This window comes from Pseudoduganella sp. GW821-FHT11H04 (assembly GCF_058807935.1).
The window spans coordinates 1-113900 of the sequence record NZ_JBXARE010000012.1; the positions used below are offsets into that span (position 1 = coordinate 1).

General features: G+C 61.8%; 98 protein-coding genes and 1 pseudogene (1 of these 99 running past the window's edge). 64 read left to right on the plus strand and 35 right to left on the minus strand.

The annotated features are described in order from the left end of the window. The 3 genes from AC1RTP_RS21970 to AC1RTP_RS21980 all read left to right on the plus strand — a co-directional run. On the plus strand, window positions 1-3363 hold a 3363-nt coding region (locus tag AC1RTP_RS21970), incomplete at its 5' end, for a beta strand repeat-containing protein (protein WP_498610456.1). After that, entirely contained in the window at window positions 3363-5075 is a 1713-nt protein-coding gene (locus tag AC1RTP_RS21975) for a type I secretion system permease/ATPase (RefSeq protein WP_498610457.1), read from the plus strand. The genes AC1RTP_RS21970 and AC1RTP_RS21975, both read left to right, overlap by 1 nt. Beyond that, complete coding sequence (locus AC1RTP_RS21980) at window positions 5075-6412, plus strand: HlyD family type I secretion periplasmic adaptor subunit (protein WP_498610459.1); 1338 nt, start codon at window positions 5075-5077, stop codon at window positions 6410-6412. Before AC1RTP_RS21975 ends, AC1RTP_RS21980 begins: the two co-directional genes overlap by 1 nt. Window positions 6413-6420: 8 nt before the next feature. Here the strand turns inward: AC1RTP_RS21980 and AC1RTP_RS21985 are convergent, their stop codons facing one another. The 3 genes from AC1RTP_RS21985 to AC1RTP_RS21995 are packed head-to-tail and all read right to left on the minus strand — an operon-like array spanning window position 6421 to window position 10309. Further along, window positions 6421-8910: a DNA translocase FtsK gene (locus AC1RTP_RS21985; RefSeq protein WP_498610461.1), complete on the minus strand. Its 2490-nt coding sequence runs from the start codon at window positions 8908-8910 to the stop codon at window positions 6421-6423. Window positions 8911-8965: 55 nt separating this feature from the next. Next, entirely contained in the window at window positions 8966-9334 is a 369-nt protein-coding gene (locus AC1RTP_RS21990) for a cupin domain-containing protein (RefSeq protein WP_498610463.1), read from the minus strand. Between the two features lie 3 nt (window positions 9335-9337). Further along, a complete protein-coding gene (locus AC1RTP_RS21995) occupies window positions 9338-10309 on the minus strand; it encodes a ribonuclease Z (protein WP_498610465.1) in 972 nt (323 codons plus the stop codon). 163 nt (window positions 10310-10472) lie between these two features. On the opposite strand from AC1RTP_RS21995, the gene AC1RTP_RS22000 reads away from it, so the two are divergent. The 3 genes from AC1RTP_RS22000 to lnt are packed head-to-tail and all read left to right on the plus strand — an operon-like array spanning window position 10473 to window position 14613. After that, a complete protein-coding gene (locus tag AC1RTP_RS22000; RefSeq protein ID WP_498610467.1) occupies window positions 10473-11552 on the plus strand; it encodes an SGNH/GDSL hydrolase family protein in 1080 nt (359 codons plus the stop codon). Then, window positions 11549-12172: a hypothetical protein gene (locus AC1RTP_RS22005; protein WP_498610469.1), complete on the plus strand. Its 624-nt coding sequence runs from the start codon at window positions 11549-11551 to the stop codon at window positions 12170-12172. The genes AC1RTP_RS22000 and AC1RTP_RS22005 overlap by 4 nt, the downstream gene beginning before the upstream one ends. Beyond that, window positions 12169-14613, plus strand: coding sequence for an apolipoprotein N-acyltransferase (lnt, locus tag AC1RTP_RS22010; RefSeq protein ID WP_498610471.1), 2445 nt, complete (start codon window positions 12169-12171; stop codon window positions 14611-14613). Before AC1RTP_RS22005 ends, lnt begins: the two co-directional genes overlap by 4 nt. A 10-nt stretch (window positions 14614-14623) precedes the next feature. Here lnt and AC1RTP_RS22015 read toward each other — a convergent pair whose 3' ends face one another. Genes AC1RTP_RS22015 through AC1RTP_RS22040 form a run of 6 tightly spaced genes read right to left on the minus strand, consistent with a single transcriptional unit; the run spans window position 14624 to window position 23665 of the window. Next, window positions 14624-14902 carry an acylphosphatase gene (locus tag AC1RTP_RS22015; protein WP_498610472.1) on the minus strand — a complete coding sequence of 93 codons (279 nt, stop codon included), beginning with the start codon at window positions 14900-14902 and terminating at the stop codon, window positions 14624-14626. Then, entirely contained in the window at window positions 14902-15807 is a 906-nt protein-coding gene (locus tag AC1RTP_RS22020) for a GGDEF domain-containing protein (RefSeq protein ID WP_498610474.1), read from the minus strand. Before AC1RTP_RS22020 ends, AC1RTP_RS22015 begins: the two co-directional genes overlap by 1 nt. After that, window positions 15804-19253 (minus strand): response regulator, encoded by a 3450-nt coding sequence (locus AC1RTP_RS22025; RefSeq protein WP_498610476.1) that lies wholly within the window; start codon window positions 19251-19253, stop codon window positions 15804-15806. The genes AC1RTP_RS22020 and AC1RTP_RS22025 overlap by 4 nt, the downstream gene beginning before the upstream one ends. Continuing rightward, complete coding sequence (locus AC1RTP_RS22030) at window positions 19247-20611, minus strand: oxygenase MpaB family protein (protein WP_498610478.1); 1365 nt, start codon at window positions 20609-20611, stop codon at window positions 19247-19249. Before AC1RTP_RS22030 ends, AC1RTP_RS22025 begins: the two co-directional genes overlap by 7 nt. Next, window positions 20608-21408 carry a carotenoid biosynthesis protein gene (locus tag AC1RTP_RS22035; protein ID WP_498610479.1) on the minus strand — a complete coding sequence of 267 codons (801 nt, stop codon included), beginning with the start codon at window positions 21406-21408 and terminating at the stop codon, window positions 20608-20610. Before AC1RTP_RS22035 ends, AC1RTP_RS22030 begins: the two co-directional genes overlap by 4 nt. A gap of 10 nt (window positions 21409-21418) precedes the next feature. Next, window positions 21419-23665 (minus strand): TonB-dependent receptor, encoded by a 2247-nt coding sequence (locus AC1RTP_RS22040; protein WP_498610481.1) that lies wholly within the window; start codon window positions 23663-23665, stop codon window positions 21419-21421. Window positions 23666-23875: 210 nt separating this feature from the next. On the opposite strand from AC1RTP_RS22040, the gene AC1RTP_RS22045 reads away from it, so the two are divergent. Then, entirely contained in the window at window positions 23876-24283 is a 408-nt protein-coding gene (locus AC1RTP_RS22045; protein ID WP_498610482.1) for a hypothetical protein, read from the plus strand. Here AC1RTP_RS22045 and AC1RTP_RS22050 read toward each other — a convergent pair. Continuing rightward, complete coding sequence (locus tag AC1RTP_RS22050) at window positions 24270-25070, minus strand: isocitrate lyase/PEP mutase family protein (protein ID WP_498610483.1); 801 nt, start codon at window positions 25068-25070, stop codon at window positions 24270-24272. The genes AC1RTP_RS22045 and AC1RTP_RS22050 overlap by 14 nt on opposite strands. A 100-nt stretch (window positions 25071-25170) precedes the next feature. On the opposite strand from AC1RTP_RS22050, the gene AC1RTP_RS22055 reads away from it, so the two are divergent. Together AC1RTP_RS22055 and msbA are read left to right on the plus strand one after the other, a co-directional pair. Then, the gene (locus AC1RTP_RS22055; protein WP_498610485.1) at window positions 25171-26886 is read left to right on the plus strand and encodes an AMP-binding protein; all 1716 of its coding nucleotides are present in this window, start codon (window positions 25171-25173) and stop codon (window positions 26884-26886) included. Continuing rightward, on the plus strand, window positions 26886-28712 hold the full coding sequence (gene msbA / locus AC1RTP_RS22060) for a lipid A export permease/ATP-binding protein MsbA (protein WP_498610487.1): 1827 nt from the start codon (window positions 26886-26888) through the stop codon (window positions 28710-28712). Before AC1RTP_RS22055 ends, msbA begins: the two co-directional genes overlap by 1 nt. On the opposite strand, the gene AC1RTP_RS22065 is transcribed toward msbA, so the two are convergent. Both AC1RTP_RS22065 and AC1RTP_RS22070 read right to left on the minus strand, forming a co-directional pair. Further along, window positions 28700-29449 carry a DUF481 domain-containing protein gene (locus AC1RTP_RS22065; RefSeq protein ID WP_498610489.1) on the minus strand — a complete coding sequence of 250 codons (750 nt, stop codon included), beginning with the start codon at window positions 29447-29449 and terminating at the stop codon, window positions 28700-28702. The genes msbA and AC1RTP_RS22065 overlap by 13 nt on opposite strands. Before the next feature lie 12 nt (window positions 29450-29461). Continuing rightward, the gene (locus AC1RTP_RS22070) at window positions 29462-29923 is read right to left on the minus strand and encodes an Lrp/AsnC family transcriptional regulator (RefSeq protein WP_498610491.1); all 462 of its coding nucleotides are present in this window, start codon (window positions 29921-29923) and stop codon (window positions 29462-29464) included. Window positions 29924-30018: 95 nt separating this feature from the next. Between AC1RTP_RS22070 and AC1RTP_RS22075 the strand changes: the two genes are divergently transcribed. Then, complete coding sequence (locus AC1RTP_RS22075; RefSeq protein ID WP_498610493.1) at window positions 30019-30282, plus strand: hypothetical protein; 264 nt, start codon at window positions 30019-30021, stop codon at window positions 30280-30282. On the opposite strand, the gene AC1RTP_RS22080 is transcribed toward AC1RTP_RS22075, so the two are convergent. The 3 genes from AC1RTP_RS22080 to AC1RTP_RS22090 are packed head-to-tail and all read right to left on the minus strand — an operon-like array spanning window position 30267 to window position 35777. Continuing rightward, window positions 30267-31586, minus strand: a complete 1320-nt coding sequence (locus tag AC1RTP_RS22080; RefSeq protein WP_498610494.1) for an NCS2 family permease — start codon at window positions 31584-31586, stop codon at window positions 30267-30269. The two genes, AC1RTP_RS22075 and AC1RTP_RS22080, sit on opposite strands and share 16 nt — an antisense overlap. A 16-nt stretch (window positions 31587-31602) precedes the next feature. Further along, on the minus strand, window positions 31603-33267 hold the full coding sequence (locus AC1RTP_RS22085) for a phytase (protein WP_498610497.1): 1665 nt from the start codon (window positions 33265-33267) through the stop codon (window positions 31603-31605). Next, window positions 33267-35777: a TonB-dependent receptor gene (locus AC1RTP_RS22090; protein ID WP_498610499.1), complete on the minus strand. Its 2511-nt coding sequence runs from the start codon at window positions 35775-35777 to the stop codon at window positions 33267-33269. The genes AC1RTP_RS22085 and AC1RTP_RS22090 overlap by 1 nt, the downstream gene beginning before the upstream one ends. A 136-nt stretch (window positions 35778-35913) precedes the next feature. Between AC1RTP_RS22090 and AC1RTP_RS22095 the strand changes: the two genes are divergently transcribed. Then, entirely contained in the window at window positions 35914-36783 is an 870-nt protein-coding gene (locus tag AC1RTP_RS22095) for a GGDEF domain-containing protein (RefSeq protein ID WP_498610501.1), read from the plus strand. Further along, window positions 36783-37808, plus strand: coding sequence for an AraC family transcriptional regulator (locus AC1RTP_RS22100; protein WP_498610503.1), 1026 nt, complete (start codon window positions 36783-36785; stop codon window positions 37806-37808). Before AC1RTP_RS22095 ends, AC1RTP_RS22100 begins: the two co-directional genes overlap by 1 nt. A 9-nt stretch (window positions 37809-37817) precedes the next feature. On the opposite strand, the gene AC1RTP_RS22105 is transcribed toward AC1RTP_RS22100, so the two are convergent. Next, window positions 37818-38969 carry a hypothetical protein gene (locus tag AC1RTP_RS22105; RefSeq protein ID WP_498610505.1) on the minus strand — a complete coding sequence of 384 codons (1152 nt, stop codon included), beginning with the start codon at window positions 38967-38969 and terminating at the stop codon, window positions 37818-37820. 99 nt (window positions 38970-39068) lie between these two features. Between AC1RTP_RS22105 and AC1RTP_RS22110 the strand changes: the two are divergent. Next, window positions 39069-39606: pseudogene (locus AC1RTP_RS22110) on the plus strand (LysR family transcriptional regulator). Here the strand turns inward: AC1RTP_RS22110 and AC1RTP_RS22115 are convergent. After that, the gene (locus tag AC1RTP_RS22115) at window positions 39593-41926 is read right to left on the minus strand and encodes a sensor domain-containing diguanylate cyclase (protein WP_498610507.1); all 2334 of its coding nucleotides are present in this window, start codon (window positions 41924-41926) and stop codon (window positions 39593-39595) included. The pseudogene AC1RTP_RS22110 and the gene AC1RTP_RS22115 overlap by 14 nt on opposite strands. A gap of 150 nt (window positions 41927-42076) precedes the next feature. Between AC1RTP_RS22115 and AC1RTP_RS22120 the strand changes: the two genes are divergently transcribed. Further along, window positions 42077-43270: a glycosyltransferase gene (locus AC1RTP_RS22120; protein WP_498610509.1), complete on the plus strand. Its 1194-nt coding sequence runs from the start codon at window positions 42077-42079 to the stop codon at window positions 43268-43270. Here AC1RTP_RS22120 and AC1RTP_RS22125 read toward each other — a convergent pair. Beyond that, on the minus strand, window positions 43267-43560 hold the full coding sequence (locus AC1RTP_RS22125) for a hypothetical protein (RefSeq protein WP_498610511.1): 294 nt from the start codon (window positions 43558-43560) through the stop codon (window positions 43267-43269). The genes AC1RTP_RS22120 and AC1RTP_RS22125 overlap by 4 nt on opposite strands. A 106-nt stretch (window positions 43561-43666) precedes the next feature. Between AC1RTP_RS22125 and AC1RTP_RS22130 the strand changes: the two genes are divergently transcribed. From AC1RTP_RS22130 to AC1RTP_RS22145, 4 genes are read left to right on the plus strand one after another with little or no spacing between them, the layout of a single operon-like run. Next, window positions 43667-45055, plus strand: coding sequence for a class I SAM-dependent methyltransferase (locus AC1RTP_RS22130; RefSeq protein WP_498610513.1), 1389 nt, complete (start codon window positions 43667-43669; stop codon window positions 45053-45055). Between the two features lie 29 nt (window positions 45056-45084). Continuing rightward, the gene (locus AC1RTP_RS22135; RefSeq protein ID WP_498610678.1) at window positions 45085-46425 is read left to right on the plus strand and encodes a sensor histidine kinase; all 1341 of its coding nucleotides are present in this window, start codon (window positions 45085-45087) and stop codon (window positions 46423-46425) included. Next, window positions 46422-47543, plus strand: coding sequence for a hybrid sensor histidine kinase/response regulator (locus AC1RTP_RS22140; RefSeq protein WP_498610514.1), 1122 nt, complete (start codon window positions 46422-46424; stop codon window positions 47541-47543). The genes AC1RTP_RS22135 and AC1RTP_RS22140 overlap by 4 nt, the downstream gene beginning before the upstream one ends. Next, complete coding sequence (locus AC1RTP_RS22145) at window positions 47540-48532, plus strand: response regulator (RefSeq protein WP_498610516.1); 993 nt, start codon at window positions 47540-47542, stop codon at window positions 48530-48532. The genes AC1RTP_RS22140 and AC1RTP_RS22145 overlap by 4 nt, the downstream gene beginning before the upstream one ends. 4 nt (window positions 48533-48536) lie before the next feature. On the opposite strand, the gene AC1RTP_RS22150 is transcribed toward AC1RTP_RS22145, so the two are convergent. Then, the gene (locus AC1RTP_RS22150) at window positions 48537-49874 is read right to left on the minus strand and encodes a methyl-accepting chemotaxis protein (protein WP_498610517.1); all 1338 of its coding nucleotides are present in this window, start codon (window positions 49872-49874) and stop codon (window positions 48537-48539) included. 144 nt (window positions 49875-50018) lie between these two features. On the opposite strand from AC1RTP_RS22150, the gene AC1RTP_RS22155 reads away from it, so the two are divergent. The 3 genes from AC1RTP_RS22155 to AC1RTP_RS22165 all read left to right on the plus strand — a co-directional run bounded on the left by AC1RTP_RS22155 (window position 50019) and on the right by AC1RTP_RS22165 (window position 55314). Then, the gene (locus AC1RTP_RS22155) at window positions 50019-50204 is read left to right on the plus strand and encodes a hypothetical protein (protein ID WP_498610518.1); all 186 of its coding nucleotides are present in this window, start codon (window positions 50019-50021) and stop codon (window positions 50202-50204) included. 95 nt (window positions 50205-50299) lie between these two features. Next, window positions 50300-54409: an ATP-binding protein gene (locus tag AC1RTP_RS22160; RefSeq protein ID WP_498610520.1), complete on the plus strand. Its 4110-nt coding sequence runs from the start codon at window positions 50300-50302 to the stop codon at window positions 54407-54409. Beyond that, window positions 54391-55314 (plus strand): diguanylate cyclase domain-containing protein, encoded by a 924-nt coding sequence (locus AC1RTP_RS22165; RefSeq protein ID WP_498610522.1) that lies wholly within the window; start codon window positions 54391-54393, stop codon window positions 55312-55314. Before AC1RTP_RS22160 ends, AC1RTP_RS22165 begins: the two co-directional genes overlap by 19 nt. Here AC1RTP_RS22165 and AC1RTP_RS22170 read toward each other — a convergent pair. Beyond that, complete coding sequence (locus AC1RTP_RS22170) at window positions 55295-56284, minus strand: sensor domain-containing diguanylate cyclase (protein ID WP_498610524.1); 990 nt, start codon at window positions 56282-56284, stop codon at window positions 55295-55297. The genes AC1RTP_RS22165 and AC1RTP_RS22170 overlap by 20 nt on opposite strands. A gap of 141 nt (window positions 56285-56425) precedes the next feature. Here AC1RTP_RS22170 and queE point away from each other — a divergent pair, with 141 nt between their 5' ends. The 10 genes from queE (at window position 56426) to AC1RTP_RS22220 (ending at window position 65988) form a co-directional block, all read left to right on the plus strand. Beyond that, the gene (gene queE, locus AC1RTP_RS22175; RefSeq protein ID WP_498610525.1) at window positions 56426-57058 is read left to right on the plus strand and encodes a 7-carboxy-7-deazaguanine synthase; all 633 of its coding nucleotides are present in this window, start codon (window positions 56426-56428) and stop codon (window positions 57056-57058) included. Window positions 57059-57061: 3 nt separating this feature from the next. After that, entirely contained in the window at window positions 57062-57505 is a 444-nt protein-coding gene (gene queD / locus AC1RTP_RS22180) for a 6-carboxytetrahydropterin synthase QueD (RefSeq protein ID WP_498610527.1), read from the plus strand. Window position 57506: 1 nt separating this feature from the next. Beyond that, window positions 57507-57965, plus strand: a complete 459-nt coding sequence (gene tadA, locus AC1RTP_RS22185; protein WP_498610529.1) for a tRNA adenosine(34) deaminase TadA — start codon at window positions 57507-57509, stop codon at window positions 57963-57965. Window positions 57966-58005: 40 nt separating this feature from the next. After that, window positions 58006-58902 (plus strand): alpha/beta fold hydrolase, encoded by an 897-nt coding sequence (locus AC1RTP_RS22190; RefSeq protein WP_498610531.1) that lies wholly within the window; start codon window positions 58006-58008, stop codon window positions 58900-58902. Then, complete coding sequence (gene ldcA, locus AC1RTP_RS22195; RefSeq protein ID WP_498610533.1) at window positions 58899-59798, plus strand: muramoyltetrapeptide carboxypeptidase; 900 nt, start codon at window positions 58899-58901, stop codon at window positions 59796-59798. The genes AC1RTP_RS22190 and ldcA overlap by 4 nt, the downstream gene beginning before the upstream one ends. Next, complete coding sequence (locus AC1RTP_RS22200) at window positions 59795-61105, plus strand: NAD(P)/FAD-dependent oxidoreductase (protein ID WP_498610534.1); 1311 nt, start codon at window positions 59795-59797, stop codon at window positions 61103-61105. The genes ldcA and AC1RTP_RS22200 overlap by 4 nt, the downstream gene beginning before the upstream one ends. A gap of 525 nt (window positions 61106-61630) precedes the next feature. Further along, window positions 61631-63232: an ABC-F family ATPase gene (locus AC1RTP_RS22205; RefSeq protein WP_498610679.1), complete on the plus strand. Its 1602-nt coding sequence runs from the start codon at window positions 61631-61633 to the stop codon at window positions 63230-63232. Between the two features lie 2 nt (window positions 63233-63234). Next, window positions 63235-64365, plus strand: a complete 1131-nt coding sequence (gene nadA, locus AC1RTP_RS22210; protein WP_498610681.1) for a quinolinate synthase NadA — start codon at window positions 63235-63237, stop codon at window positions 64363-64365. Continuing rightward, window positions 64362-65228 carry a carboxylating nicotinate-nucleotide diphosphorylase gene (gene nadC, locus AC1RTP_RS22215; protein WP_498610536.1) on the plus strand — a complete coding sequence of 289 codons (867 nt, stop codon included), beginning with the start codon at window positions 64362-64364 and terminating at the stop codon, window positions 65226-65228. Before nadA ends, nadC begins: the two co-directional genes overlap by 4 nt. Before the next feature lie 256 nt (window positions 65229-65484). Beyond that, window positions 65485-65988, plus strand: a complete 504-nt coding sequence (locus AC1RTP_RS22220; RefSeq protein WP_498610538.1) for a hypothetical protein — start codon at window positions 65485-65487, stop codon at window positions 65986-65988. 54 nt (window positions 65989-66042) lie between these two features. On the opposite strand, the gene AC1RTP_RS22225 is transcribed toward AC1RTP_RS22220, so the two are convergent. Further along, window positions 66043-67746, minus strand: coding sequence for an MFS transporter (locus AC1RTP_RS22225; protein WP_498610540.1), 1704 nt, complete (start codon window positions 67744-67746; stop codon window positions 66043-66045). 186 nt (window positions 67747-67932) lie between these two features. Between AC1RTP_RS22225 and AC1RTP_RS22230 the strand changes: the two genes are divergently transcribed. From AC1RTP_RS22230 to AC1RTP_RS22260, 7 genes are read left to right on the plus strand one after another with little or no spacing between them, the layout of a single operon-like run. Continuing rightward, complete coding sequence (locus tag AC1RTP_RS22230) at window positions 67933-69111, plus strand: acetyl-CoA C-acyltransferase (RefSeq protein WP_498610541.1); 1179 nt, start codon at window positions 67933-67935, stop codon at window positions 69109-69111. After that, window positions 69111-70919 carry an acyl-CoA dehydrogenase gene (locus tag AC1RTP_RS22235; RefSeq protein ID WP_498610543.1) on the plus strand — a complete coding sequence of 603 codons (1809 nt, stop codon included), beginning with the start codon at window positions 69111-69113 and terminating at the stop codon, window positions 70917-70919. Before AC1RTP_RS22230 ends, AC1RTP_RS22235 begins: the two co-directional genes overlap by 1 nt. Before the next feature lie 16 nt (window positions 70920-70935). Beyond that, complete coding sequence (locus AC1RTP_RS22240) at window positions 70936-71721, plus strand: SDR family oxidoreductase (RefSeq protein ID WP_498610545.1); 786 nt, start codon at window positions 70936-70938, stop codon at window positions 71719-71721. A gap of 9 nt (window positions 71722-71730) precedes the next feature. Next, window positions 71731-72726, plus strand: coding sequence for an NADP-dependent oxidoreductase (locus tag AC1RTP_RS22245; protein ID WP_498610547.1), 996 nt, complete (start codon window positions 71731-71733; stop codon window positions 72724-72726). Window positions 72727-72730: 4 nt separating this feature from the next. Beyond that, a complete protein-coding gene (locus AC1RTP_RS22250) occupies window positions 72731-73627 on the plus strand; it encodes an SDR family oxidoreductase (RefSeq protein WP_498610549.1) in 897 nt (298 codons plus the stop codon). 13 nt (window positions 73628-73640) lie between these two features. Next, window positions 73641-74063 carry a GNAT family N-acetyltransferase gene (locus tag AC1RTP_RS22255; RefSeq protein WP_498610551.1) on the plus strand — a complete coding sequence of 141 codons (423 nt, stop codon included), beginning with the start codon at window positions 73641-73643 and terminating at the stop codon, window positions 74061-74063. Between the two features lie 9 nt (window positions 74064-74072). After that, window positions 74073-74330 (plus strand): hypothetical protein, encoded by a 258-nt coding sequence (locus tag AC1RTP_RS22260; RefSeq protein ID WP_498610552.1) that lies wholly within the window; start codon window positions 74073-74075, stop codon window positions 74328-74330. Here the strand turns inward: AC1RTP_RS22260 and AC1RTP_RS22265 are convergent. From AC1RTP_RS22265 to ygfZ, 3 genes are read right to left on the minus strand one after another with little or no spacing between them, the layout of a single operon-like run. Next, window positions 74327-75163 carry an NRDE family protein gene (locus AC1RTP_RS22265; protein WP_498610554.1) on the minus strand — a complete coding sequence of 279 codons (837 nt, stop codon included), beginning with the start codon at window positions 75161-75163 and terminating at the stop codon, window positions 74327-74329. The genes AC1RTP_RS22260 and AC1RTP_RS22265 overlap by 4 nt on opposite strands. Continuing rightward, window positions 75154-75444 carry a DUF4936 family protein gene (locus tag AC1RTP_RS22270; RefSeq protein WP_498610555.1) on the minus strand — a complete coding sequence of 97 codons (291 nt, stop codon included), beginning with the start codon at window positions 75442-75444 and terminating at the stop codon, window positions 75154-75156. The genes AC1RTP_RS22265 and AC1RTP_RS22270 overlap by 10 nt, the downstream gene beginning before the upstream one ends. Window positions 75445-75446: 2 nt before the next feature. After that, window positions 75447-76454: a CAF17-like 4Fe-4S cluster assembly/insertion protein YgfZ gene (gene ygfZ / locus AC1RTP_RS22275; RefSeq protein WP_498610557.1), complete on the minus strand. Its 1008-nt coding sequence runs from the start codon at window positions 76452-76454 to the stop codon at window positions 75447-75449. 105 nt (window positions 76455-76559) lie between these two features. Here ygfZ and mltG point away from each other — a divergent pair, with 105 nt between their 5' ends. From mltG to AC1RTP_RS22305, 6 genes are read left to right on the plus strand one after another with little or no spacing between them, the layout of a single operon-like run. Beyond that, window positions 76560-77549 (plus strand): endolytic transglycosylase MltG, encoded by a 990-nt coding sequence (gene mltG / locus AC1RTP_RS22280; RefSeq protein ID WP_498610559.1) that lies wholly within the window; start codon window positions 76560-76562, stop codon window positions 77547-77549. Window positions 77550-77552: 3 nt separating this feature from the next. Next, window positions 77553-78167 carry a dTMP kinase gene (gene tmk / locus AC1RTP_RS22285; RefSeq protein ID WP_498610561.1) on the plus strand — a complete coding sequence of 205 codons (615 nt, stop codon included), beginning with the start codon at window positions 77553-77555 and terminating at the stop codon, window positions 78165-78167. Then, window positions 78164-79183, plus strand: a complete 1020-nt coding sequence (locus tag AC1RTP_RS22290; protein WP_498610563.1) for a DNA polymerase III subunit delta' — start codon at window positions 78164-78166, stop codon at window positions 79181-79183. Before tmk ends, AC1RTP_RS22290 begins: the two co-directional genes overlap by 4 nt. Window positions 79184-79195: 12 nt before the next feature. Further along, on the plus strand, window positions 79196-79573 hold the full coding sequence (locus AC1RTP_RS22295; RefSeq protein ID WP_498610565.1) for a PilZ domain-containing protein: 378 nt from the start codon (window positions 79196-79198) through the stop codon (window positions 79571-79573). 3 nt (window positions 79574-79576) lie between these two features. Then, window positions 79577-80083, plus strand: a complete 507-nt coding sequence (locus AC1RTP_RS22300; RefSeq protein ID WP_498610566.1) for a GNAT family N-acetyltransferase — start codon at window positions 79577-79579, stop codon at window positions 80081-80083. Then, entirely contained in the window at window positions 80080-81243 is a 1164-nt protein-coding gene (locus AC1RTP_RS22305) for a tetratricopeptide repeat protein (RefSeq protein WP_498610568.1), read from the plus strand. Before AC1RTP_RS22300 ends, AC1RTP_RS22305 begins: the two co-directional genes overlap by 4 nt. A 1-nt stretch (window position 81244) precedes the next feature. Here AC1RTP_RS22305 and AC1RTP_RS22310 read toward each other — a convergent pair whose 3' ends face one another. Then, window positions 81245-81559 (minus strand): hypothetical protein, encoded by a 315-nt coding sequence (locus tag AC1RTP_RS22310; RefSeq protein ID WP_498610570.1) that lies wholly within the window; start codon window positions 81557-81559, stop codon window positions 81245-81247. A gap of 126 nt (window positions 81560-81685) precedes the next feature. Here AC1RTP_RS22310 and AC1RTP_RS22315 point away from each other — a divergent pair, with 126 nt between their 5' ends. The 6 genes from AC1RTP_RS22315 (at window position 81686) to fusA (ending at window position 87269) form a co-directional block, all read left to right on the plus strand. Next, window positions 81686-82465 carry a TatD family hydrolase gene (locus AC1RTP_RS22315; RefSeq protein WP_498610572.1) on the plus strand — a complete coding sequence of 260 codons (780 nt, stop codon included), beginning with the start codon at window positions 81686-81688 and terminating at the stop codon, window positions 82463-82465. After that, the gene (locus AC1RTP_RS22320; RefSeq protein ID WP_498610573.1) at window positions 82465-83142 is read left to right on the plus strand and encodes an ankyrin repeat domain-containing protein; all 678 of its coding nucleotides are present in this window, start codon (window positions 82465-82467) and stop codon (window positions 83140-83142) included. The genes AC1RTP_RS22315 and AC1RTP_RS22320 overlap by 1 nt, the downstream gene beginning before the upstream one ends. 96 nt (window positions 83143-83238) lie before the next feature. After that, window positions 83239-84159, plus strand: coding sequence for a class I SAM-dependent methyltransferase (locus tag AC1RTP_RS22325; RefSeq protein ID WP_498610575.1), 921 nt, complete (start codon window positions 83239-83241; stop codon window positions 84157-84159). A gap of 120 nt (window positions 84160-84279) precedes the next feature. Continuing rightward, window positions 84280-84471: a hypothetical protein gene (locus tag AC1RTP_RS22330; protein ID WP_498610577.1), complete on the plus strand. Its 192-nt coding sequence runs from the start codon at window positions 84280-84282 to the stop codon at window positions 84469-84471. Window positions 84472-84479: 8 nt separating this feature from the next. Further along, a complete protein-coding gene (locus tag AC1RTP_RS22335) occupies window positions 84480-85070 on the plus strand; it encodes a flavin reductase family protein (protein WP_498610578.1) in 591 nt (196 codons plus the stop codon). A gap of 84 nt (window positions 85071-85154) precedes the next feature. Next, the gene (fusA, locus tag AC1RTP_RS22340) at window positions 85155-87269 is read left to right on the plus strand and encodes an elongation factor G (RefSeq protein WP_498610580.1); all 2115 of its coding nucleotides are present in this window, start codon (window positions 85155-85157) and stop codon (window positions 87267-87269) included. Window positions 87270-87276: 7 nt separating this feature from the next. Here the strand turns inward: fusA and AC1RTP_RS22345 are convergent, their stop codons facing one another. From AC1RTP_RS22345 to AC1RTP_RS22355, 3 genes are all read right to left on the minus strand, one after another. Then, window positions 87277-89526, minus strand: coding sequence for a putative bifunctional diguanylate cyclase/phosphodiesterase (locus AC1RTP_RS22345; RefSeq protein WP_498610582.1), 2250 nt, complete (start codon window positions 89524-89526; stop codon window positions 87277-87279). A gap of 5 nt (window positions 89527-89531) precedes the next feature. Then, window positions 89532-90011 carry a hypothetical protein gene (locus AC1RTP_RS22350; RefSeq protein WP_498610584.1) on the minus strand — a complete coding sequence of 160 codons (480 nt, stop codon included), beginning with the start codon at window positions 90009-90011 and terminating at the stop codon, window positions 89532-89534. A gap of 61 nt (window positions 90012-90072) precedes the next feature. Continuing rightward, entirely contained in the window at window positions 90073-93855 is a 3783-nt protein-coding gene (locus AC1RTP_RS22355) for a CHASE domain-containing protein (RefSeq protein WP_498610586.1), read from the minus strand. 93 nt (window positions 93856-93948) lie between these two features. On the opposite strand from AC1RTP_RS22355, the gene AC1RTP_RS22360 reads away from it, so the two are divergent. Further along, window positions 93949-94482: a hypothetical protein gene (locus tag AC1RTP_RS22360; protein WP_498610588.1), complete on the plus strand. Its 534-nt coding sequence runs from the start codon at window positions 93949-93951 to the stop codon at window positions 94480-94482. A 7-nt stretch (window positions 94483-94489) separates the two neighbouring features. Here AC1RTP_RS22360 and AC1RTP_RS22365 read toward each other — a convergent pair whose 3' ends face one another. Beyond that, complete coding sequence (locus AC1RTP_RS22365; protein WP_498610590.1) at window positions 94490-96457, minus strand: peptidase U32 family protein; 1968 nt, start codon at window positions 96455-96457, stop codon at window positions 94490-94492. A 33-nt stretch (window positions 96458-96490) separates the two neighbouring features. Next, window positions 96491-97399 (minus strand): LysR substrate-binding domain-containing protein, encoded by a 909-nt coding sequence (locus AC1RTP_RS22370; protein ID WP_498610592.1) that lies wholly within the window; start codon window positions 97397-97399, stop codon window positions 96491-96493. Between the two features lie 95 nt (window positions 97400-97494). Between AC1RTP_RS22370 and dkgB the strand changes: the two genes are divergently transcribed. Continuing rightward, window positions 97495-98295 (plus strand): 2,5-didehydrogluconate reductase DkgB, encoded by an 801-nt coding sequence (gene dkgB, locus AC1RTP_RS22375; protein WP_498610594.1) that lies wholly within the window; start codon window positions 97495-97497, stop codon window positions 98293-98295. Here the strand turns inward: dkgB and AC1RTP_RS22380 are convergent. Further along, window positions 98258-99262, minus strand: a complete 1005-nt coding sequence (locus tag AC1RTP_RS22380) for an NAD-dependent epimerase/dehydratase family protein (RefSeq protein WP_498610596.1) — start codon at window positions 99260-99262, stop codon at window positions 98258-98260. The genes dkgB and AC1RTP_RS22380 overlap by 38 nt on opposite strands. Window positions 99263-99358: 96 nt before the next feature. Between AC1RTP_RS22380 and AC1RTP_RS22385 the strand changes: the two genes are divergently transcribed. From AC1RTP_RS22385 to AC1RTP_RS22425, 9 genes are all read left to right on the plus strand, one after another. Beyond that, window positions 99359-100249 carry a LysR family transcriptional regulator gene (locus AC1RTP_RS22385; protein WP_498610598.1) on the plus strand — a complete coding sequence of 297 codons (891 nt, stop codon included), beginning with the start codon at window positions 99359-99361 and terminating at the stop codon, window positions 100247-100249. A 52-nt stretch (window positions 100250-100301) separates the two neighbouring features. Beyond that, a complete protein-coding gene (locus AC1RTP_RS22390; protein ID WP_498610600.1) occupies window positions 100302-102503 on the plus strand; it encodes an OsmC domain/YcaO domain-containing protein in 2202 nt (733 codons plus the stop codon). A 112-nt stretch (window positions 102504-102615) separates the two neighbouring features. After that, on the plus strand, window positions 102616-103533 hold the full coding sequence (locus tag AC1RTP_RS22395) for an ROK family protein (RefSeq protein ID WP_498610602.1): 918 nt from the start codon (window positions 102616-102618) through the stop codon (window positions 103531-103533). After that, a complete protein-coding gene (locus AC1RTP_RS22400) occupies window positions 103526-104257 on the plus strand; it encodes a copper homeostasis protein CutC (RefSeq protein ID WP_498610604.1) in 732 nt (243 codons plus the stop codon). Before AC1RTP_RS22395 ends, AC1RTP_RS22400 begins: the two co-directional genes overlap by 8 nt. 102 nt (window positions 104258-104359) lie before the next feature. Further along, entirely contained in the window at window positions 104360-105007 is a 648-nt protein-coding gene (locus AC1RTP_RS22405) for an amino acid ABC transporter permease (protein WP_498610606.1), read from the plus strand. Further along, complete coding sequence (locus tag AC1RTP_RS22410; RefSeq protein ID WP_498610608.1) at window positions 105007-105678, plus strand: amino acid ABC transporter permease; 672 nt, start codon at window positions 105007-105009, stop codon at window positions 105676-105678. The genes AC1RTP_RS22405 and AC1RTP_RS22410 overlap by 1 nt, the downstream gene beginning before the upstream one ends. Before the next feature lies 1 nt (window position 105679). Beyond that, window positions 105680-106414 carry an amino acid ABC transporter ATP-binding protein gene (locus AC1RTP_RS22415; protein ID WP_498610610.1) on the plus strand — a complete coding sequence of 245 codons (735 nt, stop codon included), beginning with the start codon at window positions 105680-105682 and terminating at the stop codon, window positions 106412-106414. Continuing rightward, window positions 106411-107337, plus strand: coding sequence for an isoaspartyl peptidase/L-asparaginase (locus AC1RTP_RS22420; protein ID WP_498610611.1), 927 nt, complete (start codon window positions 106411-106413; stop codon window positions 107335-107337). Before AC1RTP_RS22415 ends, AC1RTP_RS22420 begins: the two co-directional genes overlap by 4 nt. 12 nt (window positions 107338-107349) lie before the next feature. Further along, window positions 107350-108144 carry a transporter substrate-binding domain-containing protein gene (locus AC1RTP_RS22425; protein WP_498610612.1) on the plus strand — a complete coding sequence of 265 codons (795 nt, stop codon included), beginning with the start codon at window positions 107350-107352 and terminating at the stop codon, window positions 108142-108144. Window positions 108145-108146: 2 nt separating this feature from the next. Here AC1RTP_RS22425 and AC1RTP_RS22430 read toward each other — a convergent pair whose 3' ends face one another. After that, the gene (locus AC1RTP_RS22430) at window positions 108147-109145 is read right to left on the minus strand and encodes a LacI family DNA-binding transcriptional regulator (RefSeq protein ID WP_498610614.1); all 999 of its coding nucleotides are present in this window, start codon (window positions 109143-109145) and stop codon (window positions 108147-108149) included. 136 nt (window positions 109146-109281) lie between these two features. On the opposite strand from AC1RTP_RS22430, the gene AC1RTP_RS22435 reads away from it, so the two are divergent. Then, window positions 109282-109707, plus strand: coding sequence for a DUF4019 domain-containing protein (locus tag AC1RTP_RS22435; protein WP_498610616.1), 426 nt, complete (start codon window positions 109282-109284; stop codon window positions 109705-109707). Window positions 109708-109749: 42 nt separating this feature from the next. Here AC1RTP_RS22435 and AC1RTP_RS22440 read toward each other — a convergent pair whose 3' ends face one another. Both AC1RTP_RS22440 and AC1RTP_RS22445 read right to left on the minus strand, forming a co-directional pair. Continuing rightward, on the minus strand, window positions 109750-110406 hold the full coding sequence (locus AC1RTP_RS22440; RefSeq protein ID WP_498610618.1) for a hypothetical protein: 657 nt from the start codon (window positions 110404-110406) through the stop codon (window positions 109750-109752). 2 nt (window positions 110407-110408) lie between these two features. Beyond that, complete coding sequence (locus AC1RTP_RS22445; RefSeq protein ID WP_498610620.1) at window positions 110409-111404, minus strand: hypothetical protein; 996 nt, start codon at window positions 111402-111404, stop codon at window positions 110409-110411. 312 nt (window positions 111405-111716) lie between these two features. On the opposite strand from AC1RTP_RS22445, the gene AC1RTP_RS22450 reads away from it, so the two are divergent. Next, complete coding sequence (locus AC1RTP_RS22450) at window positions 111717-112787, plus strand: trypsin-like serine protease (protein ID WP_498610622.1); 1071 nt, start codon at window positions 111717-111719, stop codon at window positions 112785-112787. A gap of 42 nt (window positions 112788-112829) precedes the next feature. On the opposite strand, the gene AC1RTP_RS22455 is transcribed toward AC1RTP_RS22450, so the two are convergent. Continuing rightward, the gene (locus AC1RTP_RS22455) at window positions 112830-113474 is read right to left on the minus strand and encodes a dihydrofolate reductase family protein (RefSeq protein WP_498610682.1); all 645 of its coding nucleotides are present in this window, start codon (window positions 113472-113474) and stop codon (window positions 112830-112832) included. A 210-nt stretch (window positions 113475-113684) separates the two neighbouring features. Between AC1RTP_RS22455 and AC1RTP_RS22460 the strand changes: the two genes are divergently transcribed. Continuing rightward, window positions 113685-113900 carry the 5' portion of a universal stress protein gene (locus tag AC1RTP_RS22460; protein WP_498610624.1) on the plus strand. The gene runs 510 nt beyond the window's last position, so 216 of the gene's 726 nt are visible here — the first part of the coding sequence; it begins with the start codon at window positions 113685-113687; its stop codon lies beyond the right edge, outside the window.

A 113900-nucleotide genomic window follows, 5' to 3' on the forward strand; every position in this document is an offset into this window, starting at 1 on the left:
ACTGCTACTCAAAACGTGGTGATCACGATCACGGGTACTAATGACGATGTCCTCATCACCAGTGGCCCGCAAAGCGGTTCCGTGGTTGAAGACACCGTCTCACAGGCTAGCGGTGCGGTCTCCTTCTCGGATGTCGACCTGAAAGACGACCACTCGGCGTCGTTTGTGGCGGTGGACGGCGCCTTGGGAACGTTCGCCTTGACGCCAGTCTCCGAAGCCGCCGGAGCGGCCAACGGCCAGGTCAGCTGGACTTATACGTTGAATGACTCGGATGCCAATTACCTGGCTGTCGGAGAAAGCACCACCGAGACCTATGCAGTGACTGTGGCCGATGGCCATGGTTCGACCGCGACGCAAAACGTGGTGATCACCATCACCGGTACTAATGACAGCGTCATGATCACCAGCGGAGCACAAAGCGGATCAGTTGTCGAAGACACGCTCCCGCAGGCTAGCGGTGCAGTGGCTTTCTCTGATGTTGACCTGAAGGACGATCACACTGCATCGTTCGCTCCTGTCGCCGGTGCACTGGGTACATTCTCGTTGCTCCCGGTGTCGGAAGCCGCCGGCGCCGCGAACGGGCAGGTTGGTTGGACCTATTCGCTGAACAGCGCTAATGCCAACTATCTGGCTGTCGGCGAAAGTACCACAGAGACCTATGCAGTAACCGTGGCTGACGACCATGGTTCCACCGCTACGCAAAACGTGGTGATCACGATCACCGGGACTAACGATAACGTCCTCATTACCAGCGGAGCACAAAGCGGATCAGTTATCGAAGATATGGTCCCACAGACCAGCGGTGCAGTCGCTTTCTCTGATGTTGACCTGAAGGACGATCACACAGCGTCGTTTGCGTCCATCGCCGGCGCGCTTGGCACATTCTCGTTGCTGCCGGTGTCGGAAGCCGCCGGCGCCGCGAACGGGCAGGTCGGGTGGACTTATACGCTGAGCAATTCGAGCGCAAACTACCTGGCGGCCGGCGAAAGCACTACTGAAACTTACGCGGTAACCGTGAACGACGGCCACGGATCGACCTCCTCGCAGAACGTGGCGATCACCATTACCGGCACCAATGATAACGTCCTGATCACGAGCGGGGCGCAGGCTGGCTCCGTTGTCGAGAATAGTGTCGCCCTGGCTAACGGTACGATCACCTTCTCTGACGTCGACCTGAAGGACGATCACACTGCATCGTTCGTTCCTGTCGCCGGTGCACTGGGTACGTTCTCGCTGCTGCCGGTGTCGGAGGCAGCCGGCGCCGCGAACGGCCAGGTTGGCTGGACTTATACGCTGAACGACGCTAACGCAAATTACCTGGCAGCGGGGCAGACCACAACCGAAACTTATGCCGTAACTGTGAACGATGGCCATGGCTCGACCAACACGCAGAACGTATTGATCACCATTACAGGAACGAACGATGCGCCAGTCTTGAACGCAGCGGCCACGCCGGTCCTGGCAAGCGTAGCGGAGGATGCTGGGGCCCCGGTTGGCGCGGTGGGTACGCTGGTTTCGAGCCTGGTGGATTTGAATCCGCCGGCATCTGGCCTGAATAATGTGACAGATGCGGATAATGGTTCAGCAACAGGCATCGCCCTGACCGGTACTAATAGCGCCAACGGGACTTGGTGGTACACCAGCAATGACGGGGCTCTCTGGAAGCAGGTCGGGACGGTGACAAATGGCGCAGCGCTTCTTCTGACTGCGGACGATCACACCCGTCTCTATTTCCAGGGCGCCGCGGACTATAACGGTGTCGTTAGCAATGCCGTCACTTTCCGCGCCTGGGATGGAACGAGCGGCACAGCGGGCGCCCTGGCGAATACTGCGGTTAATGGGGGCACTTCCGCTTTCTCGACCGCGTCGGACACGGCCGACATTACGGTGACGGCGGTGAATGACAATCCAGTCGCCGCACCAGACCGGATTATTGTCTCCAACCTTACGGACGTCTCATTCCAGGCCAGCGCGCTGCTTGCCAATGACATTGACATCGATGGTTCGGCGTTGCAGTTCTTCAGCGTGGGTGCTAGCCCGGTTGGTATCACTGGCCTCTCATATAACGCTACGACCGGGGTCTTAAGCTTTACCAGCGGCGCGGCTGTCGGCGCCACCGCGGGCAGCTTCCAATACACGGTGTGGGATAGTGTGACCGGCTTCTCGACAGCGACGGTGACGATCGATATCAGGGATGTCTCTACCGGCAATACTGCGGACACGATTGACCTGACGAGTGCGGGCACGTATCAGCTTTCCTATCTGGATGGCCGGAACGGCAATGACAACTTCACAGGAGCGGCAGCCGGCGATGCGTTCTACGGCGGCATCGGTGGTAATGACACTCTCAGAGGCTCCGCCGGTAACGATTTACTTGTGGGTGGCGATGGCAACGATTCTCTGTTCGGCGGTGCTGGCAACGACATTCTGCGAGGTGGCACCGGTAATAACGACACCATGGACGGCGGCGCCGGCACCGAAGATATGCTCGATTTCTCGGATGGCACGGCGGGACTCGCCAACTTCATTCTGCTGCAGGGTACAGCCTCCGGTGGTGGGGGGATTGACATCGCCACTAATAATAGCGGGGGGCTGGGAAACAACGACGTTTACCTCAATATGGAAGGTGTGATTGGTACAGCCTTCAGCGACACGATCAACGGCAGCAGCGGCAACGACATTCTGCGTGGCGGTGGCGGCGCTGATTTCCTTGATGGTAAAGGCGGAAATGACCTTCTCGATTTCTCTGATGGTACGGCCGGAATCGTGTTCACGCTGATGTACAACAGCGTCGGGACGCAATTCAATGCAACAACGGCAGGTCTTGGTACCGACACCTATTCTGGCTTCGAGGGCGTAATTGGCACTAACTATGCTGACACCTTGAACGGATCGACTTCGGCAGATGAACTGCGCGGCGGCGGGGGCAACGATACGATCAACGGCGATACCGGCGCCGACCGCATTGTAGGCGGCGGTGGCGCAGACATCATGTCAGGCGGCTCAGGCAATGACACGTTTGTCTTCGATACAGCGCCCAATGCGGTGGATTCGATCACCGACTTCAATGCCTCGGGCCTGGCGGGGTCTGGAGACACGATTGAATTGTCGGCATCTGTCTTCGCTGCGATCACCACAGCCAGCGGCAGCACGCTTTCGAGCGGCGAGTTCGCATCATTGAATGCGATCGGCGCATCGGGGACGGTTGGGGCTGGGGTGCGAGTGATCTATGACAGCGCTACGGGTAACCTTTATTACGACTCAGATGGTTTGAGCGCTGCCAACCGCACTTTAATGGCGCACCTGACCCTGACAAATCCGTCGGACACCTTCGACCAGAACGATATCAAGGTAGGCGTGTGATGAAACCACTATATCGACTCCTCAAACGGCCGCTGTTCTTTGTGGCGGGCTTCTCCTTCTTCGTGAACTTGCTGATGCTGGCTCCGGCCCTGTTCATGTTGCAGGTTTTCGACCGGGTGCTGACCAGTCAGAGCAAGGACACTTTGCTTGTCCTTTTGCTTGGAATGGGCATCGTGTTCGGATTGATGCTGATGTTGGATTACCTGCGCAGCCGTTTGCAGGGCGTCGTGGGCAGCCTGATCGCTGAACAGCTTTCGCCCAGCGTTGCGAAGATCATGCTGGAAAAGACTGCGCGCCGGACTGACCGCGTGCCGGCTGAAGGCCTGCGTGATGTCGCTGCATTGCGTAACCTGTTTTCGGCGCAAGGCTTGCTGGCTTTGTTCGATTCACCGTGGGCGGTAGTCTACATCGCTGTCATCTGGATGGCGCATCCGATGCTCGGCATGGCGGCAGTTGCGGCAACGGTGCTGATGCTGGTCCTTGCTGTGGCGAATGACCGGTTCACGCGGCGGGACATCGAGTCTTTGCAATGCGATGCAGCCAAAGCCACGCGCTATCTTGAAGCATCCATGCGTAACGCCGAAGTGGCACATTCCCTTGGTATGGAAAATGCGCTCGTCGGGCGCTGGCAAGCGTTGAATGCCAAGGTCACTGAGCTGCAAAGTCCGACCGCGCGCAAGTCCGTGGCAATGGCGGCCTTCACCCGTACTACGCGCCAATCGGTCCAGGTTCTGATGCAGGCGCTTGGCGCTTATCTTGTGATCAGCGGCGAGGGAACGGCTGGCATCCTGGTCGCGACGACCATGCTGCTCGGGAAGGCATTGTCACCCGTCGAACAAGTGATTGGCAGCTGGCGCGTGTTGGCGGAGGCGCGTTCAGCCTTCGGTCGGCTATCGCAACTGATGGAGAGCGCAGATGCGCAGCCGGAGCGTATGAAGCTGCCGGCGCCGAGCGGCCAGCTGCATGTCCAGGGCCTGGTGTATAGGGCGCGGCAAAGCGAGCGGATGATACTGGCCGGGGTGTCCCTTAACCTGGAAGCAGGGGAGTCGCTTGCAATTATCGGCGCCAGCGGGGCGGGCAAATCGACATTGGCACGCCTGCTCACCGGCGTCTGGAAGCCGAACACCGGCACTGTGCGCTTGGACCAGGTCGATATGGCGCAATGGCCGCGCGAAGATCTTGGTCCATGGCTTGGTTATCTGCCTCAGGACGTTGAGCTATTTCCTGGTACTGTCGCCGATAACATTGCACGCCTTGGGGAGGTCGATTCGGAGAAGGTGGTACGGGCGGCGCAGCGCGCGGGAGTGCATGCCCTCATCCTGTCGTTGCCGGACGGGTATGACACCCGTATCGATGATATGGGCGTCATGCTTTCGCCAGGCCAGCGTCAACGCATTGCGCTGGCTCGGGCCTTGTATGGCGATCCGAAGCTGGTGGTACTCGATGAACCCAATTCCAACCTTGACGGCGCCGGAGAACTGGCGCTGGCGGAAGCGCTGAAAGGCCTGCACGGGGAGGTGACCGTAGTTGTCATCACGCACCGCACCACGCTGATTCAGCATATGGACAAGATGCTGGTGCTCGAAGCGGGAAAGGCCCAACATTTTGGCACGGTGGCGGAAGTGATGTTGGCGATGCAGCAACCTGCTGGAAACAGGGGCAGCGCTCAGGTCGTGGCCATGCCGCGCACGGCAGCTGAAGGGAGGGCGTAATGAATACCGCGATGAATGCGCTGGCAGCGAATGATCCTGTCCTGCCTCATGTTAAAGAAGCCCGCCGCCTGACGCATTGGGGCATGGCCGTGCTGCTGGGAGGATTGCTGCCGGTGACAGCCTGGATTTCGTTTGCACCGCTATCGTCTGCGGTAGTGGCGCAGGCGTATGTGAAGGTCGACATGAACCGGCGCCCGGTGCAGCACGCTGAAGGCGGAATTGTGCGTGAAGTGCTGGTGCGCGACGGGCAGCATGTTCGGCAGGGCGAGCCTTTGCTGGTACTGGGCGATGTCTCCGTTGCGGCCGACAAGAGCCGGCTCGATTACAGGGTGGGGGCGGAACGTGCGAGCCTGGCGCGGCTTGATGCCGAACAGTCGATGGCCAGTGCTGTTATCTTCCCGCCTGAAGTGCTCAAGGCGGCGGCGAGCGATACGCGCCTGGCCGAGCAAGTGAGTAAGGAACGCTCTTTGTTCGATGCGCGACGCGACGCACTGGTTGGCCAGGTGCGCTTGCTTCGTTCCCAGCGCGACAAGGTGGCGGAGGAGATCGTCGCACTGCGCGCGCAGATCGACCAGGCCCGCGAGTCGATCAAGTTCCAGAAGCAGGACCTGGATAACAACCGGAAATTGCAGAAGGATGGTTTTGTAGCCGCTACCCGTGTCGCGCAGCTCGAGGGCATTGTTGCCGATTACGGAGTCAAGATCGAGGAGCGCCGCTCGGAGCTGGCGCGCGCCCAACAGCGGGCCGTGGATACGGATTTGCGCATCCGGTCGCTGGAAGGCGAGTATCGCCAGCAGGCGAGCGACCAGCTGAAAGTATCGGCTGCGCGACTGTCGGAAATCGAGCAGGAGCAGCGCAAGTCGGTCGATGCGTCTGCACGCCAGGTGATTACTGCGCCAACCAGCGGTGAGATCATCGACTTGAAGTATTCGGCGTCCGGCTCGGTAATTCCACCGCGCGAGACGATCATGGATATCGTTCCGGATGAAACCCGGCTCGTGACCGAGGCGCGCATCCGCACCGAAGATATCAGCCGGATCCGGCGCGGCCAGGCAGCGGAGATCCGTTTTACGGCGTTCAAATACCGCACGACACGCCTGGTGCAAGGGAAGGTGGTCTATATCTCCGGCGACCGCCTGCTGGACCGTGCCAGCAATGTGCCTTATTTCTCCGTGCTGGTGGAAGCCGATCCTGCATCGCTGGAAAAGGCCGGCGACATGAAGCTACTGGCCGGTATGCCAGCCGAGATTTACATCGAAGGCGAGGAGCGGACGCCGCTCCAGTATCTGCTGGAGCCGGTCACGCAAGTGCTTCGCAAGGCGGGGCGGGAGCGCTGAAGTAGCGTCTAATCGGCGGATACGGGTACCAGGATCTCGCGGCTGCCATTGGTGGACATCGATGACAGGATACCGGCGGCTTCCATCTCCTCCACCAGACGTGCGGAGCGGTTGTAGCCGATCCGCAGTTGCCGCTGGATGGACGAAATCGATGCACGGCGACTGCGGATGACATAAGCCACGGCCTCGTCGTACAGCGGGTCGGTTTCGCCGGACTTGACGTCGCCCAGCAGGTCCGGCTGCGGTTCTTCGCTTGGAATGCCGGCCAGGATCGCTTCCTCGTATTCTGGCTCGCCGAACTGCTTCAGGTAATCGACTACGCGGTGGACTTCTTCATCGGATACAAAGGCGCCATGCACGCGCTGCGGATAGCCGCTGCCCGGCGGCAGGAACAGCATATCGCCGTGGCCGAGCAGGGATTCCGCGCCCATCTGGTCAAGCACCGTACGCGAATCGATTTTGGACGAAACCTGGAACGCCACACGGGTCGGGATATTGGCCTTGATCAGGCCAGTGATCACGTCTACGGAAGGACGTTGCGTTGCGAGGATCAGGTGGATGCCGGCGGCACGGGCTTTCTGTGCCAGGCGTGCGATCAGCTCCTCAATCTTCTTACCGGCGACCATCATCAGGTCAGCCAGTTCGTCGATGATCACGACGATTGTTGGCAGCGTTGACAGCGGTTCAGGCGCGTCCGGGGTGAGCGAGAATGGATTCGTGATGTATTTCTCAGCTGCCTTTCCATCGCGGATCTTCTGGTTGAAACCAGCCAGGTTACGCACGCCGAGCGCGGACATCAGGCGGTAGCGTTTCTCCATCTCGGCCACGCACCAGGTGAGGGCGTTGGCGGCAAGCTTCATATCGGTGACGACAGGCGCCAGCAGGTGCGGGATGCCGTCATAGACGGACAATTCCAGCATCTTCGGATCGATCATGATCAGGCGGACGTCATCCGGCGTCGCCTTGTACAGCAAGGACACGATCATTGCGTTGATGGCGACAGATTTGCCGGAACCCGTCGTGCCGGCTACAAGCATGTGCGGCGCACGGGCCAGGTCAGTGACTACCGGCGCGCCGGTGATGTCCTTGCCCATCGCCAGGGTGAGCTGGGAGCGCGACGCGCGGTAGGCGTCTGATGCCAGGATCTCCGACAGTTGGATCATGTGGCGACGCACATTCGGCAATTCGAGGCCCATGCAGGTCTTGCCGGGGATCGTTTCAACGACGCGCACCGAAGTGACGGCCAGCGCGCGCGACAAGTCTTTCATCAGCGCGACGATCTGCGCACCACGGACGCCGATAGCCGGTTCGATCTCGAAGCGGGTGATCACTGGGCCTGCGGACGCACCAAGTACGCTGACGGGGACTTTGAATTCCTTCAGGCGCTGCTCGATCAGGCGGCCGGTTTCGGCCAATTCCTCGGATGAGACTTCAAACTTCGCTTCGGAGTAGGCATCCAGCAAATCGAGGCCCGGAATCTCGACGTTGCACTCTGGTTCGACATGGATTGGTACGGGCGTCGCTGTGACTGGCGCGGCTTGGGGCGCGGGCGGCGGTGGTGGCGCAGGTAGTACCGGCTCGGGATCGACCACAGGGGTGATTTCCTGCCATTCCACATATGTCGGCTCTTCGGCCTTCACCACAGGCGCGGGCTGCCAGGCGGTCGGCTCTGCCACCTTGGCCTCTACAGTCCATGGGGTGGCAATTTCTGCTTGCGGCGAGGGCTCCAGAATCGCAGCCGGAAACGCCGCCGGGATCGTGAGCGCGCTTGGAGCCGGGATTGGGGGCTGCACCGGCGCCGGGACCGGTGCGGGCGGCCGTGTTACTGTCGCCGCAGGGACAGGTCGCAGTGCACCTGGCAGCTTGATGATACGGGTTGGTTCTCGGACGATTTTGCGGGCGTCTGCTTCTTCCGCAGCGCGGGCGCGTGCCAGCATTGCCGGTGTCGGACGCAGGCTCTCCACATCGGCCCATTCATCGCTCGATCGCGCCTGTGGTGCTTTCGGCGCCGGAATTGATTCGGCGGCTTGTTTGCGCGATGGGCGACGATTCGCAAAACGATCGCCGGTGCCGCCCGAGCTGGCAGGTACGCGGATCTGCGGTGCTGGCTTGGCTGGGGCTGGACGTTCTTTTTCTGCGGCTCGCGGAGCGCGCCTGATGGCGCGATATGCCCAAGTCACGAAATGAAGTGCGCGATGGCCAAACAACCATGGGGCGGTCAGGAGCACGACGGCGAGAGACAGGAAGAAGCCCAGGAATTTGCCGGTCGACGCGGCAAGTAGCGCAGCGAGAGACGCCCCGACGATGGACGATTCAGGTCCACGGACGAGCGCCATCAATGCGCTGCCCGCACATACCGTGAAAATGGTGCCCAACACCAGTCGGATAAAACCCTGGCCGAACAGGGTACTCTTCTTCAAAACGAAGACTTTGACCAGGCGCCAGGATAGGGGAAGCGCCCAAAGCACAGACAAGCCAAACAGCGACATCACTGCCATTCAAAATTACTCCACCAAATGCAGTGGCGGAGTTTAACATGCGGGCGCGGTTTCCTTAGCCTACTGCGCGGCGCTCGACGATGACGTAGTGCTTGCGTACCGGTTCGATAACTTCGAAGACGCCTTTGAAGCCGGCCGGGATCACCAATGCATCGCCAGGGCCGGCTTCCGCGGCGTTGCCTTGCTCGTCAATGACGCGGCAGCGGCCTTCCAGCACGCAGAAGTATTCGTCCTTATCCGGTGCGAAGGCGATGCGCCAGCTGCCCTTTTCACAGGCCCAGATGCCGGCATGTACCTCGCCGCTGCCATTGGTGAAATGGTTCCAGGTGGTGCGTAGGGGATTCCCATCGAGCCGGCGGTCTTCGCGTGGGTGATCGTACTCGGGGACAGGGTTCTGCTTGCGGAATTCGGTAACGGCTGTCATAAATTATTTGACGCGCGGCGCCGCTGGTAGTTTGGCCAGGACGCCGTCGTTCAGTTCATAGGTATCAAAGTCGCGTGCGAGGAACAGCGTGTTGCTGTAGTGCTGGCGGGCTTCGGCGTTGATCTCAGCCATGCCTTCCGGGTTGTCGTAGCGCGGGCTGAAATGGGTCAAAACCAGGTTGGGTACCGACGTGGCGGCCGCAAACTGGGCGATGCGTTCGACGGAGCTGTGCTGCGGGCCAGGGCCGACTTTCTGCAGTACGGCCTCGGTGTAGGTAGCTTCATGCACAAGGATATCGGCTCCCGAGCAGGCTTTAGACAACAACGCCGGATGGTCGTTGTCGCCGCCTATCACGGCAATGGCGCGTTCGGTGTGCTGCGAGCGGAACTCAGCAGCAGAGAGAAGGCTGCCGTCGTCAAGTTGCACGTCTTTGCCATGCTGCAGCTGGCCCCAAGCCGGGCCGGGCGGCACGCCGCGTGCCCGCAAGGCATTGCTGTCAACCTTCCATGTAGTCTTTTCGAAGCTAAACTTAAAGCCGAAGCTCGGCACCCGGTGCGAGAGGGGGAACCGTTCGATTTGCAGGCCATTCTGCCGGTGTACCACGTCCTTATCCGCGACGTCGATGTGAATGATGTCGAAGGTGAGGAAAAGCTCTGTATGCAGCATGGTCGCGTCCAGCCAGGATTTAACGCCGGCGGGGGCGATCAGGATCAGCGGCTTCTTGCGGCCCGTCATGGAGGCGCTGGCAAGAAGCCCGGGCAGTCCGTAACTATGGTCGCCGTGGATATGGGTAATGCAAATTCCGGCCAGGTCGTGCACGGTGAGAGGTATGCGTTGCAGCTGGTGCTGGGTCGCTTCGCCGCAATCAACCAGCCACCAGTCGCGATTGAATGTTGAGTGCAAGGCCAGCGCGGTTACGTTGCGCCGTATGGTTGGCACCCCTGATGAGGTGCCAAGAAAGGTCAGTTTCAGCATGCCATTATTATGCCGCATCGTGGCGGGCGCGCGACAAGAAAAAGGCCTGCGAGGCCATTTTCTTGTCCTTGCGAGCCATGCCATTGAGGCTTTTGGCGGCAGCGTTAGTATGGATCGTTGGCTGGTCTATTCGAATAACTACTTCAATGATCGGAGACACTCTATGCAAACTCGCATCCGTAGTACGCTGTTGGCCGCGGTAGTCCTCTTCACCCTTGGCGCACAAGCTTCTGCCAATACTCTAACTCAAAACGTTTCCTGGACCATCGACCGGGCCAATACCACCACCAAGTACCGTGTCGTGGCGTATGGCGATTCGATCTATGCGGGCTATAACGGCTCCATTACCAGCGCCGCCAAGTACTCTGCGCCGACGGTGGATGCGGAGTACCTGTCGGCTTCGTGGAATGCGGACATCGAAAGCGTGCGCCGCGCCAAGTCTGGCGCCGTGGCTTCGGACGTCTACAACAATAAGATTGTCGCCGAGCGATCCTACATGCAAGCCAGCAACACCCGCGTGGTTACCTTCGAGATGTGCGGCAATGACGGCCTGCAGGCGCGTTCCAGCTTCAAAGGCCAGTCCGGAACTTGCGACGATTCGGTGCTGACTGCCGCCGAAAACAGCTGCAAGACCTACGTGGCGGCGGCGATGGATTACATCAACGCCAATGCCTACCCGGGCGTGAAGGTCAAGGTTATCTCGAACCTGCACTATCCAGGCTATGCGGCCGACAATGTGCAGAGCTCCTGCAAGGATCCAAGCACCGGCGCCACTGTTAACATGCAGCAGAAATTCCTGCCAATCCTGGCGCGAATGAACTTCATGATGTGCGATACGGCGCGCCAGAAGGGCTTCCAGTGCGCGGACAACTTTGCGCAGTACATGGGCGCAGACTATGACGGCAATGGCGACGGCCAGGTCGACTCTGACGCGCTACGTTATTTGGCCGGCGAGAGCCAGGCCAGCTATGTCACCCGGATTACGACGACCCTGCGCTCGACCATCCGGGACGCAAATACGCACTTTGTGTCGGCCGGCAGCAGCTACGACTACATCCAGTCGGACGACACGCACCCGACTTACACCGGCAGCACAGTGACCGCCGGCCTGTTCGGCGGTACTACCGGGACTGGTGCTCCGCGCTACACCTCCTTCGCAGCAGGCAAGAACCCGATCTGGAACCAGTTCGGACATGAGCGAATGGGTTGGGCGGTTTCTGTCTTTAACTCGCCGACGCCGTGAGCTCCTGGCGCCCAAACCAGGCTTACCTGGTGGCGGCGCTGCTGCTGGCCGTTGGCGCGGCCAGCCTGGCTTTCTTTCTTTGGTATTTCGGGCGCCCCGATGCGGGCGTCCAGCCAAGCCAGCCGGCGCCTGCAAGCCTCGCCGTCGTCCGGCCGCCGCCCGTCGGCGCGCCTGCACCGGTCCTTGCTGCTGCAGGTGCGCAAGATGCATCCCGGCCGGCGCCGGAGGGCGACGCCGATCCAACGCGCGACCTGCGCAGCTATGTCATGCGGGGCGAGAAGCCGACCATGAATGAGGTGATCAAACGCCTGCATGAGCAAGGCGTCCATACTGGGCTTGGTGCGTTCAATCCTCCTGGCACCAATCCGCCCATGGTGGGCCTCGCGGTACCGAAAGACTTTGTGCTTCCGCCGGGCTTTGTGCGCCATCACCAGGTAACGGATGATGGGCAGACTATTGAGCCTATCCTGATGTTTGCGCCGGATTTCCGGCTGTACGATGCCTCGAACCGGCCGCTTGAAATGCCGAAGGACCGCGTGGTGCCGCCCGAGCTGGCGCCAGCGGGCTTGCCGCTGCGGCGCATTGTCATTCCTCCACCTATCGATACTTCCGAACGATGAAGATACTTGCCTGCATTCTCGCCAGTGCGGCGATGACTGCCCTTTATGCGCGCGGAGGCGTGGGGTGGGTGATGGGTTTCGTGCTGCTGGTCCCCTGGCTGCTGGCGCTCAATGGGCGGCGGACGCTGGCTGGGGCCTTGCTGTGTGCCTGGGGGATGTCGGTGGCCTTCACCGCCGCCGGCTTTGCTTGGTTTGGCCAAGCCTTTGGGCGCTATACGCAGATTGGCGAGTTGGCGGGAACGGCCTTGCTGCTGCTCGCCGCGCCCCTGTTCCAACCCCAGTTCTTTGCTTACGCCGCTGTGCGGCGCCTGGCGGCGAAATGGCATGGCCGCTGGCTGCAGGCACTGGCCGCGGCGGCCGCATGGGTGGCATGCGAATGGCTGGTGCCGCGCTTGCTTGGCGATACGCTGGGATATGGGCTGTATCCGGCGCGTTTTCTGCGTCAGGCGGCGGACCTGGGCGGGACTGCGGGCCTGACCCTTTCGCTATTGCTCGCTAACGAAGCGGTGGCTGCTGCAATTGCGCAGCGCGGCCAAGGCTGGCGCGCGGTGGCGAAGCCTCTGACGCTGGCGGCTTTGGCGCCGGCGCTCCTCGCGGGCTATGGCGCCTTCGTCCTTTCGGGCGTACAGGCGCCGGCCGGCAAGCCACTGCGTATGGGGCTGATCCAGGCCAATTTGGCGGATTATGAGAAGCGGCGGCAGGAGGTGGGGGCTTATGCAGTGGTCCGTGAAGTGCTGGACAGGCACTTTGCCATGGGATATGACGCTGTCGCGCGCCAGGGGGCGCAGGCCCTGGTTTGGTCTGAGACCGCCTACCCAACCACCTTTGGCCAGCCAAAGAGCGAAGCGGGTGGGGAGTTCGATCGCGAGATTCTCGATTACGTAAAGGCCGCCAACGTGCCGCTGGTGTTCGGTACGTATGACCGTGACAGCAACGGCGAATACAATGCTGCGGCGTTTGTGCAGCCGCGAGCGGGTCTGGTAGGCGCCTATCGAAAGGCCCACCTGTTCCCGTTCACTGAATACTTGCCGGCCTGGGTGGATGGTCCATTGGCGCGCCGCCTGATGCCCTGGGCCGGCGCCTGGCTGCCGGGTAACGGTGCGCGCGTCCTGCCGTTGCAGCTGGCCGATGGGCGCGAAATCCCGGTACTGCCCTTGATTTGCCGCGATGACGTCGATCCCGCGCTCGCGATTGCCGGCGCGCGCCTGGGAGGGCAGGTTATTGTGACCATGTCGAACGATTCCTGGTTCAGCGAGGATGGTCCTGGAGCGCGATTGCACCAGGCAGCGGCGGCATTCCGCAGCGTGGAGACGCGCTTGCCTCAGTTCCGCGTCACGACCAACGGCTATAGCGCGGCGATAGACGCGAATGGCGACGTACTGGCTGGGACGTGTGTTGGCGAACCTGCGCTGGTCATTGCAGACCTCCCTGTCCGAACGCCGGCGCCGACTTTGATGGTCTTATGGGGTGACTGGGTGGGCATCGCTTGCTGTGGGCTGCTGGCAGTGCTGGCTGCGTGGGCGGCTGGCCTGTCGTGGCGGCCTCGCGGAGGGCGCGTTGCGGACAGCCAGCCGGCGGCGCCGGTATTTCCGATGCGGGCTGCCGTACTGTCGCCGGGCGCACGTGTCGTTTCGGGTGTACTCCGTGCCGTGGCGCGCGCGGGTTTGCTGGGGATGTGCCTCGCCTTGTTGCTGAATGAGCCGCTGCGCGGTAATACCCTGGCCCAGTTGCGCATCTTTGCTCTCGTATTCATGCTGCCGGAGACAATCGCGTGGTGCGTGCTAATGGGTTTCGCTGCGCAGGTATCGATCGAGTCGGGCAAGCTGGTGCTCGTCCGAGGCTCGCAGCGCCTGGAGCTCGATCTGAAGCAGGTCGCGGCGCTGGATGCCTGGCGCTTGCCTTTGCCAGGGCCGGGAGTGGCCTTGCGACTGGTTTCAGGGCAGCGATGGGCGTATGCCTTGGCCTTGGTCGACCCGTTGCGCTTTGCTGCCGCCGTGGCCGGGGCCGGCGGTCCGGCACTGCAGGCGCGGACCCCGCTGGCGGCTTCGCCGGCGTTCGGACTGGGACTTGGGCTGGCAGGGATGCCTGGCGGGTGGCTCGATCATCCGCTTGCGAAATTCGTACTGCTGCCCTTGGCCCTCGCCATTCCGGCCTTCCACCTGCACCAGCACATCGCCTATGGCAGCGCGTTTGGTGAATATTACAGTTTCGGCCTGATGGCCTATCTGTCCGCCTTCGGCCTGTGGTGGGCCGCCTGGACGGTTGGGGTAACGCTGGGCGCTGCCTTGCTGCGGACTTTGATTGAATCGGGCGCGCTGCTGGCGGCGGCAGTGCGCCCCGACGGCGCGCCTAGCATCAGGCAAGGGCTCGAACGGATGGGGCATATCGTTCTTTACCTGGTCCTGCCGGCCTGGCTCCTGCTCAGGATTATTGGAACGTGAGCAGGCAGGGTTAGATGGTCGGGCGGATGTCGAAACTGGCGTCAGGCGGCGCCGGTTCCGCGTCGTCCGTGACGTGAACGTTACTGACACGCGCGGCGCTTGGGCCCCTCTGCGACCAGTCGATGATGGATTGCAGCGCGTCGGCCGAGCCATGCACGCTGGCTTCCACGGCGCCGTTGCTGCGATTGCGCACCCAGCCCGCAAGGCCAAGCGCGGCGGCGCGTTCGGCGAAGGCGTAGCGATAACCGACGCCTTGCACCAAGCCTTCGATCATCAATCGTTTCGCCATCACATCCTCCAGTTGACGCGATTGCGGCCGGCCTCCTTGGCGCGGTACAGGGCGGTATCGGCGGCCTCGAACAGGTCCGCTGCGCTTTCGTTTTGGCCGAGGGGCAGGGTTGCGCCGCCGATGCTCACGGTCAGCACCGGGCTGGCGATGGATTGTTCGTGGGGGATCAAAAGCTGTGAGACCGCCTCGCGGATGCCTTCCGCCACATACATGGCCTGCGCCGCATCAGTTTCCGGCATCAGGATCACCAGTTCTTCACCACCGTAACGGGCAGCGAAATCGCAGGGGCGGCGCATGGCGCCTTGCGCAACACGGGCCACGGCGCGCAGGGCGCGGTCGCCGGCAGGGTGCCCGTAGTGATCGTTGTATTGCTTGAAGCAGTCGATGTCCATCAGCGCCACCGACATGGTGTGGGCATGGCGCGTAGCGCGCTGCCATTCGCTGGCGTAGGTTTCATCGAAACGGCGGCGGTTGGCCAGTTCGGTCAATCCATCCATATGCGCCAGGTGTTCCAGCAGGCGGCGCTGGCGCACGACCTGCAGGTGGGTGGCGACGCGCGCCATGACGACCGTGCTGTTGAAAGGCTTGGTAATGTAATCGGCCGCGCCCAGCTTGAGGCCTTTCGCCTCGTCTTCCGGACGGCCCATGCCGGTGATAAATATAACTTCGATGCGCGCGGTGGCAGGATCGGAGCGCAGGCGGCGCAGGACTTCATAGCCGTCCATATCGGGCAGCATCACGTCCAGCATGATCAGGTCGGGCAGGTGGCGCTGGGCGCGCTCGATGGCTTGTTCGCCAGTCTTCGCCAGCAGCACCACGTGGTCCGGCTTGAGCAGGCTGGCAAGGACCTGGCGGTTGATGCCGTCATCATCCGCGATCAGGACCTTTTGCGTTTCCTGGCTCATGCACTCATTTCCATATTGACGTCCAATGCCCGCGCCAGTTCGGCCAGCGGTTTCAAGGCATCATGATATTCGATTTCATCGACGGCACGCTGGATTCGGGCCAGCAGTGCGGCATGGGAAGATGCGGCCAGCAGGGCGCTCAGCTCTGTCAAAAGGTCTTCCGCACGGGCGTCGTCGGCGCGCAGGTAGGTATCCAGTTCGCGCAGGAGGCGGCCGAAGTCCGCCGCCTGGCTCTCGCTGCTGGCAGGCGGCTGCACGGCGTTGCCAAAGCCGGCCAGGATGATTTCCAGCGATTGCGCCATGGCGGCCGCTTCGCGTGTGCAGCGCTCGGGTTTGCCATCGCGTACGCCCGCTTCCACGATGTCGGACAACTGCGCAAGGCTGGCGGCGCCCAGGTAGGTGGCGCTGGACTTGAGGTTGTGCGCCAGGCGCTCGACGGGGGCCCAGTCGCCGCCGGCAAGTGCAGCCGCCAGCAATCCCGGGCCATCGCCGTATTCGGTACAGAAGCTGCGCATGCGTTTGGCGAGGATGGCCGGATTGCGGTCGGAGCGCGCCAGTGCGTATTGCCAGTCGACGCCTGCCAGCGGTGGATAGGCCACCGCTGCAGCCGTAGCTGCCGCCGAATCCGCCGCGGCTGGAGCGCCGGGCAAGGCGCGGCCGACCAGGCGCGCCGGATCGATCCACTTCAGCATCGCGCGGAACAGCAGGTCCGGCTCGATCGGCTTGGTGATGTGGGCGTTCATGCCTGCTGCCAGGCTCTTGGCCTGGTCTTCCGGCATGGCGTGGGCGGTCATTGCGAGGATCGGCAGTTTGTCAAAGCCCGGCATGGCGCGGATCTGACGGGTGGCGGCCAGGCCGTCGACCACTTGCATCTGCACATCCATCAATACCAGGTCATAGTCGGTTTGCTGCACCATCTGGACAGCTTCACCGCCGTGCACTGCGACGTCAACCTGTACGCGAGCGGTTTCGAGGAAGTCGATGGCGACTTCGCGGTTGTTGGCATTGTCTTCGACCAGCAGGATGCGGGCGCCATGGAGCTTGGCCAGCTCCTCCGGTGGCAGGCCGCGCTGCTCGTGCCGAACGGCGGCGGGATGGGCCAATTCGGGACGCAGTACCTGCAGCAGGCTGTGATACAGGAGCGCAGGGCCGACCGGCTTGGTCAGGAAGCCTTGCAGCGGCAGTTCGCCTTCCTGCTGCAAAACGGTTTCGCGGGTGCAGGCGCTGACCATCAGGATTGAGGGCGGCGCGGCAAAGCGTGGATCGGCGTGGATGCGGTGAATGGTTTCTACGCCATCCCAGCCCGGCATCATGTAGTCCATCAGCACCACCTGGTAAGGCGTGCCGGCTTCCACGGCGCGCACCAGCATGTTCAGCGACTGTTCGCCGGAACTAGCGCTATCGGCAGCGACACCGCAGGAGCCGAGCATCTCTACCAGTGCTTCGCGTGCGCTCGCGCTGTCGTCGACGACGAGCACGCGCGCTTGCTGCAGGGCGGCGGTCGGCGATGCGGTGTTTTCGGCCGCCGCGTCTCCCAGGCCCAGCTTGACCGTGAAACTGAAGCGGCTGCCGACGCCCGGCGTGCTGGTGACCTTGATGCTGCCGCCCATCAGTTCCACCAGTTGGCGCGAGATGCTCAGGCCAAGGCCGGTGCCGCCGTATTTGCGGGTGATCGAGCTGTCGGCCTGGCTGAAGGACTGGAACAGGCGCGCCAGTTGTTCCTCATCCATGCCGATGCCGGTATCGCTGACGCTGAACTTCAGCACTACGCTGTCCGCTGCACGTTCCAGCGCCTTGACCGCCACGACGATTTCGCCGCGTTCGGTAAACTTGACGGCGTTATTGGTCAAGTTGATCAGCACCTGTCCCAGTCGCAGCGGATCGCCGAGCAGCTTGGGCGGGACGCCGCGTTCGACGCGGAACACCAGTTCCACCTTGCGGGCATCGGTCTTGACGGCCGTGAGCGTGGAAAGGTGGTCCAGCATTTCATCCAGGCTGAATGGCACCTTTTCAAGCGACAGCTTGCCCGCCTCGATTTTCGAGAAGTCCAGGATGTCGTTGATGATGCCCAGCAGATGTTCGCCGGCGCCCAGGATTTTGGCCAGGTAGTTGCGCTGTTTCGGATTCGGATCGGCCATCAGGGCCAGGCGGCTCATGCCGATAATGGCGTTCATCGGCGTGCGGATTTCGTGGCTCATATTGGCCAGGAAGTCGGATTTGAGGCGCGTCGCCGCCTCCGCACGCAGCATGGCGTTCTGCATTGCCTTGGTACGCAGGCCGAGGATGCGCATGAAGACCAGCATATCGAAGGCATTGCCAAACTGGAGCGCATGCATGGTCCAGAAGTTGGCCGCCATTTTGCCGCTGATAACCTGGCTCAGGATCACGGAGGACAGGAAGCTGACCGCCCAGCCAATCAGGAAGTAGATGCCGACCGAGTCGCCGCGGCGTGCGCGCATGAAGGCTCCCGGCAGGCCAAGCAGCATGGGCAGCAGGCCGAGCGTGCTGACCACGATCACCAGTACGTCGACGTTGATGATATCGAGGCAGTAGGCGACGGCGAACAGGGTGGCCAGGGCCGCGCCACTTTTCATCAGCAGCGAAAATATGCGATCGACGCCTGGACGGGCCAGGGCCTGCTCCACAAACAAGTAGCCGCCGCACGATGCCATCAGGGCAAACAGGCCGCCCGCGTGCAGGGTCATCCAGACGTTGTCGCGCCAAAGGTATTGACTGCCCAGTCCAAAGAACTCCACGGAGAACAAGGTGGTGCCGGCGATCAGCAAGGAGTATTTTCCGAACAGCGGTTCGCGCAGGTTGACCCATTGTGCAAGGCTGTAAAGCAGCAGGCACAGGCTCAAGCCGATCAGGATCCCCTGCAGCATTTGTTCGGCCAGGGCGGAGGCGTGGTAGACCGAAGCCTTGGAGAAGTGGATCGGCAAGATCATCGAGCCGATATTCTCGACCCGCAGCAATACGGTATGTTCGCTGCCCGGAGTCAGGCGCAGCACCGCAGCCGGCGTGCGCCCGCCGCCCGCAGGTGCAACGACAGGCTGCAGGTTGCCGGTCACGGTGTGGCTATGCAGTATGCCGTCCGTGGCTGCGAAAACGTCGACGCGGTTGATCTGCGAGTAGTCGATATTGAGCGTCCATTCGCCACTGCCTTCGGGCGGGACGACGACAGGAATTCGTACCCAGACCACGGTGCCTTTGTTGACGCCCAGCGTGGCGTAGGCCGATTGCGGCTTCTGGAACCGGCCGGCGGAGGCCAGCGCTTGCGCTGCGGTGAGGGCGCCGCCATGGTCTTTCAGGACGGTAACGGCGGGCCATGCATCGTGGGTGCCCGAGTGCTCGTCGAGGACCACGGCCGCAGTCGGCCCGGCCTGCGCCAGTGCAAGGCTGGCGGCGAGGGCCAGGAACAATGCGGTCAGGAAGCGCTTCAGCATGGCTGCTGGCCTCCGGCCGCTTTTGCGGCGCGGCGGCCTGCAAGGCGTGCTTCGAGAGCATTCATCCAGCCTGGGGCCTTGGGGTCGTTGCCCCAGCCGCGTACGGCGCTATCGACCTGGTTCAGCACTGCTGGCGGGAGTTTCAGTGGGCGGGTTTGGTCCATCAGGAATTTGACAGTGAACTGGTAGCCGAAGATACGGGCGATCATGCGGCAAATGGAAAATCCGGGCAATACCACGCGCACCAGCGCATCGATGCCGCGCGCCAAGCCCATGCCGGCGGCGAACAGGAGGCGCGAGAGCAGGTTCACCCGTTGGTCCAGGGCGAGGTCGATACGGGCGGCGTCGCCGCACAGGTAACGGGTAAGCAGCACCGGGAATGGTTTCAGTATGCGCAGCGGAATCTCATCCTGCATCGCCTTCATCAACGCTGCGCCGAGGGCCGGGCGCGGGTCGGGAAGGTAGGACGAAAGCCGGGCGCGCGCCTGGATCGCGTCGAAGCTGGATTGCGCTTGCGCCATCGTGTCCGGCATCAGCTTGTCTTCGATGCCCAGCACATGGCCAACGACATTCCAGGTGTGCAGGTAAGCTTCTTCGTCCTGCTGCGGCAGGCCAAGGCCAAGCTGGCGCAGGCCACGCAGGAAGATGTAATGGAACGTGAGCAGGGTATATGCCAGCTCTTCCTGGTTGCAGGGCAGGCCGTTGGCGGTGAGGTCCCAGCCATTGTTGTACAAGGTGTCGTAGACGTTGCGGCAGGGCGCATCAAGCGGCGCGACTGCGACGCTGCCGTCAGCGACCGAATCGGAAGGATTGCCGCGCAAGATCAGGTGACGGATGGTGGCGTGAATCAGGCGCACCTTGAGGATTTGCGCAACGCCGCTGCCATCCGGGCCATACAGGCCGCCGTGCATCATCACCGGGAAGATCATGGCCGCCGTGGAGCGCACCCGATAATCGCAGTGCGCCTCCAGTTGGCCGGCTACATGCAGCACGCCGGCCAGGTCCGGCACGACATAGCACTCAGGCAGGCTGGCGCAGAACAGCAGGCTGCAAGACAGCATGCTCATGTCGTAGAACAGTTGTTCTGCACGGGCGATTTTTCCGGTGTCGGCCCAATCAGGCAGCCGTGAGCCTGCCGCCAGGTAGGATTCGAGCGCGAAGGCGATATGCTGGGGTGTGCCTTCCGGAGCACGCCAGGCGCTCACGATGGCGTTTGACTGCCACTGCCCGAGCAGGCGGTTGACGATGGCAATGGCTTCCCATTGGCCGCCTTCGTGGCCGGCAAAGATGGCTGCAATGGCATCGTCGGCCAGTGGATCGGCGCGCAGCGTCGGCGCCGAAGCCGCAACGGCGCTCATGCCGCCGCCTTCCAGCGGGTCCAGCCGCAAAGGGCGGTCAGGAGCGGGATGCCCATGGCGAACAGCGCGATGGCGCGGGTTTCAATCGGGCTGCCGTGCAGCGACTGGAAAATCATGCTGCCGCCGTAAATGAACATCGGCACCAGTGCATGGAGCGGCGAGACGCCGGTGGCCGCAACCGGCGGCCTGCGGCGCAAGGTCAAGCGGAAGCTGTAGATGATGGCAAACGCCACGACCATCCATCCGACAAAGCCCTGCAAGGTTTCGCCAAACCACCCGCCGTCGGTCTTGGTCATGATCCAGGCTTTCAGCGTGAACACCATATAGGGATCGGCGCCGAGGTCGTAGGCCGTGACGATCATTGCGGCAATGAAGGACATCACCAGCGATTGTTTTGCGGACGGCGCGCCGTCGGATGGCGACTGCCAGACAATCAGGTTGGCGATCACGTAAGCGACATAGCAAAGCGCGAACCACATCAGCGGAATGATGAAGGGCACGGAGCCGATGCGCGGCCCAAGCACCTCAGTGTAGGTGTAGGAGCCGAAGAACCATCCTTTGGTTGCACCCAGTTCTTCCGCAATCCAGCCTAGCACCACGCCGATCATAACGAAGCGCGCTGCGGCGGAGGGACCCAGCAGATGGCTTGCGCTGGCCCAGCAACAGGCGAACATCAGGATCGAGCTGACCACGAGCAGTGTTGTCGTCTCGCCCCAGCTACGCGCGGCAAGGGCGGCAAGGAAGGCCACCAGCAGGATGAGGGTAATGCGTGGCAGTTGGTTCAGCAGCGACTTCATGCGGCTCCTATTAGAAGTGGTAGTCGAAACGAATGTCGAAAGTCCTTGGGTCGCTTGGCACGCTCATGCCGAAGCTATCGATAGTGATAGGTTGCACCTTGTTTTCCAGGTTCTTCACGCGCGCCATCAGGCTCCAGCTTGAAGCGTCGGGGCGGTATGAAAGTGTGAAGTCGCTGTTGGTGCGCGCCGGAATGCGGTATTGCAGCAGTTGGCTCGAGACGCTGATGTTATAAGCGGCGCTGCGGCGTGCATTGATGCCGGCCGAAAGCAGGGCGCCAGGCAAGCGGAAACCGTGCTCCCAGCCCAGGTTCAGGACGGAATGCGGTGCTCGGTCGAGCGGTTCGCCGGCCCAGGACGTGACTACGTCCGGCTTGTACGTGACGTAATGTGCATCCAGTAGCGTCAGTCCGTAAGTGAAGTTATCGGCTGCGCCGGCGCGAACCTGCCCATCGAGTTCCAGGCCTTTGACGCTTGCTTGGCCGGCATTCTGTGTGACGAAGCGCGGCGCACCGGCGACGATGGCGACGCCGGAAAGCTGCAGGTTGCTGTAGTCGTAATTGAACACGGCCAGGTTCACGCTGGCGCGCTTGTCCCAGAAGCGCGCTTTCAGGCCGGCTTCCCATGATTTGAGTGTCTCCGGCTGGTAGTACAAGTCCTTGCCCGGCACTGCGAGCGGCGCCGGGCAAGGAATGCCCAGAGCGCTGGAACCTGCGACGCAGCCGTCGTTGAAGCCGCCCGACTTGTAGCCGGTGGCCACGCTGGCGTAGGCCATGGCCGAAGGCGCCAGGTCATACTCCGCACCCAGCTTCCAGATTGTCTTGTGGGTGTTGATTGCGGCGTCGTTCAGCAACATGAAATCCGTGGCGGCGTTAAATACCGGCCCCTGCTGGAAATTGGTGGAGCCGACGCGCGATTTGTCATCCTCGGTGTAGCGCAGGCCAGCCGTGGCGCGCAATTCCGGCAGCACGCTATAGGTCAGCTGGCCAAAGGCGGCCTTGCTGCGGGCGATAGTCGGGCCGTGAGGGAATACGTAATAAGGCGGCAGGTGCAGCGGCGTGAGGATCTGCAGGTCGCGGAACACATACAGCTGGTGCGACTCTTCGCGGAAGTAATACAAGCCGCCTTGCGCCTTCAACGGGCCGCTGCCATTGGTGGACAGGCGCAGCTCGTGGGAATCCTGGCGTTGGTCGCCCCAGAAGTTCTCATGCACGCCGATTGCCAGCGTGGGCTGCACACGGTAATAGAAGTTGGCGAGGAAGTCGTTCTCGTTCTTGCGGTGCGAGCCCAGGTAGTCCAGCGTGGCCGTACCGAGATTCCACGACAGTTCCGCTCCCAAAGCGTCCGACGACTTATGGTTGTAGCCTTGTTCGAGCTTGGTGTTGAATGGCTTGAAGCGGTTGGTCAGGCGCTCCTCGGTACTCGCGCCATACCATTGCGGCTTACCGGTCTCGATGCCTTTGAAGAAATTGCTGTCCGGGACGATGTTGTCGATATTGCCGCGTTGAGTGCCGTGCTCAAAGCGCAGCAGCAGCGAGGCCGTCTTGCCCAGCGCGAGCTTGGCCGACAGGCGCGCCGAGCGGTCGTCGCGGTCCTGGCCCGGCTCATAGCTGGTGCCCTGGCCATTACGCAGGTAGCTGTCATGCTTGTTGATCGCCACGGCAGCGCGCAATGCGAGTGCATCATTAATCGGAACATTCAGCATGCCGGTCGCTACGCGCGAAGAGTAATTGCCCAGCGCCAGGCTGGCCGCGCCTTCCAGGTGCTGCACTGGCGCGTTGCTGATCACGTTGATGACGCCAGCCGTGGTGTTGCGGCCATACAGCGTGCCTTGCGGGCCGCGCAGTACTTCAATTCGGTCGACGTCGAGGAAGCTGAGGGTCTGGGCCTGGGGGCGGGCGATATAAATCCCGTCCAGCATGAAGGCGGCCGATGGATCGCCCTTTTCAGTTGCATCTGAATTCGACACGCCGCGGATGGTGATGCGCAAGCCGTCGGCCGCGCCGTCCAGGTGCACATTCGGCAGGCGGGCGCCGATGCCGGCGGCGTTATCGATACCCAGCTTGTCGAGCTGGCGGGCCGTCAGCACGGACATCGCGACGGGTGTCTGCGATTCCGGCGCGACAACGCGCTGGGCCGTCACCAGGACTTCCGGCAACTGGTCTTCCGTCTGGCTCTGCGCCATAACGGGCGCGCAAAGGACGCTGGCGACGGCGGCGGCCAGCAGTTTTGGACGCAGCTGCGCCCCGCGATTGGACATGAATAACCCCTAACGCCCTGCTTTGTATGATTGTTTTGGCAATATTGCCGCAGTGGCTTGCAAAAGTACTAGAGTCTAACAGTTCATTTTGTTTCCAAATAGGGGCTTTGTAGGCTTTCCCCGACACAGTTGCGACGCGATGGCCGATAGCGCGCCGGACGCCACAGGCGAATACTGGCCGCAAGCCTGTTAAAAGGAAAGGAGTGCATCATGTTTATTCGCAACATTACTCTTGCCTTCACCCTGGCCTGCGGCGCCCTTGGCTCAGCTGCAGCGGCCGGTCAAAGCCAATTCAAGACCGGCGGCGTTGGGATGGAAGAGCGCGGCCAGATGCTGGCCAGCAAAGAGAACTACAACGTCCACATGGTCTTTGCCACCCGCGGCAGCGGCGTTTACCGCTCTGACGTGCAAGTCGAAATTGCAGACAGCAAGGGCCGCGTCAGCGTCAGCGCCCAGGAAGCCGGGCCGCTGATGTATGTGAACCTGGAGCCTGGCCGCTACCGCGTGACTGCGTCTGCGGTAGATGGCCAGGTGATACGGCGTGACATGGTGGTGCAGCCGGGCCACACCAAGGAGCTGTATTTCTACTGGGACGAACCAGCAACTATCGTCCAGTAGCCATCAGTTCGTTGAGCTCGCCGTAGCCCAGCGCCTGTTCATCGTCGATGGCGCCGGTCTGATAGAAGCGTTCCATATAAACGCGCAGCCGGCCCAACATCGCCTCCGCCGGGGCTGACCCGGCGCTCAGGCGGCGCACGCCCAGCTCTGCGAGCCGGGCTGGCGATGCCAGGTTTACCCGTGCCAACACATTGAGCGGCATTGTGCTGCCTTGCACCAGGGCAGCGATCTCGCCTTCATCCGTCACGCCGGGAGCGAACAGGCCGCTTGCGCCGGCTTGCTGGTAGAGCGCAGCGCGGCGCAAGGTTTCGGCCACACGCGGCGCACCTGGATCCGCCAGGGCGCGCAAGTAGACGTCGCATCGGGCGTTGATGAAAAGCTTGACGCCGGCTGCATCTGCGGCGGCGCGGCATGCAGCGATTTTGCGCGCCAGCAGTTCCGGCGCATCGCTGCCGTCTTCAATATTGATGCCGACCACGCCGGCTTCCATCAACTGGCCGACCAGTTGGCCCACCACCTCCGGGTCAGAAGAATAGCCATCTTCAATATCGACTGTCAGCGGCAAGGCGCTGGCGTGCACGATGTCGCGCACAGTTTCGCGCAGCAGGGCGGTTGGCAGCAGCGAGCGGTCGCCATAACCATGGGCCCAGGCCACGGCGGCGCTGCTGGTGGCTAGCGCCCTGGCGCCGGTTTGTGCCGCGATGCGGGCGCTGCCGCCGTCCCAGCAATTCGCCAGCATCAGCATGCCGGATTGGTGCAAGTCCTGAAAGAGAGTGTCATTACGCATGGTGATCCTTTCAAAATGGCCTTGCATAATGTCACATTTTGGCGGTGCTTGCCGGTGTCCTACAATGGTCTGGATTGCGTCAACCGGATGGGGAGGCATCATGATGCGGCCATGGCTACAGCAGTATCCTGAAGGCGTGCCGGCGGAGGTGGATACCTCGGCCTACCATTCCCTCTCTGGCTTGCTTGATGAAAGTTTCGCGCGCTTCCGGGATCTTCCGGCCTTTGTCTGCATGGACCAGGCCATGAGCTACGGTGAAGTGGAGGCTGCATCCAGGGCGCTCGGCGCATGGCTGCAGGCGCACGGCCTGCGTCCTGGCGACCGGGTTGCGATCATGCTGCCAAACATACTGCAGTTCCCGATCGCCGCTGCGGCGATCCTGCGCATAGGCTGCGTGATCGTCAACGTGAACCCGCTGTATTCAGCGCGTGAGCTGGAACACCAGCTGATGGATTCGGGGGCCAAGGCCATCATCATTCTGGAAAACTTTTCCGCGACGCTGGAGCGCGTCTTGCCGGACGTAGGCATCGAACACATTATTGTGACCAGCATTGGTGATATGTTCAAGTTTCCGAAAGACGCGCTGGTGAACTTCCTGCTGCGCTACGTGCGCAAGATGGTGCCGCGATGGACCTTGCCGGGCCATGTGCGCTTCAACCATGCGCTGGCCATGGGCGCCAATATGGTCCTTTCCACGCCGCCCATGCTTCCGTCCGACCTGGGGCTGCTGCAATACACGGGTGGGACCACAGGCCGCAGCAAGGGCGCCATGCTGCAGAATTCTGCATTGATTGCAGCGGTGCTGGCGACCGAGGCGTGGGCGCAGCCGGCGCAGGACAAGGCCAGGACCATGACAGACTCACAGTTCAATGTGGTCTGCGCACTGCCGCTGTACCATTGCTTTGCCTTCATCACCTGCATGCTTTGCACCATGCGTTACGGCGGCTGCTGCTTCCTGATTCCCAACCCGCGCGACCTGAATGCCACGATCAGGGCCCTGCGTCACCATAAACTGCACGTTTTCCCTGGCGTGAATACGCTGTTCAACGCCTTGCTCAATCATCCGGAGTTCAAGAGCCTGGACTTCAGCGAGCTGACGCTCACGATTTCGGGAGCGATGGCGGCGCAGGAAGTGGTGGCGAAGCGCTGGCTGGAGGCGACCGGCTGCCCGATGGCCGAGGGCTATGGCATGACTGAAATCAGTTGCGCCGCCACCTGCAACCGGCTGGACCTGGCTGAATTCACCGGCACGGCCGGGATTCCGATGCCCGGCATGGATTTATGCATCCTGGACGAAGAGGGGCGGCAGCTGGCGCCCGGCCAGGAGGGCGAAGTCGCCTTGCGCGGCCCGCAGCTGATGGCCGGCTACTGGAAACAACCGCAGGCGACGGCCCTCGCCATGACGGCTGATGGCTGGCTGCGCACCGGCGACATCGGCGTCATGGATGCTGTTGGCTATTTGCGCATCCTGGACCGCAAGAAGGACCTGGTCAACGTCAGCGGCCTGAAGGTGTTTCCCAGCGAGGTGGAGCAAGTGGTGGCGGCTTGTCCGGGCGTGCAGGAATGCGCTGTCATCGGCATTCCGGACGAGCGGAGCGGGGAGGCGGTCGCCCTGTATGTGGTGAAGAAGGATCAGGCCCTGGGCGAACAAGCGCTGCGGGCCTGGTGCGCAGACCAGTTGACGCCCTTCAAACGGCCGCGGGAAGTGGTGTTTTGCGAGACCTTGCCCAAGTCGCCGGTGGGGAAAATCCTGCGCCGTGAGCTGCGTGAGGACAGGGTACAATGCTGCCTTTCGAGCATCGAAACCATTAAATAGTGCAAAGCCGCCAATTATATATTCGCCTCCTGAAGGAGTTCCTTCCCTATAAATGGGCTGCCCTGGTGACCCTGGTCGGCGTGGGCGTGGCTTCGCTGACCGACGTGCTGTTGATTCGCCAGCTCCAGAATGTGGTCGATGCAGTGCAGCCGCACGCCGCAGGCAGCGCGGTGCCGCAAACCGGTGCGCTGGCAGTCATTCATGGGTGGCTTGACCGCATCCTGCCTACCGATCCAGGCGCCGCAGCGCTGTGGGCGGTTCCGGCCCTGATTATGGCGCTGGGCGTGCTGCGCATGATCAGTACCTTCACCGGCGATTATGGTTCGGCGTGGCTCACCCAGCGCGTGCAGGCAAATGTGCGTGAGAAGATGTTCGCGCGCGTACTGCGCTTGCCGAACCGTTACTTTGACCAATCTTCGACCGGCACCACGCTGTCCCGCATCGCCTTCGACGCGACGCAGGTGACGCAGGCCGGCCTGAGCGTTTTCACCATCGCCGTGCGCGACACCGTGGCGGTAGTCGGCTTCCTCGGCAACCTGTTCGATATCGACTGGAAGCTGGCCCTGTTCTGTCTCGTGCTGCTGCCGTTCGTGGCCCTGGTGGTTACTGTCGCGGCACGCCGCATGCGCCGCCTCAGTTCCAGCGCCCAGCAAGCGATGGGCGAATTGACCCGAGTTCTGGACGAAAGCATCGGCGGCCAGCGCGTGGTGAAGATTTTCGGCGGCCAGCCTTATGAGCAGAAGCGTTTCGATGAAGTAGTGAAATTGAACCGCCAACTGGCTGTGAAGCATGCGTCGACTGCGGCGATGAACTCGGGCCTGATCATGCTGATGGTCGGCGCCACGCTGTCGGCTGTGATCTATTACGCGCTGTTGCGTGCGCAGGCCGGAGCGCTGACGCCGGGCGCCTTCGTTGCCTTCATTACTTGCCTGATGTCCTTGCAGGGTCCGATCAAGAACCTGACCAAATTGAATGAACCACTGCAGCGCGGCCTGGCTGCAGCCGAATCGGTGTTCGGCCTGATCGACGCGCCAATGGAAGCCGATACCGGCACCCGCACTGCCACTAACGTCAAGGGCCGTATCGAGCTGGAAGACGTTGGCTTCCGCTATAACGTGGATGACCCGGAGGCGCCGCCTGCGCTGAAGTCGGTGTCGCTCGATATCGCCGCCGGCGAAACGGTGGCCCTGGTTGGCGGTTCAGGCAGCGGCAAGACCACGCTGGCCAGCCTGCTGCCGCGCTTTTATGACGTGGGCAGCGGCCGCATCCTGCTGGATGGCGTGGACTTGCGCGAATACCGCCTGCCGGACCTGCGCAGCCAGATTGCCCTGGTCAGCCAGGACGTCGTGCTGTTCAACGACACTCTCGCAGCCAATATCGCTTACGGCGATCCGGCGCCTGATCTGGTGCGAGTTGAAAAAGCGGCACGCGCCGCCTATGCCCACGACTTCATCATGCGCCAGCCGGACGGCTACCAAACCGAAGTGGGTGAGAACGGCATGCGCTTGTCTGGCGGCCAGCGCCAGCGCCTGGCGATCGCGCGCGCCCTGTACAAGGATGCGCCTATCCTGATCCTCGACGAGGCAACCAGTGCGCTCGATACCGAGTCAGAGCGCCAGGTACAGGCTGCGCTGGAAACGCTGATGAAAGACCGGACTACGGTCGTCATCGCGCACCGCTTGTCCACAATTGAAAACGCCGACCGCATCGTGGTGATGTCGGCCGGCGCGATCGCGGAGCAGGGCAGTCATGACACCCTGCTGGCGAAAGGTGGCATCTACGCCCGGTTGTACCAGACGCAGAAGCAGCTGGATCAGAAGGAGTAAACCAGGGTCACCGAAGTTTGCGTATCGGTGTTCTGCTTGTCTACCGGTACGCTGCTGTCGTTGATGGCGCTGAACGCCGCCTTCATTTGCATCGAACCGTTGATGCGGGTGCTGAGCGAGGTTTCAGAAGTCGAGTGCGTGTTCCAGCCGGCGCGCTCCACGGTCAGCATTTGCGCGAAAGCGGCGTTGTCGCTGAGTTTCCAGCGGAAGGCAGCGCGGCCGCGCAACACCATGCCGTTTTCTTTTTCGCCGTTGGCGCGGGTGGCGCTGAAATAGCCCGGGCCTACTTCCATGTCCAGGGTCTTGTTCGAGGACTGGTACCAGCGGAAGCCATGACCGACGCCAAGGCTGGAGCTGCGAGTGTAAGCGCCGAATTTGTCTTCGGAATGGTTCGCCAGGACGAACAGGGTCGCATTTTCTTCCAGAAGCTTGTAGCCGGCTTTCGCGCCAACCTGGTAGCGCTGCGCCGAGCGCTGGGTGGTTTCTTCGCCGTCCACACGGGTGCGGTCTTCCTTGAAGTAACCGTTGCCGGTGTACTCATTGCTCCATAGTGGCAAGTCTTGCAACACTTCAAAGCGGCCGGTCACCGAAGTGCCTGCGGTATTTCCGCTGGTGGTAATCGCGCCGACTTCGGCGGAAACCATCACGTTGCTGGAATGTTCGATGTCTTCATCGGCTGCCAAGGCGTTGCCGGCAGCCAGGCCGGAGGCCAGGATCAGGGTGGTCAGGTATTTCATAACTGAATTCTATCAGGGCTCTACAGAGTGTGCCCGTTTCAGGCAGCGCAACACGAATGTGGAGCGGCTGTGGCGGATGCCGGGCAGTTTATACAATTTGCGGCGCAGGAACTCCTCATATCCTGCCGTTCCGGCTACGGCCACCTTGATCAGGTAGTCGTATTCGCCAGTGAGCAGATAGGCTTCCATTACTTCCGGAAGCTCGGCCAGCGCCAGGCCGAACTTGTGCAGCATGTCGTCATCGTGCCGGTCCAGCGTGACTTCGATAATGACAATGTCCGGCAAACCGAGGGCTTGCTGGCTCAGCAGCGCAGTATACCCTTCAATGACGCCGCGTTCCTCCATTGCTTTCACCCGATTCCAGCACGGGGTCGTGGAAAGTCCTACCGCTTCGGCTAGTTTGGTATTGCTTAAACGGCCATCCCGGCGGAGTTCTCTCAGGATTTTGCGGTCGATCTCATCGAGTTGTTCCATGATTTTCTCGGATTGAAGAAGATCCTTCTATTTTACATGGAAAATGAGGCAAACTTTGGATGCCTATTCCGGCAGCGTAGCCGGATAATCTTCATATGAATACCGAACAGAGAACTTTTCGCCTGCGCCTTGACCGCTGCTCCTCCATGGATGCGGCCGAGGCCGTACTGGCGACCCTGCGCCGCGGCGGCGTCCAGCTCCATGCAATGCGCATGGCACCGGGCGTCCACGGCATGAACCTGGACCTGGATGTGGCCGCCGAGGGCGAAGATGCCCTCGTACTGGCCCGGATGCGGCTGTGCAACCTGATCGGGGTGTTGAAGATCAGGGTGCAGCAGCGCGTTTATGCGCCGATATAGGCGTACTTGAAGCTGAAGACGAGCGCGATGATCCAAACAATCGGCTTAACTTCGCGGAAGCGGCCGGTCAGCAGCTTCAGCGCCGCGTAGGTGATGAAGCCGAATGCGATGCCGTGGGCGATCGAGTAGGTGAATGGAATCAGCAAGGCCGTAATCGCGGCCGGAATGCATTCGGTGGTCTCGTTCCAATCGAAGTCGCCGAGATCGCGCAGCATCAGGCAGGCGACGAACAGCAGTGCCGGTGCGGTGGCGTAGGCCGGCACCACGCCCGCCAGCGGGGCGATGAACAGCGACGCCAGGAACAGCACGGCGACCACCAGCGCGGTAAGGCCTGTGCGGCCGCCCGCCTGCACGCCGGATGCGCTTTCGAGGTAAGCCGTAGTGCTGGAAGTGCCAAGGATAGAACCGGCCACAATGGCGGTGCTGTCGGCCAGCAGTGCTTTGTTCAATCGCTCCATCTTGCCTCTCACCAGCAAGCCGGCGCGGCTTGCGACGCCCATCAGGGTGCCGGTGGCATCGAACAGTTCGACCAGGAAGAACACCAGCACCACGTTCAGTACGCCGACACCAAATGCGCCCGAAACGTCCAGTTTGAGGAAGGTGGCGTCCAGCGACGGCGGCGCAGAGAACACGCCGTGGAAGGTATTCCCGCCAAAGAAGAAGCTCAACACCGTTACGGCCATGATGCCGATCAGGATTGCGCCCCTTACTTTCAGGCGGTCCAGCGTGACGATCAACAGAAAGCCGACAACCGCCAGCAGTGCGGGTGGTTTATGCAGGTCGCCAACGGTGACCATGGTATTCGGGTTGGCCATCACAATGCCGGCGCTTTTCAGCGCGATCAATCCCAGGAACAGGCCCAGGCCGACAGTAATCGCAATGCGCAGCGAGCGCGGAATGCCGTTAACTATGGCTTCGCGCAGCCCGAGCAAGCTGACGATCAGGAACAGGCAGCCGGAAATAAAGACTGCGCCCAGGGCCACCGGCCATTTGATACCCATCCCTAGCACCACTGCGTAGGCAAAATAGGCATTCAGGCCCATGCCCGGCGCCATGCCGATCGGGTAGTTGGCGTACAGGGCCATGATGGCCGTACCCAGCGCCGCCGCCAGACAGGTGGCGACGAAGACTGCATCTTTCGGCAAGCCCGCGTCGCCCAGGATGGCGGGGTTGACGAAGATGATGTAGGCCATTGTAAGGAAGGTGGTGACGCCTGCCACCACTTCCGTGCGCACATCGCTGCCGGCTTCCTTGAGTTTGAATAATTTTTCTACGATGGACACAAGTGCTCCCCGATTTGACATACCGGGGAGCATACCATCACGGCAAGCCCAGGGCAGCCGCAATATCGTCCCAAGCTACATATTTGAAGTTCTGGGCGCCATCCGGCATGCGCTTGTAGCCATCCTGCACCACCAGCATGCCTTTGGCGAAGCGGCCTCCGAGGTTGGCCGAAGTGACGTCCAGGCCGTCGGTCTCGGACGTGCCGTCGATGCCGGCCATGACATTCATGCCGATGCGGAAGCTGCCGCGAATGCGGTGCGGCGGGGCAGCGTCGGCGACCACGTAGCTATTGCTTCCCTGGCTGGAGACGACCAGGTAGTTGGCATTTTCGCCGTAGTAGATCGCCATGCCTTCCACATCGGCGCGCAGCGGACCGCCAACCTGGATCACCAGTTTCGGATCGGCTTTGGCTTCGGCGCGGGCGTCGATCGTCCATACGCCGCGTTTTTCTTCGCCGGCGAACAGGCGGCCGTTGCGGTCGTCCGCGGCGCAGCCCTCGGGCTGGCTGGCCAGTTTGAAGCGGCGCACCAGGTCCGCAGTGAAGGCGCCGGCTTTGCGGCCGATGCGATATTGCAGGAAGCTGCCGTCCTTGTCGTTGACGAATGCTTCAAGTCCGCCATTGACCGGTTGGTAGAGGCAAATGCCGTAGATGCGTTCAAGCGGTGTCGCGAACCGTGCGGCTTCGGCCACCATGCCGTTCGGATCGATGGCGTAAAGCACAAGAGAATTCTCGTCGCGCTGGGTTGCGAGGGCGAGGTCAAAAGCCTGGCCATCGAGCGCAACGCCCTGGCGCAGGTCGACGTTGTTCAGGCGGCCCGACTCCAGCATCTGGAGCTGCTTGCCTTGCAGGTCGTATACGTGAAGGCCTTGCTTCTTGTTTGTGCCAAGTACGCGGCCCTGGGTTGGGTGCTGGCGATCGATCCAGATTGCGGGATCATCGGCGGCGTCTCCCATGCGCGGCATGGCCTCGGTCTGAACCAGCGGCTGGACAATGACCGCAGGCGGCTGGCCGCTATCGAGCGCAATCGTCCGGCGGACCTTGCCCGCATGGTCAGCAAGGGAGACGCCTGCGGCGGCGGGGAGCAGGATAGGCAGGCCGGCGGCGTCGCCAGGCAGCTTGCCGTAGGGCGCGATTAGGGCCAGGGCGCGGCGGCCGGGCGGCGCCTCCGCTTCGGCGTTGTAGCCCCAGACACCCATGTCTTTTTCGCTGACCACCAGTGTGGCGCTGGCGTCATGCACGAGGCATTGTTCGCTGTGCGGCGGCAAGGCAAGCTTGCGCACCAGGCGTGGGCGAGCGTCCGGCGCCAGCAGCCATTGTTCGGCCTGACCGTCTTTCCCGGCGAGGAAGGCGTGCAGAAGGCCCTGTCCATCGCGGTACAAGCACGTGGCTTCCGGAGCCATGGCTGCGCCATCGAGCACGGCTTGCGTTTGCAGCGTGCCGGCGGCCGAGTCGACGGAGATGGCCATCGCACGTTCCGTGTTGGCGTCGACGACCAGTGCGACGCCGTTGCGATAATCAAGATGGCGGCCGCGCATCGGCATGCTTGCGCGCACTTTGCCGTCGGCGGAGCGCAGTTGCAAGGCACGCTTGTCAAGCATCAGCGTGGCGCCGCCTGCCAGTGCGACGTTTTCAGCGGCATGGACAGGCATGACATAACAAAGCAACAGGGCGAGCAAAGGGCGAAGTGGCAGGCTGCGCATCAGAACACGCTCGCTTTCAGGCTCAATTTATAGGTGCGGCCATACTGCTCGAACTGTGCGTTGTGCTGATTGACGCCCTGGTACACGTAGTACTTTTCATTATTCAGGTTGGCGACATCGAAACCGAGCTGAATACCTTTGGCTAATTGCCATGACAGCGAAAAGTCGACCTGCTTCTGCGTATCGACGATGCGGTCCTGGGAGGCATTCAGGATGTCCGAGCCGAGTTCCAACAGGTAGGGAGACTTGTAGTTGACGGCGATGCGGGTGCTGAGGGGGCCGGCCTCGTAGCCCAGCGACAGGTTCATCACCCGGTCAGACTGGCCCGGCATTGAGATGCGGCGGGAGACCATCGCACCGGCTTTGCTGTCGAAGCGGGCAATGCTTGCGCGGGAATCGGTCAGCGCGCCGTTCACTCCTATCAGCAAGCCGTTGAATGGCGCCGGCAGCATGCGCAGCGCTTGTTGCCAGGATAGTTCGATCCCTTTGACCTTGGCCTGGTCGCCGTTGGCATAGGTGGTGGCGGAGGTGAATCCAGCCCATTGGCCGCTGCCGGCCAGGTTGGTGGTGTAGGTGAAATCCTTGATATCCTTGTAGAACAGATAGGCGGAGACCGCGCCATCGCTGCCGAGCACGCGCTCGACGCCAAGGTCGAAGTTATGCGACTTGAGCGGATTGAGGTCCGGATTGCCGATGGTTGCTTCGGTGGCGCTGGCCAAGGCGATGCCCGGCGCCAGCTGGCTGAAATTGGCGCGTACTACGGAGTTGGTCCAGGCGCTGCGCAGGCTCGTTTCGCGGTCCAGGTCATAGCGCATTTGCAGCGAAGGCAGCCAGTCGGTGTAAGTGCGGCTGCGTTTCAGGGGCGTGATGGTGTTGCCGCTGGTGCGGACTCCGGCGGCGTCGAAAGAGGTGCGTTCGGCGCGCACGCCAGCGAGCAGCCGCCAATCGCCATGCGACAGGGTGTCCTGGAAATAAGCCGCACCGATGTTTTCGTTCAGCGTAAAGTCGTTGATGGCCGATTCAGTGGAAAGGCGCGCGGCGTTGCGGTCCAGCCCTGCAACGCGGGCTCGGATTGCCGCCGGGTCGAGTGCGGTGCCGATTGGCGCGAACGGAAAATCGAGCTGGTGGTCGCCCACGAACGACGCCATCGATAGCGAGCCGGGAACGGCCTTGGCAGGGTAGCTCCACTGGTTGGTGTCATTGTCCTTTTCGCGGCGGCTGGCCTTGGCGCCGAATTTCAGCGCCGAACGCATCTCGCCGAGATGGGAGTCGTGGCCGATGTCGAATTTCAGGTGCTGCTCCGTGTCTTTGGAATAGCGCTGCTGGAGGGTGATAGCGTTTAGGCTGTAGCTGGCCGGATCGTAGGCTGCCGCAGGCGCTTGCAAGGTCGGGCGCCGGCCGTCGGTGAAGCTGATGCCTTTGAAATTGGCGTTGCCGCGGAAGCGGCCGTCGTTGAGCGCTTCCGGTGTATCTTCGTCGGCTTTGCTGCGGCCTGCTTGCAGGTCCAGCTGCCAGCCGTCGATCTTCTGTTGGGTGCCAACGATGGTGGACTCGATCTTCTGCGTGTATTTGCGCTGGCGAAGGCGGCGTTCGAGGCGTCCGGTGCCTGGCACGTCTTCCATCAGCGCTCCACCTGTGACATTGCTTACAGAGATGCGGTCACGCACCTCGTCGTCGCTGAAACGGCTCAGGAAGCTGCGCAGGAACCAGCTGCTGCCGGCCTGCGGGCGAAAGTCCAGGTTCAGGGCTGCTGCGCGGCGCTCGCGTACCGGCAGGTAATCGCGCATTTCAAAGCCGCCCAGGCGATCGCCATCCCAGGCCCCGCCGGTTTCCACGTTGTCCGAGCCGAACTTGCGCTTTTCGCCGCTAAGTCCGACAGCGACGCCGAATTTGCCTTCGCTGAAGCGGCTGGCCCATACCATGCCTGCGGATGGACTATTCTGGCCAGTGTTCTGGTCATGCGAAGCGGCGGCGCTCACCGACAACAGCGAACCTGGAAGATCGAAGGCCGACAGTGTCTTCACTTCCACCGTGCCGCCGATGGAATTTGCGTCCATATCCGGCGTCAAGGTCTTGGTCACTTCGAGGGAGCGGATCAGGCCCGCAGGGAGCACGTCGAGCGCCACCGCACGGCGGCTGGCCTCCGGCGAAGGCACCAATGCTCCATTGATGGTGACAGCATTCAGGTCAGGCCCCAAGCCACGCACGGTGACATAGCGGCCTTCGCCCTGGTCACGCTGCACGGACACGCCGGGCAAGCGCGCGAGCGCTTCAGCGGCGTTCTTATCCGGCAGGTTGCCGATATCGTCGCTGCTCAGGACACTGACGATATTGTCCGCCTTGTCCTGCGCCGCGATGGACTTGGCCAACACTGCGCGTTGGCCAGTGATGACGACGCTGGCGCCGGCCAGGGATCCATCGACCGCATCGGCGGCGGCGCTGTTGGCCAGCGTGAGAACGGCGGCGGCAAAGACAGTCGGGCGCATCGCCCGTGGGATTTGGCTCTTCATTGTTTTTACTGATGGTAGTGAAAGGATGCAGCGGATTATGTGAACCATCGATGACAAGCTGGTTACGCCGCTGTGAGCCAAATTGACCCGGCTGGCGTCACAAAGCCGTCATATCGGACGGCTAAGCTGCGCGGTTATGCTGAAACTACACCGACATTATTTAGCGGCCGCAGGCCTCGCCATCGTGGGCTTCCTGGTCATATACGCAAGCGCGGGCACTGCCAAGCCATTCAATAGCTGGAAATGGATGGACATCATTGCGGAAGGCGGCGTGGCGGCAATGGCGGGCCTGTGGTTCCTTATGACCCTGAGCAGCCGGCCGCGCGGCCTTGTGACGCGCTTGCTGGCCGGCGGCCTGGCGGCCATCATGCTGGGCTCCTGGGCTGATTGCCTCGACGAGTTTTTTCACATCGATAAGGCAGCGACTTGGGATAACTGGCTGGAGGCACTGGTGCCGTTCGGGATGCTGATCCTCACGGCCGGCATTTACTACTGGCGCAGCGAGCAATTCATGCTGAATGACCACCTGGCCAAACGCGAGCGCCTGTTCCGTCAGCATCGCGCCTTTGATCGTGTGACGCAGCTCGCTGATGCCGCGTATCTGCGCCACCAGATCCGCCTCGAACAGGAGCGCGCTCCGGCGGGGCCTTGTGCGCTGGTTTTGCTGGACATCGATGGCTTCCACCGTATTAACCGGGAACATGGCGCGCGCGAAGGCGACCGGGTCTTGCAGGCCGTAGGGCATATGCTTCTGCTTAACCTGCGTAACGAGGACCTGCTTTGCCGCTATGCAGGCGATCGATTCGCCTTGCTCTTGCCCGGCATGGGGCAAACAGAGGGAAAGGCCGTGGCGCAGCACCTGTGCCAGATGGTGACGATGATGCGGCACCATGGAGAGGGCGGGGCGCAGGAGGCGATCGCGGTCAGCCTGCGCTTTGCCTGCTCACCGGCGCAAGGGGAGGCCGATGTCATGCTGGCGCAGCTCTCGGCTGCGATCGCAGCGTGATGCGATACGCACTGCCGGACGAAGCGAGTATTCCCGCGCACGGCTTGCCATGGCAGGTCCTCGATTACGCCTTGAATCGCGACGCTTTGCCCGCCGTCATTGCGCGCGGGAGCGGGATGCCGGGTGATGGAAGCATGCCGCTGACGGGCACTATGCTTAGTCCAGCACAATGCTTGCAGCTTTTGTCCAACACGCTGCGCGAACTGGATTGTGCCGATACCAGTTTCATGCTCGGCCAGCACATGCTTCCTGGTGCCTGCGCGCCTTTGGCGGAGGCGCTGCGTCACGCGGAGTCCGTGCAGCATGCGCTGGAAATCCTATGCGCATGGAACGGCCGGTTGCTGCCGCTATTGCGACCGCGCTTGCATGTCTCGGCTGAAGGGAACCTGGTGCTTTATTGGACCGACAGTCACGGCACGCCCGGCCTGCGCCCTGCGCTGGTGGAAATGCATATGACTGCGGTCGTGTCTATGGCGCGCTGGCTGGGCGGAGAGCGCCTGCCGTGGCGGTTTTGTTTCAATCGCGCGCGTCCGCGCCATGTTGAGCAGCATGAAGTGCATCTGGGCGGCGAACTGCGTTTCGACTGCCAGCTGGATGCGATGCTGCTGGACGCGGCGTCGGCGCGGCGGGCCTGGCCGGGCGCCAGTGCCGAAGCCAGCGCGGCGGCAGTGGCTGCAATGTCCACGTTCGCCGGCCAGGTGCCCGCGCCCAGCCTGGCCGACGCGTTGTACGACTATTTGCTGGCCGAGATCCGGTGCAGCCCGACGCTGGAGCGCGCAAGCGCCGCCTTCGGTGTGAGCCCGGCCACGCTGAAGCGCCACCTGACGCGCTACGGAACCCATTTTGTTGCGGAGCTGGACCAGGTGCGCACGCACGTGGCAATGCACCTGTTTCAGTCGCAGCAGGCTGACAACGAAGTGGTGGCGAACTACCTCGGCTTCCACGATGCGGCCAATTTCCGCCGCTCGTTCAAGCGATGGACAGGGTTGACGCCTGCATTGCTGCGCGCTGCGCTAGCCAGTTAGCGCAGCGGTTCAAGCCAGCGCGAAGAGCTGCGAGTAGACGCGTGCCGCCATCAGGCCTAGCGGCTGGTGGTGCACGGCGGGACTCATGTGGCGCGCCAGCATGGTCATCGCTTCACCCTTGCTGGCGCAGGCTGCGATCTGGGCTTCCAGTAAGCCGAGGTCGCTGGTAATGGTTTCCCATGCATGCTCGTCGTCGGCGAAATGGTGGCGCAGGATGCCGCGCGGCTCTTCTTCGGCGTTGGATGCAATGGCGGCATCGGTATCCAGCGCGGCGCCAACGCTGGCCGGCGGCGCAGCGAACATGGCGGCAATGGCGCCAGCCACGGGCGGGTCCTGCGGTGCACCGTCTTCCGGTGTGGCGGGCAGGGTTTGCAAGCCGATGCGGCCCAGGCCATAGCCTAGTTCAAGGCGCATCAGGAAATCATTGACCTGGGCCGGTTCGGCCGCTCCAAGCAGGGCGCGCAGCACATCGAGCACGATGGTCTCGGACACCGGCGGCGGCGGGAGGGCAATTCCCAGCTCGGCCAATTCAAGCAGCAGCGAAGGCTGTGCCGCTGGCTGGTCGGCCACCGCCAGTTGGTAGCCAAGCAGCTCCGGTAAGTAGCGTTCGCCGGCGCTCGCCAGCGCGAGGCGGATTGCACCTTGCACGAAGCCGCCATCTTCCAATTCCTGCCAATTGCTGCAGCCTTGCACGGCCAGCACCTGTCGCACCTGCGCAACATGATTGGTCCCGGGAACGCCTTTGCCAAGGTAATCGAGATAGAGCTTGATCAGTGGCATGAAGGCCGGCTGGCGCCAATGGTCGAGCACGACATGCAGCCAGGCGCCTTCCACCAGCAGGCTTGGCGCTTGCACGCACAGGAAGCGGCGCGCTTGCGCCAGTGTAGCGAAATGGCGGCGCGGACCGCCTTCCTGCCGGCCCGCCTGGTACTGGCGGAATTCTTCGGCGCGATTGCGGGTGCGCAGTTCCAGCCAGGCTTCCAGGCCCGCCAGTTCGCCGCTCCAGGCGGGAGGCAGGGCCGCGGCTTCGGCCAGCCGGCGCTGTAGATAAGCCGTGGCCTGCGCACGGTCAGGCGCTTCCCGCAGCAGCAAATAGAGCTGTCGCGACGGGCCGCCCGCAGTGCCCTGGGCGCTGCGGCTAAGTGGAAGTGTGGTCATCATGGCAACCAGTATCCAAGTGCAAGCCAATGTTTCCTAGCAGAGAGGAGCGCGCCACAATGTAAGATCAGTCTTACATGGACGTATTACATAGGATTGCACATGCTCGATGCAATGTCGATGGACCAATTGCGAACTTTTATCGCGGCGGCGGAAGAGGGGAGTTTTTCAGCGGCGGGACGCAAGCTGCGGCGGGCCCAGTCGGTGGTCAGCCAGACCCTCGCAAATCTTGAGATGCAAGTCGGCTTCGCCTTGTTTGACCGCACTGGGCGCGGCCGCGCATCCGCTGGCTTCGATGCCTGCGCCGATTGCGCGCAGCGAGGCGGCAAAGCATGTGCAACTGATCCTGACCGACCGGTCCAAGCTGACCGAAGGGCGCCAGTTCGGCGTGGTGGGCCAGCAGGTCTGGCGCCTGGCCGACCTGGGCGCCAAGCACGCCTTCCTGCGCGCAGGCCTGGGTTGGGGCGGCATGCCGCGGCATATGGTGGAAGATGAACTGGCGCGCGGATCGTTGGTTGAGTTGGCACTGGAGGCAAGCCCGGTGCTGGGCATGGCGTTCTCGATGTACGCCAGCTGGCGCAAGGACGTCCCGACGGGACCGGCCGGGCGCCGTTTCATCGAACTCCTTAAGGCGGTGTAGCTGCGGGCTCCGGCAGCCCGCGGCCATTGTCGATGGTGAAGCCGTTGCGGCCGCGCCGCTTGGTGTCATAAAGGGCCATGTCGGCGCGCCCAATCAGGCCGCCTGCGGTTTCGGTGCCGCCCGCATAGAGTGCAATGCCGATGCTGGTGGTGACGCGCAGCGGTGCGCCAAGCACGGTGAAGTCGGGCGCCACGGCATCCATGACTTTTTCGGCCAGCAGCTGGACTTCCTCCGAGTGCCGGATGTTTTCGAACACGATGACGAATTCGTCGCCGGCCAGGCGCGCGACGGTGTCGGTGGTGCGCACATTGCCGGACAGGCGCAGCGCGAATTCTTTAAGAACTTCGTCGCCGCCGGCGTGGCCCAGGCTGTCGTTGATATGCTTGAAGTTGTCGATGTCGAGGTAGGCCAAGGCCATCTGGCTGTCCTGGCGTCGCACGCGATCGATGGCCTGGTCCAATACATCCTCGAACTGGCGCCGGTTGGGGATGCCGGTTAATGGATCACGGCGCGCCTGGCGCAGCAGCTCGGCCTCGACTTCGCGGCTGCGCGTGACGTCGGTGGTCAGCGCATAGACGAAGGGCACGCTGCCGTCCTTGCGTACTTCCGGCACGAAGGTGGTTTCCAGCACGCGCGGCTCGCCATGCAGGCGCGCGGTCGACTCATATTCGGTGACCTGGCCACTGAAGGCCCGGTCCAGCGAAGGACGCGCTTCCTGGTAGGCGGCATCACCGGTCACACTGGCCATGGGGCGGCCGGGAAGCGTATCGGGATCGGTGTCCAGCCAGCGGCGGTAGGTCGCGTTCCCGAATTGCAGCACGTGGTCGCGGTCGATGGCGCTGATCATCACAGGCAGGTGGTCCGCGATCAGGCGCAGGCGCTTTTCGCTGGCCGCTTGCGCCAGTTCCGCGGTCTTGCGCTCGGTGATATCGGTGCACATCATGTAGAAGCCGGGCACGCTGCCGTCAGGCGCCAGGTCCGGCACCAGTTCCACCATCAGGTGCAGGAAGCGCTCCATTTCCTCGCCCGGCCGTTCCAGGTGGATGCGGCGACCGGCCAGCACAATGTCAAAGCACTCTTGCCAACGCGCGAGGACCTGGGGTCCGAATACTTCGTCGACGCGCTTGCCTACCATGCCGCGCGGGTCGATCCCCAGCAGGAACTGGTAATGCTCGTTGGTGAAGCGGTAGCGCAGGTCGCGATCGATGTAGGCCACCAGGGCCGGAATATTGTCGGCGATGACGCGCGCCCGCTTTTCGCTTTCCGCCAGGCGCTCCTGCGCGGCCTGGCGCTCGGCCGTCAATTCATACAGCGCTTCGCTCAATTCACCGATCTCGTCTTTCGCGCCGCTGCGCAGCAGGCTGATGTCGCCGCTGCGCGTGCGGATCGCGTGCAGGTTAGCGCGCAGCCGCTGCAAGGGCGCCAGCAGGACCTGGATCGTCATCCAGCTCAAGAGGCCCGCCACGGCGGCAAACAGGGTGGCCGCCAATACCGCTTGCTGGCGCATGCGTATCATTGGTGCAAACGCTTCGTCGGTCGGATAGCGCGCGGCTACGATCCAGTTGGTCGTGTTCAGTCTTTTGTACGAGTAGATGCCGTCGACGCCGTCCTTATTGGTGGCCTCCATCCAGCCTTCAAAGCCTTCCAGTGCGCGCTGGGTGCCGAGGTTGACTCCGGGCCGCGCGTTGATGTGCTCCAGTAGCCGTCCCTTGCTGGGGTGATTGACCAGGATGCCCTCGGTGGTCATGATGAACATGAAGCCGGTCTTGCCCGGCTTCATGGTGTTGAAATGCTGGAAGAAGTCCGAGTTCAGCAAATCGATGCTGCCGACCAGGACTACCTGCACATCGCCGCCGCTGTCAATAATAGGATGCGTCAACACCACAACCGGCAAACTGGACACGCGTCCGCGCAGCGGAGGAGATATGATTGCGCGCTTTTGCGCCAAAGTCTGTTCGAAATAGGGCCGGTCGTTCACCGTGGGGTTTTCTTGCTGCGGCGGGCGCAGGCTGGCCAGGTAGCGGCCGTTGGCGTCGAAGGCCGCCACATTGGCAAACTCCGCTGAAGCCGAAGCATGCCGTTCAATGGCAGCGCGGATCGCCGCCGGCGTGCGCTGGCGCGGCGGGACGTCGTCGGCGATGGACGCGAGCAGCAGGCGTTTGCCTGCCAGTTGTTCGTCGATATTGGCGGCAGCGAGGGATAGCAGGTTGAATTGTTGTTGGCCGATGACGCTCTTCATGTCTTTCTCGGACATGGAAAGCGCCAGCCAGGTCAGGATGGTGGTGGCCGCAAGCACGAACAGAATGACCACGCAGGTCATGCGCGCGCGCAAGCTCCGTGGTAGCAGTCGTGAAGAGGCCATGGCCTAGTATTGCACACCTGTTTGCCAGTGTGTTCTAAAATCCATGGCATAGCAATGATTGGAAATAATGTGAAAAATGCAATGACACTTGGCCGGACGAACTGACCGATGGCTCATTTCCACCTGGCTTGGGAATTAGGCGGCGATGCCGCCCATGCAGGTCGCTTGCGGGTCATTGCGCAAGCCCTGTTGGCACGCGGCCATGCCGTCAGCCTGTCGGTGCGCGACCTCAGTCCCGCGCGCCGGCTGTTTGGCGACCTGGACGTGACGATGCTGCAAGCGCCGCTCTGGCTGCACAGCACGGCGCAGCACGCGTCCAGCCTGGCCGAAATCATGCTCGCCTCCGGCTACCGCGAAGCGCAGACGCTCGATGCCCTGGTGCGCGGCTGGCGTTCGTCCTTCGAGCTGCTGAAGCCCGACGTGGTGGTGGCCGAATTCGCTCCCACCGCTTTGCTGGCGGCGCGCACCATGGATATCCCGACTGCCGCGATTGGCGCCGGCTTTACACTGCCGCCGGCAGGCCAGCCGCTGCCGAATTTCCGTCCATGGGAAGCGGTCGACCTGGCGCGCCTGGCCGGGGCCGAGATCCACATCCTGAAGGTGATGAACACGGTGCTGGTGCACCACGGCGGCGTGCCTTATGTGCAGGCGGCCGACTCGCTGCTGGGCCGACAGCATTTCCTGTGCGCCTGGCCGGAAACCGACCACTACGGCCGCCCGCCGGAAAGCCAGCAATGGTTCGGCCCGGCTTTCGTCACGCCAGCCGGTGAGGCGCCGCAATGGCCGCCGGGCCATGGCCACAAAGTCTTTGTCTACCTGCGCCAGGAACATCCGGCCCATATCGCTGTGCTGCACGCGCTCGTGATGGAAGGCTGCCGCGTCTTGTGCTATCAACCGGAAGTAGCTGCCGGCGCCGTGCCGCCGGTCCATGCGACCAGCCTGGCTTATGCACGCGGACCGGTCGACCTGGCCGGCGCCATGGCAGAAGCGCGCATCTGCGTCAGCCAGGCGGGCGAGGGTACGGTGGCGCACTCGCTGTTGGGTGGCGTGCCGATGCTGCTGCTGCCGACCCAGCTTGAACGCTATTTGCTGGCGGCGCGGCTTGAGCAATCCGGCGTGGCGGTGAATGGCGGACGCTTGCCCGGTACGGTCGATTGGCGCAGTGTGGTGCGCAGCCTGCTGATGGATGGCCGCACCTTGATGGCGGCGCGCGGCATGGCCAATCGTTACGCCGGCTTTACCCAGGCGCATATGGCGGAGAGATTGGCAGCCCGCCTGGAGCTGCTGGCGGCGAACGTTTAGTGCGGGCTACGCTCCTGGCGTTGTTCACAGTAGTGGCGCCAGGCCAGCTCTTCCAATGCCGCGACTGCATCGCGCACCCCATCAAAACGGGCATCACTGAAACTGCGGGCAAAGCGTTCGTGGAATTCAGCGCGCTCCAACTCAGCGGATGATTGTCGGCCTATTTGATCCATTTCAAGTTCTCCATTGCTTGCCGCAAGTTTGGCAGCATGCAATGGTCGCGTCTGTGCGGCAGCGTACTTTTGGTCGTAATACTTGCCAATTAAATAAATGCACTGGCTGCTTCGCAATTAATTACCTTTATCGAAAATCGAAATCTCTTAGGGGAAATATTGCGATTTGCTCCACAAGTCAGTACACTCAATTTAATTCACGGCAACCATTTAGTCCCGAACAGTGTATTCACAGGCGCAAATCGATCCGGTCGTCAGTTTCCTGAACACGCAGGGTGAAGCAGTCCGCGGCACCATCGTGACGCTCCAGCGCAAATCGCTGGTGATGGAAGTGTATAACCCGTATTCCATCGTCCAGGTCAGCGAGGTATTAAGCGAGCTGACGGTGCGCATGGGCACGGCCAGTGCCTATATCGGCAAGGCCGTGGTGATCAGCATGGTCAACACCGGCCTGACGGCCGTGGTGTCGGTGACCCTGATCGATGAATGGCGCGAACTGAGCGAAGTGGTGCTGCTGCCTGGCGCAGTGGGCCGCGAAGCGAGCAAATTCGTGCTCGATTGGGATGACCGCTTCCGCATCCGCCGCGATTACCAGATTGCAGTCAATGAAATGCGTGCCTACCTGGCCGAAGTGGCGCGCTGGGTGGAGCAGGTCGACTTGTCCGACTCGCTGCCGAAAGAGGGCGGTCGCCTGCGCGCCGACGTATTCGCCGAACTGGCCGAACCGCTGATCGTGCGCGTGCGCCGTTATTTCGACGACTTGAACCGCGAAGCCGCGATGGTGGAGCAGGATGCGTCCGCGGCCCATCGCGCTTTCGCCCAGGCGGCGCTGCATCCCTTGATACTGCGCGCCCCTTTCGTATTCCGCACCTTCAGCAAGCCGCTCGGCTACGCGGGCGACTACCAGATGGTGAACCAGATCCTCGGCGATGCGCGCCAGGGCCCGAGCACTTATTTCCAGATCGTTAATGCCGCCTTCCTGCAAACGGCAGTGGCGGTGGCGCACCGCAACCGGATTGATATCCTGGTCGATTTCCTGAAGCGCCACGCCGATGAGGCGCGCCGCGTGGGCCGTCCGTTCCGCGTACTGAACGTGGGCTGCGGCCCGGCGCAGGAAATCCAGCGCTTCCTGCGCGAGTACGACGAACCGCATTGGCTCTCGTTCGAACTGGTGGACTTCAGCGAAGAAACGCTGGCCTGGACGCGCGGCGAACTCGCTTCCATCAGCGCCGGCCTGGCGCGCCAGCCCGATATCCGCTTCGTGCAGGATTCGGTACACAACCTGTTGAAACGCCGCGTCGACGGCCCGCAGCTGGGCGCGGATTTCGACGTGGTCTATTGCGCCGGCCTGTTCGACTACCTGTCGGACAAGGTGTGCAGCCGCTTGCTAAGCTATTTCGCTTCCTGCATGAAGGGCGGCGGCCGCCTGCTGGTGACCAACGTCCACAGCAACAATCCTGAACGTCCGGGCATGGAGCACTTGCTGGAGTGGTATCTGATCTACCGCGACGAAGCGAAAATGGAGCAGCTGCTGCCGCCCCAGACGCGCGCACGTTCCACTTATGTCGATGCGACCGGCGTCAATGTCTTTGCCGAAGCGTCGCTGCCATGACTGGACCAGCACCTGACGTGGGGACCCTGATGAGCGCCCACCAGCATTCGGATTATGAATCGGATTTGCGCGCATACCGGCTGCGTTTCAGCCGCGGCGGCGCCTGGACCGGCATCGCGCTCGTCCTGCTGGGCATCGGCCTGGATTACAGCCTGTATCCATCCCACCTGTTCGAATTTACGCTGGCGCGGGTAGGCTGCTCGCTGGGCATCCTTGGCATCATTGGCCTGATGCGCCAGCCATGGGGTGCGCGCAATGTCGAAGCCATGAGCTTTGCCTGGCTGATGCTGCCGCAAGTGATGATTGCGTGGATGATTGCCGTCACCGAAGGCGCTTCGTCGATTTATTACGCGGGCCTGAACCTGGGCGTATTCGCATCCGCCATCGCATTCGCCTTCCGCATGTGGCAGAACCTGACGCTTGGCCTGCTCACTTATATGCTGTACGCGGCGGCTTGCTGGGTGCACGACGGCCAGGTGCCAGGCGGCGGCGCTTTTGCCGTCAATTCGCTGCTGCTGGCCTTCAGCGCCATCGCCAGCGCGGTCTGCACCTACTTCAATGAGCAGGCGCGCTTCAACCTGTTCCAGCTGAAGGCGGAGCTGGCGGACAAGAACGCCCAGCTGGAAGCGAATAACCGCAGCCTGGCCGAGATCAAAGGCCAGATGCTGCAGCAGGAAAAAATGGCTGCGCTGGGTACCCTGGCTGCCGGCCTGCTGCACGAGGTGAACAACCCGGTCAACTTCTGCATGATGGCAATCGATATCGCGATGGAAGAGCAGGCGGCCAAGTCCAATGAAGTGCTGCATGAATGCCTGACCGATGCCAAGTCGGGCATGCAGCGCGTGCAGTACATTGTGTCCGACCTCAAGACTTTCGCCTACCGCAAGTCCGGCACCGACCACGAAAGCGCGCAATTCCTGTTCGAGCGCGCGCTGGAATCCTCGGTGCGCCTGGTGGGCCACGAAATCAAGGGCATCAAGGTCAATCGCCACCTGCAGCCGGACACCCTGGTGCGCGGCGACGAAGCAGCCATTATCGGCGTGCTGATCAACCTGCTCAGCAACGCAGCCCTGGCCATGCGCAAAGGTGCGACGCGCGAACCGGCCATCGATGTTTATGCCGAGTCGCGCGGCGACCGTTTGAAGGTAACGGTGCGCGACAACGGACCGGGCATCGCGCCGGAGAACATCGGCCGCGTGTTCGAACCATTCTTCACCACCCGCGAGGTGGGCCAGGGGCTGGGCCTTGGACTGTCGATTTGCTACAGCGTGATCCAGCGCCACGGCGGCGTGCTGGCAGCTGAAAGCACAACCGGAGAATGGACCAAATTCACCTTCGACTTGCCGCGTGTGACGGGAGGCGAGAAATGAATGAACAGCGTAAGCAGCCCGCCACCGTCCTCTACGTCGACGACGAGGAGCTCGCGCGCAAATACTTTGCCCGCGCCGTGGAAGGCGACTTCACGGTGCTGACGGCCCCCGGCGTGGACGAAGCGCTGGAAATCCTGGCCCGCCCCGACAACGAAGTCGACGTGCTGGTGACCGATTACCGCATGCCTGGCCGCGTGGGCGGCGACTTGCTGCGCCAGGTTGAGCGCGATTACCCGCACCTGGTGCGCATCCTCGTCACGGCTTACGCCGACAAGGAAGTGCTGCTGGAAACCATCAACGGCGGCGACATCTTCCGCATCCTGGAAAAGCCGCTCGATACCAGCACTGTACGGCATGCCCTGCGCCTGGCCAGCGAGAATGCGCGCGAACGCGCCATGCGCCGCCAAAGCCTGCTGGCGATTGAAGAAACTGTGGCCTTCCTGGCGCACGAATTGAATACGCCACTGGCCACCATCGCCAACTTCGCGCGCAATATCCAGCGCCGCGTCAACGGCCAGGGGCCGGACAATGGCCTGCCGCTCAAAGCCGACATCGGCAATGCGGCGGCCCATATGAATGATAATGCGCGCTACTGCCTGTCGGTGCTGTCGTCCTTCGTGGAGTCCGTCAAGCGCGCCAGCGTGGTGCCGACGGCCCGCCTGGGCAGCGGCAGCGCGCAGCAGATGGTCACCGCCTTGCTGGGTGTGTATCCATTGGCCGCCAGTCAGCGCAACATTATCGAAGTCGAGGTGCAAGCCGACTTCACCGTGCGCGCCGCGCCCAACTGCGTGGCGCTGGTCCTGTCTTCGCTGCTGAGCAATGCGCTGCGTGCGCTGCACGAGCATCCGCAGCCGCGCGTCAGGATCACCGTGGGCGTCGACCAGCGCCCCTTCATCATCGTGGAAGACAATGGCCCGGGCATTGCGCCGGCACTGCTCAACCGCCTGCTGCTGGACCCAGTGTCCATGCACGGCGCTGAGGGCGGCAGCGGCTGGGGCCTGATCTTCTGCAACCGCGTGATGCAATCGTTCGGCGGCCACCTGCGGGTGCAGTCGGAACAGGGTTGCTCCACCACCGTCACCATGAATTTCCCGGATTTAGAGAAGGAACCAGCATGACTGAGATACAAACGGCCCGACCGGCCCCGGCGATCCTGTACGTCGACGACGAGGCGACCGCACTCAAATACTTCCAGCGCGCGCTCGGTTCGCTGGCGCCTGTGTATGTGGCCGAGTCGGTGGAGGACGGCAAGCGCATGCTCGACGAGCATGCCGACGAAATCGCAGTGCTGGTGTCCGACCAGCGCATGCCCGGCGCCTATGGCAATGAATTGCTGTTCTATGCGTGGGACCGTTATCCGCACATCGTGCGCATCCTGACCACGGCGTATTCGGAACTGGAACACACGGTCGATGCGGTCAACCAGGGCCAGATCCACCGCTACATCCAGAAGCCTTGGGATATCGCGGCCCTGCGCATGGAACTGAAACAGGCCCTGGCCCTGGCCAAGCTGCAGAAAGAACATTCGCAGCTGCTGCGCGAAAAGCTGCTGGTGCGCCAGAAGCAGGCCGTGGCGAGCCGTATCGGTACCCTGTATACGCTGGCGGCCAGCCTGTCCGCCGGTCCATCTTTCGTGCCGGTGGAAAGCTACCTGGCCGGCGCCCTGAGCGCGGGCATGACCCCGCCCGAGCCGGACTGGCTGATGCTGGACCACTCGGACCTGATCAGTTCCGAAGCCTTCCGCAGCGCCGCTTTTGGCTGCACCGTGCGCGACCACTTGCAGGACCTCGATTCGCGCTACCCGGACGCAGAGCCGGCGCATGTCTTCGCGCTGCTGGGGGAAACTTTCGGCCCGACTTTCCGCGCGCTTGATGCCGAACAGGCCTTGTTCCTGCAAGCGTCGCAGCTGACTGAATTCCTGGAAACGCCGACCAGCGCGCCGGTGTCGTCGCAGCACGCCTTCTGGCTGGCTTGCCTGCTGTGGCTTGGCAAGCGCGGCGCCGCGCTGCAGATGGCGAGCGGTTCGCAAGGCGTGGAATGCCGCCTGGTGCAAGCCGACGCCGAACTCACGCCGTCGCAACTGGCGGCGTGGGTCGAACAGTTCTAAGCCTTTAGCGCAAGGCCAGCGCGCGCTGCTCCGGCGCGCCCTGCTCGCCCATCAACTGCGCCAGGCGGCGCGCATGTTCCAGCATGCTGGCCGAAGCGCTGGCCGCTTCCTGCACCAGCGCGGCGTTTTGCTGCGTTCCCCGGTCCATGGCGCCCACGGCATCCGTCACCTGTTCGATGCCGGCCGACTGCTCGCGGCTGGCGGCGGTGATCGCCTCCATCAAGCCCGCCACCTCCTGCACCGAAGCGACCAGCTTGTCCATCACCTGGCCGGTGGCGCCGGCCAGCTGGTTGCCTTCCTGCGCCTTGTTCACCGAATCGCCGATCAATTGGCGGATTTCCCGGGACGCGGTGGCGCTGCGCTGGGCCAGGTTGCGCACCTCGCTGGCGACAACGGCAAAGCCGCGTCCCTGTTCGCCTGCACGCGCAGCTTCCACGGCCGCATTCAACGCCAGGATGTTGGTCTGGAACGCGATGCCGTCGATCACGCCTATGATGTCATGGATGCGGCGCGCACTGTCATGGATGGCGCCCATGGTCGCCACCACCTGCGCCACCATGGCGCCCCCTTGCACCGCGACTTGCGAGGCGGCCGACACCAGCTCACTGGCGCTGTGCGCGTCGTCCGCGTTCTGACGCACGGTCTGCGCCAGCTGCTGCACGGTGCCAAGGGTGCGCAGCAGCTCGCCGGCCTGTTGTTCCGTACGCGCCGACAGGTTCTGGTTGCCGCTGGCGATTGCATGGGCCGCGTCGCTGATGGCGTCGATGCCGACGTGGGCTTCGGTCACGGTGCGGTGCATGCGGTCGAAGCTGGCCTGCAGGCGGGAGCGGTCGGCCTCGGTCTGGACGCGCTGGCGGGCGAAGCTGATGGCAAAGTGGCACAGGGCAGCAGTTTCCACCACCACGTAGAGCGCGTGCACGATGATGACCGGCAGCGACGGGGCGCTCAGGCACATGGTGCCGAAGCCGGCCTGCTGCAGGAAGTTGAACAGCAAGTGATGCACGGCGACAAAGGCCGCCGCGCCGATGATCACGCGCCAGTCCTGGTAGACCACGAGTAAAGCCAGCAGGACGAAAATCCCGAAATGCAGTTCGATCATGCCCATGGCTTGCTGGATGTGCAGGGCGCAGAACCACATGCAGGCAATACCCACGGCCATGCGGCTGGCCAGTGCTTGCGGTGCGCGCCAGGTGAGCAGGGTGGGCAAGAGCGCGGCGGGCAGGCCGGCCAGTAGCGCAGGCTTCCAGGTGCCGTACCAGGGCGCAAGGCCAAATGACATCAGCAGCAATAGCCACAGGATGGGGATGAAAAGTCGATGGGCCTTGGCGTAGTGGTCCGGCATGCAAATTCTCCAGTGTTGTGATGAGCTTATTGTCTGGACAATTGCCTTGCATGTCGATTAAGTAGTGAAAGTGCCAGCCGCTTACGTGCGCTGTGCCCGGCAAAGCTTCGCTAGCATGATGGCAGGACGCCACACAAGGAGGCCATGATGCCAAGAGGAGCCAGCCCGAAACGGGAGCGCGAGTACAAGGAACTCAAGCAGGAGTTCAAGAAGGAACACCGCTATCCCGGCCGCGAAGAGGAAGTTGCGGCACGTATCGTGAACAAACAGCGCAAGGAGCACGGCGAAACCAAGGCGCAAAAAGCGCGCAGCGGACGCAAGGTGCATTAAGTAGGATGCATTGACTAAGTCATACAGCAAGACTTTCAGGCAACTTTTCGAGGGAGAGTCGGTTATACTCTGGGCATCGGATTAGCGGAGCCGCCATGCCTGAGGAAGTCCTGCCCGCGCGACCTACGCTGCGCCACCGCTTGGGCCTGGGCGCCATGCTTGCTGCCGCGCTGGCTGCCGCCGTGCTGTTGCTGACCGCGCTGGCGGTGTGGGGCCTTGGCTGGCGCACAGCCGAAGAACTCAAATCCAGCCTCGGCCAGGGCCTGGCGCAACGCGCCAGCGAGAGCGCCGACCAGCTCGACGCGGCCATGTTCGAGCGCTATCGCGAAGTACAGCTGCTGGCGCGCCGCGCCGCCCAGATCGACGGCGCCGCAGCGCGTCGCCAATTGCTGGAAGATTTGCAGCGCACCTATCCCCTGTATGCCTGGATTGGCCTGGCGGACGCCAACGGCAAAGTGCAGGCCTCGACCGGCCAGGTGCTGGAAGGCGCCAGCCTGGCGCGGCGTCCCTGGTTCAGCGATGCGCCGAAGGGCGTGTATGTACACGACGTACATGCCGACGCGCAGCTGGCGCAGCTGTTGCCGCCAAATGGCAGCCGGGCGCTGCGCGTACTCGACCTGGCTTTCCCCTATTTTGATGCTGCCAGCCATCCGGCCGGCGTGCTGGGCGTGCAGCTGCACTGGAACTGGGCGCGCCAGTTGCTGGCAGGCGACGTCCTGCTGCTATCGCGCGAAGGCAAAGTGCTGGCTGGACCGGACGAGTTGTTCGAGCAGCAGCTGCCGAGCGCCAGCCTTGCCCAAGCGCGGTTGCAACCGGCTGGCTATGGCGAAGAACATTGGCCTGACGGCCGCGACTACCTGGTCGGCTATGCCCGCACGCGCGGCTACGATGGCTATCCGGGCTTGGGCTGGACGGTGCTGGTGCGGCAAGACGCCAGCCTGGCGATGGCCCCGGTGCGGCGGCTGCAGACGACTGTTGCGCTTTGGGGCGCCGCGCTGGCACTGCTGGTGGCGCTGGCAGGCTGGCGCGCCGCGCGCCGCGTGACCCAGCCTGTGCAGCAGGCGGCGCAAGCGATGCAAGCGGTGCAGGAGGGGGCCGCGCCAGTGCTGCCGCCGCTCGCAGGCGGCTTTGGCGAACTGGAAGAACTGCGCCAGGCCTGCAATGCGCTGTTGCAGCGCTTGCAGCGCGACGGCCTGCAACTGGAACGCGACAAGGCGCAGCTGGCGCAGCGGATCGACTTGCTGGGCGCCGACCTTGAGCGTGCGCAGGCGCAGGGCGCTGCCAGCGATTTGCGCACCCTGGCCTTGCTCGATGCGACGCAGGAAGCTTTCATCGGCCTGCGTGTCGAAGGCCTGGTCAGCGACTGGAATGCGCGCGCCGAACAAGTCTTTGGCTGGCAGCGCGCGGAAGTGCTGGGCAAGCCGATCGAACAGCTGCTGCACGCCAGCAGCGCGATGCTTGCCGGCCTGGCCGATGGCAGCGTGGGCCAGCCGCTGGTGCTGACCGGCTGGCGCCGTGATGGCGCACGTTTCGATGCGGAGCTGACCCTGGCGCGGCATGCGGCCGATGGTTTGCCCGGCTATGTGGTGTTCGTGACCGACGTGACGGACAGCCGGCGCAGCGAAGAGGCGGCGGCGGAGCAGTTGTCGGCGCTGGCCAGCGCCCAGCTTGAACTGGCCGACAAGGAGCGCTTCCTGCGCACGGTGGCCGACCACAACCCGGCCGCCATCGGTTATGTCGACCGCGACCAGGTCTACCGCTTCGCCAACCGCAGCTACCAGACTTTGCTTGGCCTCGACCCGGCCGGCATGATCGGGCGCACCGTGGAGGAAGTGCTGGGCAGCGTGCTGTATGGCCAGATCGAGGCGCAGGTGGCGGCGGCGCTGCGCGGGGAACGGGTGCACTTTGAGACCGATACCGAGCGCGCCGGCTGGCCGCGCCATTTCATGACCGACTATATCCCCGACACCGATGCGCAGGGCGAGGTATGCGGCTTCCACATCGTGGCGCTCGACATCACCGCGCGCAAGCGGGCCGAATTGCAGCAGCAGGAGGCCAGCCGCGCCAAGAGCGCCTTCCTGGCCAATATGAGCCACGAAATCCGCACGCCGATGAATGCGGTGCTAGGAATCGGGCAACTGCTGGAACGCACGCCGCTGGCGCCGGAACAGCAGGAATATGTGCGCCTGATCCGCGCTTCCGGCGGCGCCTTGCTGGCACTGGTGAACGACATCCTCGACCTGTCCAAGATCGAGGCCGGCAAGCTGGCGGTGGTGAATGCTCCGTTCCAGCTGGAGGAATTGGCTGAGGCGATTGCGGCGGCCATGCAGGCGGCCAGCGTCGGCAAACGCCTGGACTTGCTGCTCACGCTGGAGCCGGACATGCCGCAAGGCCTGGTAGGTGATTTGCAGCGCTTGCGGCAAGTGGCGCTCAACCTGGTCGGCAATGCGATCAAGTTCACGGCCGAAGGCGAGGTGCGCGTGCACCTCGGCGTGAGCGCACCAGGCAGCACCATGGAAATCCTGCAGCTGACGGTCAGCGACAGCGGCATTGGCATGAGCGGCGAGCAGCTTGGGCGCCTGTTCAATCCTTTCGAGCAGGCGGAGAGCTCGACCTCGCGCCGCTTTGGCGGCACCGGTCTTGGCCTGTCGATTTCGCAGCAACTGGTGCAGCTGATGGGCGGCACCATCAGCGTGAGTAGCGAAGCGGGGCATGGCAGCGAATTCGTGGTGTCGGTGCCGCTGCAGCTGGCGCGCCGGCAGCGCCAGGAAGACACCGAAGCCGGTTCCCTGGCCGGCCTGCGTGTCTTGCTGGTGGACGACCATGTGCCGACGCTGCATTACCTCGAAGCGCAGCTGCGCCATTGGGGCTGCGTGGTGGACACCCACGATACCCCGCCGGCCTTCGCCGCTTCCGGCGCCGGCAGCGCGCGCGACGTGGCGCTGGTCGATTCCGTGCTGCTCGACAGCGAGGGCCCTGAGCGCTATGAAGGCCTGTGCCTGGTGGCGCTGAATCGCAGCCTCGATCGCCAGCCCGGCCCCGGCGAAGCGGCCGCCCTGGCCAAGCCCGTCTTGCCGTCGGCACTGCGGCTGCTGCTGCAAGGCGTGCGTCAGCGCGTCGCCGCATCCGAACGGAGCATGGAACCTGGCCTGATCCTGCAGCCGCAGGAGCCGGCGTTGAACGGCGCCCGTATCCTGCTGGTGGAAGACAATCCGACCAACCAGGTGGTCGCGCGCGGCGTACTGGAACCGGCTGGGGCGTTGGTGACGATAGCTGAGAACGGCCAGCAGGCGGTGGACATCCTGCGCAGTGCGCCCGCGGGCTTCGACCTGGTGCTGATGGACGTGCAGATGCCCGTGATGGATGGTTTCGAAGCGACCCGCATCCTGCGCCAGCAGCAGGGCTTGCGCATTCCCATCCTGGCCATGAGCGCAGGCGTGCTCGATACGGAGCGCAGCAAATGCCAGGAGTGCGGGATGGATGGTTTCATTCCAAAGCCGGTTGACTATACGCAAATGCTGTCCGCTGTCGCGGCCCATTTGCGTCAGGCGGCCGCGGATTCTTCGGCGCCCGCACCCGTGGTCGCATCGCCGGTCGCGGCTCCGGACGAAGCCGACCAGCAGCCCGGCGTCTTCGCCATCCGCAAACTGCTCGCGGTCATCGGCAACACGCCGCAGCGCGAAAACATTGTCTCCCTGGTCGGCCGCGTGGTGCGCCAGTCGCAGGACGAGTTCGAAGCGGCGCAAACGCGCTGGCAAGCAGGCGATACGACAGGCGCCGCTGCGGCGCTGCACTCCCTGCGCGGCGGCGTTGGCAGCCTTGGCGCGCGCAACTTCGCCGACGCCACCCTGGCCATCGAACAAGCACTGCGCAGCGGCGATGACAGGACCGCCCGCAGCCAGTTTGCGCAGGCGCAAAGCGCGCTGACAGCAACGCTGCAAGCAGCCTCGCACTGGCTTCAATTGGAGAATGCTTTGCCGGCAGCCGGCGTGCAGCAGGATTTGCAGGCGGCCATGCAGACGCTGGCCGAAATGCTGCAACGGCAAGACCTCGACGCGCTGGCGCAATTCCGCCAGCTGCGCCCACAGCTGGCCAGCCGGCATGGCGATGCCGCCGCCGCCCAGCTGGAAACCGCTATTGAAGCGCTGGACTTTGGTACGGCGCTGGATGTCCTGAGTGAGGAAGCATGGAAAGCACCATCCTGATCATCGACGACAACCCCGACACGATCCGCCTGTTAAGCGCCATGTTGCGCGACCAGGCGCGGGTGCTGTTTGCCACCAATGGCATGACGGGGCTGGAAATCGCCCGCGCCCAGCGCCCGCAACTGATCCTGCTGGACGTGCAGATGAAGAGCATGGACGGTTTTGCGGTGCTCGAGCGCATCAAGGCCGACCCTGACCTGGGCCATTGCCCAGTGATCTTCGTCACCGCCAGCGGCGGCGTGGAAAGCGAAATCGCCTGCCTGGATGCCGGCGCGGTGGACTTCATCACCAAGCCCCTGAGCGGCCCGGTGGTACAGGCGCGCGTGCGCACCCACTTGCGCTTGCAGGCCGCGCTGGCCAGCCTGGACAACCTGGCCCGTAAAGACGGCCTGACCGGCCTGCATAACCGGCGCTATTTCGACGAGCAGATTGCGCTGGAAGTGGCGCGCCACCGGCGCCAGGGCGCCGCGCTGGGGGTGGCCCTGGTCGATGTCGATCACTTCAAGCTCTACAACGACCATTACGGCCACCAGATGGGCGACGAATGCCTGCGTGCGGTAGCGCAAGCGCTGGCCAATTGCACGCGCCGTCCGGGTGAGCTGGTCGCGCGCTACGGCGGCGAGGAATTCGTGGTGCTCCTGCCAAACAGTTGCGAGGAGGAAGTGCTGCGCTACGGCGACTGGATTTGCCAGCACGTGGCGGCATTGCAGCTGCCGCATGCGGCTTCGCCGGTAGCGCGGCATGTGACCATCAGCGTCGGCTTATGCTCGATGGCGCCGTCCACAAACGACAGCCCGGCAACCCTGCTGGAAGCGGCGGACAAGGCGCTATACGAAGCCAAGCGCACGGGCCGCAACCGCGCCAGCATGGGCCGCGCCGCGCCGGCTACGTGCCTGGCAAGCTGATTCGGTTACGCCCCATGTGTTTGGCGCGGTAAAGCGCCGCATCGGCCGTAGCCACCAGTTGCGCCGGCTGGTGCTCGTGCGAGGCAATGGCCGTGGCGGCGCCGATGCTGACCGTGACGAAGTGGGACGGCGCGCCGATATTGGGCAGGCGCAGCGCCTCGACGCGGCAGCGTATCCGTTCGGCCACGATGGCCGCGCCTTTCAGCGACTGGTTGGGCAGGATGACGGCGAACTCTTCGCCGCCGTAGCGCGCCACCAGGTCGTTGGCGCGCATTTCGCTGGCCACCGCGGTGGCGATGCGCTTCAGGCAATCGTCGCCGCCGACATGGCCATAGGCGTCGTTGTACTGCTTGAAGTTGTCGACGTCGACCATGAGGAGCGATAGCGGTTGCGCCTGGCGCAGGGCGCGCTGCCATTCCGCCAGCAAGGTGTGGTCGAAGCAGCGCCGGTTGGCCAGCCCGGTCAGGCCGTCGCGCGTGGCCAATTGCTCGAGCGCGATCTGGGCCTGCTTTTCCTCGGTCAGGTCGCGCAGCGTTTCGACCACGGCCACCAGTTGGCCATCGCTGTCATAAATCGGGCTGGCGTCCGCAGCCAGGTAGCGCCGCCCGGCGGTGCGCGGCATCTCGCACCAGTTTTCCGCACAAAGATTGTCGCGGGTGGCGGCCGGGCCGCGCGACTGGCCGTCGTAGAGGTCGAGGATTTCGCCGGTGCGGCCGGCGATCACCAGGTCGGCCAAGGTGGGGCGATGGGCGGCGTAGAAGGCGCACCAATGGCCGCTGGTGCCGAGCAGTTCCTCGGCCTGGATCCCGGTCAGGCGCTCGCAGGCGCGGTTCCAGATGATGACCCGGCCCTGGGCATCGAGTACGAAGGTGGGAATGACCAGCAGCTCCATCAGCTTGAGGGCGAAGCCTTGCGGCTGCTCGGACGAAGGTGCTTCCATCTGATGGGAGATCTTGAGGAGACTATTCATTTGGCGGCGCCCCTTGTTATTCACTGCGTCTGGAACTCGATTGTGCCGCTGGTGCCGGTAGTAAATGTTGACCAAGCGCAAAGCCATTTCGTTTCGTGAAACGCGCTATAATGTAGGGTTGCCGACCAGTGGATTCACCCCGTGACTTATAGCATCAAGGAAATTTTCTACACCCTGCAGGGCGAAGGCGCCCATGCCGGGCGTCCCGCCGTGTTTTGCCGTTTTGCCGGTTGCAACCTGTGGACCGGGCGCGAACAGGACCGTGCCGGCGCGGTGTGCCAGTTCTGCGATACCGATTTCGTGGGCACGGACGGCGAGCGCGGTGGCAAATTCGCCACGCCGGCGGCGCTGGCCGAGGAAATCAATAGCCTGTGGCCGGCCGGGGCGGGGCACAAGTATGTGGTATTTACGGGCGGCGAACCGCTGCTCCAGCTCGACGCGCCGCTGATCGACGCGATGCACGCGGTGGGCTTCACCATCGCCATTGAAACCAATGGCACCATCGAGGTGCCGGCGGGCGTGGACTGGATCTGCGTCAGCCCGAAAATGGGCTCACAGCTGGTGGTCCATAAAGGCAATGAAATCAAGGTCGTGATCCCGCAAAAGGACCAGGACCTGGCCGCCTACGAAGGCCTGGATTTTGAGAACTTCTTCGTGCAGCCGATGGATGGCCCGCTGGCAGCCTTCAATACCACGCTGGCGATCGAAACCTGCAAGCGCAATCCGAAATGGAAACTGAGCCTGCAAACCCATAAACTGTTGAATATTCCTTAAGCAATGCTGACTATTACCCGCAAGCTGGAATTCGATGCCGGCCATCGTATTCCCGACCACAAGAGCCAGTGCCGCAACCTGCACGGCCACCGCTACACCCTCGAAATCACCCTGACCGGCAAAGTGATCGACGCCGAAGGCAATTCCGACAATGGCATGATCATGGACTTCTCCGACGTGAAGACCATCGCCAAGGAACACCTGGTCGACGTCTGGGACCACGCTTTCCTGGTGTACGAGAAGGACGCTTCGGTGAAGGATTTCCTGGCCTCGCTGCCTAACCACAAGACCGTGGTGATCGACCGCATCCCGACGGTGGAAAACCTGGCGGCCGTGGCCTGGGACATCCTGAAGGCGGCCTTCAAGGATCACTATGGCACCGGCCTGCACCTGCACAAGCTGGTGCTGCACGAAACCCCTAACTGCTGGGCCGAAATTGTCGAATGAGATGTATATGCGCGAAGCGCTCATTGAAGCGCGCCGCGCCTGGGCTGAGGGCGAGGTGCCGGTGGGCGCCGTCGTCGTCAAGGACGGGGTAGTGATTGGCCGTGGCTATAACCAGCCGATCGGCCGCCACGACCCGACCGCCCATGCAGAAATCATGGCGATGCGCGCCGCGGCAGAAACTCTGGGCAATTACCGCCTGCCGGGCTGCGAGCTGTATGTCACGCTCGAGCCCTGTGTGATGTGTTCGGGCGCCATGATGCACGCCCGCCTGTCGCGCGTTATCTACGGCGCCACCGATCCCAAGACCGGCGCCTGCGGCTCGGTGGTCAATGTCTTCGAGAGCGAACAGCTGAATCATCACGCCGAGGTGGAAGGCGGCCTGCTGGCCGACGACTGCGGCCAGGTGCTGAAAGACTTCTTCGCCGAGCGCCGCGCCGTGCGCAAAAACAACGCAGCCTGACGGCGCGCCACGCACCGTCATCGCGGTGCTATGCTGAGCTATGGCCAGCGTCGATATAAACGGTATTACGATTACCTACGAGTCCAGCGGCGACCCGGCCGGCCCGGCTGTGCTGCTGAACATGGGCCTGGCCCTGCAGCTGATTTCCTGGCCATATGAATTCGTCGATGGCCTGGTGCAGCGCGGCTACCGTGTGATCCGCTACGACAACCGCGATGCCGGGCTGTCTTCCCAGTTCGACCATCTCGGCGCGCCCAATTTGTGGCTGGCCTATCTGCGTCACCTGTTCGGCTGGCGCCAGCGCGCCGCTTACACCTTGAACGATATGGCCGGCGACGCGGTCGGCCTGCTCGATGCGCTGGGCGTGGCGGGGGCGCATATCGTTGGGGTATCGATGGGCGGCATGGTTTCGCAGATCATGGCCGCGCGTTATCCGCAGCGCACCCTGAGCCTGACTTCCATCATGTCGAGCAGCGGGCGTCCCGGCTTGCCGGGGCCCACGCCGGCGGCGCGCCGTATCCTGCTGCGACGTACTGCCAGCGCCCATCACCGGGCGCGCGTGGTGGAGCAGATGGTGGACACATTCCGTACCATTGGCAGCCCGGCATATCCGATGCCCGAGGAACTGCTGCGCCAGATGGCTGGTGAGGCGGTGGCGCGCAATGTGAATGGCGACGGCGTGGCGCGCCAGCTGGTGGCCATTGCCGCTTCGGGCGACCGCAGCGCGCTGCTGCACGCTATCCGCTGCCCGTCGCTGGTGATCCATGGTGATGCCGATCCCCTGGTGCCTTGCGCTTGCGGGATCGATACGGCGCGCCAGATTCCGGGCGCCCGGCTCGAGCTGATCGAGGGCATGGGGCATGATATGCCGCCGGCCCTGGTTGGCAGGCTGCTAACCTTGCTCGATCAACACCTCCGGGGTAAGATGGCCGGGTGAAAAATATCGGAATCGCCATTGCCGGAACCAGCGGCTACCCCATCGATGACGCGGCCTTGGCGCGCGGCATTGCCCGCCTTGAAGCGCAGGGGCACATCGTTCATAACTATTACGAACCGGAGCACAAGTTCCAGCGATTTGCCGGCACGGATGAGAGCCGGCTAGCCCAGCTCAATGCGGCGGCCGCCGATCCCGATTGCCAGGTCGTGCTGGCCTTGCGCGGTCAATACGGTATCAGCCGCATCCTGCCGCACATCGACTTCCGCGCCATGGCCGATAGCGGTAAGCTGTTCAGCGGCTTCAGCGACCTGACCGCCTTCCATATGGGTTTGTACCGGGCCACGGGACGTATCAGTTTTGCCGGGCCAATGTCGCTTGACCTGACCCGCGACGAGCAGGTTGAGTACACGCTGCGCCAGTTCTGGGATTGCCTGCGCGGACCGACGCATTCCGTACGCGGTACGGCAACGGGCAACCCGCCGGTCGACGTACAGGGTACGCTGTGGGGCGGCAACCTGGCGATGGTCAACCACCTGATCGGCACACCGTTCTGGCCGGATATTGATGGCGGCATCCTCTTCCTCGAAGATATCGGCGAGCATCCATACCGAATCGAGCGCATGCTGCTGCAGCTGCATTTTGCCGGGGTGCTGGCGCGCCAGCGTGCCATTGTGGTGGGCGATTTTTCCGGTTACCGGCTGGGCCCTAACGATAATGGCTATGACTTCGATTCCATGCTTGCCTATATCCGCGGCTTGCTGCCTGTGCCAGTCCTGACCGGGCTCCCGTTCGGCCACGGTGAGGAACGCTGCACCTTGCCTTTTGGCGCGCATGCGCACCTCGTTTCCGATGCGGACGGCTTTGACCTGACTGTAAGCGGGTATCCAACCTTATGATGAACGGCGCGGAGAGCTACTACCGCGCTACTGCGCCGGGCGAGCAATACGCCGCGCTGGCAGGACGCCAACAAGCCCGGGTCTGCATCATTGGTGCTGGTTTCGCAGGTCTCGCCACTGCCCTATCGCTGATGGAGCACGGCGAACGCGATGTGGTGCTGCTGGAGGCGGAGAGCGTCGGCCATGGGGCTTCGGGCCGTAACGGCGGCTTCGTCTTCGGCGGTTATTCCCTCGATGAACAAGCTTTGCTCACGACAGTCGGAGCGGAGCAGGGCAGGCGACTCTATCAGCTCACGCTCGGAGCGGTCGATCAGATCCGCCGCCGCATCAGCCAATACTCAATCGATTGCGATGCCACGCATGGCGGCATCTACCTGGCGAACTGGTTCGACGATCCCAGTGTGCTCGATGAACGCCAGGATTTCATGCGCGATCATCTGGGCGTTGAATGGCAGCGCATTTCGCCTGCCGATTTCGCCGACAAGGCCCGCAGCGAACGCTATTTCGGCGCGCTGTATGAAGAAAACGCGTTCCATTTCCATCCCTTGAAATACGCGCAAGGCCTGGCCCGCGCGCTGCATTCCGGCGGCGTCCGCGTTCACGAATCGAGCCGCGCAACCGTGATCGAGAAGCTTCCCGACGCCACGTCCGCCGTCCCGAACGCCGGCAGCCGCGGGTCCCGTTGGCGCGTCGCGACTGCTGCCGGCGAGGTGATTTGCGACGAAGTTGTCGTTTGCTGCGGTGGCTATATTGAGCGCCTTTATCCCGCGTTGGCTGGCGCGATCCTGCCGATCGCGACCTACGTGATGGTGACGGAGGCATTGGGCGAGCGAATGCCGCAAGCTTTGGCGACCGACGCCGCGATTTACGATACGCGCTTCGCCTTCGACTATTACCGGCCATTGCGGGACAGCCGCCTGTTGTGGGGCGGGCGGATCTCGATCCGTTCCCGCAGCCCGGAAGATGTGGCGCGCCTGCTGTACGAGGATATGCTGAGAGTCTACCCGCAACTGGCGGGCGCCAAAGTCGACTATGCCTGGAGCGGTTTGATGAGCTACGGCCGCCACAAAATGCCACAACTCGGCAAGCTGCCGAACGGCGTCTGGTACGGGATGGGTTTCGGCGGCCATGGCGTTGGCCCAACTTCACTTGCCGGTGACGTCCTCTCCGCAGCCCTGATGGGCGAACTAAGCAAAGTCGACCAGTTTGCCGCCTGGGGTCTACCCACCACGGCCGGTCCAGCCGGCTTGTTGGCCGCCCAGCTCACGTACTGGTATTGCGAATTGCGCGACTGGATGCGGCAGTAGGGGGGATATGTCGAAAAACCCAGAAAGTCTGAAACGGTCTCCCATGAACTTTTTTGGTCTCCCGTGAACTCTTTTGGTCTGGTTTCGATCTAAGTTGGCGTGCAATTTGAAAAGGAGAGTGCGCCATGAAGAGCCTGTCCTGAATTTTGTGTGCAAGGCAGTGAGGTTCGATTCGAGGGGTGAAGTGTCTCGCCAGCCCACTTTGTAGATGAGGTTGCCCAATGCAGCAGAAACGCGTGGCGGACAATATGGTTGCGTTATCCCAATGAAGCCGAGTGGAAACATGCGAAGACGCTACGCACGAAAGCAATGCATCTGGAGACCAAAAGAGACTCCAGGAGACCTAAAAAGTCCGAATAAGACCGAATCAGGCTTTTCGACCCAATTGAATAGGGACACCCTGTGCTCCCATATTCTTATATTGCTTGCAACCCTTTGAGCCGCAAGCAGAGGGGCGCTCCTAGGCGGGCACTCGGTCGGCGGGGTATAATGTTCGATTCGCTTTCTCTCACCATTTCCCCCAGCATGCTTTCTACCGCAAACATCACCATGCAGTTCGGCGCCAAGCCGCTGTTCGAGAACATTTCCGTCAAGTTTGGCGACGGTAACCGCTACGGCCTGATCGGCGCGAACGGCTGCGGCAAGTCGACCTTCATGAAAATCCTCGGTGGCGACCTCGAACCGTCCGCCGGCAACGTCAGCCTGGACGCCAACGAGCGCCTCGGTAAGCTGCGCCAGGATCAGTTTGCGTACGAAGAAATGCGCGTGCTGGACGTGGTCATGATGGGCCACACCGAGATGTGGGAAGCGATGAGCAAGCGCGACGCCATCTACGCCAATCCGGAAGCGACCGACGACGACTACATGGAAGCGGCGGAACTAGAGGGTAAAGTCGCCGAGTACGACGGCTACACCGCCGAAGCGCGCGCCGGCGAGCTTCTGATGGGCGCCGGTATCGACATCAGCCTGCACCAGGGCCCGATGAGCGCCGTAGCGCCAGGCTGGAAGCTGCGCGTGCTGCTGGCGCAGGCTCTGTTCTCCAACCCGCACATCCTGCTGCTGGACGAGCCGACCAATAACCTGGATATCGACACCATCCGCTGGCTGGAAGAGACGCTGAACCAGCGCGATTCCACCATGATCATCATTTCCCACGATCGCCACTTCCTGAACCAGGTCTGCACCCACGTTGCCGACATGGACTACGGCACGCTGAAGATCTATCCAGGCAACTATGACGAATACATGCTGGCCTCGACGCAGGCCCGCAACCAGCAGCTGGCCAATAACGCCAAGGCGAAAGACAAAGTCGCCGAGCTGCAGGACTTCGTACGCCGCTTCTCGGCCAACAAGTCCAAGGCCCGCCAGGCTACCTCGCGCGCCAAGATGATCGACAAGATCAAGATCGAAGACATCAAGCCGTCCTCGCGTGCCTATCCGTTCGTGCGTTTCGACGGCGAGAAGAAGCTGCACCGCCTGGCAGTGGAAACCCAGGGCATCGGCAAAACCTACGACCGCACTCTGTTCAAGAACGTCGACTTGGCGGTGGAAGCGGGCGAACGTATCGCGATTATCGGCGCCAACGGCGCCGGCAAGACGACCATGCTGCGCTGCATCGGCGGCCAGGACATCGCTGGCCTGACCAGCGACACCGGCCTGGTGAAATGGGCCGAAAATGCCAACGTCGGCTACATGCCGCAGGATCCGACCGAAGAATTCGCATCCGACATTAACCTGACCGACTGGATGGGCCAGTGGACCCAGGAAGGCGACGACGACCAGGCCGTGCGCTCCTCGCTGGGCCGCCTGCTGTTCGGCGGCGACGAAGTCAAGAAATCGGTCAAGGTCCTGTCGGGTGGCGAAAAAGGTCGTATGATGTATGGCAAGCTGATGCTGGGCCGTCACAATGTCCTGCTGCTGGATGAGCCGACCAACCACATGGACATGGAATCGATCGAGTCGCTCAACATCGCCCTGGAAAAGTACGCCGGCACCCTGGTCTTCGTGTCGCACGACCGCGAGTTCGTCTCCTCGCTGGCCACCCGCATCATCGAGATCAAGGCAAATGAAGTCGTGGACTTCCGCGGCGGCTATGAAGACTACCTGAAGAGCCAAGGCATCGAGTAATGATTGAAACTCCGATCAAGACTGTCGAATTCGAGAAGCCAGTCGAAGGCGGCAGCTGCGTGGCCCATGCGTGGGCGCGCACCCCGGCACCCGTGCCGGCCAATGAAAAGATCCTGCTGAAGGAACGCATCAAGACCCTGCTGCGCGAGCGTAACGCCGTGCTGGTGGCCCACTACTACGTGGACGCCGACCTGCAGGACCTGGCTGAAGAAACCGGCGGCTGCGTGTCCGATTCGCTGGAAATGGCGCGCTTCGGGCGCGACCATCCGGCCAAGACCCTGGTGGTGGCCGGCGTCAAATTCATGGGCGAGACTTCGAAGATACTGAGCCCGGAAAAGACCGTCCTGATGCCGGACCTGGACGCGACCTGCTCGCTGGACCTGGGCTGCCCGCCGGAAGACTTCATCGCCTTCTGCGACCAGCACCCGGACCGCACCGTCGTGGTGTATGCCAACACCAGCGCCGCCGTCAAAGCGCGCGCCGACTGGATGGTGACATCCTCGATCGGGCTGGATATCGTCAAGCACCTGCACGAGCAGGGCAAGAAGATCCTGTGGGCGCCAGACAAGCACCTGGGCGGCTACATCCAGAAGCAGACCGGCGCCGACATGCTGCTGTGGCAGGGCTCCTGCCTGGTGCACGACGAATTCAAAGGCGTCGAACTGGACCTGCTCAAGGCCGAGCACCCAAATGCCAAAGTGCTGGTGCACCCTGAATCGCCGGCCGCGGTGGTCGACCAGGCCGACGTGGTGGGTTCCACCTCGCAGCTGATCGCCGCCGCAGTCAGCCTGCCGAACACCGAATTCATCGTCGCCACCGACAACGGCATCCTGCACAAGATGCGCATGGCCGCACCGGGCAAGACCTTCATCGAAGCGCCGACTGCCGGCAACAGCGCCACCTGCAAGAGCTGTGCGCACTGTCCGTGGATGGCGATGAATGGCCTGCGCAACCTGGCCGACGTGCTGGAAAACATGAACAACGAAATCCACGTCGATCCTGAAGTCGGCAAGCTGGCGCAGCGTTCGATCAACCGCATGCTTGATTTCGCCGCCGCCAAGAAAGCCAAGATCGCTCCAGGCGCCGACCTGGCGAAGGAGGCGCAACTGTTCCAGAATATCGGTCCCGCATGAGCACCCTGAAAAATAAATTCGCACCGTTTGACGATGCGCTGGCGGGCGCGTACGAACGCAACCTGCTGGCCGCCCTGATGGAAGATATCGGCACCGGCGACCTGACCGGCAAGCTGGTACCGGAAGACGGCCGCGCCACCGCCCGCGTGATCGTGCGAGAAGAAGCCGTGCTATGCGGCGCCCCGTGGTTTGAAGGCGTGATGGAAGCGCTGGACCCATCGATCGGCATCGAATGGCACTACGCGGAAGGCGACCTGATGGCTGCTGACTCGCCAGTCTGCACCATTGTCGGCCCGGCACGCGCCATCCTCACCGCTGAACGCTCGGCACTGAACTTCATGCAGCTGATGTCTGGGGTGGCGAGTGCCACCCGCCGCTATGTTGACGTGATTGCCGGCACCACGGCCGCCATCCTCGATACCCGCAAGACGATTCCGGGCATGCGCCTGGCGCAGAAGTACGCGGTGCGTGTCGGCGGCGGCCAGAACCAGCGCTTGGCGCTGTACGATGGCATCCTGATCAAGGAAAACCACATCGCAGCAGCCGGCGGCATCACCGCCGCACTGGCCGCGGCCAAGCGCCTCGACGCCAAGGTCACGATCCAGGTTGAAGTGGAAACCCTGGAGCAGCTGGAAGAAGCATTGTCCGCAGGCGCGGTTTCGATTTTGCTCGATAACTTCAACCTCGACATGATGCGCGCAGCCGTGCAGCTCAACGGCGGCCGCGCGTTGCTGGAAGCCTCCGGTGGCGTCAACTTCGACACCGTACGCGCCATCGCCGAAACCGGCGTGCACCGCATCTCCATCGGCGCCCTGACCAAAGATATCAAGGCCACCGACTTCTCCCTGCGCATCATCGGCTGATCGCGGCCGCATACCGATCCAAATCAATACGCAGCACCAGCAAGTGCCTGCCATCGAGTGATACTCGTGGGAGGCGCTTGTTTTATGGGCTTTAGCGGTGCTCTGATTCTCGTTGTGGTCCTGTCCAGCTTGCTTACTGTTGCGCGTATGCCGCAGTGACAATGCGTGAATATGTGCGGAGAATTGCAGCGTAAAGTCTTTGCTGGAGCCGCCGCTCCGGCGTCTCCGGTACCCCAACTGTTCTGGAGGAGACGCCATGTCAGAACTATTGCACATCAGCTCCACACTGGCCAAGATCATCGCCCGCATCAATCCCAAAGTATGGGAAGTGATCGGCGGCGGCCCGCTTGGCAAGAAGGTCCATTTGGCGGCCCTGGCTGCCGAACCGGAACCCGCACCCTGGCTCGAAGCAGCGCAATTTGCCGCCGTTGAGCTCGCGCAGCGCCAAACCGATGCTGCGGCTGCCATCTACACGCAGGGAGGCGACACCAAAGGCTTCCTGCAAGCCATCCTCGACGACTGGTGCGGCACCGTGCCGCGTCCGCCTATCAAATGGCCAGGCTGGCCGCGCCCGCCGCGTCCACCACGCCCTGATGAACTGGAAGACTACACCCTGTCCATGGCAGGCGGCATTGCTTTCGTCGCGCTCAGCGAAACCATCGGCGATTCCGGCTTCGCGGCTCAGATTGCCGACCTCGGCGGCAACATCATCGACCGTACCGCCACTTATGCGCTGGAGCATTCAAGCAAGCGTCGTTAGGAAATAAAAAAGCCGCCCGGGCAGGGCGGCTTTCAGGGGGGCATTGAGATCCCTTTAGTCTTGCGCGTAAATGTTGTTGTCTTTCGTTTCACGGACGAACAGCGCACCGATTACCAGGGTCGCCAGGGCAATCACAATCGGATACCACAGGCCGTAGTAGATGTCGCCCTTGAATGCCACCAGAGCGAAGGCGGTGGTTGGCAGCAGGCCGCCGAACCAGCCGTTACCGATATGGTATGGCAGCGACATCGAGGTGTAGCGGATGCGGGTTGGGAACAGTTCCACCAGCATGGCCGCGATCGGTCCGTACACCATGGTTACGTACAGCACCAGGATCCACAGGATCAGCACCATCATCGGCTTGTTGATCTGTGCAGGATCTGCCTTGGCTGGATAGCCCGCAGCCTTCACCGTGTCAGCCACAGATTTCTTCAGCGCGCCTTCCAGCTTTTTCGAATCGGCATTGAAGTTCAGGCCATCGGCGGTCATGGTCGCATTGAACGACTGTACTTCCTTGTCGCCCACTTTGATAACGGCCACGCTGCCGGCAGGCGCGTCCTGGCGGGTGTAGGCCACCGACGCCTTCGACAGCATCGACGTGGCGATATCGCAGGACGACGGGAATTTCTTTTCGCCGGTCGCATTGAACTGGAAGTGGCAGGACGCTGGGTCAGCCACCACCACCACTGGCGAATTCTTGATCGCTGCTTCCAGCGCAGGATTGCCGTAATGAGTCAGCGCGCCGAACAGTGGGAAGTAGGTCGCAGCGGCGATCAGGCAGCCGCCCAGGATGATCCATTTGCGGCCGATCTTGTCCGACAGGCTGCCGAAGAAGATGAAGAACGGGGTCGCCAGCGCCAAGGCGATGGCGATCAGGATATTCGCGGTGGCGATATCCATCTTCAGCGTCTGGATCATGAAGAACAGCGCGTAGAACTGGCCGGTGTACCATACCACCGCCTGGCCCATGGTCAGGCCCACCAACGCCAGGATCACGATTTTCAGGTTTTTCCATTGGCCGAAAGCTTCGCTCAGCGGAGCCTTGGAGGTCTTGCCCTCGGCCTTCATCTTGGCGAAAGCTGGGGACTCGTTCATGGACAGGCGAATCCACACCGAAATGCCCAACAGAGCCACGGAGACCAGGAACGGAATGCGCCAGCCCCAGGCTTCAAACTCTTCCAGCGGCATCGAGGTACGGCAAGCCAGGATCACCATCAGTGACAGGAAGAAGCCCAGCGTGGCGGTGGTCTGGATCCATGCAGTGAACAAGCCGCGTTTGCCGTGCGGCGCGTGTTCCGCCACATAGGTTGCCGCGCCGCCGTATTCGCCGCCCAGCGCCAGGCCTTGCAACAGGCGTAGCGCAACCAGGATGATCGGCGCCGCGATGCCGATGCTGGCGTAGTTTGGCAAGAGGCCCACGATAAAGGTGGACAAGCCCATGATCAGGATCGTCACCAGGAAGGTGTACTTGCGGCCGATCATGTCGCCCAGGCGGCCGAATACGATAGCGCCGAAAGGACGCACAATGAAGCCGGCAGCGAAAGCCAGCAGGGCGAAAATAAAGGAAGTGGTAGGGTCGCCGACGAAGAACTGCTTGGCGATGATCGAAGCCAGCGAACCGTATAGATAAAAGTCGTACCATTCAAACACGGTACCGAGGGAAGAGGCGAAGATGACTTTCTTCTCTTCCTTGGTCATCGGCGCGGATTTACCGCTGCCAACGCTCCGCCCGTCGGCGGTGCCAGAACTAATTGCCATGATGCTTATCTCCAATATAGTAGTTTGTATTTCAAATGCTTCAACGGCAGGATGGAGTCTGGACCCTGTTCCTTACGTCATGCTTGCTTGAAACTTACACAAAACTTACATGGCAAACAATTTATAGCACGACCGTGCTAAAGCTGTGCTATGCTGGCCTGAGACTATTTCACCAAGGAGACCCTCATGACCGACGCAGTGATTGTTTCGACCGCCCGCACCGGCCTGGCCAAGTCCTGGAAAGGCGCTTTCAACATGACCCACGGCGCTACGCTCGGCGGTCATGTGCTGCAGGCGGCAATCGTCCGCGCCGGCATTGAGGCGGGCGAAATCGAGGACGTGATCATGGGCTGCGCCAACCCGGAAGGCGCCACCGGTGGCAATATCGCGCGCCAGATCGCGCTGCGTGCCGGCGCTCCCGTCACCGTGCCGGGCATGACCATCAACCGCTTCTGCTCCTCGGGCCTGCAAACCATCGCCACCGCCGCCCAGCGCGTGCTGGCGGGCGAGGGTGACATCTTCGCCGCTGGCGGCATCGAATCGATCTCCTGTGTGCAGCAGGAAATGAATATGCACATGTATATAGACGTCTGGCTCAAGGAGCACAAGCCGGCCATCTACCTGCCGATGCTGCAGACCGCCGAGATCGTGGCCAAGCGCTATGGCATCGCGAAAGAGCGCCAGGACGAATACGGCGTGCAGTCGCAGCAGCGCGCTGCCGCTGCGCAAGCCGCTGGCCGCTTTGACGCAGAAATTGTGCCGATCACTGTCACCATGGGCGTAGCCGACAAGGCGACCGGCACCCTGGGCACGCGCAAGGTCACCATCTCCGCCGACGAAGGCATTCGCGCCGACACCACCATCGAAGCGGTGCGCGGCATCCGCACCGCAGTACCGGGCGGCGTGATCACCGCCGGCAACGCCAGCCAGTTCTCCGACGGTGCGTCTTGCGCCATCGTCATGAGCGACAGCGCTGCCGCAGCCAAGGGCTTGCAGCCGCTGGGCATTTTCCGTGGTTTCGCTGTCGCTGGCTGCGAGCCGGACGAAATGGGCATCGGCCCCGTGTTCGCCGTCCCGAAACTGCTCAAGAAGGCCGGCCTGAAAGTGGAAGATATCGGCCTGTGGGAATTGAATGAAGCCTTTGCGGTGCAGGTTCTGTACTGCGCCGACAAGCTGGGCATTCCGATGGACCGCCTGAACGTGAACGGCGGCGCGATTGCAGTCGGCCACCCGTACGGCGTATCAGGCGCGCGCATGGTCGGGCACGCGCTGATCGAAGGAAAACGCCGTGGCGTCAAGTACGTGGTGGTCACCATGTGTATTGGCGGCGGTCAGGGCGCTGCGGGCCTGTTCGAGGTGGTGTGATGTCTCGCATCCTGAACCGGCGCGACGTCGAGTTCATGCTGTTCGACTGGCTGGCCGTCGAAGGCATGGCCGCGCGTCCGCGCTTTTCCGACCATAGCCGCGAGACGTTTTGCGCCGCCCTCGACACGGCCGAGCAGATCGCGACAGACTTGTTCGCCCCGCACAACAAGCTGAGCGACCAGCAGGAGCCGCATTTCGACGGTGAGCACGTGACTGTGATCCCCGAAGTCAAGCGTGCGCTGGACGCCTTCTCGGAGGCTGGCTTGATGGCTGCCAGCCAGGATTATGCGATGGGCGGCATGCAGTTGCCGCTGACGGTGGAAAAGGCGCTCACCGCCTACTTCACCGCCGCCAATATGGCCACCGCCAGCTACGCCTTCCTCACCATCGGCAATGCCAATACCCTGCTCAAATGCGCCAACACCGCGCAGGTCGAGCACTACGTGCGGCCCATGCTGGAAGGGCGCTGGTTCGGCACCATGTGCCTGAGCGAGCCGCAGGCGGGTTCCAGCCTGTCCGACATCACTACGCGCGCCGCGCCCGACTCCGCAGCGTCGGGCCAGTACCGCCTGACCGGCAACAAGATGTGGATTTCCGCCGGCGAACACGAACTGGCCGAGAACATCGTCCACCTGGTGCTGGCCAAGATACCCGGGCCGGACGGGAAGCTGGTGGCTGGCGTCAAAGGCATCTCGCTGTTCATCGTACCCAAATTCCTCGACAACGGTGAGCGCAACGACATCGCGCTGGCGGGCCTGAACCACAAGATGGGCAACCGCGGCACCACCAACTGCCTGCTCAACTTCGGCGAGGGCCGCCACCAGCCGTCCGGCCGGGCCGGCGCCATTGGCTACCTGGTGGGCCGCGAAGGCCAGGGCTTGCTCAATATGTTCCACATGATGAACGAGGCGCGCATCGGCGTCGGCCTGGCTGCAGCAGTCCTTGGATATACCGGCTACCTGCACGCACTTGGCTACGCGCGCGAGCGCCCGCAAGGCCGCCACCCCGCTGCCAAGGACCCGGCATCGCCGCAATTACCCATCATCTCCCACACCGACGTGCGCCGAATGCTGCTCGCGCAAAAGGCTTACGTGGAAGGCGCGCTGGGTCTATGCCTGTATAGCGCGCGCCTGGTGGACGACGAGCACACCGGCGAAACGCCGGAAATCCGCCAGCGCGCCGGCCGCCTGCTGGAGTTCCTCACGCCGATCACCAAGTCCTGGCCCTCGCAATGGTGCCTGGAGGCGAACAGCCTGGCGATCCAGGTTCACGGCGGCTACGGCTACACCCGCGAATACAACGTCGAGCAGTTCTACCGCGACAATCGCCTGAACCAGATTCACGAAGGCACGCATGGCATTCACGGCCTCGACCTGCTGGGACGCAAAGCCAGCATTCACGACGGCGCGCTCCTTAAGACCATGGCCGAGGAAATCCGTGCCACGGTCCACGCCGCGCGCGGAGCGAACGCCCGCCAATTGCTCGCGCACGCCAACGCCCTCGACGCCGCCTGGCGCCGCGTTGAGCAAGTGACACAGGCGCTGTATGCTGCGCCCGACCTGAACAAGACCCTGGCCAATGCCACCGTCTACCTGGAAGCCGTCGGCCATGTGGTCGTGGCCTGGATCTGGCTCCAGCAAGCTATGGCAGCTGTGGAAAAACTGCCGGAAGACGACGATTTCCGTCGCGGCAAACTGCAAGCCTGCCGCTATTTCTACCAATGGGAATTGCCCAAGATCCAGCCGCAGCTGGATTTGCTGGCCGCCCTCGACACTACAACACTCGACATGCAGGACGCATGGTTTTAATAATCAGGAGACATTGATGCGCACCACCCAGGAACTGTTCGACCTCAAAGGCAAAACCGCGCTGGTGACAGGCGGCTCACGCGGCTTAGGACTGCAAATGGCGCTGGCGCTCGGCGAATTGGGCGCCAAACTGGTCATCACTTCACGCAAGCAGGCCGACCTCGATGAAGCAGCCGCGCTGCTGAAAGAAAACGGCGTAGAAGCCATCGCCATCGCGGCCGACCTGGGCAAGGAATCAGCCATCGACCCGCTGGTCGACGCTGCGCTTAATGCGTTGGGCGGCCACATCGACATCCTGGTCAACAACGCCGGCGCCACCTGGGGCGCGCCAGCCGAAGACTACCCACTGGAAGCATGGGACAAAGTCATGAACCTGAACGTGCGCAGCATCTTCCTCCTGTCGCAAGCCGTGGGGAAGCGCTCGATGATCCCGCGCCGCTCCGGCCGCATTATCAATATCGCATCGATCGCCGGCCTGGCGGGCAACAGCCCTGGGACCATGAAGACTGTCGCTTACAATACGTCCAAGGCGGCCTTGATCAACTTCACCCGCACACTCGCTGGCGAGTGGGGCGAGTACGGCATCAACGTCAACGCGCTGGCGCCGGGTTTCTTCCCGTCGAAAATCAGCGCCGGCGTGATCAAGGCCATAGGCGAAGAGAAGCTGACGGCGGCAGCGCCGCTGCAGCGCCTGGGCGGCGAGGAGGACTTGAAGGGTGCGGTAGCGCTGTTCGCCTCCGATGCCGGCCGGCACATCACTGGCCAGGTCCTTGCCGTCGATGGCGGGGTCTCGGCAGTCTAAGGAGTTTGCATGACCAAGTATCAACGCATCGTGCTGGCCTCGCGCCCGCGCGGCGTAGTCGTGCCGGAGAATTTCCGGCTCGAGGAAGTGGAAGTACCGGCACTGGCCGAGGGCCAGCTGCTGGTGCGTAACCATTACCTGTCGCTGGATCCGTATATGCGCGGCCGCATGAGCGAAGCGAAAAGCTACGCCACGCCGCAGCCGCTGGACCAGACCATGATCGGCGGTACCGTCGGCGAAGTGATTGAATCGCTTAACCCCGACTTCGCTGTCGGTGAGTTCGTGGCCGGCATGTTCGGCTGGGCCGAGATGGGTGTCTCCGACGGGGTAGACCTGCGCAAGATCGACGCCGGCGCCATTCCGGCCTCGGCCCATCTTGGCGTTGTCGGCATGCCAGGCATGACCGCCTGGTACGGCATGCACGAAATCCTGCGACCGACGCTGGGCGAGACGGTGGTGGTTTCCGCCGCCAGCGGCGCGGTGGGCAGCGCTGTCGGCCAATTGGCGAAGCTGGCAGGCTGCCGCGCGGTCGGCATCGCCGGCGGCAAAGCGAAGTGCGACTATGTGGTGGATGAGTTGGGCTTCGACGCCTGCGTTGACTACAAGGCCGGCAACCTGAAAGCCGACCTGGCCGCCGCCACGCCGAACGGCATCGACGCGATTTTCGAAAATGTGGGCGGCGAAGTATTCGATACCGCGCTTGGTCGTACCAATGCCTTCGCCCGAGTGGCCTTGTGCGGCCTGCTTGCCGGCTACACCGGCGCCGAAATCCCGATCCGCAATGCCAAGAAACTGCTGCTGAACCGCATCGCGCTGCGCGGTTTCATCGTCACCGAGCATATGGACCGCTGGCCGCAGGGCTTGACCGAAATGGGCCGGCTGGTCGCTGCGGGCAAGCTGAAATACCGTGAAACCATTTCCCAGGGCCTGGCCTCCGCGCCGGAAGCCCTTATCGGCCTGCTGCAAGGCCAAAACTTCGGCAAACAACTTGTGAAACTCATCTAAATCAATGAAAAATTTCCAGGGCAAGGTTGCAGTAATCACCGGTGGCGCCAGCGGCTTTGGCCGCGAATTTGCGCTGAAAGCTCACGCGCTGGGCATGAAACTGGTGCTGGCGGACGTCCAGCAGGACGCGCTCGATGCCACAGTGGCTGAATTGCGAGCTTCCGGCGCCCAGGTAGTCGGCCAGCGCTGCGATGTTCGCAAAGCGACCGAAGTACAGGCCTTGGCCGATACCGGCATGCGCGAATTCGGCGCCGTGCACCTTCTCTTCAACAACGCGGGCGTCGGCTTCGGCGGCCTGCTGTGGGAAGCCAGCGAAGCCGACTGGGATTGGGTGATGGGCGTGAACGTGCACGGCGTCGTGCACGGCGTGCGCATCTTTACCCCGTTGATGCTCGAATGCGCCAAGCGCGATCCGGATTACGAAGGCCACATCGTCAACACCGCCTCCATGGCCGGCGTCCTTTGTCCTCCGGTGATGGGCGTCTACAACGTATCCAAGCATGCCGTGGTGGCCCTGAGCGAAAGCCTCTATCACGACCTGGGGCTGGTGGATGCGCCAATCGGCGCTTCCGTACTGTGCCCGTACTTCGTCCCGACCGGCATTCACCAGTCGCACCGCAACCGCCCGGAAGACGCTCCAATGGAAGGCAAACCAACCGCCAGCCAGATGGCGGCGCAAGCCATGGTGAGCAAGGCCGTCACGTCGGGCAAGGTGTCCGCGCAGGACGTCGCGCAACTGACCTTCGACGCGATCGCCAGCGGCAAGTTCTACATCTTCACCCACCCGCAAGCATTGGACGGCGTGGCACAGCGCGCGCGCGACATGGTGGCGCAGGCCAATCCAGCCGACCCATACGCCGCCATGCCGCAAGTACGCGAGACCTTGCGCTCCATGTTGTGAGAGAATGCGCGGCATGACGACTTCTCTCCGCTTTGGCGATTGGGCCGCGATGCAGGCCGACGCAAAACCGATCCGCATGGAAGTCTTTGTGCGGGAACAGAATGTACCGGCCGATCTGGAAATGGACGCGAACGACGCTGTTTGCCTGCACGCCGTAGCCTACGGCGCCGACGGCCAGCCGCTCGGCACCGGACGCCTGCTGCCGGACGGGCATATCGGCCGCATGGCCGTATTGGGTAGCGCGCGCGGGCAGGGCGTCGGCGGCGCTATCTTGCAGGGCTTGATGGAGAAGGCGCGCAATCGCGGCGACAAGAAAGTAGTCCTCAGCGCCCAGATTCACGCGGCGGATTTTTACCTGGCTCACGGCTTCGCCAAGGCCGGAGATGTCTTCTACGAAGCAGGCATCGCCCACATCGAAATGCACTACGAATTCTAGGAGTTGAAAATGAAACGTTCGATCATCGCGCTCGGCGTCTGCGCCGTATTTGCCGCAGGCTTCCTGGCTGGTTCCGTCAGCCCATTCCAGACCGCGCAGGCCCAGGTAGGCGGCAGCAGCGTCACCTGGCCAGCGGCCGCTGCGGCGCCGGCTAGCGCCAACGGCGCTACCCATTTCTACGCCATCGACACCGGCACCCGCACTTTGATTTCCTGCACCCGCGTAAGCAAGGATAAGCCGACCTGCACGCGCGAGCAGCTGCCTTAACGGATTTGTACTTCGTGCAGTTCCGCCGGTGCGTCGGCGTATAGCTTGACGACGGTGGAGCTGCGCGTGCCGTAGTTCGGCGACTCGATCTTCACCGCCGACAGCAGGCGTTCCAGCTCAATCGGAACGCCGGTTTCCGGCAGTCGCATGTCCGGCGCACGAGCAGTGTCCGACAGCATCTCAAAGTAAGCATCCTCCGGTGCGCCCAGGCACAGCAAGCTGGCGAATTGCGCCTTCGTCTTCAGCACCTTCGGCCAGGCCGAGTCGAGCAGGGCGTTCGACAGGCCATAAATACCTGGCACCAAAGGCTGGCCATTACGCGGATCGTCATTTCCCTTGTTCGAATACCACACCAGCTCCTTGCCGTCGCAAAGGACCAGGTTGTAGCCGTTGTATTCGTGCGCACGCGGCGCGATCAGCGCTACGTACTCCTGCGCCGACATCGCACCCGCGAGGAAATCCGCCACCAGTTGGCCGCGTGAAGGCGCCAGCGGGTTGTGTTCCTGCGGATTGCGTACATTAGTAATCGCCGCGAAGCGCGAAGGCGCGGCGACCGCCAAGCGGTCCTGCTGCATGCCGTTCGGCGCATCGCTACCGCCGCATTCGGCTCGCAGGTCGGGCAGGGCGCCAGCCGCAGCCTCGCTGGCCGCCGTTGGGCGCGTGATGCCCATCCAGCTGCCGCCGGCTTTCAGATCGCGGCCCGCGTAAATGTGCGGCGCATCGGCCCAAGGGGCGGCCGGTGTTGTGTCGCGGTCATAGAATTCATCGCGGTTGGCGGCCGCAATCAGCGGCACCCCCGGCACTACCTGCCAGGCAAAAACGATCAGGCACATGGCGGCAAGTCCTCAAAAATCTCTATATGGCGCGGACCCTCGATCCACTGCGCCAGCCCAGCTCGCGCTACGGCCGCGTCGAGCGAGGCCAGAAACGCCTCGCCGCCGACCGCTGGATAAACCTCCATCCAGGTCTGCACGTCCTCAGCCGCCTGCGGGCGTCGTTTGAGCTGCGGCGCAATACCGTGCGCCGTTGACAATGCCGACTGCATGGCGATAACGGCCTCCTGCAGGCCAGCCGCATGCGCGGCCTGCACCTTGTAATACACGTAGAAGTCCATGGTCAGACGTCGAGCTTGTCCAGCGCGTAGGGCAGGGGCTTGAACTGCAAAGCCGGTCCGCTGGCCGATCCAAAGCGCACATCGCCTGCCTCCAGCGCGTCCAGCTTCATTTCCACCAATGCGTCAACGCCGCCCGCGCCGTTGGGCGCCGTATTAACCACCATGCCGCATGGCTGCTCGGGATCGGCAGGCGAAAACACTTCCGCGCCCGGCGTCACCGCTGCATCGGCAATCGAAACGAGCGCGGTTCGGCGCTTCAGTTTGCCCAGGTACTGGCTGCGCGCCACGATTTCCTGGCCTGGATAGCAGCCTTTTTTGAAATTGACGCCGCCCAGCAGCTCGAAATTCACCATCTGCGGCACGAATTGTTCCTGGGTGCCTGGGCCGACTTGCGGGACACCGGCATGGATCTCCGACAGGCGCCAGGCCTCATCGCCGCCCACGGCCAGGCGCTCTTTCAGCACGGGCGCCGCAACAGACGCAGTCTCGGCCGAAACCAGCCAAAGGTAGCGCGGCGCACCAAACGCATCGGCTACGCGCAGCACGGTGCCGAGCGCATGATCAATCTTGCTGAACGGCTTGGCCGGCAACACATCGAACCAGTTCTGCAGCACCGACTCGGCATCCGCGCCGCCGATTCCCAGCGTCACGTACTGGTCCGTCACGTCGGCCGGCTTCGTCTTGGCGCGCAAAATAAACATTTGCAAACGTTTCTGCACTGGTGGCTGGATCGCGCGCGGCAGCTGCAGGAAGATCGACTCTTCGGTCCGCCACATCAGGAAGGACGCCAGCATGCGCCCCTTGGGCGAGCAATAGCCGGCCAAGCGCACGTCGCCGAGGCCCAGGTGCTCTACATCATTGGTCAACTGGCTGTGCAGGAAACTGGCCGATTCTTCGCCGGTGAAGGCGATCAGGCCCTGGTCGCTCAGCGGCGCGACGAAGCCGGTCGCCAGCTGGGTTGGGGCCAGGATTTCTTGTTCCTGTGTCAAAACTTGATTCCAGTTATTCATAAATTCACATATCCTGACGGTGAGGCATTATCATTACGGGCTTCATTATAGTGATCCCGCGAAATTTGCGCCGGGTGTCCGGAATTTATCGAACAGGCATTCTAAATGGCGTTTTTAAGCAAGACGATTGGACTGGGTGTTTTGGCCGTAGCTGGCGCTGTGGGCGGTTTTGCCTGGTGGGCAGGTCAGCCTGTCATCAGCCAGGAACCGGCTATTGAATTCACTATCAGCAAGGGCAGTGGCGCTAGCGCTGCCGGCCAGCAGATTGCCGCCGCCGGTGTGCCGATCCAGCCGCTGATGTTTAACGTACTCACACGCGCGACCGGCAAGAGCAGCCAGCTCAAAGCTGGCACGTACGAACTCAAACCTGGCACAACCCCGTTGCGCCTGATCGACCAGCTGGTGCGCGGCGAATTTGCCCAGGAATCGCTGACCATCATCGAAGGCTGGACTTTCCGCCAGATGCGCCAGGCCATCGCCGCGCATACCGGCCTCAAGCACGATACCGCTGAGCTGAGCGACCGCGAGCTGATGGAGCGTATCGATCCCGACTTCAAGGACCCGGAAGGCCTGTTCTTCCCCGATACCTACTTGTTTGCCAAGAATTCCAGCGAACTAGCGATTTACCGCCAGGCCCACACCATGCTGATGAAGCGCCTGGGTGAAGCCTGGGAAAAACGGGTCTCGGGTCTGCCATATAAAACCCCGTACGAAGCCCTGACCATGGCCTCCATTGTCGAAAAGGAGACCGGCCAGAAGTCCGAGCGCAAGATGATTGCGGCCGTGTTCGTGAACCGCCTCAAGGTTGGCATGCTGCTCCAGACCGATCCGACCGTGATCTACGGTATCGGCCCCAAGTTCGACGGCAATATCCGCAAAAAGGACCTGGAAACCGATACGCCCTACAATACCTATACCCGGCTGGGCCTGCCGCCGACGCCGATTTCGCTGCCTGGCGTAGCATCGCTGACGGCCGCACTGGACCCGGCAAAATCCGGCGCGTTGTACTTTGTGGCGCGTGGCAATGGCACCAGCCAGTTCTCCGATAACCTGACCGACCACAACCGGGCGGTCAACCAGTACCAAAAACAATAAAGAATGACTAAGCGCGGCAAATTCATCACATTCGAAGGCATCGACGGTGCCGGCAAATCGACCCATATCCAGTTCGTAGGCGAATTGGTCAAGGCGCGCGGCCTGGAACTCGTCAGCTCCCGTGAACCTGGCGGCACCCCGCTTGGCGAGAAACTGCGGGAGCTGTGGTTGCATGAAGCCATGCACGTGGAAACTGAAACCCTGCTGGTCTTTGCCAGCCGGCGCGAACACGTGGCCCAGGTGATTGAACCGGGCCTGGCGCGCGGCGCTTGGGTGATTTCCGACCGGTTTACCGATGCCAGCTTCGCCTACCAGGGCGGGGGCCGTGGCCTGAGCCGTGAAAAGCTGGAGATCCTGGCGCATTGGGTGCACCCCGACCTGGAGCCTGACCTGACCATCCTGTTCGACGTGCCGCTGGAAGTGGCGCGCGCCCGCCTGGACGCCACCCGCGACCTGGACCGTTTCGAACGCGAAAAAGCTGATTTCTTCATGGCCACTCGCGCCGAATACCTGCGCCGCGCCGCCGAAGCGCCGCATCGTTTCCGCGTGATTGACTCCACGCGCAGCATCGCCGATATCCAGGCTGAACTCGCGCAAATTATCGGAGCGCTCGAGTGAGCGCGCAAATCTATCCATGGCAGGAAAGCGCCTGGCAGCAGCTGCAAACGCTGCGCCAGCGCATGCCCCATGCGATCCTCTTCCATGGCGCAGCGGGTATCGGCAAGGCTGACTTCATCGAGCAGTTCGCCCAGGCCCTGCTGTGTGAGAACGCTCGTCCGGACGGTCACGCTTGCGGCGAATGCCCAAGCTGCGGCTGGTTCCTCCAGCACAGCCATCCGGACTACCGCCGCGTGCGTCCTGAAGTGATGGAAGACGAGCCGGGCGAGGGCGAGGAGGGCGAAGACAAGAAAGCCGCCAAGAAGGCGCCTTCGAAAGAGATCAAGATTGAGCAGATTCGCGCACTGTCGGATTTCATGAATATTTCGACCCACCGCCAGGGTCTGCGTGTGGTCGTGCTATACCCGGCCGAGGCTCTGAATATGCCGGCCTCGAACGCCTTGCTGAAAACGTTGGAAGAACCGCCGCCTGGCACCGTCTTCCTGCTGTCGTCGAATGGCCTGGACCGCGTGCTGCCGACTATTCTGTCGCGCTGCCGCAAGTTCGCCATGCCGATGCCGGCCCATGACGAGGCGCTAGCCTGGCTCAAGCAGCAAGGCGTCCCGGATCCCGACAGTTGGCTGCGCGAGCAGGGCGGCTCGCCGTTGTCGGCGGCAGCTGCCTCCGAAACAGGCAATCGCGAGGAATTGGACGTATTCTTGCAGTACCTGGCCCGCCCGAGCGTGGAAGGAGCTTTGAAAACTGCCGATAAATTGCAGAAAGTACCTTTGACTGCATTGGTATCGTGGCAACAGCGCTGGCTTTATGACCTGTTTTCGTACAAACTTGCAGGAAACATCCGTTATTATCCACGTTACCAGCGTGAGCTGGCTGGACTGGCGGACAAGGTGAATATCAGCCGCCTGATGGGAGCGATCAAGGGCGCCAATGAGCGCCGCGCGACCTCCGATCACCCACTCTCGCCGAAATTGTTTATTGAAGATATGCTTCTTGACTACACTGCTTGCTGTAGCTGAAGAAAGGAAAAAATGAGCGCAAGCCCTACCGATCCGAGCGCCGTCGCCATCAACCGGCCGACGGTACTGTCACTGGCAATCAAGGAAAAGGCTGCCCTGTACGCGGCCTATATGCCGTTCTTGAAAAATGGCGGCATGTTCGTGCCGACCCAAAAGCCATACAAGATTGGTGACGAAATTTATCTGTTGCTGACCCTGATGGACGATCCAAATAAGTACGCGATCGCCGGCAAGGTAGTCTGGATCACTCCGACGGGCGCAGCCAATAACAAGACCCAGGGCATCGGCGTGCATTTCCCGGAAGACGAAACCGGCACCCGTACCCGCCTGCGAATCGAAGAAATCCTGGGCGCCGCTCTGCGCTCGTCCCGCGCCACACACACGCTTTGATTGATGACGAAGTTCCGCCACCGCCTTGCCACGCTTGACGACCTGCCGACCATCGTCGCCATCTACAACAGCACGATCGCCTCGCGTGAAGTGACGGCCGATACCGAGCCGGTATCGGTCCAATCACGCTTGCCATGGTTCCACGATCACCAGCCTGGCCGCCGTCCGTTGTGGGTGATTGAAGAAGCCGACTGTGACGGCATCATCGGCTGGATTTCCTACTCCAACTTCTACGGCCGCCCGGCTTATTCCGGCACCGCTGAAGTCTCAATCTATATCGACGAAGCCTGGCGCGGCAAAGGCGTTGGCCGCTACGCACTGCAGGAAGCCATCGATTTCGCGCCGCAGGTCAATGTGCACACCGTGCTCGGTTTCATCTTTGGCCACAACAAGCCATCGCTGGCGCTGTTCGAAAAGTTTGGCTTCGAAACCTGGGCCAATCTCCCGCGCGTCGCCAACCTCGACGGCATTGAGCGCGACCTGATCATCCTCGGCAAGCGCGTCGCATGAAGTGGCTGGCCACGGTATTGCTGCTGGCAATGCAGGCTGCCCACGCCGACATACTCGGGAATGAAGCGACACAGCGCCTGGTAAAGGAAGGTCAGGCCCTCGCGACTCAGGGACAGTACCAGGACGCCATTGCAAAGTTCAAGGCGGCTAGTGAAGCCTCCCCCAAGGCCTCCTCCCCCTATTCCTCCCTGTCCTTCATGCTGTTTTCCTTGGTGGCGGGTGATAAGCGGCCCGAAGCGGAAAAACAGCGTATGGAGGCTGCCGCTTGGGCGCAGAAAGCGCTTGAGCTGGACAATTCCGATCCTCTGGCAAATGAGGTGATGCGCGGCCTTAACGATGAGGGAGAGCCGCCATTGAACGAACCCTCGGCCCGAGGTGCTTCCATGTTCAGGGAAGGCGAAGCCTTATTCCATCAGGGGAAATATGAGCAAGCCCGGGCCAAATATCGTGAAGTGCAGCAGATTGATCCGAAGTTTTCTCCTGCCTTTGTGATGGAAGGTGATGCCTATTTCGTTGAAAAGAACTGGACTGCTGCAGAATTCCTGTTCCAGCGCGCCGCAGAAATTGAGCCACTGAATGCGCAGGCATGGCGCTTCCTGGCCGACGCGCGCTCTCGTCTGGATGATTATGTCGGCACCGTGCATGCGGCAATCCAGGCCGTAGCCGCAATGCCAAACCAGAAGGGCAATTGGGATCGGATTGACCAATTGCGTAAGGCGGGTGGCAAGCCGCTGACAAGCCTGAATATCCAGCGCCGCGTGAGGGCCAGCCGTGAGGGGGATTCCGTGACGGTAGAAACGGCACGGATGTTCAACACCGATAAATCCAAGGAAAGCGCGGACTACTCCGTCTGGCTTACCTTCGCGTTGCAAGAAGTACTTGAAGGACGCAACGAGACCAAGGGGACGCCATTCGAGCGCGATTACGCTTGCTGGAAGGCTGCCATGGAAGTTGCTGCCGATATGGAGCGCAACCAGAAGCTTGAGCTGACACTGCCGGACTTGAAGATCCTCCGAAAACTGGATCAGGAAGGCTTTTTGAATGTAGGCGTCATGCTCCTGATGTACCGGGAAGCATACCGCCCAGAGCTCGAAGCCTGGAAAGCGGCGAATCCTGACGGCGTAAGGCAATTCATCACGCAGTTCGAGTTGCGCCCCTGATTCACCAGGCGCCGGCCAGACGCGCGATAATTCCGAGTATCAGTGCCAAGATGGAAAGCAAGGCGCTGAAGGTCCAGCGGAATCCGCGCTGCATTTCCTGACGTAGTTCGCTGATCGCGCGCTCGCGCGTCTCGCGCTCCTCTGCAAAACCTCGTTCCATGCTGCCCCGCAATTCGGTCATCGCAGCGCGTTGTTCTGCAAAGCCGCGCTCCATCGATGCGCGCAACTCGGCCTGCCCTTGTAACAGGAGGCACTGAGTTTCTTTTAGTGCGGCAATTTCTGCCTCGGCTTTCGACATACGTTCCTCGATATCCATGCCGCCTCCGCTTCGCTATTTCGCTACTTTGGCCTAGCGACTGCCAGGCGGTTTTGACCTTGGACAGGGTTTATCCGGAAAAGTTCAAAAAAAACAGGCTTGGCCCGGCCGGTATACAATGCCGGGATGTTTATTGATTCCCACTGCCATATCGACTTTCCGGAGCTGTCCGCCCGGATGCCTGAAATCCTCGCCAAGATGGCGGAAAACAAAGTCAGCCATGCGCTTTGCGTGTCGGTAGACTTGCCTGATTTCCCGCGCGTCCTGGCGCTGGCCGAGCAATATCCGCACATCTTTGCCTCCGTTGGCGTCCACCCGGATTATGAAGACACGCCGGAGCCGACCGTGGAGCAACTGGTCGAGCTGGCAAAGCACCCCAAGATCGTCGCCATCGGCGAGACCGGCCTCGACTACTACCGCCTGGAAGGCGACCTGGAATGGCAGCGCGAGCGCTTCCGCACCCACATCCGCGCCTCGCGTGAGACCCGCAAGCCGCTGATCATCCACACCCGGTCAGCCTCGGAAGACACCATCCGCATCATGCGCGAAGAGGGCGCCGGCACCGATAAAGGCGGCGTAGCCGGCGTCATGCACTGCTTCACCGAATCGCTGGAAGTCGCGCGCGCCTCGATGGAGCAGGGCTTCTACATCTCTTTCTCCGGCATCGTTACCTTCAAGAGCGCCAAAGAACTGCAAGCCGTAGCGCTGGAAGTGCCGCTCGAACGCATGCTGATCGAAACAGACTCGCCATACCTGGCGCCCGTGCCATATCGCGGCAGAATGAATGAGCCGGGCTATGTCGCTCATGTGGCAGAGTTCATCGCGAAACTGAAGGGCGTTTCGGTCGAGCAGGTCGCCGAGCAAACCAGCGCCAACTTCTTCGAACTGTTTAAGGCAGCCGCCTGATGCTGAAGCGCCGCGCAGTACTCGCCCTGATGGCCAGCGCCGCGCTGGCGCTGGCCTCCGTGCCCACGGCGGCGTACGCCGCAACGGATGCGGAAGCCGACGCAGTCACTTTCTTCCGCGCCATCCAGCTGGATGACGATGTTGCCGTGAAAGCCGTCCTGGCCCGGGGCCTCGATCCGAACGTTCGCGAACCTGGCCGCGGCGAAACCGGCCTGATTGTCGCCATGCGCTATGACGCGATGAAGATCGCCAACCTGCTGCTGGCCCATCCCAAGCTGAAAATCGACGAACAAGCCCCGAACGGCAACACCGCCCTGATGATGGCGGCTTTTCAAAAAAACAAGAATGCCGTTCTGACAATGCTGGCTAAAGGAGCCCAGGTCAATCGCCCCGGCTGGACCGCTTTGCATTACGCCGCCGCTGCCGGCGATCTCGGCATCATGAAGCTGCTGCTCGACCGCTCCGCTTACATCGACGCAGGGTCGCCGACTGGTACGACGCCCCTGATGCTGGCCGCCCGCGAAGGCCAGGAAGAAGCTGTCCAGCTGTTGCTGGAAGAGGGGGCCGACGCCTCCCTGAAAGACCGCGCCTGGAAAGAAAATGCGGCCGAATTCGCCATGCGCGCCCAAAAACCATGGATCGCCGAGCAGATCCGCCGCTATCCCGGCCGTAAATAGAGCCGTATTTCCCTTTCATATCGTGCAAATGGCGCAAGCCAGTTGGGGCGACAATTCAATCGTCGAAAACCCACTGCGCTTTGCCGCGCCACCGCCATGCTGAATGAACGCGAAATCGAAAGCTGCTACCTTGGCCAGTTCATCCCGGTCCATTACCACCACAATATGCTGATGGATGCCAACCGCATGCACAACTTCAAGGCGGCCATCGATTACGTCGTGAAGCCAGGCATGAAGGTGCTCGAGCTTGGCGGCGGTACCGGCGTGCTGTCTTTCTTCGCAGCGCAGAAGGCAAGCAAGGTTTACTGCGTGGAGTTCAACCCGGACATGGTGCAGGAAGCCCGTAAATTCCTGGTCATGAACAAGCATGGCGAGCGCGTCGAGGTCATCCATGCCGACGCCTTCGAATACCTGCCGCCGGAACCGGTGGACCTGGTCATCTGCGAAATGATCCACGTCGCCATGTTGCGCGAAAAGCAGGTCGAGGTGATCGAGCACTTCAAGCAGCGCTACCTCGAGCGTTTCGGCGGCCCGCTGCCGGTGTTTATGCCGGAGGCTGTCCTGATGGCCGTCCAGCCGGTGCAGCAGGAATACGAATTTGATGGCTTTATCGCCCCAATCGTGCAATTCCAGCAGCCCGGCCAGATCCAGAACGGTACTGTCGAGTTAAGCCAGCCGCAGGTCTACTCGCTGATTGATTTCACCCAGCCGAATGATATGGTTTACCGCTGGGAAGGGCAGTTCACCGCCGAGCGTGATGGCCAGTTGAACGCGCTGCGTTTCATCACCAAGAACATACTGGCCGTGGTCCCGGAGCGCAACAGCACCATCGACTGGCTCAACCACTATATGACCCTGCCGCTGGCGGAGCCGATCAATCTGAGCACCGGCGAAACCGTCCAGGTGAGCTTTGCTTACCGCGCGGGCGCCCAGATCCAGTCCCTGCAGGCGACCATGCGCGCCGTAGCGCTGCGCGAAACTACCGCCAGCCCGGCGTTGCCAGCCTTCGCCGCCTAAGCCTCCGCCCATCCCCGGATTTCGGCAATTTGTCGCCTTGTACGGCATTTGGTCGCATGTCCGTTGTCCGGGGTGGACGTCCGCTTTAAAGTTGCCACATCTTCAATCGGAGGTATTGAGATGTTCGGCTTCTTACTTTGGCTCGTGTTGCTGTTCCTGTGCTGGCCCCTGGCCTTGCTGGCCCTGGTGCTTTACCCGATCGTCTGGCTGATGCTGCTGCCATTCCGCCTGCTCGGCATTGGTGTCGAAGCCGTATTCGAACTCTTGCGGGCAATTGTCCTGCTGCCAGCACGAGTGCTTGGAGGGCGCTAGAATGGCGCATGACTCAGCCATTCGAACACTTCAAGCCCGTCGCGCTTAATCACGCCAGCCGACTGGTTAATCATGGGCCCACCGTCCTCGTCACCAGCGCCCATGGGGGGCGCCGTAACATTATGGCCGCCGCCTGGTCCATGCCCGTGGAATTCACACCGCCACGCGTCGCCATCGTCATCGACAAAAGCACACTCAGCCGTGAACTGATTGCCGCCAGCGGCGTGTTTGCCATCTGCATCCCCGGCGCCGCTGCCGCCGACCTGACCTACGCCGTCGGCACCTCCAGCGGCCGCGACGCCGATAAATTCAGCCGCTTTAACATTGCCTCGGCGCCGGGCGCGCAGACCGGCGTTCCCTTGGTCGCAGCGGGCTGCGTGGCCTGGCTCGAATGCCGCCTGATCCCCGAGCGCCACACTGAAGAGGCCTACGACACTTGCTTTGCCGAAGTGGTCGCGGCGGCCGCCGACGAGCGCGTATTTTCGAACGGACATTGGTCCTTCTGCGAGGACAATGCCGACCTCCATACCTTGCACCACCTGGGTGCAGGAAACTTTGCCCGTGCAAGTGCGATGATAAAGGCGAAACCTCTCTCTTGATTTCTTGTTGAGTCGCCCAATCTTCGCACTCCTGTTACTGATAGAATCGAAGATGCCCGCAAGGCATCGTTCAAGGAGATTGTGATGAGCCGCAAGACACCTATCGAGCGTTACCGCAATATCGGCATTAGCGCCCACATCGACGCTGGCAAGACCACGACGACGGAGCGCATCCTGTTTTACACCGGGGTCAACCACAAGCTGGGTGAGGTGCACAATGGCGCCGCGACCATGGACTGGATGGAGCAGGAGCAGGAACGCGGCATCACCATCACCTCGGCAGCCACCACGGCCTTCTGGAAAGGCATGGGCGGCAATTTCCCCGAGCACCGCATCAATATCATCGACACGCCGGGCCACGTCGACTTCACGATTGAAGTCGAACGCTCGATGCGCGTGCTCGATGGCGCCGTCATGGTCTACGACTCTGTCGGCGGTGTGCAGCCGCAGTCGGAGACTGTTTGGCGCCAGGCCAATAAATACAAGGTCCCGCGCCTTGCTTTCGTCAACAAGATGGACCGCGTTGGTGCGGACTTTTTCCGTGTGCAGCAGCAGATCAGGGACCGCCTGAAAGGCACCGCCGTGCCTATCCAGATCCCGATCGGCGCCGAGGAAAACTTCCACGGCGTGGTCGACCTGGTGAAGATGCGCGCCATCATGTGGGACGACGAAACGCTGGGCGTCAAGTTCACCTACGAGGACATTCCCGCCAACCTGAAAGAGCTGGCGCAGAAGTGGCACGACCATATGGTCGAAGCAGCCGCCGAAGCGACGCCTGAACTGACGGAGAAATACCTTAACGGCGAGACCCTGAGCGAGGACGAAATCAAGTCTGCGCTGCGCGAACGCACCATCCGCAACGAGATCGTGCCTATGCTGGCCGGCAGCGCCTTCAAGAATCGCGGCGTGCAGGCCATGCTGGACGCGGTGATCGAATACCTGCCGTCGCCGGTCGACGTGCCGGCAATCGCTGGCCATGATGAAGACGACCAGGAAATCGAGCGCCATCCATCGGACCAGGAGCCGTTCTCCGCGCTTGCCTTCAAGATCATGACCGACCCCTTCGTGGGCCAGCTGACCTTCTTCCGCGCGTACTCGGGCATCGTGAATTCGGGCGATACCGTCTACAACCCGACCAAAGGCCAGAAGGAGCGACTGGGCCGCATCCTGCAGATGCACGCCAACGAACGCAAGGAAATCAAGGAGGTGTTCGCCGGCGACATCGCAGCGGCGGTCGGCCTGAAGAACGTGACCACGGGCGATACGCTGAGCGATCCGGACAAGGTCATCATCCTGGAAAAGATGGTCTTCCCCGAGCCGGTGATTTCGCAGGCGGTGGAGCCGAAGACCAAGGCCGACCAGGAAAAGATGGCGATTGCCCTGAACCGCCTGGCGCAAGAGGATCCGTCCTTCCGCGTTCACACGGACGAGGAATCGGGCCAGACCATCATGTCCGGCATGGGCGAGCTGCACCTGGAAATCCTGGTGGACCGCATGCGCCGCGAGTTCAGCGTCGAGACGACTGTGGGCAAGCCGCAGGTGGCTTACCGCGAAACGATCACCAAGGCAGTGAACGATATCGAGGGCAAGTTCATCAAGCAATCAGGCGGCAAGGGCCAGTATGGCCACGTCGTCCTGAAGCTGGACCCGATGGATGCGGGCAAGGGCTTTGAGTTCGTTGACGCGATCAAAGGCGGCGTGGTGCCGCGCGAGTTCATCCCGGCGGTGGAAAAGGGTATCCGCGAGACCCTGAATTCAGGTGTGCTGGCGGGTTATCCGGTGGTCGACGTGCGCGCTACGCTGACCTTCGGTTCCTACCACGACGTGGACTCCAACGAGAACGCCTTTCGCATGGCTGGCTCGATGGCGTTCAAGGATGGCATGCGCAAGGCCAATCCGCAGTTGCTGGAGCCGATGATGCACGTCGAGGTGGAAACACCGGAGGAATTCATGGGCAACGTCATGGGCGATCTGACGACCCGGCGCGGCATGGTGCAGGGCATGGATGAAATCCCTGGTGGCGGCGGCAAGCAGGTGCGCGCGCTGGTGCCGCTGGCGGAGATGTTCGGCTACTCGACTTCCCTGCGTTCGCTGACGCAGGGCAGGGCGACCTACACCATGGAGTTCCAGCACTATGCTGCTGTGCCTAAGCACATCCTCGACCAGGTGGCAACGGCGCGCGCCGCAAGCAAGCAGTAAAAGAGCGTTAAGCCGCGTCGAGCAGAGCCGCGAATTCGTCGGCCGGGACAGGGTGGCCATACAGGTAGCCCTGTCCCTGTTCGCAGCGCAACAGCTTCAGAAGCTTGGCTTCTTCTTCCGTCTCGATCCCTTCGGCCACAACCTTCAAATCCAGGTTGTGCGCCAGGGACACGACCGTGCTGACCAGGCCCATATAGCCGGCATCGTGCGACATGCGGTTGACGAAGGAACGGTCGATCTTCATGACGTCCACAGGCAGGCTAACCAGATAGGACAGCGAAGAATAGCCGGTGCCGAAATCGTCGATCGCCACTGGTACTTGGAGTGCACGCACCTTGCTCAGGATTTCGACCACGCGGTCATGGTCGGATACCAGCGAGCTCTCGGTTATCTCAATCGACAGCGGATGCGATTCCGCCCCCGCAGTATTCAGGGCGTGCTCGATATCCGCAAACAACGAGTCGCAGCGGAACTGGGCCGGCGCAACGTTGACCGCAATCTGCGGCGGCGCCAGGCCCGCATCATGCCAGGTACGCCAATCCTGCATGGCGCGCTGCATCACCTGGCGGCCAACGGCGATCACGAGGCCGGTGCGTTCCAGTTCCGGCACAAATTCCGATGGCGACACCAAGCCGCGCTGCGGGTGGCGCCAGCGCACCAGCGCCTCGGCGCCGGTCAGCTTGCCGGTGCGCAGGTCGATCTTCGGCTGATAGAAATTGACGAATTCCTGGCGTTCGAGCGCATCGCGCAATTCCACTTCAAGGCTGATCTGGCGCGCCACCACACGGTCGGCAGCGCGGTCGTACTGGCCGAAACGCAGGTCGAGGTCGCGCGCGGCGGACAGGGCATCCCAGGCCTTGACCAGCAATTCATCGGCGCTGGTGCCATCGTCCGGCAGTGCTGCGGCGCCCGCATTGATGGTGCACCAGATCTTGTGTTCCTTAACCTGGTAAGCACCTTGCAGCATCGGCACCGCAGTCTCGTGGATGAATTCCGCCGCGGTCTGGGTGCCGTGTGCCGGCAGGAATACGGCGAAGCGCCCGACGCCGACGTGAGCGAGCAGCATGCTTTCGGCCACCACGGAACGCAGTCTTTGCGCGATATGGCGCATCAGGCCCACAGCGGCGGCATTGCCATAAGCCGAGCTGATTTCGTCGAAGCGGTTGATGTTCAGCAGCAGCACCGTCCCGCGCGCATCGGAAGCGGCGAGGGCGGCGATTTCTTCCTCGAATTGGAGGCGGCTGGGCAGGCCTGAGAGCACATTGGTGCGCGCCAGGCGGTGCATTTCCTGCGCATTGACCAGACGTTCGATACCGTAGCTCAGCTCATTGCTCAATTCACCGGCGCGTTCGCGGTAGAAGGCATCGAAATGCTGATCGCGGCGCGAATAGAAGGTGGCTACGCCCCACGGTTCGTTGTTGACGAATAGCGGCACCGCCATGCAGGAGGCGATTTCATGTCCCCTGCGCGAGCCCGATTGCACGCGCCCGGTCGCCATCACATGGGCCGCCAGTTCAGCCGCCAGCCAGTCCGGCGTATTCTCGCCGATGCTCCAATGTCTCTCCTGGCCTTCGCGGCTGGCGGATGCAAACAGGTGCAGGAAGCCGTCCTCGCCCTTGAGGCTGATGGCGGCGCAGTCCAGGCCCGGCTGGTGTGCCGCCAGGCGGCACGCATCCAGGCAAAGCTGTTCAAGCGTGCGCGAACGTGGAATCAGGGCGCTCAGGCGCGACAGCAGCACGTAGAAGTTATCATGGCGAATCAGGGCGCGCTCTTTCTCCACCTCGGTGGTGACATCGATCGCGGAGCCGCCGGTGAACGATTCGCCATTCACATGGATAGGGAATTTATGCACCAGCCAATGGCGCGTGCCCTCATCCGTGGTCTCCATGGTTTTGGTGACTTCCGGGTTGTCGAGCGCAGCGCCTGGCTGGAATTCCAGGCTGCTGCCCATGACGTAATAGCCCTCTGCGTCCTTGATCCATAGCGGGGACGGTGCGTGTTCGGCGAAGCCGGCCAGGAAGCCGTTGGCGCGCGCCAGGCCCTGGCGCAGGCCTTGCTGGGCGCGCACGCAGGCGGCCAGGTCGGCCAGGGCCGCGTGCTGCTCATCAGTATGGTTTTCGGGCAGATGCGAGAACAAACGCTGCTCATCAGCCAGTGCCTCAGCCGGCACCGCTTGGCCGCACACAAAACCGGCCAGTCGCTGCAATTCTTCCAGCGAGCTGGCCTGCATGTGTTCAATGAAAGCGCGTTTGTTCATTTGAATCACAGCAGTTTGAACTTCAATTGCACGGAAAACGCACCATGCAATCGTTCCTTGTATGTAGGTACGATAGCAAAGTTAAGGCCGATGCGTTGAAATTCCATGCTAATAACAGGGATGGCGGCCAGGAACCAGCCGCCATCGCGCATTTTCGGGTAACCGTTGAAGCCGCCAATCACGGCGCCCAGGCGCACCGGACCGATGGCCCATGGCTGGTAATACACGCCGGCATAATTCGACATGCGGCGGTCGCTATTGTGGAAGCGCCCAACGGTGGCGGAAGCTACGGTAGAAAAACGGTACTCCGCACCCCAGCCAGGATTGGTGTCGTCGAAGCCTTTATCACGCTGGAAGTGGTAGGAATAGAAGCCTGGGTTGACCCAAAGTTCGGACAGCGGCTGGTTTTCGATCGTCGTAAAGGTGTCGGCAAAGGCCGGGAACGACAGGGCGGTAAAAGTGGCCCCGAGCAGAAGCTTTTTCATTTATTTCCAAAAATATAATGACTGCCGATAGATTATAGCGTTTGTGTCAATTTGATAGATTTCAATTCCTTTCGTTTACATGAACAAAATGCAAAATTGTTGTAATTAAGTCATCCGCATCAACAGGTTTTGCGACAAATCCATTCATTCCGGCCGCATCGCACTCGGCACGCTCACCCAGGGTCACACCGGCGCTCATCGCCAGTACCGGCAGATCCAGCCGCAACTCATGCCGGATAGCCTGGGTCGCGGCAAAACCATCCATGACCGGCATCTGTACATCCATCAGCACCAGATCCAGCGCAGGATGTTCGCTGCGCAGAAATTCCAGGGCCAGGGCGCCGTTCTCGACGATGTGAACGGTGGCGCCGACCGCTTCGAGCATGCTGCGCGCCACCAACTGGTTGAGGGCATTATCTTCCGCAAGAAGAATGGAAATGCCCTCCAGCGCGCGGCTGCCGTTGCTGAAGACATTCTGCGCCACTGGTGGCGGCGTGCCTGGCTGCTCGGCTGGCGCCGACAATGCATGGAACATGGCACTCCGGGTCAGCGGCCGCAGCAATTCTGGATCATGGCTGCCGCCGGTAATCGCCGCCTGGATTCCGCTGCGGACGCAGATGCGCTGCGGCACGCTGGTTTTACGTGCTAAGCCGGCAAGGCTGCTGTCGTAAATCAGCAAGTCGTAATTGCCGCGCGCCAGTGCTGCATCAATACCACCGGCGCTATCGACCGTGTCGCAATGCCAGCCCCAACGCGCCGCAAGTTGGATCACGTCATTGTGAAGGTTCGGGTTGGGATCGGCGTACAGCACTCGCCACTGGCGGCGTGCCGCGGCCAGGGCGTACGGATCGGGCAGGTCGCCCTCGCGCAGTGGCATCAGGAAAGTGAAGGTGGTGCCGCGGCCCGGGGTGCTGGTCACCTCGATCGAGCCCCCCATCATCTGGACCAGCCGTTGTGAAATTGCCAGGCCAAGGCCGGTGCCCCCGTAGCGCCTGGCCATTGACGCATCTGCCTGGCTGAACGGGCTGAACAGGCGCTGCAATTGCTCGCTGCTGATGCCAATGCCCGTATCGCTGACTTCCCAGCGCAGCATGCCCGGATGCGCCGGATCCCTGCAGGCGTGCACGCTCACCATGCCGCGTTCGGTGAATTTAAGTGCATTGCTGATCAGGTTGAGCAGCACCTGCTGGACCCGCTGTACATCGCCGTGCAGGGATATCGGCACCTCCGCTTCCACGCAGAGCGAGAGCGCAATGTCTTTCTCCGAGCTGGTCATGGCCATCACGGCAGAGAGCGCGGAGAGCACGTCATCAACCAGGAAATCGTCGTCAGCCAGTTCAAGCTTATTGGCTTCGATCTTGGAGAAGTCCAGCACATCATTAAGCAGGGCCAGCAGCGAACGGCCGGCACCGGACACCATGTCCAGGTATTGCCGCTGCTCGGCATTCAAGGGAGTGCGCGCCAGGATCTGGCTGACGCCCAGCACGGCATTCATTGGCGTGCGCAGTTCGTGGCTGATATTTGCGACGAAGGCGCTTTTCGCCGCGCTGGCCGATTCGGCTTGTGTTTTCGCGTCGTTCAGTTCCTTCTCAGCGGCTTTTTCAGCTGTCACATCACGTACGATCATGGCATAGCCGATACAGCCCCCTTGCTCGTCATGCACCGGGAACAACTGTTTCAAGCCCAGGAAAGTACTCCCATTGCGCCGGCGCCGCACGGCTGTGGCTTCGTACTGGCCATGCTCAAGCGCCAGCGTCATGCTGGTCAGGCTATCGCTTTCCAGCGAGAGGCGTTGCAAGGGCTGGCCCACTATTTCTTCCGCACGGTAGCCGAACAGTTTTTCTGCACCTTCGTTCCAGGTGGTGATGATCCCGGTAGGGTCCAGCAGTACGATCGCGTGATTGCGGATGTGAGAAGTCAGGAGCTTAAAGCGGGCTTCCGATTCCTCCAGGCTGGCGGTTTGCTCTTCCAGCTTGCGGGCCGATTGGTCCTTGGCTTTCACGGCGGCCGCGCGTTCGTGCACGAGGTTGCGGCTGGCGCCAAAGAACAGCAGGCTGATGAGCGTGCCAAGCACCAGCACCATGAAGGACTTGGCCTGGTCTACCGAAGCATCAAACAAAGCGGTAGGGCGGATGGTCAGCGCCCAGGTCTGGCCGTTATCACCGATTTCAACATTCTCCACGCTACTGAGCCGTGTGAAGCTTTGGCCTGTACCGCTGCGGGCGCTGGTGTACATCAACTGGCCTTTGGGATCTTGGAAGTTGATGTCGAGCCGGACTTCCTGCAATTGGTCACCGAAAATGCCTTGCATCAGGTCGCCCATGCGGAATGGACTGTAAACAAAGCCGCTCAGCACATGCTGGCCGGCTTTATCGTTGGAATAGACGGGATTAAATACGAGGAAGCCCACTTGTTTCGGTCCGCTGATCTCCTGCACCAGGGTGATCGGGCCGCTGGCGGTCATCTTGCCACTTTGCATCGCCGCTACCATCGCGTCGCGCCGGGTCGGCTCGGACATCATGTCGAAGCCAATGGCGACCAGGTTGCGCGGAGAGCGCGGCTCAAGGAACACGATGGGCGCGTACAAGTCCCGGTTTCCTTCAGGCCAGACGCGCACTTCCTTGTTCAGGCTCGCCAGCGCACCGGCCGGGGCGAAGCGGGCAAAGCCCATGCCGAGCACGCCGGGATACTCCTGGTGCAATTGCAGACCGCCCACGAATGCCTGCCACTCATCGCGCTCGACGCTGGTGGACGCATCGAACAATGCGGTGCCGGCGCGCAGCAGCGCTTCATAGCCTTCCATGCGAAGGCGCATCGTCTCCCGCACGCTGTCTGCGGCGCGCTGGAAGCGTTCTCGCGTTCGGGATTCAGTGTCGAAGCTGATCCAGCCCCACGCTGCAACGGTAAGCGACATGCAGGCGAGAAGCGTAAGAATCGGCGTCCAGACATAGCCTTCCGCCAGGCCCGGCTCCTCCTCGGTTGCCAGGACCCAGGCCAGGATGCTGCTGATGGCAAGATAGGTGGAAAGGGACAGCAGCGAATGATGCAGCACGCCGGAGACAAAGGGCCCGTGGTTCAGCACCGTGGCAGGAATGGCGATGCCCGCGATGATCACTAGCGCCATGCGCACCATTGCGCGCCATCGGTTGACAGCTGCAAGACCAAGGAAGAAGAGCAGGCAGTAGGGCAGGAATTCTGTCGCTTCGTAGCGCGAATCGATCAGGAACACGCCAAGCGTGGCAATGGCAAGGATGCCGAGGAAAGCGAACTGACCTGCCGACCATTGCGGCAAACGCGGACGGTCCGGAATCGCCATTCCCAGAGGCGCCAGCAGTAGCAATCCAAGGAAATCGCCGGTCCACCATGTGGCAGCGACCTGTCCGGCCAGTTCGGCGGGAATAATCCCCGTGACTTGCAGCGAAAGCACCCCGACCGACGCCGACGCCAGTGCCGCTAGGGCCACGGTACCGCCGAATTTATACACTTCGCGCTGGGTATCGAGCCGGATGCCGGTGATCCCCAAGCGGCGCAACAGCAATTCAGCCAACAGTGCTTCCGCCGTATTACCGATAGCGATGGTCAGCGACGCTGTCAGCAGGATTGGCAGCGTTGCTACCTGGTTGTTATGGAATACCGCGAGGTTGGCGAGGAAGGCGCCAGCGAGGATTGCGGGCCACAATCTTCGCCCAAAACGCAGCAGGAGCACCAGCGCGAAGCCGGAAGGCGGCCAGATTGGACTTGCATTGCTGTTCGCCAGCGCAAGCATTAGTCCGAAGCGCGCCAGCAAATAATACGCTCCAGCGGCGAGCAGCAGGGCTGTTAGCGTACGCAGGCGAAGTGGCATGGTTGGGCGCACAGGTCGATGGTGCTGCATTTATATCACGGAGATGATCATATCTGAAATGATCTTGTCACAATTGCTTAGTAGCATCGCAGCATGCAATTCACTCAGGAAAATCGAATCCGCTTGCGCGGCACGGTATTTGGCAAGACCGCAGCCGGCCGGGCGGAAGTTGGGCAACGCAGCGCCGGACTGACGGCGCGCCAGCGTATGGTATTGATCATGCTCGACGGGCAAAAGTCCCTGGCCGAAATCGGGCCCCTGCTGGGCGAGGATGAGATGCTGGAAGCCGTGGAAGGCCTGCTGCGCAAAGGACTGGTGGGCATCATGTCGGCCCCGCCGCCGGCCGCCAGGACGGCCGCCGCCGCTGCGCCAGCGGTTTCCGTGCCGGCCCGCGCGGCCGCCGTCGGAGCTGCCGCACTCACTTCGGCACGTGAACTGATGGCCGCCGCCGCGCGCAAGCACCTTGGCCTGCTGGCATCCGACCTGGTGCGCCGCATCGAACACGCAAAAGACGAAAGCCAGCTGGCCGGTGTCATCGGCCTCTGGCATGTATCAATCAGGGAATCGAAGACCGGCAAGCCCTGCGCAGAGGACTTGCTGGCCGAAGCACGCGCCTTATTAGCCTGAGCGTGGCTTAGTTGGGCCGCTTGCGGTGGAACACGAGCGGACTGTAAGGTACTGCGGATGGAGGAGGGGAGTTCAGGATGCCCGGCTTCATCGCACCGACCACGTGCATCTCGCACGGCTTGCAATCGAATCGCAAAGTATAGGTGTGATCGCCGCTGACCAGCTGCATCGGTTCGGCTTTCACCTGGCCTTGCACCCCTTGTACACCCTTTGCCTGTTTCGGGCACAGGTTGAACGAGAATCGCAGGCAATGCTTGGTAATCATTAGCGGCACTTCGCCCGCTTCTTCATGCGATTCATAAGCTGCGGCAATCAGCTGTACGCCGTGCTTGTGATAAAACTCACGCGCTTTCTCGTTGTAGACGTTGGCGAGATAGCTCAATTGCGTGTCCGGATAGATTGCGAGCGGCTCCGCCGGCGCTTTGCGCTGCGGGCGCTGCCACGCGGCCAGGCGTGCAGCTTCATGCGCCGCAACTGCATCACGGCGCAGTGCATTGATTGCCGATGAAGGCACAAACCAAGGCCGCGACAGTTTCAGCTCTACGTGGTCCGCTACGAACATGGTATTGCCCATCTTCGCCAGGCTTGCACGCAGGCCGTTTTCGGCCTGCTCTGCATTCTGCGCCGGCTGGAAGCCGATGGCCGCATCAGTGGAGCTGGTGATGCCATCTTCATCGATGATGGACAGGCGCAAGCCGCCTTCGATTTCGGATAGTGCCAATTGCAGGCCAACGTGGCGGTCGGACGATTTCTTGTGCAGCGCCGCTTCCCACTGGTGGTCGCGGTTGCGGTGAATGACGGTGCCGACCTTCAGGCCGGGCAATGTAGCCATCTGCTCGTTCGGGAAAATGCGCCAGCGTTGGCCATCTTCCGTGTCGCCCAGCTTTTCGGCCTTGTTCGCCTGGATGCCCACCGTGGTGCGCTTGTTCATGTAATTCAGGCCATCGCCGTTGGCCATTGGCGCGTTGGTGATCACGTCAATGTGATCGCCGCCCATGCGTACCACGCTGCCCAGTTCCACGCCCACGTATTTCGGCGAATCGAAGGCGCCGATATCTTCCTGGCGCCCGTTGGCGAAGTAGTCGGTGTGGCCGCGGTGGAAGGTCTTGTCCACGTCCGGCGTAAACAGCACGCGGGTACGGCCGCTGGCGGCGCGTGCGAATTCCGGACGGCGCTCAAGCAGCTCGTCCAGCAGCAGGCGGTAGTGGGCGGTGATGTTCTTCACATAACCCATATCCTTGTAGCGGCCTTCAATCTTGAAGGAGCGGATACCAGCATCGACCAGGGCTTCCAGGTTTGCGCTCTGGTCGTTATCCTTCATCGACAGCAGGTGCTTTTCGAATGCCACAACGCGGCCCTGGTTGTCTGACAGCGTGTATGGGAGGCGGCAGGCCTGCGAGCAATCGCCCCGGTTGGCGCTGCGGCCGGTGTCGGCGTGCGAGATATAGCATTGACCGGAGAATGCAACGCACAGCGCACCGTGCACGAAGTATTCGAGCGGCGTATCGACTTCGGCGTGGATTTGCTTGATTTTGTCCAGGGTCAGTTCACGTGCCAGCACCAGCTGCGAGAAACCGACGTCGCCCAGGAACTTGGCTTTTTCAACGGTACGGATATCGCACTGGGTCGATGCGTGCAGCTGGATTGGCGGCAGGTCCATTTCCAGCAAGCCCATGTCCTGGATGATCAGCGCATCAACGCCTGCTTCGTACAGCTGCCAGATTTGCTTGCGAGCCAGGTCAAGCTCGGAATCGTGCATGATGGTGTTCATGGTCACGAAGATGCGCGAGCGGTAGCGGTGGGCGAATTCCACCAGCGACGAGATTTCCTCGATGGGGTTGCTGGCGTTGTGGCGCGCGCCGAAGGCGGGACCGCCGATGTAAACAGCGTCCGCACCATGCAAGATGGCCTCGCGGCCAATTTCCGCGGATTTGGCTGGCGCCAGCAATTCGAGCTCGTGAGCAAGCAAAGACATTCTGTGATAACCCTACAGTTGCAAGGGTGGTTATTATACCGGCTCGTCGAAGCCGCGCTCGCCGAGTTTTTCTTTCATGTAGCCGACGAACGACGCAATCCGTGCCGACAGGGCGGTATTGCGGTAATAAACGGCGTTGATCGGTTGCCGAACCTCCAATGTTTCCGCCTCAAACAGTTGCAGCAGGCGGCCGTTCTTGCGGTCAGCGCGGGTCATGAAATCGGACAGGCAGACAATGCCGGCCCCATTCAATGCAAGGTGAATCAGCGTTTCACCGCTTGATGAATAGATGTGCGGCGTAATCTGCAATGCCTGTCCGTCGGCGTCCAGCAGCGGCCACTCGTTCAGCGACGAAGGCTGGTTAAACCCAAGCAGCGTGTGGTTGGCAAGGTCCGCCACCGTCGCCGGCGTACCATGCTTTTCAAGATAGGCCGGGCTGGCGAAGACCCGCACCCGGCTGCTCCCGATGGGTGTGGCATGCAGGGTCGAATCCTTCAGCCGGCCAATGCGGAAGGCAACATCGGTACGTTTTTCCATCAAGTCCACGATGCCTTCATTGCTGTTTAGCTCCAGCTCAACGCGAGGGAATTGTTCGCGGTAGCCCTTCACCAGCGGCACGATCACATGCAGCATGAAGGGCGTTGCTGCATCGATCCTCAGGCGTCCGGCGGGCCCCTGGCGGCGCAGCGACATCTTTTCCTCGGTCTCTTCGACCTTTTCAATAATGCCGCGGGCGCAATCGAGAAACGCCTTGCCTTCTTCGGTCAGTTCGAGCCGGCGGGTGGTTCGCCGCACCAGTGTTGTCTCCAGCTTCTCCTCAAGCCGCGACAAGGTTCGGCTGGCGGCCGAAACGGTCAGTCCCAATTGCTCAGCAGCAGCGCTGATCGAACCGCTGGTCACAATGGCAATAAATGCCTGCATTTCGTCGAGAGTCGTCTTCATCCTTGAATTATATTCAAATATCTTTCGCGGAAATCCAGCTTTTTTGGAAAGAGTTGGGACGTTAGAGTGTCATCCTCTTCGAAAGGAACACAAACATGACGATCCCATCGTTTGGCGCCGGCACCTTCCGCCTGCAAGGACAAGCCGCTTTTGACTCCGTTAGCAACGCCCTGGCGGTAGGCTACCGTGCAATTGACACTGCCCAGATTTATGGCAACGAAGCCGAAGTAGGCCAGGCCGTGGCCGAATCGGGCGTCGCCCGTAAAGAACTGTTCCTGACCACCAAGGTCTGGAACGAGAACTTCGACGCCGGCCGCCTTGTGGCCAGCCTTGAAGAAAGCCTTGAAAAGCTGCGCACAGACCACGTCGACCTGGCCCTGATTCACTGGCCATTGAGCAATGTGCCAGTTGAAGAATATATGGCGGCGCTGGCCAACGCCCGTGAACGCGGCCTGGCGCGACAGATCGGCATCTCAAATTTCAATATTGATTACGTCGAGCGGGCAATCGGCGCGGTGGGCGCCGCGCAGATCGCGACCAACCAGATCGAACTGAGCCCCTACCTGCAAAACCGAAAACTGGTGGAATTCCTGAAGGGGCAGGGCATTCATGTCACTTCCTATATGACCCTCGGTTACGGCAAGGTTCTCGGCGACCCGGTGATCGGCGCAATCGCAGCACGCCATCAGGCAACGCCCGCGCAAGTAACGCTGGCCTGGGCCATGCAGCTTGGCTACGCGGTAATTCCATCTTCGACAAAGCGCGAGAATCTCGCCAGCAACTTGCTCGCCTCGGAACTCAATCTGAGCGCCGACGATATGGCTGAGATTAACGCGCTTGAGCGTAACGGGCGTTTGGTCAACCCTGAAGGACTGGCTCCGGAGTGGGATCTGTAAGCAGGCAACCCAGGCTCGCAAGCGTGCGGGTGAGGGCGGTTTCGAGCGGCGTATGTGGCTCGAAACCCAGCACTTCGCGCAGCAGATGGTTCTCCATCCGGACCGGCCGCTGCCACAGATAGCGCATCTCCATCATCTCGCGCAGGGTTTCATTGAAAGGCGCGATGATGCGCATCATCCACCACGGGAATGCCTTCAGCTTCGGCTCCTTTCCGATATGCGCGGCGACAATACGCTGGATTGCGCGGCCGATCTCTGTGCCATCACCATCCCAGTATCCGGCGAAATGGTAGGTCGCGAAGGACGGTAAGCGCTCGCGGATTGCAAGTAGCCCGACCATGGTGGCCGCTAGATCGGGCAAGTACGCAAACTGATGCCCAATACCCGGTGCGGCGGGGAGCTTCACTTCTGTTGGCACTGCGCCGGGACGAATCATGCCTTGGGAAAGCCAATTATTCCGCGCACCCGGCCCAAAAAAATCACCCGCGCGGACGACGATCACTCGGATTCGGCCAGCTTCCGCAGCGGCCTGCAAGCGAGCCTCCATTTCCGCACGAATCTTGCCTTTGCGCGTGATCGGGCGCTGTGGGGAATCCTCACGCAGCACCGGGAAAGCGTCCGGCCCGTAGTTATAAACGGTCCCCGGTAAGACAATCGTCGCGCCGTTCTTTGCGGCAGCCGCAATCGAGTTATCGATCATCGGCAACACCTGCTCGCCCCAGCCACGGTAGCCCGGCGGATTCACCGCGTGGACGATCACTTCACAGCCTTCGGCCGCCCTGGCGACGTCCTGTTCGATCAGCGCATCGCCCTCAAACCATTCGACGCCTTCTGACATGCGGCTCGGCACGCCAAGGCCGCGCTTCAAGGCCCGCACTTTCCAGCCTTTACCGGCCAATAGGCGCAGCATTTCGCCGCCAATGCCGCCACTAGGACCGAGGATCAATGCCGTTTGCACTGCTTTCATGATGTTTCTCCTTTAGGTTGACGATGAAGGCAATTATGGGCAGACTCAGCTCAAACGAAAATCCGCTAAACATTTACCGTCGCTATACAAATTTGTATGATTCGCTCAATCCCATGGGATTTGTACCGCACTTTCCTGCATGTCCTGAATGCCCAGTCCTTGTCCGGAGCGGCCCGCTCGCTCGGCCTGACGCAGCCAACGGTAGGGCGCCACATCTCCGAGCTCGAGAGCGGCCTGGGTTTGGCGCTTTTCACCCGCTCGCAGGCCGGCCTGCAGCCCACGGACGCCGCGCAGCAACTGCGTGCCCAACTCGAAGAAATGCAGCAAGTCGCAGCTTCCATCGAGCGCAGCGCGCATGGTCAAAGCGCGGTGCGTGGTGCGGTGAGGATTTCAGCCAGCGAAATGGTGGGCGTCGAGATCCTGCCGCCTATCTTGGCGCCGCTGCGCGCGGCACATCCCGAATTGGCGATTGAACTCGTATTAAGCGACGAACTGGAAGACGTAGTAGGGCGCTCAGTCGATATCGCGGTCCGCATGACTCGTCCACAACAGGATGTCTTGCTGGCGCAGCGGATCGGAAATGTGGCCCTGGGATTCTTCGCGCACAAGGACTACCTGGCTCGGATGGGCAAGCCGAAAGACCTGGCGGGACTGACGAGCCACAGCCTGATAGGCTTTGACGTAGAAACCCCGTTTCTAAGGATGGCGGGAGACGCAATTGGCGGCTGGCCGCGTGATTCTTTTGCCTATCGCTGCGACAGTAACCTGGCGCAAATGGCGCTGATCCGCGCCGGCGCCGGCATCGGCGTCGCCCAGGCAGGCCTGGCTGCCCGCGACAATAATCTTGTCCGTTTGCTGCGTAAGGAAATGAACCTGTCGATGACGGCCTGGGTCACCATGCACGCTGATCTGCGCAACAGCGCCCGGTGCAGGACAGTTTTCGACGCCTTGGTGACCGGCCTCCGGGAAGTGTGGACAGCCGTCTGAGCGAATATAATGATGCCCAAATCATTTTTGAGCACATCATTGCAATACTCCCATGGAAATTAAGGTCAACTTTCTCGATAAGCTTCGCCTCGAAGCCAAATTCGACGACTTCACAGTCATCGCCGACCAGCCGATCCGCTACAAAGGCGACGGTTCGGCGCCAGGCCCATTCGACTACTTCCTGGCCTCGTCGGCCCTGTGCGCGGCCTACTTCGTGAAGTTGTACTGCAATACGCGGAACATCCCGACCGAAAATATCCGCCTGTCGCAGAACAATATCGTCGATCCGGAAAACCGCTACCAGCAGACCTTCAAGATCCAGGTGGAACTGCCGCCGGATATTTCGGCCAAGGACCGTGAAGGCATCTTGCGCTCGATCGACCGCTGCACGGTAAAGAAAGTGGTCCAGCAGGGCCCGGAGTTCATCATCGAAGAAGTCGAGAACCTCGATGCTGACGCCCAGTCTTTGCTGACGCTGAATCCATCCGCCGACCAGAGCACCTATATCCTGGGCAAGGACCTGCCGCTTGAGCAGACCATCGCCAATATGTCGGGACAACTTGCGGCGCTGGGCATCAAGATCGAAATCGCCTCGTGGCGCAATATCGTGCCTAACGTATGGTCGCTGCACATCCGCGACGCGCACTCGCCGATGTGCTTTACCAACGGCAAAGGCGCGACCAAGGAAAGCGCGCTCGCATCGGCGCTGGGCGAGTACATCGAACGCACAAACAACAATCACTTCTACGCCGGTGTGTTCTGGGGCGAAGACATCGCCAATGCGCCATTCGTGCATTACCCGAACGAGCGCTGGTTCAAGCCGGGCCGTGGCGATAAGCTGCCAAAGGAGATCCTGGACGAAAACAGCCTGGAGATCTACAACCCGGACGGTGAACTACGCGGTTCGCACTTGATCGACACCAACTCCGGCAACAGCGAGCGCGGAATCTGCTCGCTGCCATACGTCCGCCAATCCGACGGCAAGATCGTGTACTTCCCGTCAAACCTGGTCGAGAACCTCTTCGTCAGTAACGGCATGAGCGCCGGGAATACGCTGGCCGAAGCCCAGGTTCAGTGTCTATCGGAGATTTTCGAAAGGGCGGTTAAACGCGAAATTATCGAAGGCGAAATCGCGTTGCCGGATGTCCCCGACGAAGTCCTCGCCAAGTATCCCGGCATTGTCGCAGGTATCAAGGGCCTTGAAGAACAAGGTTTCCCGGTCCTGGTAAAAGACGCCTCTTTGGGCGGCATTTACCCTGTGATGTGCGTGACACTGATGAATCCACGTACCGGGGGCGTATTTGCTTCGTTCGGCGCGCATCCAAGCTTTGAAGTCGCGCTGGAACGCAGCCTGACCGAACTGCTCCAGGGCCGCAGCTTCGAAGGCCTGAACGATCTGCCGCGCCCGACTTTCGTGAGCAACGCCGTTACCGAGCCTAATAACTTCGTCGAACACTTCATCGATTCCAGCGGCCTGGTGTCCTGGCGCTTCTTCAGTGCGAAATCCGATTACGACTTCGTGGAATGGGATTTCTCCGGCCAGGGAGAAAACTCCAACGCCGAAGAAGCCGCGACGCTGTTCGGCATTCTCGAAGAAATGGGCAAAGAGTCTTATGTTGCCGTGTACGACGATCTGGGCGCAACCGCATGCCGCATCCTGGTGCCAGGCTACTCTGAAGTCTATCCGGTTGAAGACCTGATCTGGGATAACACCAACAAGGCGCTCCTGTTCCGCGAAGACATCCTGAATCTGCACCAATTGGACGACGACGCGCTCGAGTCCCTGCTGGAGCGCCTGGAAAATAATGAGCTGGACGAATACGGCGACATCGCCACGCTGATCGGCATCGAATTCGACGAAAACACTGTCTGGGGCCAACTGACGGTGTTGGAACTGCGCCTGCTGATTAACCTGGCCTTGAACGAATACGAGGCAGCAAAAGAGCTGATCGAAGCCTTCCTGCAGTATAACGACAACACAGTGGACCGCGGCTTGTTCTACCAAGCCCTCGATGCGGTGCTGGAAGTCGAAATGGCGGAAGATATGGAGCTGGCCGATTTCGAATTCAATTTCCGCCGGATGTTCGGCAACGAGCGTATGGACGCCGTGATCGGTTCTGTCAACGGCACCGTGCGATTCTTCGGGCTGACGCCAACCGGCATGAAACTGGAAGGCCTTGACAGGCACCAGCGCCTGCTGGACAGCTACAAAAAACTACACGCGGGACGCGCGAAAGCGGCTGCTGAAAAATGAAACACTCAACCGAGCGCTGTTCAGCGCTCGGTCACAACGCGCTATTTGGGTTCAGGCTGAGTAATAGGCATAACTTCGCATAATCTATATTATGTCAAATAAAGTATAGGCAATGATCACCTGCTTCGATATTGGCGGTTCCGCCATCAAATGCGCCGTTGCGACGGCTGACGGCCAGATTCGCGAGCTTCACCGTGTACCAACACCCACTAAGGATTTTGCCGTCTTCACGGAAACCATGCGGACGCTGATTGTGGCCGGCGGCCCTTCTCGCGGTGTCGCCATTTCGATCGCTGGCGTGATTGATCCGGCCGATGGCCGCATCAAATGCGCGAACATTCCCTGCATTGACGGCCGTACGCTCGCGACCGACCTGGCTGAAGCTTTCGGCCTGCCCGTTTGGATCATCAACGATGCGGACAGCTTCGCGCTGGCCGAAGCCCATGCTGGCGCCGGCCGCGGACACGCCACCGTCTTCGGCCTGATCCTTGGTACCGGTGTCGGCGGCGGCCTCGTCATCGGCGGACGTCTTATCAGCGGTCCTGGCGGGTTTGCTGGCGAATGGGGACACGGTCCAGTGGCTGCCCAGTTTGCGGGCTCGCCGCCGCAATCCATTCCGCGCTATCGATGCGGCTGCGGCCAGACTGGTTGCCTGGATACGGTCGGCAGCGCGCGCGGCATGGAACGGCTGCACTTGGCCTTGCACCAAGCGCCATTGGACAGCCGCGAGATCATTGCGGCCTGGCAGGCTTGCGACGACGCAGCCGAACGCACCATTGCCTGTTTCATTGACCTGCTTAGCGGCCCACTGGCAATGCTGGTCAACACTGTTGGCGCTTCAATTCTTCCGGTCGGCGGCGGCTTGGCGAACAGCCCACCGCTCATCGCGCGCCTGGATAAAGCGGTTCGCGCCGCGATTCTTCGCAAGACCGAGGCGCCAATCATCGTGCCTGGCCAATCCGGCGTGGAACCAGGCCTGATCGGCGCGGCATGGCTTGGACTGGAAAAATTGGGGAAAGCGCATGGCTGATGCGATCACGCTGGAAGTCTGTGTGGATAACGTTGACGGCCTGGCTGCTGCATTGCGAGGCGGCGCGGACCGTATTGAATTATGCAATGCGCTGGAAATTGGCGGCCTGACGCCGACCGCCGGCTTGCTGCGGGCCGCTTCGACGAGCCCGATCCCCGTTGTGGCCATGATTCGTCCGCGCGGCGGCGATTTTTGCTTCAACGAGGCGGAAATCCAGTTGATGCTGAACGAGATTGACGCAGTCGCAGCCGCCGGCTTGCAAGGTGTGGTGCTGGGTGCATCGCTCACGGGCGGCCAATTGGACCGGCAGACACTTAAACGCCTGGTACGTCGGGCCGCAGTTCACGGGCTTCGATGCACTCTGCACCGGGCAATCGATCTTTGCCCGGACCTGGCGCAGGCGGTCAATCTGGCTATCGAGCTGGAATTCGAGCGCATCCTGACGTCCGGCGGCGCCCGGACCGCACCTGATGGGTTGTCCGGCTTGAAAAGCTGTTTCGATGCGGCAGCCGGCCGAATCGCCATCATGCCCGGCGCTGGCATCAACGCAGCTAATGTCAGTCTTTTGCGCGCCCAGCTGCCGCTGACCGACGTTCACGCATCCTGCTCAGAGCCAGTTCAAGCTGCATCCTCCACGGTTTTAGCATTCGGATTCGATGCCGGCGGACGCCGTCAGACTGATGCCGGTAAAGTCGCCGCCATGAAAGCCGTTCTGCTGGCCTGACCCGGCTCTCCACTTGAAATCCCGTGCTGTTTATGTGACACTCGTCGGGTTTGTGGTGAAACCGGTTTCACTTTTGGCGGAGCAGCCTGTTTGACGTTCGACTTGACCCTACTTGCGCCCTACCTTGGCGACCTGGCTGCTGGTGCGCGTTTGACCGCCCTCGCCTGCGCTCTTGCGCTGGCGGGAGGCCTGGGCTTGGGAGTCGTGGCAGCGCTGATGCGAACCGCAGCGTCGCCTCTGGCCCGGCGCACTGCGGAGTTCTACGTCGACGTCTTCCGCAACGTCCCGTTCATCGTCCAGCTGTTCTTCCTGTTTTACGGACTCCCTGAAATCGGCGTCGAGATGAGCGCTTTTTGTACCGGTGTGCTCGCCTTGTCGCTGGCAGGAGGAGCCTTTACTTCCGACGTGATCCGCTCCGGTATCCTGGCGGTAGAACCGGGCGTGCTGGAGGCGGCGCAAGTGAGCGGCCTTTCGCGACTCACTATCTACCGCCGCATCGTGCTGCCGATCGCATTGCGCAGCTCCGTGCGGCCCCTCGGCGCTGTGTTCGTTAACCTTATCCTGACCTCGTCGATTCTCTCAGCGATCACGCTGAATGAATTAACAGGCAGCGCCAAGATCGTTGCGGCTGACACCTTCCAACCCTTCGAGGTATATGCCTTGCTTCTGGTGCTGTATGCCCTCATGACCTGGGTCGTGTCATTGTCGGCCGGTGCTCTTCACCGTCGCCTGAACCGGGATCACGGCTGATGCGCTACACAGATTTCACTTCGCACGATTTCCTCTTGCTGCTGCAAGGACTGGCCGTTTCTGTCTCCCTGTTCGCAGCCACCACCGTCATTGGCCTGCTGATCGGCATGGCCTGGGCGATGCTGCGCTACTACCGCACACCATTGCTTGCGCCCTTGGCCGCCGCGCTGGCGGAACTGCTAAAGAATTCTCCCGTGCTTGTGCAGCTGTTCCTGGTGTTCTTCGGCTTGCCTGTGCTATTGCAAATGGACCTGACACCCGTGCAGGCCGCCCTCATCACACTGTCGGGCAATACGGCTGCCTTCATCTACGTCATCGCGGTCTCCGCCATCGAATCGATCGGCCGTGAGCAGTTGGAAACGGCGCGTGTCTTCGGATTGAGCCGCTGGCAAACGCTATGCCGCGTCGTTGCGCCGCAAGCAGCGGCTTTCGGGCTCGGACCGCTGGCTGGCCTGCTGGTCAACCAGTTGCAGGTGACGTCGCTGATCTCTGTGATTGGCGTCGTGGACCTGACCAAGGCCGGAGCGATCCTGAACCTGCGCACGCTCAAGCCTTTCATCGTCTGGACCGTGATCGGCCTGATGTACTACCTGATGGCCCGGCTGGTTGCCTGGGCCTGCGCGCGCGCCGAGACGCGATTGCGCGCACATAGCCAATGGAAGGGTTTGTAACGTGATACTTATCGAAGGTGCGGCGAAGCGCTTCGGCAGCCACGCGGTGCTGGATGGCATCGACCTGCGCATCGAGCCGGGCGAAGTCGTTTCCATCCTCGGCGCCAGCGGCTCGGGTAAATCCACGCTGATCCGATGCATTAACGGACTCGAAAAGCTCGACGGCGGCACGATTTCGGTTGATGGCCATCGCGTAGACGATGCAAAGCAGTTGCAGCTGGCGCGCCGTTGTTCCGGTACCGTGTTCCAGCAGTTCAATCTGTACCCGCATATGACTGCGTTGCAGAACGTCACACTAGCGCCTATGGAAGTGCTTAAAGTGCCGCGCAGCCAGGCTGAAGTCGAAGCGCGTGAGCTGCTTGCATCCGTAGGGCTGTCCAGCCGCGCCGACGCCTACCCGGCCCAGCTCTCGGGTGGACAGCGCCAACGTGTCGGCATTTGCCGCGCCTTGGCGATGAAGCCACGCTACCTGCTGCTGGACGAAGTGACCAGCGCGCTCGATCCGGAAATGACAGCCGAAGTACTGGCCATCCTCGCCAAGCTGGCAGCTGAAGGCACGACCATGCTCTTCGTTACGCATGAAATCGAATTTGCGCGGCAGATTTCGAACCGCGTGGTCTTCCTTGAGCAGGGCCGGCTGCTGGCTGATCTACCGACCGCGCAATTCTTCTCCGCTGATGGTGGCTTGGCGCAGCCGCGCATCGCACAATTCCTCTCAAAAATGAGTAGATCATGAAAATTCTGCTTGCGAACGCCGAGGCCTGGCCCGGTTTTGAGACCACGGTCGAATTGCTGAAACACGGTGGCGCCGGCATCGATTCCATGGTCAGCGGCATCTCTAAAGTGGAACGCGAAGCCAAGGTGCGCAGCGTCGGATACGGCGGCTGGCCGAATATGCTGGGCGAAATGGAGTTCGACGCCGGCGTCATGGACGGCACGACCCGCGATGTCGGCGCGGTCGGCGCGGTGCCGGCTACCCTCCCCGTTTCCGCCCTGGCCCACGAAGTCATGAAACACCTGCCGCATGTGATGCTGACCGGCGCCGGCGCACGCCGCTTTGCCAGCGAACGTGGATTCGCCATCGACGAAGTCTTGCATCCGGACAGCAAGCGCGTTTGGTGGGAACGGCTGCAGAAGGAAATGTCGCCCGAGCAGTTGGCGGCCTTTCCAGAGATTCCATTGGCGCCACTCAGTAACAACATCACCGATCCGGAACGCGTGCGTGACACGACGGTCTTCCTGGGCCGCGACGCCAGCGATGGCATTGGCGTTGTCACCTCAACTTCCGGCTGGGCGTGGAAATACCCTGGACGTTTGGGCGATTCGCCGATTCCGGGCGCGGGCTTTTATGCGGACAGCCGCTACGGCGCCGCCGCCTGCACGCACACCGGCGAAATGACCATGCGCTGCGGGACCTCGCGCAGCATCGTGCTGGCAATGCGGCTTGGCTATACTCTTGCCGATGCCATCAAACTGGCAGTGGAAGAACTGGCAGAGCTGAAGACCGGCTTCCTGGCCGGCGTAGTAATTCACGCCATTGACGCCAAGGGCAATCACCAAGTTGTTAATTACCGTTGCGACGAAGAGATTCGCTACTGGTATTGGGACGAGCGCATGGCCGCGCCGGAATTGCGCGTCGCCAGCGCCGTCAAACTCTGAAAGGACAGATCAATGCAGCATCGCTTGAAACACTACGCCGTCAACGCGGCATTGATGCTTGTGGCGACGTCCGCGCTGGCTGGCCGCATCGAAGAAATCAAGGCCCGTGGCTATGTGCGTATCGGCGTTTCGCTGGGCGGAGAACCAGTTGGTTTTCGCAACGGCAGCAATGAGCCGGTTGGCTACGACGTAGACGTCGCAACCCAGCTTGCCGCGAAACTGGGCGTTTCAGTGCGCTTTTCGGATGTTTCTGGAGATGCGCGCATCTCAATGCTCATGTCCAGGCAGCTCGACCTGGTAGTGGCGAATGTCTCAATCACGCCGAAACGGGCACGCGTAGTGGATTTCTCCATCCCGTATAACCTCGCCGGTCTGCGGGTGATCGCGCAAAAGAGCGCGCACATCAACACCCTGGCGGACTTGAACGGCAAGCGCGTCGTTGTCGGCCGTGGCACCACGGCAGATGCATTCCTGAGGGAGTCCGCGCCGCAAGCTGTATTCGTCTACACCGACAACTTCGCGCCGGACGGCGTCCTGCTGTTGCAGCAAAAGCGTGCCGATGCCGGCGTCGAGGATTCTTCGTTGCTGGACTACCTGGCCAGCAAGAACGACCAGCTGGAAACGCTGCCTGCGATGTACGGCAATACGCCGATCGGCATCGCCATGGCCAAGGGGGACCCGGCGCTATTAAAGTTCGTGAACGCTTTCGTTTCGGATTACATCAAGTCCGGCGCCTACGCCGCCAACTACAAGAAATGGTGGGGTAGTAAGAACGCGCCGCCGCCACTTTCCGCTTCGGCCCAGTAATATCAGCCGGTAAGGCGCGGCACGAAGCGAGTAGCGACCAGCACCTGGTCGCTGTTCTGTGCAAGCTCTGCCGGCTGGTTCAGGATGCGCACAATCTGGGCCACGTATTCGCGCTTGTCCGCGCCGATCGAGGAAATAGGATAGGCGTCGAACTGCGTTAACGAGATGTTGTCGAATCCGTAGAGCCGGAAGCGTTCTGGGCGGTGCTGAGGGAAATGCTGCCGGTGCGCGTCCAACACGCCCATCGCCATTGCGTCGGAAGTACAGAACACGGCGTCGGTTGCGTCAACGTCGATCAACTGTGCCAGCACCCGACCGCTGGCGTACGAATAATCCCCTGCCAATTCGCCCAGCAGCTTGATGCCGTGCTGCTCCAGCGCCGCACGGTAGGATGCTATGCGAGCCTGTTCCACCAGCGACATCGTTCGCCCCGTCAGCAAGAGCGCGGTGCGCACGCCTTTTGCCGCGGCATCGGCCACGGCTTCGCGGATGCCGTGATCTTCGTCCATCGTCACCGATGGCGCCCCCGGATCGTGGTGACCGTTCAGCATCAGGACCGCGTTGTTACGGAACATGCGGCGCACCGTAGTCGCGTCGGCGAAATCTGAAAACACCAGGGCCGCATCGACATGATAGGCGACGCCATCGCGCAGGAAAGCTTCGGCATGTTCGCCGGCGCCAACGCGAATAAAGATCACTTGCTTGCCGATGGCTTGTATTTCCGCCAGCAGCAGGTCGAACAGGTCCAGGTCCGACAGGTCGTGGATGTGATTGACCAGAATTGCAACCAGGTTGACCGTCTTGCTGGACAGACCGCGTGCGAGCAAATTCGGGCGGAAGCCCAGCGCCTCGGCCGCACGTAATACCCTTTCGCGCTTGTCGGCTGAAACCGGGCGCGGCTCCGCCGACAAGGCCCTCGACGCAATCGCACGGGACACGCCCGCTAATTCGGCAACGTCGGACAATGTCGGTTCCGGAGCGGGTTTCAGGGCATCGTTCATGGCCGGGATTATACCCGCCGGCCACCTCCAATTTTCAGCATTTCGGACCACTTATCCTGCAATTCATCCGATGGCCCTCGACCGGTGTGGCGAAGATCCCTAGACTTCGCGCTATTCCACTTACTGAGCCAAGGCCATGAAAAAACTGTCTGCAGCCGCACTTACCGTCTTCCTGCTCATCTCTTCCACCGCATTTGCCCAAAGCCCTAAGGAAACTGCCGACGCCCGCGTCGCTGCCGAGCGCTGGATGAAGCTCATGGACACTGAGGAATATTCCGCTGCCTGGAACACGGGCGCCACCAATATGCGAAAAGACATGCCCAAGTTCGCATGGAATATGCTGGCAACCACCATCCATGCGCCTCTGGGCGACTTCAAGAGCCGCACTTTCAAATCCTCCGACGCCACCACCGCCACCGCCGACAAACCGGCTTCGGTCACCCTCACCTTCGTCAGCAATTACCAGAACAGCCGCAACGTCCTGGAGAAAGTGACCACCGTGCGGGAGGCGGACGGGCAATGGCGTGTGACCGGATTCACGATTAATTCCGACGCCAAATAAAGGATCTGGACCTCTCTCCCCGGGAGGTCCAGAACGCGGTCTTTACGGATACAGCTGGCCGCAGAACCAGGTCGAGGCCTCGACCCAATCACCAGAACCACCGCCGCCCCAGCCTTCATTCACATAGAAGAAGCGGTCGGTCACCGTTTCATCCCAGCAGAAGATAAAGCACTTGCGCACGGTGCGTTGTTGCCAGGCGTAGCCGAATGCCATTGGATAGTGGCTCAACCAGCCGGTGCCAATGATGGCCGGCGTATGGCGGTTGGCAATCGAGGCAATCGCCTTGTCGCGCAAGCCGTCTTCGCAGATGCCGAGCGAATTCCAGTTGGCTTGGATCGTCGCGCCGCTGCGGCCATTCAGGTATTGGGCGGCGCCCGGCATATCCCACGGGCAGGTCGCGCCGGAACCGAACGAGCAGAAGGTCGAGACTTCGTTATGGAGTTCGCGGATAACGTTGTTCACGCCGTTGTCCTGGTACAGCGGTGCGATCGCATCGGCGCCCTTCCCTCCATCCACGCGATAAAGACCGGAGCGTGGCGCCCAATAAGCGTTCCCGTGTGCTGACTGGTAGTCCGCCCAGCAGAACAACATGGCCCAGGCGACAGGTCCGCAACCGACTGCGCATCCGTTGTAGTCGAACTGGTTGTATGCAGGTTGCTGGCCGCCGCCGCCGGCTGCCCAGTAATAAGTCCAAGCCATGTTTATTTACCTCCTGCAGGTTGTGCGACCAGGTGTGGCGCCACGTCGCGTTTATTGGATGGCGTGCCGCGCGGGACGATGAAGAAGTTCAGCGTCTCCATGCTGCCGTCGACATATTTGATTTCGAGCGCGAACGACAGTTCGTTCCTGGCGCCGGACGCCTTGGCTTCCAGCGTGACGCCGGCCGCCTGGCGGTCCAGCAAGGTCATTTGCACGAACTTGGCGCCCTCGCCGCTCAGACTTGCCGAACCTGGCTGCAGCATGGCCACGGTCATTTTCTGGCCTTCGTGAATGCCTTCGCCGAAGGTCTCGATCAGCTCTTCAGTGTCCCAGTGGCCGCGTGCGTGTTCGGCCAGCTTTTGCAGGTGGGGCTTGAAGGTTTCCGGGAATGCCTTCTGGGCTTCGTGCCAGTCTTTCCAGCCCGATGCCTTGATGCCGTGCGTCGAGCGGTCGTTCTTTACGTGCATCAGCTTGGGCGGGTTCTTGTCATTATCGGTACGGTGCTCAGGCTCCGCACGGAACTCGCCCAACGCTGGGGCGGTCTGCATGCCGGGCATCGCTTCAATCTTGGGTGGGAACTGACCGATATGGGTCGCGTAGTTGCCCTTCGAATCTTCCGCAGCGTAGGCCAGCGAGTCGAGTTTGTGGATCCTGGCGATGTTCTTGCCATTGCCTTTGGCTTCCAGGCCGTAGCTTGGCGGCTCGGTGTCCAGGCTCCAGTGCGGAATTGGAACGTCGTGCCCCCCAGTGGACAGCATCAGGAATCCCAGGCCGCTGCTTTTGCCATTGTGGCCGCGCGCTTTAGGCTCTTTGACGCCCTTTACTTCGATCTCCCAATACGCCACACCGTTAATGTCCGGGCGGTAAACCGGGCATGCCTTGTCGCCAAGGCGCATCTGGTCGTGGCCCATGGCCATGTCGGTGCCGCGGATCGATTCGAGATGATTGGCAGCGCGTCGCCGCAGGCTCAGCGGTACTTCGCTAATCTTGACTCGCATGTTGTAAATCTCCTTTGATTATTCGCTCTGCGTTGTGCGGTGCGATAAGCAGCACTTTAGGCAGTTGAAGCATCTCGAAGATCCGTGCTGGTACCCAACTTTTGGTCGTTGCAGTACCTAAACTTTAGCTTGTTTTTCAAATGTATTAATTTGCAATGAAGTGTCGAAAATCTTTACATTTCCTCAACCCAGTATGGGCTGCATTTTGGCAAGTACCTGAAAGTAAAGAAAGTTTTCCAGTGGGCACGATTTCTGCTAGACATTGCCGATGTGTTATTACACATAGAGCAATTATTCTAGGGAGACATAGTCGTGGCAAAACACATCACCAAAAAACTCGTCGGCGTCGCGCTGGCACTGGCTGCTATCAGCGGCACTGCACAAGCGGCTCCAGGCGGCGTCATCACGCCGTTGATCACTTCGGGCGGCCTGCCTGATTCGCCAGCAGCACACGTTGACGCTAACCTGCCGAGCTCGCCATTTTCCGGCGTGGTCAGCATCAACATCCGCTATGACGGCCAGAGCTTCATTTGCTCGGGCGCGCTGGTTGGCAAGCGTCAGGTAGTGTCCGCGGGCCACTGCGTTGACACCACCGGTAACGGCACCCTGATCGACCTGAACAAGCCTGGCAGCGATGTGCGCGTGGTATTCAATGCGTCCAACGTCGTTGGCGATCCTGGCCGCGCAGTCGTGACTGCGACCAAAGTCCAGATGAATCCTAACTATGCTGGTTTCGGCCATTGCCCAGTTGGCGTTCCAGGCTTCTGTGTGAACGACGACCTGGCTGTGATCACCCTGGGCCAGGATGCTCCGGCCTCCGCCAAGATCTACAAAATCGCCGGCCAGAACCTGGACGCGAACACCCGCATCATCATGGCCGGCTACGGCACTTCGGGTGACGGCATCAACGGCTACACCATCGGCCCAGATTTCCGTGTAAAGCGCACTGGCCAGAACATTGTTGACCTGTTCGACGGCGACGATGAGAACGGCTTTGGCGGCGCCAATGAAGTCTGGTACGCGGACTTTGACGGCAATGGCAAGGACACCTTCTGCGCCTGGGGCATCGCTTGCTCGGCGCAACTGGGCAACAGCGTTGAATCCGGTATCGGTGGCGGCGACTCCGGCGGTCCTTCGTTCATCGAGTCCTACGGTGAGCTGATGCTGATCGCGACCAACACTTTCGGTGGCACCCCGACCGGCCTCACCCCAGGCGCCTTTGGCACCTACTTCGGCGGCATCGTGCTGCACAGCTACCTGGACTACATCGTTGACGCCACCGGCGGCGCAGCGCAAGTGGTCCCTGAGCCTGCAACCACCGCAATGTTCGGCCTGGGCCTGCTGGCACTGGCCGGCGCACGCCGCCGCAAGCAGCAGCGCTAATCTTTATCCCGTAAGTCTTGGGGCGGCTTCGGCCGCCCTTTTTCATTGCTTCGCGATGATCAGATGAGTGGCAGCTGCGCTCGATTCGTGGCCGATCACTTTATAGCCAAGCTGTGCCAGGTCAATTCCTTCAAAAAGACTTTCTCCGGCGCCCAACAGGACTGGCGATTGCACCAGGTGGATCTCATCAATTAGTCCGGCGCGCAGGTATTGCCGTATCGTTGCTGGCCCACCACCTATGCGTACGTCCTTGCCCTTGGCCGCCTCACGGGCCAGGCGTAATGCTTCTTCGAAGCCACCTGTGACGAAATGGAAAACGGTGCCGCCTTCCATCACCAGCGGCGCCCGCGGATGGTGGCTCAGCACGAAAACTGGCGTGTGATAAGGCGGATTTGGCCCCCACCAGCCCTTCCATTCCTCATCCGGCCACGGTCCGCGCACAGGACCAAACATATTCCGCCCCAGGATCCAGGCGCCGAGATTCTCCATCCCACGCTCGGCATAGTCATTGTCCAGCCCCAGGCTGCCCTCCCCGTCACCATGCATGGCCTGGAAAGTCTGGGTCGGGTAGAACCACTGATGCAACTGGACGCCGCCCTTGCCTAGCGGATTTTCAAGACTCTGCTCCGGGCCAGCCCCGAAACCATCAGTGCTGACAGCAAAACACGATACACGCAGCTTGCTCATTGCAACCTCGACGATTAGATTGAAATTGACCCAGATCATGCCGCGTCTTTGCGTAAAAGCCTAGAGTTTTTCCCATATAACCATCCGGAGGACGTCATGGGATACAAGACCGTCGTAGTGCATGTCAACAGCTCCGCGGATACTGAGCGGAGGGTGCGTCTTGCGGGACAGATCACCCGCATGGCAATGGGACATTTGGTGGGGTCCGCAATGAGCGGTATTTCGCGCTTCCTGTATGCCGACCACGCCACTGCCATGGGAGTCAGCATGGCCGCCCAATGCATGGACGAAGCGCGTGAAACCGCCCGCGCCAACCTAATGCGTTTCACCAGCCAATGCCAGATGCTCGACATGCCTTCGGTTGAAGCGCGCCTGATCGACGATGAGGCGGCGGACGGACTTGTTTTGCAGTCGCGCTACGGCGAC

What these genes read in the sequence shown, in the direction of transcription:
- AC1RTP_RS21975 (WP_498610457.1), top strand. Translation starts at nt 3,363, where the DNA reads ATGAAACCACTATATCGACTCCTCAAACGGCCGCTGTTCTTTGTGGCG.
- AC1RTP_RS21980 (WP_498610459.1), top strand. Translation starts at nt 5,075, where the DNA reads ATGAATACCGCGATGAATGCGCTGGCAGCGAATGATCCTGTCCTGCCT.
- AC1RTP_RS21985 (WP_498610461.1), bottom strand. Translation starts at nt 8,910, where the DNA reads ATGGCAGTGATGTCGCTGTTTGGCTTGTCTGTGCTTTGGGCGCTTCCC.
- AC1RTP_RS21990 (WP_498610463.1), bottom strand. Translation starts at nt 9,334, where the DNA reads ATGACAGCCGTTACCGAATTCCGCAAGCAGAACCCTGTCCCCGAGTAC.
- AC1RTP_RS21995 (WP_498610465.1), bottom strand. Translation starts at nt 10,309, where the DNA reads ATGCTGAAACTGACCTTTCTTGGCACCTCATCAGGGGTGCCAACCATA.
- AC1RTP_RS22000 (WP_498610467.1), top strand. Translation starts at nt 10,473, where the DNA reads ATGCAAACTCGCATCCGTAGTACGCTGTTGGCCGCGGTAGTCCTCTTC.
- lnt (WP_498610471.1), top strand. Translation starts at nt 12,169, where the DNA reads ATGAAGATACTTGCCTGCATTCTCGCCAGTGCGGCGATGACTGCCCTT.
- AC1RTP_RS22015 (WP_498610472.1), bottom strand. Translation starts at nt 14,902, where the DNA reads ATGGCGAAACGATTGATGATCGAAGGCTTGGTGCAAGGCGTCGGTTAT.
- AC1RTP_RS22020 (WP_498610474.1), bottom strand. Translation starts at nt 15,807, where the DNA reads ATGAGCCAGGAAACGCAAAAGGTCCTGATCGCGGATGATGACGGCATC.
- AC1RTP_RS22025 (WP_498610476.1), bottom strand. Translation starts at nt 19,253, where the DNA reads ATGCTGAAGCGCTTCCTGACCGCATTGTTCCTGGCCCTCGCCGCCAGC.
- AC1RTP_RS22030 (WP_498610478.1), bottom strand. Translation starts at nt 20,611, where the DNA reads ATGAGCGCCGTTGCGGCTTCGGCGCCGACGCTGCGCGCCGATCCACTG.
- AC1RTP_RS22035 (WP_498610479.1), bottom strand. Translation starts at nt 21,408, where the DNA reads ATGAAGTCGCTGCTGAACCAACTGCCACGCATTACCCTCATCCTGCTG.
- AC1RTP_RS22040 (WP_498610481.1), bottom strand. Translation starts at nt 23,665, where the DNA reads ATGTCCAATCGCGGGGCGCAGCTGCGTCCAAAACTGCTGGCCGCCGCC.
- AC1RTP_RS22045 (WP_498610482.1), top strand. Translation starts at nt 23,876, where the DNA reads ATGTTTATTCGCAACATTACTCTTGCCTTCACCCTGGCCTGCGGCGCC.
- AC1RTP_RS22050 (WP_498610483.1), bottom strand. Translation starts at nt 25,070, where the DNA reads ATGCGTAATGACACTCTCTTTCAGGACTTGCACCAATCCGGCATGCTG.
- AC1RTP_RS22055 (WP_498610485.1), top strand. Translation starts at nt 25,171, where the DNA reads ATGATGCGGCCATGGCTACAGCAGTATCCTGAAGGCGTGCCGGCGGAG.
- AC1RTP_RS22065 (WP_498610489.1), bottom strand. Translation starts at nt 29,449, where the DNA reads ATGAAATACCTGACCACCCTGATCCTGGCCTCCGGCCTGGCTGCCGGC.
- AC1RTP_RS22070 (WP_498610491.1), bottom strand. Translation starts at nt 29,923, where the DNA reads ATGGAACAACTCGATGAGATCGACCGCAAAATCCTGAGAGAACTCCGC.
- AC1RTP_RS22075 (WP_498610493.1), top strand. Translation starts at nt 30,019, where the DNA reads ATGAATACCGAACAGAGAACTTTTCGCCTGCGCCTTGACCGCTGCTCC.
- AC1RTP_RS22080 (WP_498610494.1), bottom strand. Translation starts at nt 31,586, where the DNA reads ATGTCAAATCGGGGAGCACTTGTGTCCATCGTAGAAAAATTATTCAAA.
- AC1RTP_RS22085 (WP_498610497.1), bottom strand. Translation starts at nt 33,267, where the DNA reads ATGCGCAGCCTGCCACTTCGCCCTTTGCTCGCCCTGTTGCTTTGTTAT.
- AC1RTP_RS22090 (WP_498610499.1), bottom strand. Translation starts at nt 35,777, where the DNA reads ATGAAGAGCCAAATCCCACGGGCGATGCGCCCGACTGTCTTTGCCGCC.
- AC1RTP_RS22095 (WP_498610501.1), top strand. Translation starts at nt 35,914, where the DNA reads ATGCTGAAACTACACCGACATTATTTAGCGGCCGCAGGCCTCGCCATC.
- AC1RTP_RS22100 (WP_498610503.1), top strand. Translation starts at nt 36,783, where the DNA reads ATGCGATACGCACTGCCGGACGAAGCGAGTATTCCCGCGCACGGCTTG.
- AC1RTP_RS22105 (WP_498610505.1), bottom strand. Translation starts at nt 38,969, where the DNA reads ATGATGACCACACTTCCACTTAGCCGCAGCGCCCAGGGCACTGCGGGC.
- AC1RTP_RS22115 (WP_498610507.1), bottom strand. Translation starts at nt 41,926, where the DNA reads ATGACCTGCGTGGTCATTCTGTTCGTGCTTGCGGCCACCACCATCCTG.
- AC1RTP_RS22120 (WP_498610509.1), top strand. Translation starts at nt 42,077, where the DNA reads ATGGCTCATTTCCACCTGGCTTGGGAATTAGGCGGCGATGCCGCCCAT.
- AC1RTP_RS22135 (WP_498610678.1), top strand. Translation starts at nt 45,085, where the DNA reads ATGAGCGCCCACCAGCATTCGGATTATGAATCGGATTTGCGCGCATAC.
- AC1RTP_RS22140 (WP_498610514.1), top strand. Translation starts at nt 46,422, where the DNA reads ATGAATGAACAGCGTAAGCAGCCCGCCACCGTCCTCTACGTCGACGAC.
- AC1RTP_RS22145 (WP_498610516.1), top strand. Translation starts at nt 47,540, where the DNA reads ATGACTGAGATACAAACGGCCCGACCGGCCCCGGCGATCCTGTACGTC.
- AC1RTP_RS22150 (WP_498610517.1), bottom strand. Translation starts at nt 49,874, where the DNA reads ATGCCGGACCACTACGCCAAGGCCCATCGACTTTTCATCCCCATCCTG.
- AC1RTP_RS22155 (WP_498610518.1), top strand. Translation starts at nt 50,019, where the DNA reads ATGATGCCAAGAGGAGCCAGCCCGAAACGGGAGCGCGAGTACAAGGAA.
- AC1RTP_RS22160 (WP_498610520.1), top strand. Translation starts at nt 50,300, where the DNA reads ATGCCTGAGGAAGTCCTGCCCGCGCGACCTACGCTGCGCCACCGCTTG.
- AC1RTP_RS22165 (WP_498610522.1), top strand. Translation starts at nt 54,391, where the DNA reads ATGGAAAGCACCATCCTGATCATCGACGACAACCCCGACACGATCCGC.
- AC1RTP_RS22170 (WP_498610524.1), bottom strand. Translation starts at nt 56,284, where the DNA reads ATGAATAGTCTCCTCAAGATCTCCCATCAGATGGAAGCACCTTCGTCC.
- queD (WP_498610527.1), top strand. Translation starts at nt 57,062, where the DNA reads ATGCTGACTATTACCCGCAAGCTGGAATTCGATGCCGGCCATCGTATT.
- tadA (WP_498610529.1), top strand. Translation starts at nt 57,507, where the DNA reads ATGTATATGCGCGAAGCGCTCATTGAAGCGCGCCGCGCCTGGGCTGAG.
- AC1RTP_RS22190 (WP_498610531.1), top strand. Translation starts at nt 58,006, where the DNA reads ATGGCCAGCGTCGATATAAACGGTATTACGATTACCTACGAGTCCAGC.
- AC1RTP_RS22200 (WP_498610534.1), top strand. Translation starts at nt 59,795, where the DNA reads ATGATGAACGGCGCGGAGAGCTACTACCGCGCTACTGCGCCGGGCGAG.
- AC1RTP_RS22205 (WP_498610679.1), top strand. Translation starts at nt 61,631, where the DNA reads ATGCTTTCTACCGCAAACATCACCATGCAGTTCGGCGCCAAGCCGCTG.
- nadC (WP_498610536.1), top strand. Translation starts at nt 64,362, where the DNA reads ATGAGCACCCTGAAAAATAAATTCGCACCGTTTGACGATGCGCTGGCG.
- AC1RTP_RS22220 (WP_498610538.1), top strand. Translation starts at nt 65,485, where the DNA reads ATGTCAGAACTATTGCACATCAGCTCCACACTGGCCAAGATCATCGCC.
- AC1RTP_RS22225 (WP_498610540.1), bottom strand. Translation starts at nt 67,746, where the DNA reads ATGGCAATTAGTTCTGGCACCGCCGACGGGCGGAGCGTTGGCAGCGGT.
- AC1RTP_RS22230 (WP_498610541.1), top strand. Translation starts at nt 67,933, where the DNA reads ATGACCGACGCAGTGATTGTTTCGACCGCCCGCACCGGCCTGGCCAAG.
- AC1RTP_RS22235 (WP_498610543.1), top strand. Translation starts at nt 69,111, where the DNA reads ATGTCTCGCATCCTGAACCGGCGCGACGTCGAGTTCATGCTGTTCGAC.
- AC1RTP_RS22240 (WP_498610545.1), top strand. Translation starts at nt 70,936, where the DNA reads ATGCGCACCACCCAGGAACTGTTCGACCTCAAAGGCAAAACCGCGCTG.
- AC1RTP_RS22245 (WP_498610547.1), top strand. Translation starts at nt 71,731, where the DNA reads ATGACCAAGTATCAACGCATCGTGCTGGCCTCGCGCCCGCGCGGCGTA.
- AC1RTP_RS22250 (WP_498610549.1), top strand. Translation starts at nt 72,731, where the DNA reads ATGAAAAATTTCCAGGGCAAGGTTGCAGTAATCACCGGTGGCGCCAGC.
- AC1RTP_RS22255 (WP_498610551.1), top strand. Translation starts at nt 73,641, where the DNA reads ATGACGACTTCTCTCCGCTTTGGCGATTGGGCCGCGATGCAGGCCGAC.
- AC1RTP_RS22260 (WP_498610552.1), top strand. Translation starts at nt 74,073, where the DNA reads ATGAAACGTTCGATCATCGCGCTCGGCGTCTGCGCCGTATTTGCCGCA.
- AC1RTP_RS22265 (WP_498610554.1), bottom strand. Translation starts at nt 75,163, where the DNA reads ATGTGCCTGATCGTTTTTGCCTGGCAGGTAGTGCCGGGGGTGCCGCTG.
- AC1RTP_RS22270 (WP_498610555.1), bottom strand. Translation starts at nt 75,444, where the DNA reads ATGGACTTCTACGTGTATTACAAGGTGCAGGCCGCGCATGCGGCTGGC.
- ygfZ (WP_498610557.1), bottom strand. Translation starts at nt 76,454, where the DNA reads ATGAATAACTGGAATCAAGTTTTGACACAGGAACAAGAAATCCTGGCC.
- mltG (WP_498610559.1), top strand. Translation starts at nt 76,560, where the DNA reads ATGGCGTTTTTAAGCAAGACGATTGGACTGGGTGTTTTGGCCGTAGCT.
- tmk (WP_498610561.1), top strand. Translation starts at nt 77,553, where the DNA reads ATGACTAAGCGCGGCAAATTCATCACATTCGAAGGCATCGACGGTGCC.
- AC1RTP_RS22295 (WP_498610565.1), top strand. Translation starts at nt 79,196, where the DNA reads ATGAGCGCAAGCCCTACCGATCCGAGCGCCGTCGCCATCAACCGGCCG.
- AC1RTP_RS22300 (WP_498610566.1), top strand. Translation starts at nt 79,577, where the DNA reads ATGACGAAGTTCCGCCACCGCCTTGCCACGCTTGACGACCTGCCGACC.
- AC1RTP_RS22305 (WP_498610568.1), top strand. Translation starts at nt 80,080, where the DNA reads ATGAAGTGGCTGGCCACGGTATTGCTGCTGGCAATGCAGGCTGCCCAC.
- AC1RTP_RS22310 (WP_498610570.1), bottom strand. Translation starts at nt 81,559, where the DNA reads ATGGATATCGAGGAACGTATGTCGAAAGCCGAGGCAGAAATTGCCGCA.
- AC1RTP_RS22315 (WP_498610572.1), top strand. Translation starts at nt 81,686, where the DNA reads ATGTTTATTGATTCCCACTGCCATATCGACTTTCCGGAGCTGTCCGCC.
- AC1RTP_RS22320 (WP_498610573.1), top strand. Translation starts at nt 82,465, where the DNA reads ATGCTGAAGCGCCGCGCAGTACTCGCCCTGATGGCCAGCGCCGCGCTG.
- AC1RTP_RS22325 (WP_498610575.1), top strand. Translation starts at nt 83,239, where the DNA reads ATGCTGAATGAACGCGAAATCGAAAGCTGCTACCTTGGCCAGTTCATC.
- AC1RTP_RS22330 (WP_498610577.1), top strand. Translation starts at nt 84,280, where the DNA reads ATGTTCGGCTTCTTACTTTGGCTCGTGTTGCTGTTCCTGTGCTGGCCC.
- AC1RTP_RS22335 (WP_498610578.1), top strand. Translation starts at nt 84,480, where the DNA reads ATGACTCAGCCATTCGAACACTTCAAGCCCGTCGCGCTTAATCACGCC.
- fusA (WP_498610580.1), top strand. Translation starts at nt 85,155, where the DNA reads ATGAGCCGCAAGACACCTATCGAGCGTTACCGCAATATCGGCATTAGC.
- AC1RTP_RS22345 (WP_498610582.1), bottom strand. Translation starts at nt 89,526, where the DNA reads ATGAACAAACGCGCTTTCATTGAACACATGCAGGCCAGCTCGCTGGAA.
- AC1RTP_RS22350 (WP_498610584.1), bottom strand. Translation starts at nt 90,011, where the DNA reads ATGAAAAAGCTTCTGCTCGGGGCCACTTTTACCGCCCTGTCGTTCCCG.
- AC1RTP_RS22355 (WP_498610586.1), bottom strand. Translation starts at nt 93,855, where the DNA reads ATGCCACTTCGCCTGCGTACGCTAACAGCCCTGCTGCTCGCCGCTGGA.
- AC1RTP_RS22360 (WP_498610588.1), top strand. Translation starts at nt 93,949, where the DNA reads ATGCAATTCACTCAGGAAAATCGAATCCGCTTGCGCGGCACGGTATTT.
- AC1RTP_RS22365 (WP_498610590.1), bottom strand. Translation starts at nt 96,457, where the DNA reads ATGTCTTTGCTTGCTCACGAGCTCGAATTGCTGGCGCCAGCCAAATCC.
- AC1RTP_RS22370 (WP_498610592.1), bottom strand. Translation starts at nt 97,399, where the DNA reads ATGAAGACGACTCTCGACGAAATGCAGGCATTTATTGCCATTGTGACC.
- dkgB (WP_498610594.1), top strand. Translation starts at nt 97,495, where the DNA reads ATGACGATCCCATCGTTTGGCGCCGGCACCTTCCGCCTGCAAGGACAA.
- AC1RTP_RS22380 (WP_498610596.1), bottom strand. Translation starts at nt 99,262, where the DNA reads ATGAAAGCAGTGCAAACGGCATTGATCCTCGGTCCTAGTGGCGGCATT.
- AC1RTP_RS22385 (WP_498610598.1), top strand. Translation starts at nt 99,359, where the DNA reads ATGATTCGCTCAATCCCATGGGATTTGTACCGCACTTTCCTGCATGTC.
- AC1RTP_RS22390 (WP_498610600.1), top strand. Translation starts at nt 100,302, where the DNA reads ATGGAAATTAAGGTCAACTTTCTCGATAAGCTTCGCCTCGAAGCCAAA.
- AC1RTP_RS22395 (WP_498610602.1), top strand. Translation starts at nt 102,616, where the DNA reads ATGATCACCTGCTTCGATATTGGCGGTTCCGCCATCAAATGCGCCGTT.
- AC1RTP_RS22400 (WP_498610604.1), top strand. Translation starts at nt 103,526, where the DNA reads ATGGCTGATGCGATCACGCTGGAAGTCTGTGTGGATAACGTTGACGGC.
- AC1RTP_RS22410 (WP_498610608.1), top strand. Translation starts at nt 105,007, where the DNA reads ATGCGCTACACAGATTTCACTTCGCACGATTTCCTCTTGCTGCTGCAA.
- AC1RTP_RS22420 (WP_498610611.1), top strand. Translation starts at nt 106,411, where the DNA reads ATGAAAATTCTGCTTGCGAACGCCGAGGCCTGGCCCGGTTTTGAGACC.
- AC1RTP_RS22425 (WP_498610612.1), top strand. Translation starts at nt 107,350, where the DNA reads ATGCAGCATCGCTTGAAACACTACGCCGTCAACGCGGCATTGATGCTT.
- AC1RTP_RS22430 (WP_498610614.1), bottom strand. Translation starts at nt 109,145, where the DNA reads ATGAACGATGCCCTGAAACCCGCTCCGGAACCGACATTGTCCGACGTT.
- AC1RTP_RS22435 (WP_498610616.1), top strand. Translation starts at nt 109,282, where the DNA reads ATGAAAAAACTGTCTGCAGCCGCACTTACCGTCTTCCTGCTCATCTCT.
- AC1RTP_RS22440 (WP_498610618.1), bottom strand. Translation starts at nt 110,406, where the DNA reads ATGGCTTGGACTTATTACTGGGCAGCCGGCGGCGGCGGCCAGCAACCT.
- AC1RTP_RS22445 (WP_498610620.1), bottom strand. Translation starts at nt 111,404, where the DNA reads ATGCGAGTCAAGATTAGCGAAGTACCGCTGAGCCTGCGGCGACGCGCT.
- AC1RTP_RS22455 (WP_498610682.1), bottom strand. Translation starts at nt 113,474, where the DNA reads ATGAGCAAGCTGCGTGTATCGTGTTTTGCTGTCAGCACTGATGGTTTC.